At 57.4% G+C, this 115343-nt stretch carries 100 protein-coding genes and 2 tRNA genes (2 of these 102 only partly in view); 56 read left to right on the forward strand and 46 right to left on the reverse strand.

From position 1 onward, the window contains the following. Positions 1-913 carry the 5' portion of a hypothetical protein gene (locus DNI29_RS24120; RefSeq protein ID WP_123823196.1) on the reverse strand. 257 nt of this gene lie to the left of the window's left edge, so 913 of the gene's 1170 nt are visible here — the first part of the coding sequence; it begins with the start codon at positions 911-913; the stop codon falls past the left edge of the window. Between the two features lie 232 nt (positions 914-1145). On the opposite strand from DNI29_RS24120, the gene DNI29_RS10070 reads away from it, so the two are divergent. After that, positions 1146-2222: a hypothetical protein gene (locus tag DNI29_RS10070; protein ID WP_110977981.1), complete on the forward strand. Its 1077-nt coding sequence runs from the start codon at positions 1146-1148 to the stop codon at positions 2220-2222. A gap of 251 nt (positions 2223-2473) precedes the next feature. Here DNI29_RS10070 and DNI29_RS10075 read toward each other — a convergent pair whose 3' ends face one another. After that, positions 2474-4210: a phospho-sugar mutase gene (locus tag DNI29_RS10075; RefSeq protein ID WP_110977982.1), complete on the reverse strand. Its 1737-nt coding sequence runs from the start codon at positions 4208-4210 to the stop codon at positions 2474-2476. 439 nt (positions 4211-4649) lie between these two features. Between DNI29_RS10075 and DNI29_RS10080 the strand changes: the two genes are divergently transcribed. Both DNI29_RS10080 and DNI29_RS10085 read left to right on the forward strand, forming a co-directional pair. Then, the gene (locus DNI29_RS10080) at positions 4650-5960 is read left to right on the forward strand and encodes an APC family permease (protein WP_110978258.1); all 1311 of its coding nucleotides are present in this window, start codon (positions 4650-4652) and stop codon (positions 5958-5960) included. 315 nt (positions 5961-6275) lie between these two features. Beyond that, complete coding sequence (locus DNI29_RS10085; protein WP_110977983.1) at positions 6276-7445, forward strand: LLM class flavin-dependent oxidoreductase; 1170 nt, start codon at positions 6276-6278, stop codon at positions 7443-7445. A gap of 262 nt (positions 7446-7707) precedes the next feature. Here DNI29_RS10085 and hppD read toward each other — a convergent pair whose 3' ends face one another. Further along, positions 7708-8841 (reverse strand): 4-hydroxyphenylpyruvate dioxygenase, encoded by a 1134-nt coding sequence (gene hppD, locus DNI29_RS10090; RefSeq protein ID WP_202910422.1) that lies wholly within the window; start codon positions 8839-8841, stop codon positions 7708-7710. A gap of 287 nt (positions 8842-9128) precedes the next feature. Between hppD and DNI29_RS10095 the strand changes: the two genes are divergently transcribed. From DNI29_RS10095 to DNI29_RS10110, 5 genes are all read left to right on the forward strand, one after another. Next, positions 9129-9515, forward strand: a complete 387-nt coding sequence (locus DNI29_RS10095; protein ID WP_110977984.1) for a hypothetical protein — start codon at positions 9129-9131, stop codon at positions 9513-9515. A gap of 87 nt (positions 9516-9602) precedes the next feature. After that, a complete protein-coding gene (locus DNI29_RS24125) occupies positions 9603-9812 on the forward strand; it encodes a DUF952 domain-containing protein (protein WP_123823198.1) in 210 nt (69 codons plus the stop codon). Continuing rightward, positions 9767-9952: a DUF952 domain-containing protein gene (locus DNI29_RS25335; protein WP_369073971.1), complete on the forward strand. Its 186-nt coding sequence runs from the start codon at positions 9767-9769 to the stop codon at positions 9950-9952. Before DNI29_RS24125 ends, DNI29_RS25335 begins: the two co-directional genes overlap by 46 nt. Before the next feature lie 104 nt (positions 9953-10056). After that, complete coding sequence (locus tag DNI29_RS10105) at positions 10057-10827, forward strand: hypothetical protein (protein WP_110977986.1); 771 nt, start codon at positions 10057-10059, stop codon at positions 10825-10827. A gap of 292 nt (positions 10828-11119) precedes the next feature. Then, positions 11120-11476, forward strand: a complete 357-nt coding sequence (locus DNI29_RS10110; protein WP_162303571.1) for a DUF952 domain-containing protein — start codon at positions 11120-11122, stop codon at positions 11474-11476. 112 nt (positions 11477-11588) lie between these two features. Here DNI29_RS10110 and DNI29_RS10115 read toward each other — a convergent pair whose 3' ends face one another. The 3 genes from DNI29_RS10115 to DNI29_RS10125 form a co-directional block, all read right to left on the reverse strand. After that, a complete protein-coding gene (locus DNI29_RS10115) occupies positions 11589-12116 on the reverse strand; it encodes a DUF2911 domain-containing protein (RefSeq protein ID WP_110977988.1) in 528 nt (175 codons plus the stop codon). A gap of 165 nt (positions 12117-12281) precedes the next feature. Beyond that, positions 12282-14180, reverse strand: coding sequence for an ABC-F family ATP-binding cassette domain-containing protein (locus DNI29_RS10120; protein ID WP_110977989.1), 1899 nt, complete (start codon positions 14178-14180; stop codon positions 12282-12284). 183 nt (positions 14181-14363) lie between these two features. After that, positions 14364-14597: a hypothetical protein gene (locus tag DNI29_RS10125; RefSeq protein WP_110977990.1), complete on the reverse strand. Its 234-nt coding sequence runs from the start codon at positions 14595-14597 to the stop codon at positions 14364-14366. A 149-nt stretch (positions 14598-14746) separates the two neighbouring features. On the opposite strand from DNI29_RS10125, the gene murI reads away from it, so the two are divergent. The 12 genes from murI (at position 14747) to DNI29_RS10185 (ending at position 28585) form a co-directional block, all read left to right on the forward strand. Beyond that, on the forward strand, positions 14747-15577 hold the full coding sequence (gene murI / locus DNI29_RS10130) for a glutamate racemase (RefSeq protein ID WP_110977991.1): 831 nt from the start codon (positions 14747-14749) through the stop codon (positions 15575-15577). 42 nt (positions 15578-15619) lie between these two features. Further along, a complete protein-coding gene (locus DNI29_RS10135) occupies positions 15620-16318 on the forward strand; it encodes a Cj0371 family chemotaxis-regulating polar lipoprotein (RefSeq protein WP_110977992.1) in 699 nt (232 codons plus the stop codon). Positions 16319-16393: 75 nt separating this feature from the next. Then, positions 16394-17578 carry a glutathionylspermidine synthase family protein gene (locus tag DNI29_RS10140; protein WP_110977993.1) on the forward strand — a complete coding sequence of 395 codons (1185 nt, stop codon included), beginning with the start codon at positions 16394-16396 and terminating at the stop codon, positions 17576-17578. A 299-nt stretch (positions 17579-17877) separates the two neighbouring features. After that, on the forward strand, positions 17878-18486 hold the full coding sequence (locus DNI29_RS10145; RefSeq protein WP_110977994.1) for a CsgE family curli-type amyloid fiber assembly protein: 609 nt from the start codon (positions 17878-17880) through the stop codon (positions 18484-18486). 28 nt (positions 18487-18514) lie between these two features. Further along, positions 18515-18937 carry a curli assembly protein CsgF gene (locus tag DNI29_RS10150; protein WP_110977995.1) on the forward strand — a complete coding sequence of 141 codons (423 nt, stop codon included), beginning with the start codon at positions 18515-18517 and terminating at the stop codon, positions 18935-18937. Positions 18938-18958: 21 nt separating this feature from the next. Then, positions 18959-20371 carry a CsgG/HfaB family protein gene (locus tag DNI29_RS10155; protein ID WP_110977996.1) on the forward strand — a complete coding sequence of 471 codons (1413 nt, stop codon included), beginning with the start codon at positions 18959-18961 and terminating at the stop codon, positions 20369-20371. A gap of 192 nt (positions 20372-20563) precedes the next feature. Beyond that, the gene (locus tag DNI29_RS10160; RefSeq protein WP_110977997.1) at positions 20564-21790 is read left to right on the forward strand and encodes a hypothetical protein; all 1227 of its coding nucleotides are present in this window, start codon (positions 20564-20566) and stop codon (positions 21788-21790) included. A 226-nt stretch (positions 21791-22016) separates the two neighbouring features. Continuing rightward, the gene (locus tag DNI29_RS10165) at positions 22017-22556 is read left to right on the forward strand and encodes a hypothetical protein (RefSeq protein WP_110977998.1); all 540 of its coding nucleotides are present in this window, start codon (positions 22017-22019) and stop codon (positions 22554-22556) included. A 146-nt stretch (positions 22557-22702) separates the two neighbouring features. Continuing rightward, positions 22703-23047: a curli-like amyloid fiber formation chaperone CsgH gene (csgH, locus tag DNI29_RS10170; protein ID WP_123823200.1), complete on the forward strand. Its 345-nt coding sequence runs from the start codon at positions 22703-22705 to the stop codon at positions 23045-23047. Positions 23048-23092: 45 nt separating this feature from the next. Further along, positions 23093-24625 carry a carboxypeptidase-like regulatory domain-containing protein gene (locus DNI29_RS10175; protein ID WP_110978000.1) on the forward strand — a complete coding sequence of 511 codons (1533 nt, stop codon included), beginning with the start codon at positions 23093-23095 and terminating at the stop codon, positions 24623-24625. A gap of 1001 nt (positions 24626-25626) precedes the next feature. Next, positions 25627-28014, forward strand: coding sequence for a T9SS type A sorting domain-containing protein (locus DNI29_RS10180; RefSeq protein WP_162303572.1), 2388 nt, complete (start codon positions 25627-25629; stop codon positions 28012-28014). 298 nt (positions 28015-28312) lie between these two features. Continuing rightward, entirely contained in the window at positions 28313-28585 is a 273-nt protein-coding gene (locus tag DNI29_RS10185; protein WP_110978002.1) for a hypothetical protein, read from the forward strand. A 78-nt stretch (positions 28586-28663) separates the two neighbouring features. Here the strand turns inward: DNI29_RS10185 and DNI29_RS10190 are convergent, their stop codons facing one another. The 4 genes from DNI29_RS10190 to DNI29_RS10205 all read right to left on the reverse strand — a co-directional run bounded on the left by DNI29_RS10190 (position 28664) and on the right by DNI29_RS10205 (position 31313). Then, a complete protein-coding gene (locus tag DNI29_RS10190) occupies positions 28664-28990 on the reverse strand; it encodes a HesB/IscA family protein (protein ID WP_110978003.1) in 327 nt (108 codons plus the stop codon). Between the two features lie 92 nt (positions 28991-29082). Further along, positions 29083-29493 (reverse strand): hypothetical protein, encoded by a 411-nt coding sequence (locus tag DNI29_RS10195; protein ID WP_110978004.1) that lies wholly within the window; start codon positions 29491-29493, stop codon positions 29083-29085. A 93-nt stretch (positions 29494-29586) separates the two neighbouring features. Further along, a complete protein-coding gene (gene iscU, locus DNI29_RS10200; protein WP_054412183.1) occupies positions 29587-30003 on the reverse strand; it encodes a Fe-S cluster assembly scaffold IscU in 417 nt (138 codons plus the stop codon). A gap of 95 nt (positions 30004-30098) precedes the next feature. Then, entirely contained in the window at positions 30099-31313 is a 1215-nt protein-coding gene (locus tag DNI29_RS10205) for an IscS subfamily cysteine desulfurase (protein ID WP_110978005.1), read from the reverse strand. A gap of 155 nt (positions 31314-31468) precedes the next feature. On the opposite strand from DNI29_RS10205, the gene mce reads away from it, so the two are divergent. The 3 genes from mce (at position 31469) to DNI29_RS10220 (ending at position 33997) form a co-directional block, all read left to right on the forward strand. Beyond that, a complete protein-coding gene (gene mce, locus DNI29_RS10210) occupies positions 31469-31873 on the forward strand; it encodes a methylmalonyl-CoA epimerase (protein WP_110978006.1) in 405 nt (134 codons plus the stop codon). Between the two features lie 86 nt (positions 31874-31959). After that, a complete protein-coding gene (locus DNI29_RS10215) occupies positions 31960-32541 on the forward strand; it encodes an L-threonylcarbamoyladenylate synthase (RefSeq protein ID WP_110978007.1) in 582 nt (193 codons plus the stop codon). Positions 32542-32581: 40 nt separating this feature from the next. Further along, complete coding sequence (locus tag DNI29_RS10220; protein WP_110978008.1) at positions 32582-33997, forward strand: CCA tRNA nucleotidyltransferase; 1416 nt, start codon at positions 32582-32584, stop codon at positions 33995-33997. Positions 33998-34543: 546 nt separating this feature from the next. Here DNI29_RS10220 and DNI29_RS10225 read toward each other — a convergent pair. Next, complete coding sequence (locus tag DNI29_RS10225) at positions 34544-37180, reverse strand: PspC domain-containing protein (RefSeq protein WP_110978009.1); 2637 nt, start codon at positions 37178-37180, stop codon at positions 34544-34546. A gap of 51 nt (positions 37181-37231) precedes the next feature. Then, positions 37232-37597 carry a PadR family transcriptional regulator gene (locus DNI29_RS10230; protein ID WP_110978010.1) on the reverse strand — a complete coding sequence of 122 codons (366 nt, stop codon included), beginning with the start codon at positions 37595-37597 and terminating at the stop codon, positions 37232-37234. A 339-nt stretch (positions 37598-37936) separates the two neighbouring features. Between DNI29_RS10230 and DNI29_RS10235 the strand changes: the two genes are divergently transcribed. Beyond that, on the forward strand, positions 37937-39034 hold the full coding sequence (locus DNI29_RS10235) for a putative type IX sorting system protein PorV2 (RefSeq protein WP_110978011.1): 1098 nt from the start codon (positions 37937-37939) through the stop codon (positions 39032-39034). A gap of 56 nt (positions 39035-39090) precedes the next feature. Beyond that, complete coding sequence (gene porU2 / locus DNI29_RS10240) at positions 39091-43674, forward strand: putative type IX secretion system sortase PorU2 (protein ID WP_162303573.1); 4584 nt, start codon at positions 39091-39093, stop codon at positions 43672-43674. 162 nt (positions 43675-43836) lie between these two features. On the opposite strand, the gene DNI29_RS10245 is transcribed toward porU2, so the two are convergent. From DNI29_RS10245 to DNI29_RS10255, 3 genes are all read right to left on the reverse strand, one after another. Then, a complete protein-coding gene (locus DNI29_RS10245) occupies positions 43837-44325 on the reverse strand; it encodes a dihydrofolate reductase (protein WP_110978013.1) in 489 nt (162 codons plus the stop codon). Positions 44326-44531: 206 nt separating this feature from the next. After that, a complete protein-coding gene (gene fmt, locus DNI29_RS10250) occupies positions 44532-45494 on the reverse strand; it encodes a methionyl-tRNA formyltransferase (RefSeq protein WP_110978014.1) in 963 nt (320 codons plus the stop codon). A 17-nt stretch (positions 45495-45511) separates the two neighbouring features. Beyond that, positions 45512-46780, reverse strand: a complete 1269-nt coding sequence (locus DNI29_RS10255) for an exo-beta-N-acetylmuramidase NamZ family protein (RefSeq protein ID WP_110978015.1) — start codon at positions 46778-46780, stop codon at positions 45512-45514. A 117-nt stretch (positions 46781-46897) separates the two neighbouring features. Here DNI29_RS10255 and DNI29_RS10260 point away from each other — a divergent pair, with 117 nt between their 5' ends. Both DNI29_RS10260 and DNI29_RS10265 read left to right on the forward strand, forming a co-directional pair. After that, complete coding sequence (locus DNI29_RS10260) at positions 46898-48046, forward strand: ABC transporter permease (RefSeq protein ID WP_238388059.1); 1149 nt, start codon at positions 46898-46900, stop codon at positions 48044-48046. A gap of 225 nt (positions 48047-48271) precedes the next feature. Then, on the forward strand, positions 48272-51322 hold the full coding sequence (locus tag DNI29_RS10265; RefSeq protein ID WP_110978017.1) for a T9SS-dependent choice-of-anchor J family protein: 3051 nt from the start codon (positions 48272-48274) through the stop codon (positions 51320-51322). 73 nt (positions 51323-51395) lie between these two features. Here DNI29_RS10265 and DNI29_RS10270 read toward each other — a convergent pair whose 3' ends face one another. Then, a complete protein-coding gene (locus DNI29_RS10270; protein ID WP_110978018.1) occupies positions 51396-52082 on the reverse strand; it encodes a peptidoglycan DD-metalloendopeptidase family protein in 687 nt (228 codons plus the stop codon). Positions 52083-52333: 251 nt separating this feature from the next. Here DNI29_RS10270 and DNI29_RS10275 point away from each other — a divergent pair, with 251 nt between their 5' ends. Beyond that, positions 52334-53440, forward strand: coding sequence for a ferredoxin--NADP reductase (locus DNI29_RS10275; RefSeq protein WP_110978019.1), 1107 nt, complete (start codon positions 52334-52336; stop codon positions 53438-53440). A 230-nt stretch (positions 53441-53670) separates the two neighbouring features. Then, positions 53671-55410: a M3 family oligoendopeptidase gene (locus DNI29_RS10280; RefSeq protein WP_110978020.1), complete on the forward strand. Its 1740-nt coding sequence runs from the start codon at positions 53671-53673 to the stop codon at positions 55408-55410. 89 nt (positions 55411-55499) lie between these two features. Here the strand turns inward: DNI29_RS10280 and DNI29_RS10285 are convergent, their stop codons facing one another. Continuing rightward, complete coding sequence (locus DNI29_RS10285) at positions 55500-56087, reverse strand: hypothetical protein (protein ID WP_110978021.1); 588 nt, start codon at positions 56085-56087, stop codon at positions 55500-55502. Positions 56088-56355: 268 nt separating this feature from the next. Here DNI29_RS10285 and thiL point away from each other — a divergent pair, with 268 nt between their 5' ends. Further along, a complete protein-coding gene (thiL, locus tag DNI29_RS10290; protein WP_110978022.1) occupies positions 56356-57378 on the forward strand; it encodes a thiamine-phosphate kinase in 1023 nt (340 codons plus the stop codon). A gap of 49 nt (positions 57379-57427) precedes the next feature. Here thiL and DNI29_RS10295 read toward each other — a convergent pair whose 3' ends face one another. The 3 genes from DNI29_RS10295 to rlmD form a co-directional block, all read right to left on the reverse strand. Continuing rightward, the gene (locus tag DNI29_RS10295) at positions 57428-57658 is read right to left on the reverse strand and encodes a hypothetical protein (protein ID WP_110978260.1); all 231 of its coding nucleotides are present in this window, start codon (positions 57656-57658) and stop codon (positions 57428-57430) included. A gap of 12 nt (positions 57659-57670) precedes the next feature. Then, on the reverse strand, positions 57671-58045 hold the full coding sequence (locus DNI29_RS10300; protein ID WP_110978023.1) for a hypothetical protein: 375 nt from the start codon (positions 58043-58045) through the stop codon (positions 57671-57673). Between the two features lie 409 nt (positions 58046-58454). Beyond that, the gene (rlmD, locus tag DNI29_RS10305) at positions 58455-59810 is read right to left on the reverse strand and encodes a 23S rRNA (uracil(1939)-C(5))-methyltransferase RlmD (RefSeq protein WP_110978261.1); all 1356 of its coding nucleotides are present in this window, start codon (positions 59808-59810) and stop codon (positions 58455-58457) included. A gap of 221 nt (positions 59811-60031) precedes the next feature. Here rlmD and DNI29_RS10310 point away from each other — a divergent pair, with 221 nt between their 5' ends. Continuing rightward, a complete protein-coding gene (locus DNI29_RS10310) occupies positions 60032-60838 on the forward strand; it encodes an SDR family oxidoreductase (RefSeq protein WP_110978024.1) in 807 nt (268 codons plus the stop codon). A 55-nt stretch (positions 60839-60893) separates the two neighbouring features. On the opposite strand, the gene DNI29_RS10315 is transcribed toward DNI29_RS10310, so the two are convergent. Continuing rightward, the gene (locus DNI29_RS10315; RefSeq protein WP_123823202.1) at positions 60894-61511 is read right to left on the reverse strand and encodes an SH3 domain-containing protein; all 618 of its coding nucleotides are present in this window, start codon (positions 61509-61511) and stop codon (positions 60894-60896) included. A gap of 180 nt (positions 61512-61691) precedes the next feature. On the opposite strand from DNI29_RS10315, the gene DNI29_RS10320 reads away from it, so the two are divergent. From DNI29_RS10320 to DNI29_RS10330, 3 genes are all read left to right on the forward strand, one after another. After that, positions 61692-61767 (forward strand) — tRNA-Lys (locus DNI29_RS10320). A gap of 403 nt (positions 61768-62170) precedes the next feature. Next, entirely contained in the window at positions 62171-62665 is a 495-nt protein-coding gene (locus DNI29_RS10325) for a YciE/YciF ferroxidase family protein (RefSeq protein WP_110978026.1), read from the forward strand. Positions 62666-62758: 93 nt separating this feature from the next. Further along, positions 62759-63640, forward strand: a complete 882-nt coding sequence (locus tag DNI29_RS10330; protein ID WP_110978027.1) for a cyanophycinase — start codon at positions 62759-62761, stop codon at positions 63638-63640. Here DNI29_RS10330 and DNI29_RS10335 read toward each other — a convergent pair. Beyond that, positions 63615-64307: a response regulator transcription factor gene (locus tag DNI29_RS10335; protein WP_110978028.1), complete on the reverse strand. Its 693-nt coding sequence runs from the start codon at positions 64305-64307 to the stop codon at positions 63615-63617. The two genes, DNI29_RS10330 and DNI29_RS10335, sit on opposite strands and share 26 nt — an antisense overlap. A 446-nt stretch (positions 64308-64753) precedes the next feature. On the opposite strand from DNI29_RS10335, the gene DNI29_RS10340 reads away from it, so the two are divergent. The 8 genes from DNI29_RS10340 (at position 64754) to DNI29_RS10375 (ending at position 71803) form a co-directional block, all read left to right on the forward strand. Then, entirely contained in the window at positions 64754-65113 is a 360-nt protein-coding gene (locus DNI29_RS10340; protein WP_110978029.1) for a hypothetical protein, read from the forward strand. A 60-nt stretch (positions 65114-65173) separates the two neighbouring features. Next, positions 65174-65677, forward strand: coding sequence for a hypothetical protein (locus DNI29_RS10345; protein WP_110978030.1), 504 nt, complete (start codon positions 65174-65176; stop codon positions 65675-65677). A gap of 183 nt (positions 65678-65860) precedes the next feature. Beyond that, positions 65861-67393, forward strand: coding sequence for an HTTM domain-containing protein (locus DNI29_RS10350; protein WP_110978031.1), 1533 nt, complete (start codon positions 65861-65863; stop codon positions 67391-67393). Between the two features lie 49 nt (positions 67394-67442). After that, a complete protein-coding gene (locus DNI29_RS10355) occupies positions 67443-68465 on the forward strand; it encodes an MBL fold metallo-hydrolase (RefSeq protein ID WP_110978032.1) in 1023 nt (340 codons plus the stop codon). 115 nt (positions 68466-68580) lie between these two features. Further along, positions 68581-69462 carry an RES domain-containing protein gene (locus DNI29_RS10360; protein ID WP_162303574.1) on the forward strand — a complete coding sequence of 294 codons (882 nt, stop codon included), beginning with the start codon at positions 68581-68583 and terminating at the stop codon, positions 69460-69462. A gap of 216 nt (positions 69463-69678) precedes the next feature. Next, positions 69679-70434 carry a ferritin-like domain-containing protein gene (locus DNI29_RS10365; RefSeq protein ID WP_238388060.1) on the forward strand — a complete coding sequence of 252 codons (756 nt, stop codon included), beginning with the start codon at positions 69679-69681 and terminating at the stop codon, positions 70432-70434. A gap of 58 nt (positions 70435-70492) precedes the next feature. After that, complete coding sequence (locus DNI29_RS10370) at positions 70493-71446, forward strand: ferritin-like domain-containing protein (RefSeq protein WP_110978034.1); 954 nt, start codon at positions 70493-70495, stop codon at positions 71444-71446. A 281-nt stretch (positions 71447-71727) separates the two neighbouring features. After that, a tRNA-Lys gene (locus DNI29_RS10375) sits at positions 71728-71803 on the forward strand. A gap of 110 nt (positions 71804-71913) precedes the next feature. Here the strand turns inward: DNI29_RS10375 and DNI29_RS10380 are convergent. From DNI29_RS10380 to DNI29_RS10455, 16 genes are all read right to left on the reverse strand, one after another. Continuing rightward, entirely contained in the window at positions 71914-72675 is a 762-nt protein-coding gene (locus tag DNI29_RS10380) for an enoyl-CoA hydratase/isomerase family protein (protein ID WP_110978035.1), read from the reverse strand. A gap of 123 nt (positions 72676-72798) precedes the next feature. Next, positions 72799-74850 (reverse strand): phenylacetic acid degradation bifunctional protein PaaZ, encoded by a 2052-nt coding sequence (paaZ, locus tag DNI29_RS10385; protein WP_110978036.1) that lies wholly within the window; start codon positions 74848-74850, stop codon positions 72799-72801. A 64-nt stretch (positions 74851-74914) separates the two neighbouring features. Then, positions 74915-75292 carry an Imm50 family immunity protein gene (locus DNI29_RS10390; protein WP_110978037.1) on the reverse strand — a complete coding sequence of 126 codons (378 nt, stop codon included), beginning with the start codon at positions 75290-75292 and terminating at the stop codon, positions 74915-74917. 87 nt (positions 75293-75379) lie between these two features. After that, positions 75380-75979 carry an acyltransferase gene (locus tag DNI29_RS10395; RefSeq protein WP_110978038.1) on the reverse strand — a complete coding sequence of 200 codons (600 nt, stop codon included), beginning with the start codon at positions 75977-75979 and terminating at the stop codon, positions 75380-75382. Next, complete coding sequence (gene pcaF / locus DNI29_RS10400) at positions 75976-77181, reverse strand: 3-oxoadipyl-CoA thiolase (RefSeq protein WP_110978039.1); 1206 nt, start codon at positions 77179-77181, stop codon at positions 75976-75978. Before pcaF ends, DNI29_RS10395 begins: the two co-directional genes overlap by 4 nt. Before the next feature lie 165 nt (positions 77182-77346). Further along, positions 77347-77778, reverse strand: coding sequence for a hydroxyphenylacetyl-CoA thioesterase PaaI (gene paaI / locus DNI29_RS10405; protein ID WP_110978040.1), 432 nt, complete (start codon positions 77776-77778; stop codon positions 77347-77349). Continuing rightward, positions 77756-78247 (reverse strand): hypothetical protein, encoded by a 492-nt coding sequence (locus tag DNI29_RS10410; RefSeq protein ID WP_110978041.1) that lies wholly within the window; start codon positions 78245-78247, stop codon positions 77756-77758. The genes paaI and DNI29_RS10410 overlap by 23 nt, the downstream gene beginning before the upstream one ends. Before the next feature lie 38 nt (positions 78248-78285). Beyond that, positions 78286-79464 carry a 3-hydroxyacyl-CoA dehydrogenase NAD-binding domain-containing protein gene (locus DNI29_RS10415; RefSeq protein WP_110978042.1) on the reverse strand — a complete coding sequence of 393 codons (1179 nt, stop codon included), beginning with the start codon at positions 79462-79464 and terminating at the stop codon, positions 78286-78288. Continuing rightward, complete coding sequence (locus tag DNI29_RS10420) at positions 79461-80246, reverse strand: enoyl-CoA hydratase-related protein (protein ID WP_110978043.1); 786 nt, start codon at positions 80244-80246, stop codon at positions 79461-79463. Before DNI29_RS10420 ends, DNI29_RS10415 begins: the two co-directional genes overlap by 4 nt. A 145-nt stretch (positions 80247-80391) precedes the next feature. Further along, on the reverse strand, positions 80392-80904 hold the full coding sequence (gene paaD / locus DNI29_RS10425) for a 1,2-phenylacetyl-CoA epoxidase subunit PaaD (protein WP_110978044.1): 513 nt from the start codon (positions 80902-80904) through the stop codon (positions 80392-80394). Continuing rightward, on the reverse strand, positions 80898-81701 hold the full coding sequence (gene paaC / locus DNI29_RS10430) for a 1,2-phenylacetyl-CoA epoxidase subunit PaaC (RefSeq protein WP_202910424.1): 804 nt from the start codon (positions 81699-81701) through the stop codon (positions 80898-80900). The genes paaD and paaC overlap by 7 nt, the downstream gene beginning before the upstream one ends. Before the next feature lie 3 nt (positions 81702-81704). Further along, positions 81705-81992 carry a 1,2-phenylacetyl-CoA epoxidase subunit PaaB gene (gene paaB, locus DNI29_RS10435; RefSeq protein WP_110978045.1) on the reverse strand — a complete coding sequence of 96 codons (288 nt, stop codon included), beginning with the start codon at positions 81990-81992 and terminating at the stop codon, positions 81705-81707. 169 nt (positions 81993-82161) lie between these two features. Next, a complete protein-coding gene (gene paaA / locus DNI29_RS10440) occupies positions 82162-83121 on the reverse strand; it encodes a 1,2-phenylacetyl-CoA epoxidase subunit PaaA (RefSeq protein WP_110978046.1) in 960 nt (319 codons plus the stop codon). A gap of 336 nt (positions 83122-83457) precedes the next feature. Beyond that, entirely contained in the window at positions 83458-84537 is a 1080-nt protein-coding gene (gene paaE / locus DNI29_RS10445; protein WP_110978047.1) for a 1,2-phenylacetyl-CoA epoxidase subunit PaaE, read from the reverse strand. Positions 84538-84617: 80 nt separating this feature from the next. Next, positions 84618-85202, reverse strand: a complete 585-nt coding sequence (locus DNI29_RS10450) for a TetR/AcrR family transcriptional regulator (protein ID WP_110978048.1) — start codon at positions 85200-85202, stop codon at positions 84618-84620. Positions 85203-85244: 42 nt separating this feature from the next. Then, positions 85245-86585 carry a phenylacetate--CoA ligase family protein gene (locus tag DNI29_RS10455; protein WP_110978049.1) on the reverse strand — a complete coding sequence of 447 codons (1341 nt, stop codon included), beginning with the start codon at positions 86583-86585 and terminating at the stop codon, positions 85245-85247. 343 nt (positions 86586-86928) lie between these two features. Here DNI29_RS10455 and DNI29_RS10460 point away from each other — a divergent pair, with 343 nt between their 5' ends. The 10 genes from DNI29_RS10460 (at position 86929) to DNI29_RS24735 (ending at position 98612) form a co-directional block, all read left to right on the forward strand. Then, complete coding sequence (locus DNI29_RS10460) at positions 86929-87747, forward strand: SDR family oxidoreductase (protein WP_110978050.1); 819 nt, start codon at positions 86929-86931, stop codon at positions 87745-87747. Positions 87748-87867: 120 nt separating this feature from the next. Continuing rightward, positions 87868-90513 (forward strand): MGH1-like glycoside hydrolase domain-containing protein, encoded by a 2646-nt coding sequence (locus DNI29_RS10465; protein WP_110978051.1) that lies wholly within the window; start codon positions 87868-87870, stop codon positions 90511-90513. Between the two features lie 419 nt (positions 90514-90932). Further along, positions 90933-91646 carry a PD-(D/E)XK nuclease-like domain-containing protein gene (locus tag DNI29_RS10470; RefSeq protein WP_110978052.1) on the forward strand — a complete coding sequence of 238 codons (714 nt, stop codon included), beginning with the start codon at positions 90933-90935 and terminating at the stop codon, positions 91644-91646. Positions 91647-91849: 203 nt separating this feature from the next. Continuing rightward, entirely contained in the window at positions 91850-92437 is a 588-nt protein-coding gene (locus DNI29_RS10475) for an RNA polymerase sigma-70 factor (protein WP_110978053.1), read from the forward strand. Positions 92438-92515: 78 nt separating this feature from the next. Then, the gene (locus tag DNI29_RS10480; protein WP_110978054.1) at positions 92516-93241 is read left to right on the forward strand and encodes a head GIN domain-containing protein; all 726 of its coding nucleotides are present in this window, start codon (positions 92516-92518) and stop codon (positions 93239-93241) included. A gap of 317 nt (positions 93242-93558) precedes the next feature. Beyond that, positions 93559-94629, forward strand: a complete 1071-nt coding sequence (locus DNI29_RS10485; RefSeq protein WP_110978055.1) for a FecR family protein — start codon at positions 93559-93561, stop codon at positions 94627-94629. A gap of 43 nt (positions 94630-94672) precedes the next feature. After that, positions 94673-95533, forward strand: a complete 861-nt coding sequence (locus DNI29_RS10490; RefSeq protein ID WP_110978056.1) for a DUF4974 domain-containing protein — start codon at positions 94673-94675, stop codon at positions 95531-95533. A gap of 59 nt (positions 95534-95592) precedes the next feature. Further along, a complete protein-coding gene (locus DNI29_RS10495) occupies positions 95593-96477 on the forward strand; it encodes a hypothetical protein (RefSeq protein ID WP_110978057.1) in 885 nt (294 codons plus the stop codon). Between the two features lie 431 nt (positions 96478-96908). Then, positions 96909-97916 (forward strand): aspartate--ammonia ligase, encoded by a 1008-nt coding sequence (gene asnA, locus DNI29_RS10500; protein ID WP_110978058.1) that lies wholly within the window; start codon positions 96909-96911, stop codon positions 97914-97916. Between the two features lie 339 nt (positions 97917-98255). Next, positions 98256-98612: a hypothetical protein gene (locus DNI29_RS24735; protein WP_202910426.1), complete on the forward strand. Its 357-nt coding sequence runs from the start codon at positions 98256-98258 to the stop codon at positions 98610-98612. A 79-nt stretch (positions 98613-98691) separates the two neighbouring features. Here the strand turns inward: DNI29_RS24735 and DNI29_RS10510 are convergent, their stop codons facing one another. Both DNI29_RS10510 and DNI29_RS10515 read right to left on the reverse strand, forming a co-directional pair. Next, positions 98692-99993, reverse strand: a complete 1302-nt coding sequence (locus DNI29_RS10510) for a flavin monoamine oxidase family protein (RefSeq protein WP_110978059.1) — start codon at positions 99991-99993, stop codon at positions 98692-98694. Positions 99994-100133: 140 nt separating this feature from the next. After that, positions 100134-100442, reverse strand: a complete 309-nt coding sequence (locus DNI29_RS10515) for a hypothetical protein (RefSeq protein WP_123823204.1) — start codon at positions 100440-100442, stop codon at positions 100134-100136. A 266-nt stretch (positions 100443-100708) separates the two neighbouring features. Here DNI29_RS10515 and DNI29_RS10520 point away from each other — a divergent pair, with 266 nt between their 5' ends. After that, the gene (locus DNI29_RS10520) at positions 100709-101503 is read left to right on the forward strand and encodes an SDR family NAD(P)-dependent oxidoreductase (RefSeq protein WP_110978061.1); all 795 of its coding nucleotides are present in this window, start codon (positions 100709-100711) and stop codon (positions 101501-101503) included. A 95-nt stretch (positions 101504-101598) separates the two neighbouring features. Here the strand turns inward: DNI29_RS10520 and DNI29_RS10525 are convergent, their stop codons facing one another. The 4 genes from DNI29_RS10525 to DNI29_RS10540 form a co-directional block, all read right to left on the reverse strand. After that, positions 101599-102120, reverse strand: a complete 522-nt coding sequence (locus tag DNI29_RS10525) for a DinB family protein (protein ID WP_110978062.1) — start codon at positions 102118-102120, stop codon at positions 101599-101601. Positions 102121-102238: 118 nt separating this feature from the next. Beyond that, positions 102239-103195 (reverse strand): helix-turn-helix transcriptional regulator, encoded by a 957-nt coding sequence (locus DNI29_RS10530; RefSeq protein ID WP_110978063.1) that lies wholly within the window; start codon positions 103193-103195, stop codon positions 102239-102241. Between the two features lie 40 nt (positions 103196-103235). Then, positions 103236-105968, reverse strand: coding sequence for a PAS domain S-box protein (locus DNI29_RS10535; RefSeq protein WP_110978064.1), 2733 nt, complete (start codon positions 105966-105968; stop codon positions 103236-103238). 63 nt (positions 105969-106031) lie between these two features. Next, positions 106032-109085, reverse strand: a complete 3054-nt coding sequence (locus tag DNI29_RS10540; RefSeq protein ID WP_162303575.1) for a CheR family methyltransferase — start codon at positions 109083-109085, stop codon at positions 106032-106034. Between the two features lie 250 nt (positions 109086-109335). Here DNI29_RS10540 and DNI29_RS10545 point away from each other — a divergent pair, with 250 nt between their 5' ends. Together DNI29_RS10545 and DNI29_RS10550 are read left to right on the forward strand one after the other, a co-directional pair. Then, positions 109336-110376, forward strand: coding sequence for a chemotaxis protein CheB (locus tag DNI29_RS10545; RefSeq protein ID WP_262510214.1), 1041 nt, complete (start codon positions 109336-109338; stop codon positions 110374-110376). Positions 110377-110514: 138 nt separating this feature from the next. Further along, positions 110515-110871, forward strand: coding sequence for a DUF3140 domain-containing protein (locus DNI29_RS10550; protein ID WP_110978264.1), 357 nt, complete (start codon positions 110515-110517; stop codon positions 110869-110871). A 129-nt stretch (positions 110872-111000) separates the two neighbouring features. Here the strand turns inward: DNI29_RS10550 and DNI29_RS10555 are convergent, their stop codons facing one another. Together DNI29_RS10555 and DNI29_RS10560 are read right to left on the reverse strand one after the other, a co-directional pair. Further along, on the reverse strand, positions 111001-113640 hold the full coding sequence (locus DNI29_RS10555) for a PAS domain-containing sensor histidine kinase (RefSeq protein WP_110978067.1): 2640 nt from the start codon (positions 113638-113640) through the stop codon (positions 111001-111003). A gap of 213 nt (positions 113641-113853) precedes the next feature. Next, positions 113854-114114 carry a hypothetical protein gene (locus DNI29_RS10560; protein ID WP_110978068.1) on the reverse strand — a complete coding sequence of 87 codons (261 nt, stop codon included), beginning with the start codon at positions 114112-114114 and terminating at the stop codon, positions 113854-113856. Positions 114115-114312: 198 nt separating this feature from the next. On the opposite strand from DNI29_RS10560, the gene DNI29_RS10565 reads away from it, so the two are divergent. Beyond that, positions 114313-115343, forward strand: the 5' portion of a protein-coding gene (locus DNI29_RS10565; RefSeq protein ID WP_110978069.1) for a M61 family metallopeptidase. 769 nt of this gene lie beyond the right edge of the window; 1031 of the gene's 1800 nt are visible here — the first part of the coding sequence; the start codon lies at positions 114313-114315; its stop codon lies off the right edge, out of view.

The raw sequence follows: 115343 nt of genomic DNA on the forward strand, positions 1-115343 counted from the left end.
AGCCAGAACCTAAAGCGCCGACTACATAAAAATGCGGGCGGCTCGGCCGACCCAAGCGCTTACCGACAGCCGCAGAGAGATGTAGGAAATGAGCTTCTGTTTGCTGCTCCAGCTCTATAGTTGGCTGAGAGGAAACCGGCTGCGGCAAGTAATTGCCAGTTGTTATTGACCAATGAGCATAGCTGCCCGATAAGTTGACCTGAAGTCCGTTAGCGCGTACAGCTGTCCACTCAAAGCCTATAAGCTGGCTCCAGCCAGCCCCATCGGCCTGCATATCCAGTCCCAAGAATTGCTTGCTAAGTGTATTCTGCAACATAAGCCGTTGTGCTCCCAAGCGGAAGCCCAAGCCATGTCGCCATGGTGAGTTTTCATCTGACCTAATATGTGGCGTACCGGTATTGAAGCATCGGTTATAACGCTGAATTATTTGCTCTGTATTGCTGAAAGTAAATCGGGTATCTAGTAGCTCAGTATCAGAAGAAAATAATGTTGAGCATTCTGTTAAATACCTGGTAAAAAGCAAGTGCCAATTGAAAGCAGTGAGTTGATAGAGCGTATCGGTAGTAGCAGGCTGTAGTAATAAACCCGTTTCGTTGGCAAATGAGTATGAACTGACGCGACCCACCTGATTAGGTAGCACAAAGCACACAGAATCAGAGCCGGAAGCCATTCGTACTACTCGGCTGCGGATTGCTGGTTGCTTAAGCAGCCCGTATGCTTTAACCTGGCTAGCCTGAAACGTCTGCACCCCACCACCAGCCGATGAGTAAAGGTGGATGCGTCCATGAGGTTTCTCGGCCACCCAGCCCAATACCGAGTCGCCAGCTGGTGTGATGACGTAGCCGGGCAACCCTTGGGCTTGAGCAGCAATGGTTGTAATCAGAAAAAATAATAGGAAGTAGAGACGCTGCATATGGAGGAATGATAGCAGGAAGGCCCTGACGTGATGATCAGGGCCTGTTGATGGCATTTGTAAAGTCTGATAAAAGTTTTGTTCTGAATATTTACTCGGTTGATTATGATATAGATGCGAGCTTGTTGATTGGAATTTGAGAAGTCTGTTAGATGAGAAATATGGTGCTCATGATTCTGTAACTGAGCTTCAATTTAGCACCGTCTTCCACTTATGGTAGGCGCCATCTGATATGCCTTTCTTTCTACTCTCCGCTGCTACCCCCTGGAGCCGCTGCCTCCTGACTGCCGCATTAACCGTCGCCGCGCTGCCGGCCCTGGCCCAGACCGACCGGGAAGCTGACACCTACGAAACCCAGAAGCGCCTGAGCGTGGGCGTAACCAAGTACACCGAAGCCCGCGCGGCGCTGACCAGTTTTATTCGAAAGCAGGCTACCCGCGTCCAGAAGCAGGAGGAAACGCCCGAGCAACTGACCGCCGAATTCAGCGTACCCGTCGGCCTTTTACCCCGCCTCGACTCGCTAACCGCTAGCCTAGGCTATGTGCTCGAAAACAACCTCAACTCCTATAGCCTGAACCCCCGCCGGCAGGAACTGGAAACCGAAGCTCAGCAGCTGGTAGCTTCCATGGGGCGAGTGCAAACCCAGCTCCGTGAGGCCAAGCTAACCAAGGAAGAGCGAGAAAATCTGCAGGAAGAGCAGGAGCGAAACGAGGCCCGCCTGCGCCGCACCCGGCAGCAGCAGGAACTGCTTCTGAGCCACGCGGGGCAGGCCTACGTGACACTCCGGCTGTTCGATGAAATCAGCTTTCCGACCGGCAACCGCCGGGTAAGCTTCGTGAATATGCCGGGGGTAGAGGTGGGCTACCTGCGCCTCGATAACCCTAAGCTGGGGCTTACCAGCCCGGCCTACCGGGGCTACGCCATCAAGTACCTGTTTACGCGGGGCAAGAGCTACTTCAACCTGGGCGTGTACAAGCCCACCACGACTAACAAATCCGACTCGGCTTTCGTGAACGAGCTGTTTGTTATCAACTTCGGCCAAGACTTCTACCCGCGTAATTTCGGCCGGGGCCGGCGGCGCTACCTCAACCTGTACACCAGTTACCAGGTAGGCGGCTTCATCTTGAACCGCAACGACGACCAGGAAAATGATTTCATTCCCAACCTGAACCTAGGGCTGGGGGTAGAGCTGATCAAAACCCGCCACATCCTGCTCGACACCAAAGCCAGCTACTTCGTGCCCCTCAACAGTCGCAGCCGCGACTTGCGAGGTGTGCTGGGGCAAGCCTCCTTCAACTTTGTGTTCTAGCGTTCTGGCGTAAACTCACACCTAAGGGAGCACCAAAAAAGAAGAGCCCGGCCAGTAGTTGGCCGGGCTCTTCTGCGCGTGTGCCGAAGCTGTTTAAGAGGGCTTAAAAAATAAAGCACGTCTCATGCAGAGTCGGAGCCGAAGCATCTCGCGCGCTGAGGTGGTAATGCTACTCAGACGTCAGCACGCAAGATTCCTCGACCAGCTCGGAATGACGTTCTGGGTACTTTTCGAACCACTTTGCTGACAACTTACTTCAGCTGCATATCGTCGATGATGGCCTGGATTTTCTCGCCGGCGAGGCGGTTGGCAAGGTCAAAGTCAACCACGGAGGCCAGGGGCTGACGCACGCTGAAGTAGAACTTGATTTTGGGCTCGGTGCCGCTGGGGCGGGCCGAGATTTTGCTGCCGTCTTCCAGAATGAACTGGAGCACGTTGGAGCTTTCCAGGCCGGTTTCGGTTTCCAGGTTGGTGCGCAGGTCGCGGATGCGGCCGGTTTTGTAGTCACGCAGCTCCACCACGGGCTGGCCGGCAATGGTGCGGGGCGGGCTCTGGCGCAGCCCGGCCATCATTTCCTGAATTTCTTCGGCTCCGCGCTGGCCCTTCTTGGTCAGCGAAATCAGGTGCTCCTTGTAGAAGCCATAGGTGGCGTACATGTGCACCATCTCCTCATACAAGGTGTGGCCGTGGTCCTTGGCAACGGCGGCCATTTCCGCCAGCATAGCGCAGGCCGAAATAGCGTCCTTGTCGCGCACGAAGGAGCCAATCATGTAGCCGTAGCTTTCCTCGCCGCCCCCGATGTAGTTCTGCTGGCCTTCCAACTCCCGGATGATGCCGGCAATGTATTTGAAGCCGGTCAGCGTCTGGTAGGCCTTCACGTTGTTGGCGCGGGCAATATCGCCCAGTACTTCACTGGTCACGATGGTGTACACGATGAAGTCCTGCTCAGTCATCTTGCCGGCCTGTTTGCGGGCCGAGAGGAGGTAGTGCGTGAGCAGCGCGGCGGTTTGGTTGCCGTTCACCAGCACCCACTCGCCCTTGTTGTCCTTCACGGCAATGCCTACGCGGTCCGAGTCGGGGTCGGTAGCCAGCACGAGGTCGGCGTCGAGAGCTTTGGCCTGGTCCAGGGCCATCTGCATGGCTACTTTCTCTTCGGGGTTCGGCGACTGTACCGTGGGGAAGTTGCCATCGGGCGTAGCCTGGGCTTCCACTACGTGCACGTTGGTGAAGCCGAGCTGCGCCAGTGCCTTAGGCACCAGCGTAATGCCCGTGCCGTGCAGGGGCGTGTACACAATCTTCAGATCGTGCTGACGCTGGATGGCGGCGGGGTTGATGCTCAGCTCCTTTACCTTGGCGAGGTAGGCGGCGTCGATTTCGGCCCCAATCAGGTGAATGCGTGAAGGCTCCGGCTGGAACTTCACCTCACTTACCGACTGAATGGCTTCCACCTCCCGGATGATGTTCTTATCGTGCGGGGCCACTACCTGGGCACCGTCGTTCCAGTACACCTTAAAGCCATTGTATTCCTTGGGGTTGTGCGAGGCCGTAACCACGCAGCCGCTCTGGCAGCCCAGCTGGCGAATAGCAAACGACAACTCAGGGGTAGGGCGCAGGGCTTCGAACAGGTACACCGTAATGCCGTTGGCCGAGAAGATGTCGGCGGCAATGCGGGCAAACTCGGGGCTGTTGTTACGCGAGTCGTGGGCAATGGCCACTTTAATTTCCTGTCCGGGAAAGTTCTGGAGCAGGTAATTGCTCAGGCCCTGGGTAGCCATACCCAGGGTGTAGCGGTTCATGCGGTTGGAGCCGGGCCCCATGATGCCGCGCAGACCGCCGGTACCAAACTCGAGGTTGCGGTAGAAAGCGTCGGAAAGGAAATCCTCCTGATTTTCCGCCAGCATCTGGCGAATGGCCGACTGAGTTTCGGCGTCGTAGCTACCCGTAAGCCAGGTATTGATTTTCTCGTGAATGTCAGGCGTCAGGGCCATACGCGGGAAGGTTTGAACGGTAGGATTCGAATAACGGGAGTAAAGAAAACAGGTTTCCCGTGGTGTTTCACATATAGGATTAAACTTCCCAGCTAAAGGCCCCAGGAACTGCCAGTTGATTCCTGCCTAGAAATAGTTGAACCTGAGCAAGGTGAGACGCGGGTTTGCGGGCAAGCCAGGGGGTAGGAAAACTATCTGGCCACTGCCATAACCAAGCGGCGCCTACCCCTGCCTAAGGCACCAAGGCCGCGTCTTGCCCAGGAAAGCCGAAGGAGTATCTTTGCCGCCGCTGTTCCCGCCCGGGAGCTATTTGTATTGCATGATGCCAGCCAAGCTGATAGGAAACCGCCCGTGTTGTTGTCGCCCCACCGCGACCTGCTGACACCTTGTGCCCGCGGCTACCCGCCGCCCGTTTCCTTCCGCTTTCCTGCGCTGCAGCATGACTTCCTCTACTCTGGCTACCTCGCCCGCGGGCCTGGTGCGCGGCATCCGCCGCTGGGACTTTGTCGCCCTCATCATCAACATCACCATCGGGGCCGGCATTCTGGGGCTGCCTTCCAAGCTCTACGCCCTGGTAGGCGCTTATAGCCTGGTCGCCTACGGGGTGAGTGCGGCTATTGTCACGCTCATCATTCTGTGCTTTGCCGAGGTCAGCAGCCGGTTCAATGGCACGGGCGGGCCCTACCTCTACGCCCGCGAGGCCTTCGGGCCGCTCGTGGGGTTTGAGGTCGGGTGGCTGTTGTGGATTTCGCGGCTGGCCAGCTTTGCCTCCATTTGCAACCTGCTGGTGAGCTACGCGGCCTACTTCTGGCCGGCGGTGGGGGCGGGGCTACCTCGGTTTACCCTGATGGCCGGGCTGATTGTAGGGCTGACAGCTATTAACTGGGTAGGCGTGCGCACGGCCTCGCTCGTGAACAATCTGTTTACCGTGAGCAAGCTCGTAGTGTTGGGACTGTTTACGGGGGTAGGGCTGTTTTTCGTCGATTGGCAGGCCTTCTCGTTTGCCGTGCCGCCTACTTACGTCAGCTTTTCCAGTGCCGCGCTGCTGCTCATCTTCACCTTTTCGGGCTTCGATGTAGCTGCTATTCCGGCCGGCGAGATTCAGCAGCCCCAGCGCACGGTGCCGTTTGCCTTGTTTACGGCCATTGCCACGGTAGCGGGCTTGTTTGGGCTGGTGCAGGTAGTGTGCATTGGTACGCTGCCGGGCCTGGCCGCCTCGGAGCGGCCCCTGGCCGATGCCAGCCAGCAGTTTCTCGGGCCGGCCGGCGGCGCTTTTATTGCGGTGGCAGCCCTGCTCACGGCCCTGGGTACCCTCAATGCCCTCATGCTGACTGGTCCGCGCCTCTTGTTTGCGTTGGCCGAGCAGGGCCAAATTCCGGCGGTGTTTGTCCGCCTGCACCCGCGCTACCACACGCCCTACGTGGCCCTGCTGGTATCGGCTGCCCTGAAGCTGGTGCTGGCCGTGTCGGGCACGTTCATCTACGCCCTGACCCTGAGCACCATCATCCGTCTGGCCTACTTCGCCCTGACCTGCGCCGCCCTACCCGTGCTACGCCGCCGGAACCCCGCGCAGCCCGCGCCCTTCCAGGTGTGGGGTGGGGTAGTGGTGGCCGTGCTTTGCGTGCTGCTTTGCCTCTGGCTACTCTCCAACAGCGCCGCCACTGAAGCCCGCGACGTAGGCATTGCCGCGGTAGTCGGGCTGGGGTTATACTTTCTGTCCCGGAAAAGCAAAGCGTCGATTGAATCTTAACAGCATAACCTCAGATGGCTAGGGCCATTCTACTAAACAGTATGTGGTGCTTGTCATCCTGAGCGGAGCGAAGGACCTCTACCGCTGGCTAATTAAAAGAAGTTACCCTCGGTAGAGGTCCTTCGCTCCGCTCAGGATGACAACAGGGGTGATGGTGCAGCCAAGTAGTAAAGCTGCTACGGCTGCGCCATATGCTCAGTGTGACGTTCTAACCATCATAATCCGCTTTCTGTCTTCACAGCTCGATATGTAAACGACTTCAGCAGAAGCCAACTTATCGATACCCCTCTTAAACATCAGTCCTACCCACATAGAATGCCTCTTTCCCTACCCATCACCACGGTACCCATCCGGACCCCGGAGCGAGTGGCTGAAATATCCTGGTTTGATGACCTCTGCGGCGGCGACACCCAGTACCTGAGTGTACTCGATGGCACTTACCGCAGCTCCTGGGCCCACTGCCGCGACATCGTGCTGAAATCGGAGCAGCTGGGCTACTCCAATATTCTGTTGCCTACCTCCTACACCGTAGGGCAGGATGTTATGACGTTTGCCGCGGGCATTGCCCCCCAAACCTCACGCATCAACCTGCTTACGGCCATCCGGACCGGCGAAATTCACCCGCCCATGCTGGCCCGGGCCCTGGCCTCCCTCGACCACATGCTGGAGGGCCGTCTGACCATCAACATCATCAACTCCGACCTGCCGGGCCTGCGCGAGGACCCGGCCCTACGCTACCAGCGCTGCGCCGAAACCATCGAAATTCTGCGGCAAGCCTGGACCCAGGAGCGCATTGTGCACAAGGGCGAGCTATACCAGTTCGATATGCCCTCTGACCCGGCCAAGCCCTACCAGCAAAACGGCGGCCCGCTGCTCTACTTCGGCGGCACCTCGGAGGGCGCCCGGGAGGTATGTGCCCAGTACTGCGACATGTTTCTGATGTGGCCCGAAACCGAGGAAATGCTCTACGAAACCATGCAGGACCTGAGCGCCCGCGCCGCCCGCCACGGCCGCCAGATTGATTTTGGTCTGCGCATCCACGTCATCGTGCGCGAAACCGAGGATGAGGCCCGGGCTTACGCCAAAAAGCTCATGTCAAAGTTTGACCCAGTGAAGGGTGCTGAAATCAAGAGCCGCGCCCAGGACTCGTGGTCGTTGGGGGTGCACCGCCAGAACCAGCTGCGCGAGCACGCCGATATGGAAGGCTTCGTGGAGCCCCTGCTCTGGACCGATATCGGCAAGGCCCGCTCCGGGGCCGGTGGCGCCCTGGTCGGCAACCCCGACCAGATTGTAGAAAAGCTGCAGCGCTACATGGATATGGGCTTCCGGGCCTTCATCTTCTCCGGCTACCCCCTGCTGGATGAAGCCGACTACTTTGCCCGCTACGTGCTGCCGCGCCTGCCCAATATCAGCATGCCCGATTACCAGGGGCGCCGCCCCGCCACAACTCCCGTTACGCCCCTAACCACTGCGCCGCTGAAGTAGGGTAGGGCAAAAAAGAAGAGATGAACTAGAATGTATCAAGACCGTCATGTCGAGCTGGTCGAGACATCTCGCGTGCTGATGTTGTAATCGTAACCCTACGTCAGCATGCGAGATGTCTCGACAAGCTTGGAATGACTTGTACCACCACAATGGCCCCACGCGAGATGTCTCGACAAGCTCGACATGACGGTCTGGGTAAAAACAGAAAGCCCCGACGCTGCTACCAGCGTCGGGGCTTTCTGTTTTTGGCTACACCAACCGTTTACAGGTTGCCGCGCAGGGCCTGCTCCCGCTCAATGGCTTCGAACAGAGCCTTAAAGTTGCCTTTGCCGAAGCTCTTGGCGCCTTTGCGCTGGATGATTTCATAGAATACGGTGGGGCGGTCTTCCACGGGCTTAGTGAAGATCTGCAACAGGTAGCCCTCCTCGTCGCGGTCCACGAGCAGGTTCAACTCCTTAATGCTTTCCAGGTCCTCGTCGATGTGGCCTACGCGGTCCAGTAGGTCTTCGTAGTAGGTGTTGGGCACCGTGAGGAACTCCACGCCGCGGCGGCGCAGTTCGGTTACGGTCGTGCGGATGTCGTGGGTGATGAGGGCCATGTGCTGCACGCCGGGCGAGTGGTAGAAGTCGAGGTACTCCTCGATCTGCGACTTTTTCTTGCCCTCGGCCGGCTCGTTGATGGGGAACTTCACGAAGCCGTTGCCGTTCGACACCACCTTGCTCATCAGGGCCGAGTACTCCGTGCTGATGTCGTCGTCATCGAAGGTAATCAGCAGCTTAAAGCCCATCACGTCCTCGTAAAACTTCACCCACTGGTTCATTTCGCCCCAGCCCACGTTGCCCACGCAGTGGTCCACGTACTCCAGGCCCACGGGTGCGCCCTGCGGAATGTTGCTGGTTTTGGCCACGAAGCCAGGTAGGAAAGGGCCATTGTACTGGCTGCGCTCCACAAAGGTGTGGATGGTTTCGCCGTAGGTATAAATACCAGCCATGGTCACCGAGCCGTTTTCGTCCTCGATGGTGTAGGGCTTGAAGGCGGGCTTGGCACCGCGCTTGGTGGTTTCTTCGAAGGACTTGCGCGCGTCGTCTACCCACAGAGCCATTACCTTCACGCCGTCGCCATGCTGGGCTACGTGGCGCGTGATGTCGGAATCAGGCAGCAGGGAAGTGGTCAGCACGAAGCGGATTTTGTTTTGCTGCAGCACGTAGGAAGCCCGGTCGCGCACCCCGGTTTCGGGGCCGGCGTAGGCCACCAGCTCAAAGCCAAATGCGGCCTGGTAGTAGTAGGCCGACTGCTTGGCGTTGCCCACGTAAAATTCGATGTAGTCGGTGCCGTTGAGAGGCAGGAAGTCCTGGGCGGGTTGGGCTTGTACGGCCGGTGAGGTCATGGTTTCCATGGGCGGAGGGGGTAGGGTGGGGTAAGTGGATTGCCTGGGTAAAAATACAGGTTTAGGCTAAATCATGGCCGGGCCCTTGCTGGGTTTGTTTGCAGCTCCCTACCCCCAGCATAACGGCCAAAGGCCAAAACTCAGGGTGCACCTACTGGCTTGGAAACAGCAGATCAGCTGGGCGGCTTAGACACAGATGGATCATTCTTCGTAGAATTGAGCCAAAAGGCGGAGAAGGCATACGAAACTGCTAAATCCTCTTCACCTTTGTGGCCATAACCCATTGCTTTACGCTTATGAATTCGGAAGAGCTAAACCGCGCCCTCGTGGCCCTCATCGAGAAGAAAGCCGAGTTGCAGACCCTCACCTATGATGATGCCCGCTACGATGACGTAGAGGAAGAGCTGCACGACCTGGAGGACGATTTCAACGAAGAATATGGCTCCTTCCTGGAGGCGGCCCTGGAGAAAGTGCACGATGCCTTAGGTTCCGATACCGATGTGCTACTCCCTACCGCCTACCTTCCCGTGAATACCAGCGGTAAACCTTCCCCCAAGGAAGGCGTCTGGATTGACTCCGAGAAATATTCCGGCAAAGAAGCCCGCCTGACGCTGGTGCCCAACCCTACGCGCCTAGTACTCACGGTAGGCAAAGCCGTGCAAGAAGAGGTTTGGAAAGCCTAAACGGCACCACTCGTATCTGTAAACAGGCCGTTTGGTATCACCTGTGCGTGATGCCAAACGGCCTGTTTTTCTTTCCTGAATAAGACCATGCTCTACCGCATTGCCGAACCCACCGATTGGGAGCAGGCCCAGCAAACCGGCTTTTTTGCTAGCCCCGACCTGGCCGCAGAAGGTTTCATCCACAGCTCTGACAACACCAGGTTCTGGAAACAGCCCGGCGCTACTACCCCGGCCGACCACATCTGTGGTTGTTGGAGTGGGATGAAGACGCTCTGGCAGCGGCTGGGGTGCGCGTAGAGCGGGAGTGGGTAGAGAGCCGGCAACAGCATTTCGCGCACGTGTTTGGCCCGGTGCCGATGCACGCCATTCGGCAAGCGTGGCCGTTCGGCGCCGACGCGGCAGGAGAATTTCACTTGCCACCCAGCCTGCTGGGCTGAGAGTTGGAATTATTGTTGCTTAGGGTACTACTATATAGTTGCGGCCTAATGGTAAACAGATTGGCCGGTTCGCTACTGCTTCATCCATCTGCTTATCGGCTTCAATGGTCGCTCTATCCACAATTATCCGCTTGGTGCTACCCGCTTTGGTAGCCACAAGCCTAACGGCCTGCACGGCTACCTCCTTCCTGAGCCTGACACCTACCCGGCCCGATGGACCCTGGGTAAACGGCCACCCCACCAGCCTGAGCCAGCACCCCGACAGTGTGCAGGTGCGGGTGGGCTTTATTCGCTACGAGCCAACGGCATTGGTTTTCGAAACGGAAATCGGCAATTACTCCGACCGACCCATTCAGGTGGCTCCCGAAAACTTTTACTACCTCATGCTGCCCACTGACTCAATAGCGGAGAAGCAGTTGGCCAAGGGTATCTTCGAGAGCCGGGTGCCTGCTCTGGATCCGGAAGTGCAGTTGCAACAACTGGCCGCCAAGCTGGATAAGCAAGCTGCTAAAGCAACCAACGTAAGCTGGTTTGAGATTCTGACCAGCGCCGCCCACATTGCCGAAGACGTAGCCAGCATCAAAAAGAAAGAAACTGCTGAGCAGGTTGCTGAGCGCGACTACCGGCACCAGAGCGATGATGCCTTCTTCGAGGAGCAACGCGAACAACACGCCCAGCAAGCCGATCAGCTGTATGACCAGCAAGTAAGTATGGAGGCCACAGTGCTGCGCAACACCACCCTGGAGCCCGGCCAGCGGGTGGTAGGGCAGGTGCATTTTCCGCGCCGGGACTACGCCAAGCGGCTGCGGCTAGTCGTGTTCTTCGATGAGCGCCCGGTGCAGTTTGACTTCATCCAGGCTACGGCCAAGCGCTAGTTGCCTAGCGGCGCTCAAAAATTCCTGTTCGGGTTCGTTAAAACCCTTCCGCATAGCCGATGGGCACCAGCACTTCGCCAAGCAAGTAGGAAGCAGTTTCCTCTGGCTAAAGCGTAACTCGGGTTTGATACAGGGTAATTTGTTAGTGGGGCGAGGTAAGCCAGAACCAGGCTTAGCGCAGTACCCAGCAACTAGCAACGGCCTACCCAATAGGCTAACAAAAACTGGACAGTAATGGTTAGCGTACTAACTATGGGCGTATTATTGCTAGTCCTATTGCTGTCTTATCAACGTGCAATTTTATTACCGCATCACCGAAGTCAAGACTTGGCTTACCGCGCAGCACACCGGGTTTTTTGCCAGCCCTGATTTAGTAATCACTGGGTTTATCCACGCTTCGCCCCGCCATCAAGTGCTGACGACAGCTAATCTGTATTTTCCTAACGAATCAGAGCTTCTAGCCCTGGAAATTGATCCGGTGCTCCTGGGCGAGGCAGGAGTAGAGTTAGAGTTGGTTTGGCGAGGAGAGCGGCAGGAAACCTTCGCGCACATCTTCGGGGCTATTCCGATAAGCGCCATAAGGCGGGTGCTTGAGCTGCATCGTAATGCTGCCGGTGAGTTTAGTATTCAGACGGAGCCTTTCGGGTAGCCACCAGCAGTATGGCTTCAAAGTCGTCAGTGCCGGGCATCAGGCTATATATCACAAAACAGCCCCGCCCTACCGGAGTAGAACGGGGCTGTTTTGTGCGTAGAAGAAGGGCTTATTTCATCGCCACGGGTAGCTCCAGGTTTTCCCAGCGCAGCACTAGGCCCTGAGGCGTTACTTCGTACACCAGCTTTTCCTGCAGGTTGGCCGCTTTGCGAGGGGTAGCGGTTACGCGCAGTGCATCCTGCTTCTGGTCGTACTTATAGGCGCCCCACTGCTGAGCAGTTTTGTTGAAGATGACCGTCCACTGCTTTTCCGTCGGGATGGTGAACAGGCTGTAGGTGCCGGCCGGCAAGGTTTTGCCTTCCACGGTTAGGGGCTGGTCGGTGGTGAAGGTGGTGGCCTCGTTGGCTCCTGCACGCCACACTTGCCCGTAGGGCACCAGCGGCGAGCCCCAAATGGTGCGGCCCTTCACGGAGGGGCTGCTATAGGCTACGGTTACGTTGGCCTTGCCAATTTTGCCGGTAGCCGTAGCGGGTGGGCTAGGGCGCTTAGACGGGTCATCCTGGCCTTGGGCGAAGGAGGTGTGAGCCCACAGCAGGCTCAGGAGCATCAGCAAAGAGAATGTGCGAATTGATTTCATGGGTAGGAAATAGTAGAGGTGGAAGAAACAGACAGCCGCTAAACCTGCTCGGCTGCATTAAGTTAGAGGACAAGCAGAATACTACCCGGCTACAACGCCCGAATGCCCGACAAAAGCATAGCTTCTGCCGGGCATTCGGTACTTAATAGTCAGGTTTACGTGGCGCTACACAAACTCAGCCAGCTCCAGCCACCGTTCCCCTTTGGTATCCAGGTCCTGGTCGGTGCGCTTGAGCTGGGCGGCCCAGTCGGCTAGCTCCTGGTGGGAGCCGGTGCCGGAGTTGAGCTTTTCAATGAGTTGCTGCTTGAGGGTTTCCAGCTGCTCCAGCTCCTTCTCCAGTGTTTCGTATTCTTTCTTTTCCGCGAAGGTAGCCTTGCGCTTGGCCGGGTTGGGCGCCGCCGCGGGGGTAGGCGGTGCGGCCACCGGCGCCGCCGATACCGTGCCTTTGGGCGGACGGGCAGCTGTTTCGGCATCTTGCTCCTTCTGCCACTCGCGGTAGTCGGTGTAGTTGCCGGGGAACTGCCGGATTTTACCACCCGGTTCCAGCGCAAACACCTGCTCCACCAGCGCATCCATAAAGTACCGGTCGTGCGACACGATAATCAGGCAGCCCTGGAAGTTGAGCAGGAAGTCTTCCAGAATGTTAAGCGTGATGATGTCGAGGTCGTTGGTCGGTTCGTCAAGAATCAGGAAGTTCGGATTCTTGATGAGCACGCGCAGCAACTGCAACCGGCGCTTTTCGCCCCCGCTGAGCTTGCTGACCAAGGTGTACTGCTGGGCCGGCGGAAACTGGAAGTGCTGTAGAAACTGCGAGGCCGTCACCTGGCTGCCATCGGCCATTTCTACTACCTCCGCTACCTCCTTCACAATGTCAATAACGCGCTGCGAAGGGTCAAAGTCCAGCTCCGTTTGGGTGTAGTAGCCGAATACCGTGGTCTGACCGGCATCTACTACCCCCGAGTCGGGCGCGAGCTTACCCGTGAGCATGTTCAGCAGCGTGGATTTGCCGGCCCCGTTGGGACCTACCAGCCCGATGCGGTCCTTTTTCTTGAACACGTAGCTGAAATCATCCAGCACCACCTTGCCGCCAAACTGCTTGTGCAGGTGCTCCACCTCAATGATTTTGCCACCCTGGCGCGTGGTTTTCACCGACAGCTCCATTTCCGGGCCTTTCACGCGGCCCTTGGCTTTCTCCTGGGTTTCGTAGAAAGCGTCGATGCGGGCTTTTTGCTTGGTGCCGCGGGCCTGGGGCTGGCGGCGCATCCACTCCAGCTCCTTGCGCAGCAGGTTGCGGGCCTTTTCCACCTCGGCGGTTTCCATTTGCTCCCGCTCCGATTTTTTCTCCACGAAGTACGAGTAGTTGCCTTGGTAGCGGTGCACGCGCCCCTGGTCCAGCTCCACAATTTCGTTGGCTACCTTGTCCAGGAAATACCGGTCGTGGGTTACCATCAGCAGGGTGAGGGTAGGGGAAGCCAGCCGGTTTTCCAGCCACTCAATGGTAGCCAGATCCAGGTGGTTGGTGGGCTCGTCGAGAATCAGCACGTCGGGTTCCTCAATGAGCACGCGGGCCAGAGCCACGCGCTTGCGCTGCCCGCCCGAGAGCTTGCTAACGGGCCGCTCCAGCAAGTCGCCCAGGATGCCCAGGCGCCCCAGAATTTGTTTTACCTGCGCGTCGTAGTCCCAGGCATTATAGGTGTCCATCAGCTCCATTACCCGCTGCAAGTCGGCGGGGGAGTGGTTGGGGTCATTCACAACGTGCTCGTAGTCGCGGATGGCGGCCAGGGTATCGTTTTGGCTGGCGAAGATGGTTTGCTCCACGTTCAGCGACTCATCGAACACCGGCTGCTGCCCCAGGAAGGACACGCGGATGTCTTTGCGCACGCTCACCTCGCCCGTGTCGGGCGGCTCTAAACCGGCCAGAATGCGCAGCAAGGTGGTTTTGCCCGAGCCGTTGATGCCCACCAGCGCTACGCGCTGCCCCTGTTGCAGCCCGAAGTTTAACTCCCGGAACAGCCACCGGTCGGCGTAATTTTTCGAAAGATTCTCAGCAGAAAGCAGATTCATACCACAAAGGTACGAGAAGGCGAAATGGGGAGAAGGTGAAATTGTGCGTTTGACGTTGGGCTGACGCCGAGGGGTAGGCTACCGGAGAGGGACGCCGGTAGAAAGCCTACCCCTCAAAACCGTTTGAAACCCTGCTGAGCCTCTGAGGAAAGTTGGTCTGTGAGAACAGTAAACTCTCCGTTTCTATATCACCCGCACCCGGTCGCGGTTGGTGTCGTCGCGCAGAATTTCCAGGCCCCGATAGGCCAGGGGGCGCCCGGTGTTATGGGTCAGCGAGCCGCCATCGGCGTACAAGTGGGCTACATCGAGTACCAGCTGGGTGTATTTCCGCTCTCCCAGCTCAATGGCAACGGGGCGGCCTTGGCTGGAGTCGAAGGTGGCCAGGGCCTGGTCAATTTCTTCCAGAATTCTACTCATAGCGCGGGGTCGGGAACAAGTGAAGGCAGGAAATATAAAAACTTGTGGGGAGTGTCCTAGTCTGCCGAGGCATTATTCTGCGGTTGCCTATGGCTTCCGAACCGAGTGGTGCGCTCTGGGCTGCGTAACACTCGTACCTTCGCGGTGCTATGGCACAACCTTCTTCTGATGTAACCACGCGCCCCATTGGCGTTTTCGACAGCGGCATTGGCGGCCTAACGGTGGCGCGCGCCGTAAACCGGGTACTACCCCACGAGCGCCTTATTTACTTCGGCGACACGGCCCACCTGCCGTACGGCGACAAAAGCACGGCTGCTATTCAGGCCTACTCAGTTAAAATCTGCGACCTGCTGCTGAAACAGCAGTGCAAGGTTATCCTGATTGCGTGTAACTCGGCTTCCGCGGCGGCTTACGAGCTAGTGCGCGAGTACGTGGGCTCTAAGGCCCGGGTGCTTAACGTCATCGACCCTATTGTGGCGCATGTGGGGCAGCAGTACGTGGGCCGGACGGTTGGGCTCATCGGTACCAAGCAAACTGTCAACAGCAATGTGTACCGCAAAAAGATTGACGACCTCGATGCTGGCGTGCAGCTGCGCAGCCTGGCTACCCCGCTGCTGGTGCCCATGATTGAGGAAGGCTTCTTCGAGAATAATATCAGCGAAAACATCATCCAGGCCTACCTCACCAACCCAGAGCTGGCCGATATTGACGCTCTGGTGCTGGGCTGCACCCACTACCCCCTTATTAAGGAGCAAATCGGCGCGTTCTACCACGGCCGGACCGAGGTGCTGGATGCGTCTGATGTGGTAGCGGCGCATGTGCAGCGCTACCTTACCGAAAATAACCTGGCCGCTCAACCCGGCAGTACCCCGCCGGCGCATCACTTCTACGTGTCTGATTTTACCCGATCTTTCGAGGAGAGTACGCGTATTTTCTTTGGTCAGGAAGTGCACTTGGAACACTACCCCCTCTGGGAGTAGCCAACCTGCGCTACCTAGTTTTCCACCGATATAGCTTCAGCCATGAATAAACCCTACTACCAACTCGGCGACTGGCGGCGCAATGTGCTGCTGGTTGCAGCGGCCACCAGCCTGGGCCTGTTGCTCCCTTCCTGCTCCGACAACTCTTCCTCCAACCAAGCCCAGACTACGGAAGGCGACTGGGGCAACGCTGCCGACTCTTACTCGGAGGGTGTTATTACGGAGATGACCGAGGTGAAGCCCGGTGAGTGGAAAATCACGGCGGAGCGCCCCGCCGGCAAAGAGGAGGTAGCCGCTGTACTGCACCACTTCGATGGCAAGGTGGATACCCTGCAGGGCCAGGCCCTGCAGCGGCAAATGCAGGAGTACACCCGCGTAAACCCAGAAAACCGGGTAGGAGGCACCAGCATGATGGACATACTCATGTGGGGTGGCATTGGCTACATGGCCGGTCGCTTCCTGACGCCTAATGTAGGAGCCTACGCCAACCCTGGCCTGATACAGCAAAACAACGGCTGGCGTGCCCGCGTTGCCGATGAGCGGGACCGGGGTAGGGGCTTCTTCGGGCGAGGCTTTTCGGGTAGCCGCACTTCCCCTGCATCATCTGGCATTCGGCCTAGTTCTACCGTCACGCGCAGCACTGGCTACGGCCGGAGCAGCATCCGGAGCAGTGCCCCTAGTTCCGGCCGTAGCTCGGGCTTCGGGAGCCGTGGGGGCGGTATGCGCGGGTTTGGGGGGTAGGGCAGAGGCCACCTCCTCCGTAAAAGGCTGGCCCGGTGTGGCCCGCTGAACCTGGTAATTTTGCTTAGCGCTTTCATGCAACATTCCATTCAGTTAGTACCGCTTGCCGGCAACGTAGAGCCCGCCATTCGCAATTTGGGCTGGGATTGGGCCGTGGAAGAAGCCTGCCAGAACTATGTCGCCCGCGAGGCTGTGCAGTTACCCGAAGCCACCGCCGATGAGCTGTTGCAAGCGGCCGATACCCTCTACGATATGCTGGTGCAGAGCATTCCGGACCCGATTCCCGATGCCTTGCTGCAGGAGCTGTTCATTCCAGAGAATCTGTGGGAAGCCGTGCGCCACTCCTGGAACGATGAGCGGCACTGGCACCTGTACGGCCGCTTTGACCTGGCCCACACGCCCGATGGCCCCAAGCTGATCGAGTTCAACGCTGATACCGCCACCAGCCTGCCCGAAACCGCCGTGATGCAGTGGGCCAGCCTGGTAGCCGCCGGTATGGCCGATGAAGACCGCCAAGCCAACGGGCTGTTTGAGGGGTTGCAAAACCAGCTCGGCCAGTGGCTGGAGCTGAACTCCGATCTGGAGCCTACCCTGTTGTTAGTTCATCTGCCCGATAGCGCCGAAGATGCCACAAACTGTTCCGTAGTAGCTGAAGCCGCTCTGGAAGCTGGCTTCACCCAGGTGCACGTTTGCTCCGTAGATGCCATGCAGGTGGCCACCCAGGGCGAAGAGCGCGGGGTCTGGGCCCAAACCGGCCCCGAGGAATGGCAGCGCTTTGGCTTCCTGTTTAAGCTAGTGCCTTGGGAGCTGCTGGCCGATGAGGAGCCTGACCTAACCCGCGACCTGACAGAGTTGTTGCGCAGCCGCGACGTAATTATTGCCAATCCGGCCTATACGCTGCTGTTCCAAAGCAAAGCTATTCTGGCTTGGCTTTGGCGCTGCTTTCCGCACCACCCGCTGTTGCTCGAAACAAGCCGCGCGGAGTTGGCGGGCCATCAGGTTCGTAAGCCAGTGCTGGGCCGCGAGGGGCAGGATGTAGCGGAGATGGGCGGGCCTACCCCTCTGCCTACCCCCGAACCCGGCGACTATGCCGAGCAACCCCATATTTACCAGCGCTTCGCTCAGTTGCCCACCGATGCGGAGCAGCGGCTGTACCAGGCTGGGGTGTTCTGGTCGGGTAGCGCCTGCGCCATTGGGTTTCGGCGCGAAGCCGGGGTAATTACCAATCTTTCAGAGTTTGTACCCCACGTCATACAGTAGCGCCTAGGCAGTAGGCTTTGTATATGCCTGACTGACTTGTTCTAATATTTAATAACAAAAAGCCCTTGCTAGAGCAGCAAGGGCTTTTTGTTGTATTCTTAGATAGCCTGGACTTAGTGGGCAAGCTTGTATTATTTTGATATAATTATATAAAAAAGAAGATTTATTGCAATATTGTATTCAATCACTTGTATTATTTTAGTAAATATTTACATTTATGCCGTCTAGCTATTTCTGCTGCTATAAACGCAGAATATAGTTTTACTCAGCTTCCTCACTAGTTCCTATTCTGCTTTGCTATGGCTACCACACCTAAGCCGCCACCGCCGCGCCAATCACCTAAACCTATCTTTTGGTGGCGTCCTTGGATGATGGCCTTAGGCTGCTGGGCGTTTTTCTGCCTGCTATCTGCCGCCGCGTCGGCCCAGGGCACCAAACCGGCCGCTAAGCCTAAGGTTCAGAAGGAGTCGGAGGGGGCACCCTTACCAGCTAAAAAGCTGGAAGAGGCGCTGCAACTGCTGCTGAAAGCTACCTCCGATTCAAGCCAGAACCGCCAGCGCCGCCAGTTCCGGCCTACTGAAATCGAAGGACTGGTAATGGACCAGACGATTACCAAAGTAGGGCACGACTTCTACGACGAATTCTTTACCAAATGGGACCCGCCCGCTGACATGGGCGACTACACCATTGTCATCCGCGAAAAGCCGGCCCGCGGCACCAGCACCCTGATTTCGGTAGAGGTGAATGACAATGAGCTACTGGAGCTACCCCTGCAGCCACGGGCCGAAGTCATTGAGGAAATGGCCGCCTATGCCTTAGATGCAGCAGTTGGGTTTCTGCAGCAGGCCCGCAGCCAAAGCAACCAGCTTGAGAAAGCCGCCGATGACCCCGGCACCGAAGTATTCTGACCCCTGATAGCTCTCAATTCCCACTCGTATGAAAAAACCATTCCTCCTCGCTTTATTCGCTTTGCTTATCGGTGGCTACAGTGCCAAGGCCCAGGACTTTACGTACAAGGCAAAAAACCCGGCCTTTGGCGGTGATACCTTCAATTACCAGTGGCTGCAAAGTTCTGCTACTGCCCAGAACGACACCAAAGACCCCAACGCCGTAAACACCTCGCGTGAGCGTGACCCCCTGCAGCAATTCCAGGAAAGCCTGAATCAGCAGATTTTGGGGCAGCTGGCCCAGAAGCTGGTTGGCAACAAATTCGGCAACGCCAACGACCCCTTGCGGCCGGGCAACTACAACGTGGGCAACTATCAGATTGGCGTGACGCCCAGCGGCGGTGGCTTTGTAATCCGCATAACCGATACCACCACGGGCGGCCAGACAACCATTACAGTACCAGGTATCTAATAGCTATAGTCTTCAGCGAGTATGGTTAATTCTACTTTTCTGCAAACAAGCCGGGGTTTGCTTTTTGCTCTTGCGTTGGGGCTTAGCGGCTGTGCTCCTTATCTGCACCAGCCCATTGCCGATGAGCGGGCCCGGCTTGGCGCCGAAATTCAGGGTAACGCTACCCTGCGCAGCCTGCCTGAACCCAAGGAGCGCATCGTAGTAGCCGTGTATAAGTTCCGCGACCAGACGGGCCAATACAAACCCACTGAGAACGGGGCCAGCTTTTCAACTGCCGTTACCCAGGGCGCTACTAGCATCCTGTTGCGGGCGCTGGAAGAGTCGAAATGGTTTAACCCCATTGAGCGCGAAAACCTGGGTAACCTGCTGAATGAGCGCAAGATTATCCGCTCAACCCGAGCGGAATACTCCCAGATGACGGGCCGGCCAGAGCCCGCGCTACCTTCTCTGCTGTTCGCGGGCGTTATCCTGGAAGGCGGTATCATTTCTTACGACTCCAATATCCTGACTGGTGGGGCGGGCATCCGCTACTTTGGAGCCGGGGGTAGTGGGCAATACCGTCAAGACCGGGTAACCGTGTACCTGCGGGCCATTAGCACTAGCACTGGCGAGATTCTGAAAACAGTTTACACCACCAAAACCATCCTCTCGCAGCAGGTAGATGCCAGCCTGTTCCGTTTCGTGAAATTCCAGCGGCTCCTGGAAGCTGAAACTGGTTTCACATACAATGAGCCCACGGAAATTGCCGTGAAGGATGCCATTGAGAAATCAGTGCAGTCGTTGGTGTTTGAGGGGTTGCGAGAGCGGCTCTGGGCCCCACGCTATGCCAACGAAGCCACAGATAAAGCAGTGGCTGCCTATTATCAGGAGAAAAGTGAAAACCAGGAAATTGACGTGCTGGGCCGGGTACAGCGGGAGCGGCGCGGTACGCTGGGCATCACGCTGAGCGCTGCCACTGTGCGCTACTCCGGTGACCTGAGCAACCCGAAGTTCCGGCCGGGAGGGCAGGTAGGGTTACAGTATCAGCCGGGGGGTAGTGGGCACTGGGCCACCCTTGCTAACGTGGGCCGGTTTGAACTAGGCGCCAGCGACACCTACCGGCAAACCTTTACTTATGCGGAGCTTGGGGTGCAGTACCGTCTTTACCCTCGCGACCCCATAACGCCCTTGCTACTGCTCGGCGGCGGAGCTACTACCCCCAACAGCTCCACCAGCAATGCTCCTCGGGTACTGCCTCACGTATTTGCCGGGGCTGGGTTTGAGTATCTCCTAACCAACCGATTGTCTATCCATGCGCTCGTCGATAATCATTACTATTTCTCTGATCAGCTGGATGGCCTGAAGCGCGGGCGCTACAACGACTTTTATTGGGCCGGGCGCGGTGGAATTACTTGGTACATAGGCAACAACAAAACAAAAACGATTAATAGGTAGTATTGAATTATATCAATAAAAAATTTAAATAATTATTTATACATATGCTTGACTTTTAACTATACATAGTTATTTTTGTACAGTTCCTCCGGAAGGGATAGTAGTTGATAGTAAAAATTATAAAGTAGGCTAGCGATTATGCTAGTGACCGGCACTCCTGTTCGCATACCCCACCTTTACTAACCCACCATCATGAAAAAGTACACCTTTTTTGTAGCAGCTCTGCTGGCTACCGGTACCGCTTTTGCCCAAGGCAACACCAACACTTCCACCACCTACGGCTCAAGCAACGTAATTAGTGTAGCGCAGATAGGAAGCGGTAACCAAGCTACCTCAACGCAAGGCCAGAGCAATGCTGCTACAAACAGCAACCGAATTGAGCAGACACAATCGGGCACCAATGGGATGGTGAGTGCCACCCAAAAAGGCTTGCCCACTGGTGGTAGCTCCAATGGCAATAGCTCCGCAAATGCGAATGGTGGCAATAACCGCTCGTATCAAATCCAGTCGGGCTTGCGCAACAAAGCCACCACGGTACAGAGCGACAACATCACATATGATGGGAACAACGAAGCTCGTCAAACTCAGCTTTTTGGTACCGATAACCAGGCTTCCTCAACGCAGCTGAGCAACAACAACTATTCAAGCCAGACCCAAACGGGTGGCCTGCGTAACAGAGCTTCTGTTGAGCAGAATGCTGAATATCAGCCAGTGCCTGCTGGTGTAACACCTGGTAACCAAGCTGTTCAGGTGCAAACGTTAGGCACCGACAATGCAGTTAGTGCTCGCCAATATGGCGACGGCAACGTCAGCAGCCAAGCACAAACCGGAGGAGCCCGCAACACTGCCAGCGTAGATCAGGTAGGAGCATCACGAGTAAACAATAACGATGCTTTCCAGGCGCAAACGAGTGTGTTTGACTCCCGAGCTACTATCAGCCAAACCAACGACCGCAACGAAGCCACTCAACTGCAGAGTGCAGGTAGTCGTCAAGTAGCTTCCGCTACCCAATCTGGTACGGATAACACGTCTTACCAAGTACAGTTCGGCGACGACCAAACGGCCACGGTTATGCAGTCCTCTAACCGGAACGTTGCATCTCAAGGCCAGGCAGGTAGCTTCAACAGAGCTTACACTGATCAGCGGGGTAGTGGCTGGGGTGAGGCTACCCAGATTCAGAACGGTGTTGGTGCAGGTTCTGCCAGCAACGTAGCCTACATTATGCAGGATGGCTCGGGTACCAGTGCAGCGCGTATGAACGTTTCGACACAAACTCAGAGCGGCCGCGACAACTTGGCTCAAAACGCCCAGGGCTCTTACGGTAACACTAACACACAAACGCAAGTGGGCACCGGGAACACAGCTACCTCGTTCCAGAATGCTACCATTAGCTCTTTCCCCGCTGCTGGACAACGCTAACACTTAGGCCGTTAGAAGGCACGATAAAGGCACCTCACAGACAGCAATGTTTGTGAGGTGTTATGCTTTCTACCATAAGAGGTTGGTTTATATGCTATTTGTCTTATTTGAATAAATATTTGCAAGATATTTTAGATAGTTCAATAATAGGTTTATATTTATGAGAGGAATAATCCTGCCTATAGCTATCATTTTCCCGATTTGTTTAACTTCTTCTCTTTGACAAATGAAAACGAATCAGAGGCTGATTTTTGTGCTCGGCCTGCTCGGTATAAGTACCGTGTATGAGGCTGCAGCACAGAGTGATAAGCAAGAGGGTTCTCCTAAAACGGAAAAGGAGCTGGTTGAACAGTTAGGTGGTGTCAGGCCATTGTTGTCCCTAAGCACTACCTTACCTTCAAACGCCGTAAACCAGTCAGTGCTGGAGCAGCAAGGGCGAAACAATGTTGGCCAAATTGTACAAATCGGCCAGAGCCTGCGTACCAGCATTGTGCAGGTAGGGCAGGGCAATATTGCCTATAGCACCTTGGAAGGGCAGGGCACTACCTCCGAAATTGTTCAACAGGGCAATGAAAACCGGCTGGAGCAACAACTCACAGATGCAGGCCGCCGGTATTTCTCTGTGGAGCAATTAGGCAACCACAACGAGCTGCGCCAATCTGAGTCGGGCAGCAGCCTCACGTATCCTACCGGATATGGGATTAAAATGGAAGGCAACGGCATTAAGCTGGAGATTAAGCAGGGGGTAGCCGGAAGTTTGCCCTAACCATTTTCCGAAACGTGGTCAGGAGTGCCAGACTATCGGCACTCCTGACTGCACTTGGTTTTCTTCTGTCACCTGTTGCTTTACTACCCCTTTCCGGCGCGCCTATGGTATGTCTCTACCCCCTGGGATCTTTTCTGCTCCTGCTATTGCCCACGTCTTCCTATCCTGAGCAAGCAGGCTATCAGGCCTACCTAGAAGTCCGGCAACAGCCGGATCAGTTGGTTGTAACCGGACACTGCCGCAGCACCGATGCCCGGCCTGCTGTCCTCCGCTACGAGTTCTTACTCGCTAAACAAGGCCCGTCGGGCACCAGTCGTAATCTGCAATCCGGCAATGTAGAGGTAGGAGCCGGGGAGCATAAGCTGCTCTCCCAAACCAGCCTGAACGCAACACCCGCCGATAGCTACCGCATTCGGCTGCGTTTGCTAACTACCCAGGGGGTAGTACTAGCCGAAGATTCATTGGTGCAGATTGCTGCCATCCGCCCCTAGTTTCCGCTCTTTTCGTCTGCCTTTTCCTTCCCACCTACTACCCCTATGATGAGCTTGATTCGCTCGGTTACCCGCTGGCTGTTGATGGTGCTGCTTGTCCAAATTATTTCATCTTGTGAAGAAGATACCGTAGAGCCGGCTGGCGCGGGTTCTGTGGAGGGCACCGTGTTGGATGCCCGCACCAATGCCCCCGTGGCCAGTGCGGTAGTTACCACCAACCCCGCTACCTCATCTTACACCACCGATGCCGAGGGGAAATTCACACTAACCAATATCGAATCAGGTAAATATGCGCTGGCGATACGCAAAGCTGGCTATTCCACTGAGAACGTAAACATCACAGTAGGGCAAAGTGGGCCTACCGTTGTGAAAGTGGTGCTAACCAAGGACAACGCAGCCAACCTACGCCCGAATGCCCCATCTTCTCCCACTCCCGCCGATAAGGCCGTAAACCAGCCCGCCAACCAACTGACGTTGCGGTGGCGCGTTTCGGACCCCGATGGCAAAAGCGACTCGTTGCGCAGCGACGTGGTCCTGTACGAAAGCAACTCCGTTGACCGCCGTCAGCTGCTCACCAACTCCCGCGACACTTCTGCCACGGTAAGTGGCCTGAAATATAATACTATCTACTTCTGGCAGGTTAGCGTGCGTGACCAGGCCGGCGAACTAGTGCGGGGTGACGTCTGGAGCTTCCAGACTCGCGCGCAGCCGGACAACCGCTACCTGTTCACCCGTGAGGAAAATGGAAACACCGATATCTACTCCTCCGATGAGACCGGTGCCAACTTACAACGACTAACTACCTCGCCCTTCATCGAAACGGCGCCGCAGCTGAGCCCAAACCGCGACCGGGTAGCCTATACCTCCAACGCAACCGGCCAGTTCCAGATTTATACCATGAACCGGGATGGTTCTGATGCGCGCCAGGTAACGTTGCTGCCCGTGGATGGCTACTTCAACCAAGGAATAGGTTACCGTTGGTCGCCCGACGGGGCCCAGCTGATTTACAGTAGCTACAACAAGCTCTACCGCATCAACCGCGACGGTACCGGCCTGACCTTGCTCGCTACAGCCCCCACCGACCGCCATTTCCGGGAATGCGACTGGACTGCGCAGGGCAACCGCATTGTAGTGCAAACGGTAGGCGTAAGCATCTATGACTCGGAGCTGTATCTGCTCAATACCGACGGCTCTAATGCGATGCTGCTGGTAGGCAACTTGCCGGGCCGCCTCGATTCTCCTTCGTTCAGCGTAGACGGCCGCCGCGTAATGTATACCCGCGACGTAGATGGCTTTGATGATGGCACTGGGCGGCAGTTGAACGCTCACATATTCACCCAAAACCTAGATGGCAGCGGACTCCTGGACGTATCTGCCGGGCAAGGCGGCACCAGTGGAACTACCAAGCCTAACGGGTTTAATGATGTAATGCCCCGTTACGCCCCCGACGGATCAAAAATCATCTTTGTTCAGATAAACAATGTGAGTCGTTCTACCCCAGATGTTTACACCATGGACCTAGATGGGCGTAGCAGAGCACGATTGTTCCAAAACGCAGCACTGCCTGACTGGAAATAACCAATAGCGTATTTACAAGTTAAAGGGAGCCCAACCTCAAAGTATGGCTCCCTTTTTATGTCAAAGAAATGATAATTGACATTCTTGATGAATCACCTGTCTCAAGCATAGAAATACACCGAATTTTAGACAAGCAACGCAATAAAGTATAACAATTGTCGTATTTGAATATTTATATACAAAGTGTTCAGGAAAGACGGAAAGGTTACTTTTTCCATGAATCCGGATAATGTATGTCAAATCTGATTTCAAATAGGAGTAACTTTATGGTCGAGTATGAAAGCACGTAATACCCACATCATTTTCATCTTTTCAAAGAGTATCCATGCTATACATGCAAAAATGGCATGAATTATGAATATCAGCGCGCTTATGTTTAATAAGTTTGTATTGGATTTGTTACATACGATCATCGAAAAATAGTAATCTTATTACGAGGCATCACCGTATGTGACCCTGAATGAACGCACCTAATAGTTCAGCTAACTCATAAAACACATTTCACACAGTTTTCTTTTGCAAACCTACTCTTTCCATAAATCATGAAAAACAAATACTTGGGCAACCATGAGCCGAGCCGGTTAGGCCGATTGTGGTTTTTTCTCGTGATGGTTTTGTTGGCTTTGCCCTTTATTGGGCAGGCTCAAGAAATTACCTTAGAAAGTCCCGATGGAACTGACTTTGGGAATGTTTACAATGGAGACCAGTCACGGCCAAAAACTTTCACGTTTGTGGCGTCTGGCTTTACTCCCAGATCAAACGTCTCAATCAACCTTGGAGGTGCATCAGGGGCAAATAACCGGTTTTTCGCTATTATAGACGGAACTGCTAGCAGAGGATCAATAACCTTAGGATCCACAGGTGAAGATGGGAGTCTTTCTGGAAGCTTTGTTATTCGATTCGAACCAAACGACCCCGCTCGTCCCTACAGTAGGAGCTTATCAGTCACAGTTACTGATAGCGATTCTGAAAGTGAGATTGGGACCGTAGTTTCCAACCAAATGACCTTAACTGGTAATGGTCTTGCGAAGACGCCCAACATTACTGTTAGCCCGAGCGGTCCTATCAACTTTAACAATCAGCTCAATGAAAGCTCGTCAGAGGCTCGGACGATTAATGTGTCGTCTATGTTCCTAACGAGCGGCGTTACGGTTACTGCTCCAAATGGCTTTGAGGTCAGCACGGATGGCAACACATATTCTACAAGCCTGACCATCCCGCAAGCTGCTACTAATGCTACGGGTGGTGCTAACATTCTACTGCGCTTTAGCCCCACGGTAGTGCAGTCGTACAGCGGTAACGTTACGTTTGCAAGCACGGGTGCTACTACCCGTAGCATAGCCGTTTCGGGTACTGCCATTCCTTCCGGCCCCTTCATCAACGTTAATCCTGCCACGCTGGCATTTGGTACAGTTACCACCAGCGGTTCTTCTCAGATTCTCACGTTTACCGTTGACGCTGGTAACCTGACGGCTCCGCTGGTTCTGACGCCTTCTAATCCTATCATTGAGTTGCGTGATCCTAACGCAGGCGGCAACTTCGTTAAAAGCATTACCATCAACCCAGCAGGTGGGACGGTTTCCAACCGTACTTTCCAGGTAAGACTGACTTCACCCGTCGCTATTGGGGAGTTTAATGGTACCATCACTGCCTCCAGCACAAGAGCTACGTCGCAGGTTATTACCGTTACGGCAAACAACGTATCAGGCAATACCTCTACTATCAACACTTCGCCAACTTTCGGAACGTTCTCAACTGTTCCAGGTATTGCTTCCGAACCCCAGCCGATGACAATATCAGGTACCAACCTGCTACAGGACATTACCGTACAGGTCCCCACCTACTTCCAGGTTTCGCTTGATCAGAAGTTTGCCGATGTTACTACTACCGGCAACTCTTTGGTACTGCGGCGAGTAGGCAATGACGTGCCTTCTACAACAGTGTATGTTCGCTTCCTACCCCCTTCAGCACTGTCAACCTCCGGGACGATCTTCATCTCAAGTGACCCCGCTGTTGCCCAAGGTCCTACAGTATCGGGCACGAGCCAGCCGTCAGTTGCTCTTAATAATAGCTTTGTTGAGGTAGCAAACGTTGTAATCAACACGACTTCAGCGTCGCAGGCTCTTACCCTTAACGCTCAGCGAGTACTTCAACCAGTTGTTATCACTAAGGCGTTAATTCAAAACGTAAGGTTGAACCCTGACAACACGGAACAGTTTGAACTGTCGCTGGATAACGTAACGTTCTCGAACTCACTGACGATAACTCCTAATCCAACTACGTACAGTATCAACCGTCCTATTTATGTTCGCTATAAGCCTACTTACTTGGGTAACGGAACATCAACGCTGCAATTCCAGAGCAACGACTTCGAGGTAAAAACGGCACAGTCTTTTGACCGCAACGCGCTTCTTTCAGGGAAAGCAATTGACGTAGAACCAGAGAAGCGCAATATTCCCACAGTAACTCGTAGCAACACTACGGCTAAAGTCACGTTCTCGCTGCCAGCTGATTATTTGGCTCAAGGCTATGGTGAGGGCCGTATAATTGTGGCTAGCACTAGCTCAACATTCCCTGCCAATGTGCGTCCCGCAGATGGTACCGCATATCAGACTAATAATCAGACTTATGGTCCTTCAAGTGAAAATAAGAATGTGATAGCGCCAGGTTATTATGTTGTTTACTCAGGCGCTAACCAGGAGGTAGAAGTAGGAGGTCTTGACATCGGTACTACCTACTACTTCTACACCTTTGAGTACAACAACATTAACCCTTTCCCCGCCATCCAAATCCCAGGTGCTGAGAACTACCTCTCGCCGCCTGTCCCGAACGTAATTCCAGGTATCGTTGCTCCGTCCCCGCTGCCCGTTACGTTGGTGTCCTTCGATGCCAAAGTACGCGGCAACCAAGTGGCGCTGACCTGGGTTACTGCCGCAGAGCTCAACAACAAAGGCTTTGAAGTTGAGCGTAGCCGCGACGGCCGCACGTTCGAGACCATTCTGTCTCGTGAGGGCAAAGGCACCACGTCTTCCCGCACTACTTACACTGCTGCTGATCAGAATCCGCTGACTGGTACTTCGTACTACCGCCTCAAGCAGGTTGACCTAGATGGCACTACCACTTTCAGCCAGCCGGTAGTAATCAACTTCCTCCGCAGCGGCGATATCAACATGTACCCCAACCCGGTTGAAGACTTCCTGACGATTGAGTTAGGTGGCACAACGGAAGGAGTACTTGCTACCATCGTTGACTCCAATGGTCGTGTGATTCGCAGCCAGAAGCTTGATGCAACCGGTAAGCTCGACATGACTAACCTGGGTGCCGGAACTTATCTAGTTACGATAGGCGAAGGCGATGCTAAAGTCACTCGCCGCATCGTGAAGAAGTAAGTTTCTTTGCCAAAGCAAAAGAGGGCGACCAACTGGTCGCCCTCTTTTTTTGTCCTTACTTGGACAAGGGATAAGCCACTTTACCTCATCCACACGGAAAGCCTACCCCTAACTTACTTTCAAGATCAAGAGGGGTAAGACATACTACTTGACTCGCCTTGCTTTCGGGCACTTCTGACCTTCTGCCTTTGGGCTATGGAAGGGGTAGGAGGAAAATAATGAAGATTAACTCAACTGTTTTTCTGGTTAGGGCAGTATAAGGCCAAATACTTTTCTCTGTTCTCTTTACTACCTCACCATGAAAACTTCACTGAAAAGCCTTCTAGTATTAGCAGCATTCGGCGCATTCGCCACAACTTCCTGCTCGGAGCAAACCAAGCAAAATGCTGAGGCAACCGCTGATAGCGCGGCTAATGACGTAAGCAATGCTACTGACGAAGCTGCCGCAACAGCTGACAACGCTGCTGATAATGTAAAAGCCGACATGGCTCCCGAGGCCGGTGATACGGCGGTGGTGCAGAATAAGGAAGCTGACAAGCTAGTGGAAGAAGTTCCTTCTAAGCAGCAGTAGATTTATAGCACCAACTAAAGAGAAAAGGCCACTTGCAACGCAGGTGGCCTTTTCTCTTTAGTTGGTGGCTCAACGAAGCTAAACAGAGAAACTCTCGCCGCAACCGCAGGTGCGGGAAGCGTTGGGGTTATCGAAGAAGAAGCCTTTGCCATTCAGCCCATCCGAAAAGTCAAGCTGGGTGCCGGCCAAGTAAAGGAAGCTCTTCATGTCTACGACTACTCGCACACCTTTATCTTCAAATTCCTGATCCATTGGCTTCACCTCGTTATCGAAGTCGAGCTTGTAGCTAAGGCCTGAGCAGCCGCCGCCGGCTACAGATGCCCGCAAACGATAGGTAGCATCTAGCTCAGCATCTTGCATGAGCTTTTCAACTTTCTCCTTGGCTTTGTCAGAAACGGTAATCATGGTCAAAAAGCTAATTCAGTCAATGGGCACAGTCGCCCAGAAGGAATGTCAGATATAGAACACCAAAGATACGCGCCTTGTTCAGAAAGATTCTAAGAACTGGGGTTCAAGACTACGCTAAACACAGTAATAGTTGTCAGGTCGCGGCCGAAGTATAGTTTATCGAGTGCCTCATAGACGTTGTGCGCCCGGAAATAGGAAGTTTGCAGTTCACGCTCACCGCGGGCCCGCCACTGAATCGTATAAGAGCTTTCCTCGTCGCGGTGGCGCTGCACGTAGGCCAGCATTTTGCGCAGGGCATCCAGCTTGTCGTAACCCGTTTCGTAACGAAACAGAAAGCTTTGATGGTGGCGCGGATTTACCGTAATCAGATCGAGGCGAGTTTGCCCATCCAACTGACGGAACTCGAAGAGAAGGTTGCCAGGGCTTAAACCGAGGTAGTCCTCAATTTGGCGCTGGATTCGGGCGCTTTCGACATGTACGTCGGAGGAATTGACGTCCATTGGATTAGAAGGGATAGGGGGTTATAAACAAATGAGTGATTAGAGGCCGCTTAGTACAGCCTCCAATCACTCACTTACTTACTAGCTCGCAGATTAGTGGTGCGATTTAGCTACTTCCAGTTCGGGCAACCCGTTCTTCACGCGGTAGTCGTTGATGGCCGACTTGATGGCGTCTTCAGCCAGTACCGAGCAGTGGATTTTTACGGGCGGCAAAGCCAGTTCCTCCACAATCTCCATGTTGTCGATGGCCAGGGCCTCGTCAACGGTCTTGCCTTTCAGCCACTCCGTTGCCAACGACGACGACGCAATAGCCGAGCCGCAGCCGAAGGTTTTGAATTTGGCGTCGGTGATGGTGTTCGTGGTTTCGTCCACCTCGATCTGCAGACGCATTACGTCGCCGCACTCAGGAGCACCTACCAGACCGGTACCTACGTTCTTTTTGCTTTTATCCAGCGTGCCCACGTTGCGGGGGTTGCTGTAATGGTCGATTACTTTATCGGAGTAAGCCATGGCTTTTGAGGAAATTAGATGTCAGATTTTAGAACTCAGAACCTAGACTGAACGCCAAATCTATAAGATTAGCGCTCAGTTCTAAGCTCTAAAAATTAATGCTCAGCCCACTCAATAGAGTTGAGGTCGATGCCTTCTTTGAACATCTCCCACAGTGGAGACATTTCGCGCAGCTTGGTTACGGCTTCTTTTACGTGGTTGATGGCGTAATCGATTTGCTCATCGGTGCTAAAGCGCGAAAGGCCGAAACGCAGGGAGCTGTGTGCCAAGTCGTCGCTGAGGCCTAGGGCCTTCAGTACGTAGGAGGGCTCCAGCGAAGCGGAAGTACAGGCCGAGCCGGACGATACGGCCAAGTCTTTCACGCCCATCATCAGGCCTTCACCCTCCACATATTTAAAGGAAATGTTGGCTACGTGGGGCAGACGGTGCTCCCGCGAACCGTTAACGTAGCTTTCTTCCAAGGTTAGTAGCTCACGCTCCAAACGGTCGCGCATGGTGGAAAGGCGCTGGGTATCGGCTTCCATTTCCTGCTTGCACAGCTCACAGGCTTTGCCGAGGCCTACAATGCCGGGCACGTTCAGGGTGCCAGAGCGCATGCCCCGCTCGTGTCCGCCACCGTCCATCTGGGCAGTTACTTTCACCCGTGGGTTTTTGCGACGCACGTACAGAGCGCCTACCCCTTTGGGACCGTACATCTTGTGGGCCGAGAAAGCCATCAGGTCAATGCCATCAGCAATAACGTCCACCGGGATTTTGCCTACTGCCTGAGTGCCGTCCGTCATGAACAGAGCGCCATGCTTGTGAGCAATTTTGGCAATTTCGCGGATGGGCTGAATGGTGCCGGTTTCGTTGTTGCCGTACATGATGGTCACCAGAATGGTTTCCGGGGTCATGGCAGCTTCCAACTCTTCCAGGCTGATGAGGCCTTCGGCGTTAACGGGCAGGTAGGTTACGCGGCCACCCAGCTTCTCAATGTGCTTGCAAGTATCAAGCACGGCTTTGTGCTCGGTGGTAGCCGTAATGATGTGGTTGCCTTTCTGCGAGTACATCTCGAAAACGCCCTTGATGCCGAGGTTATCGGATTCAGTGGCGCCCGAGGTGAAAATAATTTCTTTGGGGTCACAGTTAATCAGGCTGGCAATTTGCTCGCGGGCATAATCCACGGCTTCTTCGGCGGCCCAGCCGAAGGGGTGGTTGCGCGAGGCTGCATTGCCGAATACCTCGGTCAGGTACGGCATCATCGCCTCCAGAACACGTGGGTCGAGGGGCGTAGTAGCGTTGTTGTCGAGGTAAATAGGTAGCTTGAGCATGGCTCGGGGGTCTGGTTTCAGCGGAGAATCATTCGCAGGTAGAACACAAAAAACCAGCAACTGGTTTTACTTTCTTCCCACATTTGTGCTTGCAAAAGTAGAACAAATACAAAGAAGCCGCGCTATGTGGCTACCCCGCTTTTTCGATCAAACCCATGCTCACCAACCTTGAACACCTCGGCCTCGCCGTTAAAGATCTGGAAGCCGCTACGGCCCTGTACACTGTACTGCTGGGCCAGGAGCCTTATAAGCGGGAGCATGTAGCCTCTGAAGCCGTAGATACCGTGTTTTTTCAGGTGGGAGGCTCCAAGATTGAGCTGCTGGCTGGCACCTCGCCGGAAAGCGCCATTACGCGCTACCTCGACAAAAAGCCTGAAGGCATTCATCACGTGGCGTTCGAAGTGGATGACATCCGGGCGGAAATGGCGCGGCTGCGGGCCGAGGGCTTTGTGCTGCTAAATGAAGAGCCGAAGCAGGGTGCCGATAATAAGCTTGTATGCTTTGTACATCCTAAGTCGGCCAATGGTGTGCTGGTAGAGTTGTGCCAGTCTATTAAGTAAAACCCAGGGATGAAGACAAGGAGTATTGTCTTTGATAACCACCAGCGTCAGGGCCGATGAGCCGACGCTTACCAAGACATTGACCAATGAGTACGAAATTCTTTCGGGAAGAAGTAGAGGCAGCCGTGGATGCGCTGCTGATGCAGCAAGTAATTCTCTACCCCACCGACACAGTCTGGGGCCTGGGCTGCGACGCTGAGCTGCCGCGGGCTGTGGAGCAGGTATATAAGCTCAAGCAACGCCCCGCCGAAAAAGCCTGCATAGTATTGGTGGCCGATGAGCAGATGTTTGCCCGCTACGCCGAGGTAGTACCCCCAAACCTGCCGGAATTGCTGGCCTCCCAAACGCGCCCTACTACCTACGTAGTACCCGGCAGCCGGCACCTAGCTCCCAACCTGCTGGCCCCCGATGGCACCATTGGCCTGCGGGTGGTACTCACCGACGAGTTCTGCCAGAAGATAGTGCGTCGCCTGGGGCATGGGTTGGTTTCAACCTCGGCTAACCTGAGCGGTGAGCCTACCCCCGCCATTTTCTCCGAAGTAAACCCTGTGCTAGTGCGCAAGGCTGACTATGTGGCCCGCTGGCGGCAGGACGATGAAACCCGCTCGGCGCCCTCGCGGGTAGTGCGGGTGCTGCCCGATGGGGGAGTGGAAGTGCTGCGCGACTAAAGCCGGAGCCTGTACCTTTGCAGCACAACGTATTTTTCGCATGAATCAGCCTCAGTTACCTGCCCTTCCCTTATTCCAGACCATTGCCGAAGCTGCCGGTGAGCTAGGCTACCCCGCATATGTCATTGGAGGCTACGTGCGGGATTTGGCCCTGGGCCGCGAAAGCAAGGATGTGGATGTGGTATGCGTGGGCGACGGAATTGAGTTGGCGCAGGCAGTGGGCCGTAAGCTGCCAGGCCGGCCGCGTGTAACGGTGTTCAAGAACTTCGGGACGGCCATGCTCCCTACCCCCGAAATAGAGGTAGAGTTTGTGGGAGCCCGGAAGGAAAGCTACCGTGCCGAAAGCCGTAAGCCGGAGGTGGAAGCCGGCACGCTGGAAGAGGATCTGGCCCGCCGCGACTTCACCATTAATGCGTTGGGCTTAAGCCTGAACCCAGCTGATTTTGGCGCCCTCGTGGACCGCTACGACGGTATGGGCGACTTGCGGCGCAAGCTGATTCGGACTCCGCTCGACCCCGATATTACCTTTTCCGATGACCCGTTGCGCATGCTGCGTGCCATTCGGTTTGCTACCCAACTCGACTTCGACATTGAGCCCGATACATTTGATGCCCTGGCCCGCAACAAGGAGCGCATCAAGATTGTGTCGCAGGAGCGAATTACAACGGAGTTGAACAAGATCATTATGGCCCCGAAGCCCAGCTATGGCTTCAAGCTGCTGTTTCAGTGCGGGTTGCTGCAGCTCATCTTCCCGAAGATGGCCCAACTGCAGGGGGTAGAAAAGGTAGGTCAGCACGCCCACAAGGACAACTTCTACCACACCTTGCAGGTGCTGGACAATGTGGTGGCGGCCGGCGGCGACCTGTGGTTGCGCTGGGCAGCCATCCTCCACGACATCGCCAAGCCCGCCACCAAGCGCTACGACAAGCGCGTGGGGTGGACTTTTCATGGCCACGAAGACAAGGGCGCGCGCTGGGTGCCAGGCATTTTTACGGATCTGAAGCTGCCCCTGGGCGAGGAGATGCGCCAGGTGCAGAAGCTAGTGCGTCTGCACCTGCGGCCCATTGCCCTGGTGAAGGAAATCGTGACGGACTCGGCGGTGCGGCGGCTGCTGTTTGAAGCCGGCGACGACATTGACCGGCTGATGCTGCTCTGCCGCGCCGATATTACCAGCAAGGACCACCAGCGCGTGGCCCGCTACCTCCGCAACTTCGATGTGGTGGAGCAGAAGCTAAAAGAGGTGGAAGAGAAAGACCACCTGCGCAACTTCAAACCCGTCATTACCGGCGAAATCATCATGGAAACCTTCGGCCTGAAGCCTTCTCGGGAGGTAGGCGAGTTGAAGGAGGCGCTGCTGGAAGCTATTCTGGAAGGTAAAGTGCGCAACGAGTACGACGAGGCCTTTCCGCTACTGCTGGAGCTAGGCCAACGCAAGGGCCTCGAGGCAGTGAAATAGTGAGTTTGCCGCTTCGGTAGATCTAATGCATACTATCCTAAGAGACGACATATTATAAACCGAATTCGGTTAAAAGTGATAAAGGCTCAGCGGGGCCACACCCATCGTTAAACAATGGGTGTAGCCCCGCTGGGCTTTTGTGCATTCAATGGTTCCTACAGGGCTTTAGGCTTAGCAGAGGGGTAGGAGACTATTGGTGTTCTGCCTGTACCTAGCCTTGAATCAATCTGCTCTGTCAGAACAGGAAGCTCACCATTTCGCATCTCGCTACTTCACAAAAAAAGAAGGAAGCTGCGGCCTTCCTGTTGCAGCAGGGGGGTAGGCCGTAGCTTCCTTCGGGTCTCACCTTTTCACTCACTAGATAGACCCTTTTTTGTGTCGTCCAGACAAAACGACAGATACCAACTGAGAGAAGATGGTTGCCTGAGTAATTCAGGCAACTAACTATTTATCTTCTGGGATGTAAAACGAATGAAGAGGAGCTGGGTTGCGCTACACGTCAGGCAAGCGCCTCCGCATGAAGCCCTGGCTAGCTGAGTAAATAAGCTAGTCGATAGCACGAATGGTTGCTGCTCCAACGGCATCCCGCCGAACGGTACCCGGCTTGCCGCTGTACTCTACCACGCTGGCGCCAACAGCATCGGCATCCAGCTCTTCGGTTACCCGCAGGCGCACTTTGCAGCCCCCAATGGCGTCTACATCGGCACGGCGGGCGGTGAAGTCGGCCCCGGCAATGTCGCAACCTCCGGTGCCTTCCACGCGCAGGTTGTCGGCGCTACCCTGCAGGGCGGCGCGGCACCCACCGGCCAACTCCAGCCGCAGCTCTTTCAGGTCGCCCTGGAAGCGGAGCTGGCTGCCCCCGGCCTGCTGCACGCGCAGGTCGCCGGAGTTGAAGCCGCTTACCTGGGCCCGGGTGCCACCCACCAGTTCCAGATCATTCAGCTCTGGCGTTTCAATGGTGAGCAGAACCTCTTCGGAAGAGCCGCGCTTCGAATCGAACAGGTCGCGGTTGCGGGGGCGTATGGTCAGCTCGGAGCCGCTACGCTCAATCTTGATGTCCCGCAGGGCCCGGCCGCTGCCGGCGGCGCGCACGCTGTAGTTGCTGCCCTGGCGCACCACCACACGGTAGGGGCCTACCACGCTAAGGTGGTCGAAATCGGTTTCGTCGAAGCTTTGACGCTCGGAACCGTAGCTGCTTTCATCGGTGCTGAAGGCTTCGGCATCATCAAAATTCAGGTTAATGTCGATGTCAGAATCTTCGCGGCCGGCCTCGTAGTCGTCGCTGTTCTCATCGGTGTCAGAGTTGCCGCGCAGGTCGCTTTCAGTGCAGTTCACACATTCTACCTTGTTGCCGCGCATCCGGAAAACAAAGTTCTCAGGGTGAATCGGTGGCTGGCCATTCACGTAGTCCTCGTCGTTGAGCCAGTCGGCAAAGGTCTCCGTCATGCGGAAGTTGCGGCCGCGGGGCATTAGCAAGCGCAACTGCATTTCCTGGTCGCGGAAGCGGGCTGTGGGCTGGAAGGTGAAGTGGTCATCCACGCTCACGGTCGAGTCGTTGAGCACGCGCACCGTGTGCACGGTGGAGGTGGAAGCCGTGCGGCGGGCCAGCGAATCAGAAGAACCCTTGGCCGAAATGACGCGCTCCAGGCGAGGCGTTTGCCCACTGTCAATGCCAATGATGTCCAGGTCCACCCACTGGTCGTTGTCGAGCTGGCGGCGTTCCAGCACCAGGGTCGGGCGGGTCAGGCCGTTGAGCGGAATTGTCTGGGTTATTTCTTCCTCGCGCTGAAACTCGCGGCCAATGCGGGTGCCCGCCACCGAGGAGCCTACCACGCCCAGCAGCCACAAGCCCAGCAGCGTCAGGGAGGCTGTGCGGTTCAGAATAGTGCGGCGCAACAGCAGACCCAGGCCGGAAAGCAGCATGGCCAGGGCCGGAATGGCGGTCAGCAGGTAGAAGCTGAACACGGCCCAGGGGGAAATGTCATTGAAGAGGATGAACGGCTGCAGCGGGCCCAGCTCAAAGTTGTTGGTAGAGGCCGGAATCATGCCCAGGCTCACGCCCAGCGTGATGGTGATGGCCAGGAGCAGGCCGAAGCCCGTGAGTACCAACACCCCACCGGCAATTACCCGGATGCTGGAGCCAAGAAAGTTGATGAGGGGCCGGATGTTGGTAAAGAAATCCTCCAGGAAAGTGCCTACAGGCCGATTGTTGACGGGCGAAGCATCTGAGCCGGCTGCGTATGGGTTGTTGCGCAGGTTGTTATCCAGGGCGGAAAGGGTCACTGCGTCGCCGCGCATGCGGAGCTTGTCGGAGGCGGTTTTCGCCTCCGGCAAGAGAATCCACAGGATGATATAGAGGGGGAAGGCAAAGCCCCCGGCAAACAGTCCTACGATGAACAGAATCCGGATCAGGACTACATCGACCTTGAAGTAGGCCGCCAGCCCCGAGGATACGCCCCCGATTTTACCGGTATCAGTGTCTCGGTAAAGCTTTTTGAATACTGGGTCCTCATCAGAGGGAGTGGCATCGTAGCGGACGGGCAACACAATCCACAGGATGATGTAGGTCAGGACGGATATGGCCGGCAGCTTCTCGCTGAAGTTCTCTAGCGGCGTGTTGTCGAACAAAATCGGGAACACAATGAGCAGAGCCAGAAAGCCCAACCGAATCCAGAGGGGATTGACGGCGAAGTAGCGGGCCAGGCCAGCGGCTACCCCCGCAATCTTGCGGTTCGCCATGTCGCGGTACAGGCGCTTGGCACCTGCCTCCGCTTCGGAGGGGGAAGGGGCCGCGCCAGCCGCACCGGAGGCACCGGCCGAGTAGCCTGAGGAAGAGGAACGAGCGCCAGTGTAGGTGCCCTGGGCTGAGCCCGTGGCTACCGCTTCGGCCAGAATTTCCTCGTCGTCTTCGGCGTCTTCAGCGGTCTGAAAGTCGCTTACCCGACCCATTTTAGCCGTCATGGCCTCCACGTCTTCCAGCGTAATCACCTGCTTGAGGCCCGAGAGGCGGGCAGCAAAGAGCTCGGCAATGCGGCTTTCGATGTCGGCCACGATTTCCTCGTGACCCCGGTAGCCGCTGAAGTGGGCTTTCACTTCCGCCAGGTAGCGGCTGAGCACGTCGTAGCCATCTTCCTCAATGTGGAAGATCATGCCCTGAAGGTTGATGCTGATATTCTTTTTCATCTCAGTGCTGCAACAATTCAAGAATAACTGGAAGGTGAGCGGGCGGGGAGGCTAAAGCAGCGGTTCCGCTGGGGCGCTGCCGTTGACGTGAGGCTTCTGGCGGATGATGCGGATGGAATCCTGGACTTCTTCCCAGGTTAAGCGCAGCTGATGCAGAAACTCTTGGCCGGCGGTAGTGAGCGTGTAATACTTGCGGGGAGGGCCACTGGTAGATTCTTTCCAGGTGTAGTCCAGCAAGCCCGCGTTTTTGAGGCGCGTCAGTAGCGGGTAGAGGGTGCCTTCCACCACAATCATGCGGGCAGAAGTTAGCTCTTCGAGCATATCAGACGCATATACCTCCCCGCGGGCAATGATTTCCAGGATGCAGAACTCCAGGATGCCCTTCCGCATCTGCACTTGGGTGTTCTCGACTTTCATGGGCTGAGGCAGATATCGGTGAAGAATGAGTCAAAGGTAACTAAAGGTACTATGTAACACAAGGTACTAGTGAAAATAATTTTTGTTGCGTTCCAGAAGAGGTTTCTCTGACTGATAAGGGGATAGAAGGCTGGGCTAGGGAGCGGCCTTATAAGCTAGCCGCCAGGTTGGGCAAGTCTGAGGGGGTAGTGGCCCAGACAACAAGACTGTCGAGTAGTGTATTTTAGCCGCTGAAAATCAGTGTTAACCGAGAAGTGCAATCCGGCTCGCACTATTAATGAGTATCTTGCGTTGCTGCCGCGTCAGTCTTTTTCCCGATACTATTTGGTTACTTTCTCTATGCCCAACTTTTTCCGTTGTACTACCCTATTGCTGGGCTTGGGCCTGAGCATTGGAGCACTAAATCCGGCACTGGCTCAAACCAAAACGCCTAAATACAGCAACGAATTCTTGAATATTGGGGTAGGCGGCCGGGCCCTAGGAATGGGTAAAGTGCAGGCAAGCCTCGCCGACGACGCCACTGCTGGCTACTGGAACCCGGCCGGTTTAGTCAACCAGAAAACCAAGTACGACGCCGTGCTCATGCACTCCGAGCTGTTCTCGGGCATCGTGAAAAACGATTACGCGGCTTTCTCCATGGCCCTCGATGACAAGAGTGCTATCGGGCTGAGCGTGCTGCGCCTGGGCGTTGATGACATTGCCGACACCTGGAACTTGGTCAACAGCTACGGCTACATCAACTACGACAACATCCGCTACTTCTCCGTAGCCGACTATGCGGTACTGCTTTCCTACGCTCGCAAGATTGGCAACATCGAAGGGCTGCAGGTAGGCGCTAATGCCAAAGTTATCTACCGAAACATCGGCAATTTTGCCGATGCCGTAGGGTTTGGCGTTGACGCCGGCGTGCAATACAACCGCAACAACTGGCGCCTGGCCCTGATGGCCCGCGACATCACTACCACCTACAACGCCTGGACGATTCACCCGGAGGAGTTCCGGGGCTCACCCGACGTAGTGCTGGAACTACCCAAAAGCAGCACCGAAATTACCCTACCCCTCTTTGTGCTGGGAGCCAGCCGCTTGGTAAAGCTGCCGGGCGAGTTTACCGCCCTTGGCGCGGTGGATCTGGAGCTGAGCACCGACGGACAGCGGAACACCCTGATTTCCTCGAAAGCTGTGAGCGTGGATCCGCGCGCGGGCCTGGAGGTGGGCTATAAGCAACTGGTATATCTGCGCGGCGGGGTCGGCAATATTCAGCAGGTGCAATCCTTCACGGGCAAGGAAGAGTGGAAGGTGCAGCCCAGCCTGGGGGTAGGCTTGGCCCTGAGCGGCCTGCGCTTAGATATGGCCCTTTCCCGGATGGCCGTGGAGAAAGTAGGCCAACAGTCGCAGCCAACTTCCATCATCGTGTCGTTGGGCTACGGCTTTAAATAAGAATGATAATCGACCTGCTGCGTGCAGGCATGCAATACAAAGTAATTACCTCATCAATGAAACAAGTTTACCTGAATCTGCGGTGGCTGGCGTTTCTGTTTCTGCTGCTAGGGCCCGCCCTGGCCCAGGGGCAGTCGGGGCCCTACGGCAACGAGTGGATTGTGCCCGGCCAGCAGTACTATAAAATACAGGTAGCCCGCGACGGGATTTACCGGCTCGATTATCAATACCTCCAGCAGGCTGGCATCAGTGGCGTAAGTCCTGGTCAGCTGCAGCTCTGGCGTCGGGGCCGGCAGGTAGCCATTCACGTTGGTGGCAACCAGTCGTCGCTTGATGCCAGCACCTTTGTCGAGTTCTTCGGGCAGAAGAATGACGCGGCGCTGGATAAAGGTATGTTCCGGAAGCCTTCAGATCAGGTGCAACCGTTGTATAGTCTTTTCACCGATACGGCCGCGTACTTCCTGACTTGGTCAACGGCGCCGGGCAAGCGCATGGAGCAATCGAACCCTGCGCCCACTGCCCCCCATCCGCACCGGATTCATCGGCCATATCAGGTATTCTCGCAGGCTTCGTACTGGGTAAACGACGAAGAAAATGTGTATCAGCCCTGGGCGGAAGCCGGTGAGGGTTTTCTGAGCGGTCAGCAGGCCCGCCGTTACCTACCTAATAATGCTACAAATCATGTCGTTGATGTAGTCACTATGACGCTGGACTCCATGTGGTCGGTGGCGCGTGGCTCCACCGACATGCAGCTCGATATCCAGATGGTAGGCGGCAGCATGGGCCAGCACGTTTCGGAAATTGCTGTGGTGTCGCCGACGGGTACTAGGGTACTGGGCCAGTTGACTTTCTCTGGTTTTAATGCCGCTCGTAAGCAGTTTCCACTGTTGGTCAGTGACCGAAATGCAGCAGGACGCATTCAAATAACGATTACGCAAAAAGGAGAGGGTAGCCCTCGGCCTAACTGGGGCGACCGGGCGCAGGCGGCTTTCGTGCGCATCCGGCACGCGCAAACCAACCGGTGGCCAGCTCGCCGGCAGGTATATTTCTCCAACGACTCAACCCTGGCTGCTCCGGCCTACTACCTGCTGGATTCCATTCCGGCCACGGTGCGCGGCTACGATATAACTGATGTATACAATGTGCAGCGGGTGGAAGGTAATGCAGGTACTGCAGCAACCCAGCGTGGTTTTGGCTTTGCCAGGGCTACGGGTGGCACGCGCAACCTGCTACTATACGACACCAACTATCCTATGATGCCGCGCCCGGCTAAGCGGATTGTCTTCCGACAAATTTCGCCCGCGGCGCATAACTTCCTGATTATCTCGCACCCAATACTGATGAAGCCGGCAGGCGACGTGAGCAACCCAGTGCGGGAATATGCCAAGTACCGCGCCTCAGCTTCCGGTGGCCGCTGGGATACGTTGGTAGTCACCTCGCAGCAGCTCTACGACCAGTTCCATTACGGGGAAATGTCGACGCTGGCCGTGCGGCAGTTTGCCCAGTGGATGCTGGCTGGCAGCAACCGTCCGCAGTCGTTGCTGCTACTAGGTAAGGGCATTGGTGCCACCGAGAACAGCTGCGGCTTTATGCGGCAGCGGCCCGATTTTTTCAACGACTGCTCTGGCAATAACCCGGTGCGCAACTTGGTGCCCGCCAGTACGCGTGGCATTTCGGACGCTTTCTTCACCGCCGACTGGCAGAAGAATGATTTCGTGGCCCGGATGAACACGGGCCGTATCGCGGCTCAAACCTCCGCTCAGGTACTCAACTACCTCAACAAACTAAAAGAACACGAGGCCCTAGGATATGAGCCCTGGCGGCGGAATGTACTGCACCTGTCGGGCGGAAATAGCCCGGAGCAGGATGAGGTATTCGCTCAGTATTTAAATAAATATGCTGCTCAAGTGCGCAAGCCTCCCTTCGCCGGCGAGGTAATAAAGACGTACCGGCGCTCTAACTATCCGGGCGCTATACCGAACGCAACTGCGCCCTTGAATCTGGCGGCTGATTTCAACGCCGGGCTTTCTTTTATCTCTTATTTCGGGCACGGTGGCCCTGAAAACCTGATCTGGGCCATTGCTGATATCAACGTGGCCACAAACGGGTTTGTCAACAAAGGCAAGTACCCGGTGTGGTACATTAGTGGCTGCTCAGCGGGTAACGCTTTCCGGGGGCCTACCTCGTTTGGCGGTGAGAAATACATGCTTGCGCAGGACAAAGGCATTATTGGTTTCTTGGCTGATTCCGACCTAGGGTTTGACTACGACCTTGATGTAATGCACACCGAAATGATGAAGCTCCTGTTTGCTGATCCGCAGTGGTACGGCAAACCAGTAGCAGAAGTGCAGCGAGAAGTAAGCCGGCGTCTACAAGGTGCCAACCCCGAGCCTGATCGGGTTACAGCTATGATTATGAACACGATCTGGCAGGGCGACCCGGCGCTTAAGCTGTTCTCACCCCTCAAGCCCGATTTTCAGACGGACAACAGCTTGGTGCAGTTCGCACCTCCGGTGATACCCATTACTGCCGCTAGCTTCGCCCTGAACGTGACGGTAAATAACCCGGGTCGCAGCATGGCAGGCAGCCCACTCAGCATTCAGGTGACGCGCTCCTTCGCCAACGGCCGCCCAAATGAGGTGCTGCTCTTCGACAACCTGCGCCAGGCCCGCCACGATACCACGTACACCCTGCTCATCAACAACCCCACCACGGGTAATATTGCCGGACTGAACACCTTCCTAGTGGACGTGGACCCCGCCAATAAGATTGATGAGGAAGACGAAACCAACAACCAGGCTACTGCTACCTACACCTTCCTAACCGGTGGTGTTACCACGCTCAGCCCGCCTGAATTTGGGATTGTGGGCAGTACTACCGTGCGGCTGGTAGGCCAGAACAACGTGCCTACCCTGACCAGCCGGGAGTACGACATAGAGTTGGACACCGTGCAAACCTTTAACAGCGGCCAGTTAAGAAAAACGACGATGGCCGCCGTGATGGTGCCCGAGTGGACTCAGACCCTACCCACCTTCGCTGGCCGCGACAGTGTAGTATGGTACTGGCGCTTGCGCCTGCACGCTCCCCAGGGCGACGAAAGCCGGGATTGGGCCGTTAGCTCATTCCGTGTAATCAGTGGCCGCAACGGTGGCTGGTCGCAGAGCCACGTTGGACAGTTCCGGCGCGACGAGCGTACCGGTATTGAGGTGGCTGTTCCCGGCGGGCAGTGGAGCTTCGCGGCAGGCACCCGAGAAGCAACGGTTACTTCTACCCGTATCGGTCCGGCCCAGGAGTGGCAGACTTTGCACCACACGATTCGGACTAGTTCTACTGGGAGCTACACTTTGCAATTGCTTGGTATTGATTCCTTAGGAGCCGTAACTGTTCTGAACGATAACATAACCAACCGGAACCAGCCCCTGGGTAGCATTTCGGCTCAGCAGTATCCGTACCTGCAGTTGCGGGCAATACTCCGCCAAACGGGCTCAGGTCCGGCCCCACAACTGGAGCAGTGGTTGGTAACCTACCAGGGCGTGCCCGAAGGTGTGGTGCGCCGCGACGCCATTCTTGCTTCGGCCCCCACGGCCTATGATGCTGCTACCCTGGCCCAGCAGGCCCGCACAGGCACGCTTACTATTCCGGTTAGCTTCCAGAACGTAGCCGATTTCGACTTCAAAGATCCGCTGGTGGCCTCCATTCTGGTGCGCGACAATGCCAACCGCACGGTGCAGAAAAACGTGGTATTCCAAGGTGCCCCGCTGCTGGCCCACTCCCAACGTACTTACGATGTGAAGCTGAACATCGTGGGCCTGACGGGTACCCTAAGCGGGATAGTGGTGATGAATCCGCGCCGCCAGCCGGAGCAGCACTACTTCAACAACGAACTGCCCCTACCCACCTTCGAGGTCGAAAACCGCGACACGCCCCCGGTGCTCGACGTCGCTTTCGATGGCCGCCACCTCCTCAATGGCGACATCGTTTCGGCCCGGCCCATCATCAGCATTCAGCTACGGGATGCTGACCGTCTGCGGCCGATGAAGGACCGTTCAGCCTTCATTGTGACCCTAACTCAGCCCAACGCTACCTCCTCTATTCCGGTGGACCTGAATGCTGCCGGCATCACGTTTGTGGCCGACTCAGCCCAGGGCACGGCTCGCTTGGAATACCAACCAGGCAAGGCCAAGGCCCTCGCCGATGGGGTGTACACGCTGGAAGTGCAGGGCCGCGACGGCTCGGGTAACCTGGCCGCTTCGGAGCCCTACCGTATCACGTTCGAGGTGATTAGTAACTCGTCTATCACCAACGTTTTCCCCTATCCGAACCCAGTTACCAGCAAAACCAAGTTTGTGTTCACGCTCACGGGTAGCACGGTGCCGCGCAACATGAAAATTCAGATTGTGAGCCTGACCGGGCGGGTTGTGAAGGAAATCATGATGGCTGACCTAGGGCCGTTACGCATCGGCAACAACATCTCGGAGTACGCCTGGGATGGTACTGATGACTATGGTGACCGGCTGGCCAACGGCACCTACCTATACCGGGTAGTATTGGACGACCCCAGCAACCAGTTCGAGAAGCGCGCCACCAGCGCCGATAAAGCCTTCAAGAAAGGATGGGGTAAGCTGGTACTGCTCCGTTAATAGTGAGTTTGGTGGGCTGAGAAATCCAGCCGCTCGACTTCTCTTTTTCGGTATCATATGCTAAAAGGCCCCGACAGATTTTCTGTCGGGGCCTTTTGCTTAAAGGTGGCAGCCAGCTTCAAAAAGAGCAACTAGCAAGTATACCGCTACCCTATCTCGCCACTAACGCCGACGCCGGAGCGTGACGAAGCTGAAGGGGTAGGCGTGCTTTTCGTCGGGTTCGTGCCGTTCTCTGGATTCTTCGCGCCACTCGGCTGGATTCAGGTCCGGAAACGTCACGTCACCTTCGAAGGCATGATGTACTTCTGTCAGGTACACCACATCGGCGGCGGGCAATGCCTGGCGGTAGATTTCTCCGCCCCCAATCACGAAAACTTCCTCATCATAAGTGCGGGCCAGTTCCAAGGCCTGCAGCACGGCGTAAGCCGTTTCGCAGCCTTCTGCCTGCCAATCGGTTTGGCGGGTTATTACAATGTTGGTCCGGTTTGGCAGCGGCCGGCCGATGCTCTCAAATGTGCGCCTACCCATCACAATAGGGTGGCCCTGCGTGAGCCGCTTGAAGTGTTTCAAATCAAGCGGAAGGTGCCACAGCAGCCGGTTCTCGCCGCCAATTACGCCGTTTTCGGCCACGGCTACTACTAGTGCAGTCATACGAATAGGTGCAGATTGTGCGTGTGTTTTCTTAGGTAGATACGGCCCGCTAACCGTCCCCGATCAGACGCCTCCGGTGTCCGACCGGTTGGTTCCGTGCTGACACGAGCCAAGGGTTCAGCTCGATTTAGGGGGTAGGCAGATGCTGTTCTTTTGTACAGAGGGCGCGGGCATGCTCTGGCTTTGAACCTCTAAGTGATGCCAGATTAGCCCGCCAAAGACGCCGCGTTGAAACCGCGCAGGAATTCGGCTACCGCCATCCGTTTTTTACCTTCCAGCTGTACATCCTGCAGATCCAGCAAGCCGTTGGCAGTTTGCACGCGCAGGTAGGTACGGCCGTCGGTGAACCAGCGGCCGGGCACGTTGGTGTCGGGGCCGCTAGCTTCTTCGTCGTCCAGGGGTAGGGCTTTGAATACTTTGAGCGTACGGCCGTTGGGAAGCTGGGTGAAGGCGGTAGGGATGGGCGAGAGGCCCCGCACCAAATTTGCCAGAGCCGGCGCCGATTGCTGGAAATCGAGGCGGCCGGTTTCTTTCTGCAGCTTGGGGGCCGGGCGTAGCTCGGGCAACTCCTGCTGGGGGGTGCTGGGGGCTGTGCCGTCGGCAATAGCCTGCACGGAGCGCAGGGCTAGCTGGGCGCCGGCCAGTTTCAGCTTTTCGTACAGAGAGCCGAAGTCGTCTTCCGGCGCAATGTCCACGGCATCCTGGTAAATCAGGTTACCTGTGTCAATTTCGTGGCGTAGGAAAAAGCTCGTGACACCTGTGCGCGTATCGCCGTGGATGAGCGCCCAGTTGATAGGCGCCGCGCCCCGGTACTGGGGTAGCAACGACGCGTGGATGTTAATAGAGCCCAGCCGTGGCATGTTCCAGACGGCTTCGGGCAACATCCGGAAGGCCACGACTACCTGCAGATCGGCGGCATAGCTGCGCAGCTCCTCCTGAAACTCCGGCGCCTTCAGGTTGGTGGGTTGCAGTACCGGAACGTTGTGGCGCTCAGCAGCCTGCTTCACAGCTGAAGCCTGCAGCTGCCGACCACGGCCCGCAGGCTTGTCAGGAGCCGTTACCACAGCTACCACTTGGCCGCCGGGCCAGTTAAGCAAGGTTTCGAGGGTAGGCACCGCAAATTCGGGGGTGCCCATGAAAATAAGGCGTAGGGGCGTTGATTCGGCCATGAGGGGTAGTAAGTCGCTTACTTGAAATCGGGGTAGAGCAGGTACTTTTTGCGCATGGCCTTGTACTGGCCCAGCGCTGGCTCCCACGACTGCCGGATTTCCTGTTCCGATTTGCCGGCTATAATCTGCTGCCGCAGGGTAGCCGTGCCCGCCAGCCGCTCGAAGCCTTTGTTAAAGAAGTTGGCCTTGTCGGTGCTTTGCTGATAGAAATCCAGCAGATACTTCAGCGAGAAGCCTACGTCGTTGCCCGTTTGGCGCAAATCCAGGCCGTAGCAGAGCTTGCCGTTCTGGGGCGGAGAGGTGGAGCCAGGGTTGGGGGTAGGAGTAAAGCTGAACGGGCGGGTTTTGGGTTGGGTGGGTGCGCCAATCACCTCGAAGGGCATAGCAGTACCCCGGCCCACGCTCACGTCGGTGCCCTCGAACAGGCAAAGGCTAGCGTACAGTGCCACTGAGTGGGTAGTGGGTAGGTTAGGGGAGGGGCGCACCGGCAACTCGTAGCGCGTATCGTGGGTATAGCCCTGCATAGGAATCACGGTGAGGCGGCACTGGCGGTTGCCGGCCAGCCACTTTTCTCCGTTAATCATTTGGGCCAGCTCACCTACCGTCAGGCCGTGCACTACCGGAATGGGGTGCATGCCTACAAAGGTTTTAAACTGCGGCTCCAGCACCGGTCCATCCACGTACCAACCGTTGGGATTTGGTCGGTCCAGAATAATCACCTCTTTATTTTGCTCCGCCGCCGCTTCCATTACGTAGTGCATGGTGCTGATAAACGTATAGAAGCGCGTGCCCACATCCTGAATGTCGAAAACCAACACATCTACATTGCGCAGCATCTCCGGGGTAGGCTTTTTGGTAGCCCCGTACAAGCTCAGAGCAGGCAGGCCGCTACGGGCGTCTTTACCGTCTTTGATGGTAGCTCCGTCGGCTGCCTCACCCCGGAAGCCGTGCTCCGGCCCAAAGATGACCTGCACGTTCACGCCCCGCGCCAGCAGTGTATCTACCAAAAAAGCCCGGCCTACCTTTGCTGATTGGTTCACAACCACGCCTACCCGCTTGCCTTTTAGCAGCGGCACGTACCTCTCAAACTGCTCGGCGCCCATGCGGAGCGGCTCTGCGGCTGGCAAGATTACCTGGGGCGGCGAAGCAATGGTTCTGCGAAGTGGAGCACTCGGCGTATCCGGAACCGCAACAGCAGGAGCCGTGGAGGTTGTCTGGGGCGGGCGGGCGCAATCGGAAAGCAACAGGGAAAGGCCTAGTAGGCTCGCGGACAGTAAGGAAGGCATGGGCAGCGCAGGAAAGTGGAAAACTGCAGGGATTCGTCTAGCTTTACGCCAGTGAACGTCTCGCAGTATATATCTAATAAGATCGATGGGGCCGATGCAGGTTCATTTACCTCGTCGGTGACAAAGATAGCCATCATCAGCATTGCCATGGGATTGGCCGTGATGGTGGTGTCGTTTGCTATTCTGGAGGGCTTCCGCAATGAAATCCAGAATAAGATCTTCTCCTTCGGATCCCACTTGCAAATCAGCAAGTACGATACCAATAACTCCCTGGAAGTGGAGCCTATCAGCGGGCCGCGGCTGGTACAGGAGCTGCAGCACAATCCGCAGGTAGCGTCCATCCAGCCCTTCGCCCGCAAAACGGCCATTATCAAAACCAAGGAGGAAGTGCTGGGTGTGGTGCTGAAAGGCATTGATGAGAAAAGTGGCCGCTCGCCGATGCGCCAGAACATGGTAGCCGGCAACTTCCTGACTTTCTCTGACACCGCCGCTAGCAATGACATACTGCTCTCGCGTAAAGTAGCCGATAAGCTGCGCCTTAAACCCGGCGACAAGGCCTTATTCTACTTTATTCAGAACCCGCCCCGGGTGCGCCAGTTCACGGTGCGCGGCATCTACCAGACTGGCCTCGATGAGTTCGATGAAGCCTACGTTATCGGTGATATTCAGCAAGTACGCGACCTGACCAGCTGGCCCGATTCGCTGGTAGGCGGGCTGGAAATCACCCTGAAAGACTTCAACCGCCTCGACCCCGTAGCCGATAATCTCTACGAGAACCTGCGCTACGATTTGAAGCTGGACAAAATAACGGACCAGTATGCCCAGCTTTTCGACTGGCTGAAGCTGCTAAACCGCAACGTAGTTATCTTCCTGGTACTCATTATCTTCGTGGCTACCTTTAATATGGTGGCCACCATCTTCATCATGATTCTGGAGCGCACCAACATGATTGGGGTGCTCAAGGCCATTGGGGCGACAGATAACCAGATCCGGAGTATGTTCTTTTTCCGGGGCCTAAGCCTCACGGTACGGGGCATGGTGTACGGCAACCTGATTGGGCTGGGTTTTTGCGCCATTCAGTACTTCTTCCATCCTATTCCACTGGACCCGGAGAACTACTACATGGACCGCGTGCCAATCCACTGGGACCCCTTCATGATTGTAGTACTGAACGCCGCTACCTTCCTGACCTCCCTGCTAGCCGTCTTGATTCCGACCTACCTCATCTCCCGCATCAAACCGGTCGTCGCCATCAAGTTCGACTAATCTTAAGTTCGCTTGTCAAGGTATGGCGCAAAGAGAGGGGTAGAATAATTCTGCACTTTATTACAGCATCTTAAGCGACTAGAGCCCCCATTGCAAGACTTGCAGTGGGGGCTCTTGATTACTGGGTATTTGGTAACATTTTGGTAACAAACGCGCCATTTTGCTGCGGTACTTTTGTAACTTCCATTCGATAGCCCCCTCCTTTTCACCCTTTTGCATTCCTTTATGAAAAACTCTTACCGTTTACGGCAAGTGTTTCCGGTGTTGATGACAGCCCTCGGGCTGAGCACCGGAGCCACGGCGCAAGTCACGCTCCAGAACAACTCCTACGTCCAGACCTTCGACAACATCGGTACCGGCCTGCCCGAAGGTTTCTCCGTCCGGACGGGAGCTACAGCCACGGCCCCTGGTACAGAGGTAGCATCGTTTAGTACCAACGCTACGGCCTGGGGCAGCACCAATGGCCGGTTTGGCAACTATGCCTCCGCCGACGGTCTGAAAAGCAATGCCTCCTTGGACGTTCAAAGCGCCTACGCCGACCGGGCCTTAGGCGTACGGCAGACAGGCAGCTTTGGTGACCCAGGAGCAGCTTTTGTATTTCAGGCCGCGAATACCACAGGCAAAACCGACTTCAAGCTCAATTTCAAGCTACAGTCACTTGATAGTGCTTCTACCCGCACGACTACTTGGCGGGTAGAATATGCTACCGGCGACTCGCCTACCTCCTTCCAGTCTGTAGGCTCCGGTACTACTGGCGGCAGTACCTTCCGCAATACCACTATCTCCGTAGATTTTGGCAACCGCCTGAACAACGTGAGTGAGAAGGTCTGGATTCGGATTGTAGCGCTGGCTAACTCCGCTGGTACCAGCAACCGGCCTACTACGGCCATTGACGATTTTACTTTGAGCTGGCAGGCGCCGGCGGCTACCGACCCTTCACTAACGGTACCGTCGGCGCCGCTGACTTTTGAGAGCCGTCCCCTCAACACTACTTCGCCCTCGCAGAGCTACCAGCTGAGCGCCGCCAACCTGACCGGCGACGTAACAGTAACGGCTCCGGCCGGCTTCACGGTTTCCAAGGATGACGCTACGTTTGCTTCCACGCTGACTTTCACGCCCACAGAACTGGCCGCAGCCAAAACGGTGTACGTGCGCTTCACGCCTACGGCTAGCGGAGTTGTATCGGGGACTATTTCCCACACCACCGCGGGTACCTCGCCCCAAACCGTAACAGTATCTGGCACGGGCTTCGACCCCAACGACCGGGTGTTTAGCTTTGATAACTGCGCCACCACTTTGTCTGATGGCTGGGCTCAATTCAGTGTGCTGGGCACGCAAACGTGGGGCTGCACCACCTTCGGCCGCGACGCGACCGATGCCACTGGGAAAGCTAACAAAGCCTACGGCGTGCAGATTAACGGCTTTGCCGACGGCAGCAACGTGCTGAATGAGGACTGGTTAATTTCGCCGGCCCTGAATACCGCATCGTTTACTTATCCGCTGCTCTCGTTCTACAGCCGTGTGGCGTTTAATGGTGCCCCGCTGCAGGTGAAAGTATCTACGAACTACACGGGTACCGGCAGCCCCACGGCCGCCGGCGTAACCTGGACCGATGTAGCGGTAGATTTTCCCGTAGCTGGTTCCGACGTATGGACGCTGACCGATAACGTGGACTTGTCGGCTTTTAAGTCGGAGAACCTGTATGTGGCCTTCGTGTACTCCTCTACTACCGATGAAGGCGCCCGTTGGACCCTAGATGATATTCGTCTGCGCAACTCTAGCACGCAGGCACCACCCTCGTTGTCGGCCACGCCCACTAGTGTTGCCTTCGGCTACCGGACTGAAAATACTACCTCCACTCAGCCGCTGAACGTGGCTCTGCGCAACCTTACGGCTGGTGCTACCATCACCTCGTCGAATCCAGTATTCCAGGTTTCAAAGGATGGTACTACGTTCGCTAACTCCGTAAGCTTTGAGGCTTCGGAGGCCAGCATCACGCCTAAAAACCTGACCGTGCGTTTCCGGCCCACTCAGGCTAATAATGCGTACACCGGAACTCTGACGGTAACTAGCGCCGGCGCTACTACCATTAATATAGATGTGACTGGCAACACGTACAACGTAGCCAACACGCTGGAAGTGGTGAACTGGAACGTAGAGTGGTTTGGCTCTACGGAAGCTGGCTTCGGACCCGATGACAAGACCCTACAGCAAGAAAATGTTAAGAAAGTGCTGACCGCTCTGAACGCCGATGTATTCGCGCTGGCTGAAGTGGTGGACACGGTACGTCTGGGCACGATTGTGCGGCAACTGGGCGGCTACAAGTACATGGTATCGACGACGGCTTCCAACGTGCGGGATGCTAGCGACTTAGCAAAGGCTCAGAAGCTGGCCTTTGTATATCGCCCCAGCGTGGTGAAGAACCCTACGTTTACTTCCTTGTTGGCTTGTCCTGACCAAGGTACCTCGTGCGACGCCTATAATTACTGGGCTTCGGGGCGCTACCCCTACGCTATGACCGCCGACGTAACATTGGGCAGCACTACCAAGCGGGTTACTTTTGTTTTGGTACACGCCAAGGCTAACACTAGCCCTACCGCTACCTCGTATGAGCGTCGTAAAAACGGAGCTATTGCACTTAAGGCTAAGCTGGATACTGATTACGCTACGGACAACTTTATTATTCTGGGCGACTTCAACGACGACCTGGATCAGACAATTACCGCCGGCATCACCCCGGCCGTGTCCTCATACCAGGCGTTTGTGGATGATGTGACCAACTACCAGGCCCTGACGCTGCCTCTGAGCCTAGCTAAGAAGAAGTCGACGGCCAGCTACGACGATATTATTGATCACGTAGTAGTATCCAACGAAATGGCGGCTAATTATCTGGCTAATTCGGCGGAAATTGAAACCGGGGTGGCGGCTAGCATTGCTAATTACGCTAAAACTACGTCGGACCACTACCCCGTGCAGACGCGTTATACCTTCAGCACCATTACCAGCACCAAGCAGCAGGTTCGTCGGGCCGAGCAGCTGGTTATCAGCCCCAACCCGGCCCGCGAGGTACTGACCGTGCAACTGCCCGTCCAGACCGGCGAGTTCAGCCTGCAGGTAACCGCTGCTGATGGTCGTGTGGTATTCACGGGTACCGGCCGCGCTGAGCAACTGAATCAGCAGCTGAATCAGCGCTTCGGCGGCCTGAAGGCTGGCCTGTACGTGGTACGCGCTACCAGCGCTCAGAACACCTACATCGGCCGCTTCGTGAAGCAATAAGCTTCTCTTGGCAAGCCGTAATAAAAAGGCCCCGCACTTGTGCGGGGCCTTTTTATATGTGGTTAGGTAAGCGCTACAGCCACTGGCTCTGCAGAATCAGGTTGGGGTCGGGGCAGAGGGTAGCCCACTTCTCCCGTTCCCCGGGTAGGGCTACCCCCGGAAAGTCGCCGGACAGACCTAATAAATCCGCTATGACTTGGAAGTGCAGGTGCGGCGGCCAGTCGCCGTTCTCGGGTGCGGGGCCCACTTCTGTAAAGGTTTCGCCTTTCTCAATGGTCATGCCTGGGCGCAGCAGCAGCGTTTCGCGGCGGCTCAAGTGGCCGTACAAGGTATAGAAAACCGTGTCTTCGAGCTGGTGCTGTAGAATGACAGTAGGGCCGTAGTCGCCGAAGTTGTCGTTGTCCTGGAGGCTGTGCACTACCGCATCCAGTGGCGCCAGCACCGGCGTACCGGCCCGCAACCATACATCGACGCCCAGGTGCAGGGAACGAGCGGGCACGGCCGGGTCGCCGAACAGGCCGGGACTGCGGCGGTAGATGACGCGGTTCTCGAGGTAGCCGCCTACCCCGATGTGAGCATTCTGCGCTTCCAGCAGTCGGGCTACCAACTCTTCAAAGGCGGCCGTATCGCGCAGGTCGGCATCCTGGAGCAGTGAGTTAGCAGCGGTAAAATCGAGGCGGGCTACGTCAGGGGCATTCAGGTCTACGGGAAGTACCGGACCGAATTCGTGCTGATGTCGTTCGAGCAGGGAGGCAAGCATGAGGCGAAATAAAGGGGGTAGTACGGGCGCGGCCGGGGGCAGCCCCAGTGAAAACTAATGGTGAAAGCAGTACGTAGCTGCCCTGCGTGGGCCGGAGGTGCTACGGCCCCATGGCCACTCCGGCTTAGTGGGCGCAAGATTTTATACGTAAGCTCAACGCGGCGCAAGCTACGGCGTACGCCACATTATCCTGTATTTTTGCCCTTCTTTCCCTGAACCCTCAGGTGTCTATTTCCCGAAGCCCCCTTGTAATGAGCAGTGCCTATCTTACCCTGAATGTCGTTGAGCTAACCCAGGAAACGCCCGACGCCGTTACCATTCACTTCGAACGTCCGGACCGCCAGGCCGTGGCCTGCCAGCCCGGTCAGTTCCTGACTTTGATTTTACCCTGCGGCCCCGGCGGCAAAAAGGAGCGCCGGGCGTATTCGCTCAGCAGCACCCCCAGCGAGGCTCCGCGGCTGGCCGTTACGGTAAAGCGCGTGTCGGGTGGTTTGGTTAGCAACTACCTGCTCGATACGGTGCGGGTAGGGCAGCAGGTAGAGGTAATGGCTCCGCTCGGCAACTTCACGCTAATACCCCAGCCCAATTCGGCCCGTTCTATTGTACTGGTGGGAGCTGGCTCCGGCATCACGCCCCTGATGAGTATGCTAAAAGCCGTGCTGCGCGAGGAGCCTCAGAGCCAGGTGCTGCTGGTGTATGGCAACCGCAACGAGCAATCGGTGATTTTTGCTGAGCAATTGCGGCGCCTGGAGCAGCAGTACGCCGGCCGCCTGCGGGTAGAGCATGTGTACAGTCAGCCCATCAACCCTACCTCCGGGCATCAGCACACCGGCCGCCTAAACCGCACCATGCTGCTGCGTATTCTGGAGCAGCGCCACCAATTCCCGGCGGCCCAGGCCGAGTATTTCCTCTGCGGCCCCGAGGGCATGATGACGGAAGCCCACGCTGCCCTGGAACTGCTGGGCGTGCCGGCTAGCCGCATCCGACGCGAAAGTTTTGTGGCTGCCGCTGATGCCAGCGAAACGGCTGCTGCTCAGCCCAGCGGCCACGGCGACGTATCGACGGCTGCGGATGACAAGCCCGGCGCCTACACTGTTACAATTAATTACGAGGGCTCGGAGTACCAATTTGCGGTAGAACCCAACCAAACCATTCTGGAGGCGGCCCTCGACCAGGACATCGACCTGCCATATTCCTGCCAGGCGGGCCTGTGCACGGCCTGCCGGGGCAAGTGTCTCTCGGGCAAGGTTCACCTCGATGAGCGGGAAGGTCTTTCCGACTCCGAAATAAAACAAGGCTACGTGCTGACCTGCGTAGGCCATCCGCTCACGGCTGACGTAGTAATCGAAATAGACTAGCGTTGCTATAGGATTGAGGCGGAAAGCAGGGGTAGGCAAAGAGCCACCGCATCTTTTCGCAATGGCCTACTTTGCTTGCCCGCAGCCGAACAACCGGCCCCGGAAAACGGTTATTTCTGTTCAGGTTAACAGGTAGTGATTATGTTGCTACATTGTTTAAACCTGGCAGGCATGTTCGAAGTACAACCCCTTTGCAGCGTGCCTCGCGGTCTGCCTTTTTTACGTAAGTTATGACATACTCTGCCCCCGCGGCCGACCTGGCTACCGAGACCCAGCGTCCGCCCCGACAATACCTTCCTGAGTCGTTTACTGTAACGGAATGGTCTGCCATTGAACCGTACTTTATTGAGCTGCGCGACCGAACCATTCACTCGGCTGCTGAGCTAGAGCAATGGCTGCTGAACCGCTCGGAGCTGGAATCAGTGCTGAGCGAGGACCTGGCCTGGCGCTACATCCGCATGACCTGCGACACGCAGGACCAGACCCATGCCGAGGCGTTTCAGTATTTCGTGAGTGAGATTGAGCCCAACGTGGCTCCTTATGACCACGCCCTGAACGAGAAAATGATAGCCTCGGAGTTTCTGGATGAACTGGACCCCGCGCGCTACCGCATCTTCGTGCGCTCGGTACGCCAGGCGCTGGAAATCTACCGGGCCGAGAACATTCCGCTTAAAACCGAAATCAGCACCAAGCAGCAGCAATACGCCGCCATAGCCGGAGCCATGACGGTGACGCTGGACGGCGAAGAACTGACCTTGCCCCGCGCCGCCGACCGCCTTAAAAGCCCCGACCGTGGGGTGCGCGAGCAGGCGTGGCGCGCCATCCAGGAGCGTCGCCTCCAGGATGCCAAGCCGCTCGATGCTCTGTACACCGAGCTGATTACCCTACGCCACCAGGTAGCCCGCAACGCTGGGTTCACCAACTTCCGCGACTACATGTTCGCGGCCCTGGGGCGCTTCGATTACACCCCGCAGGATACGTTCAACTTCCATCAGGCCATCCGGGAAACGGTAGTACCCCTGATTGACGACCTGGACTTAGAGCGCCGCCAGGACCTAGCATTGGCGGAGCTACGCCCCTGGGACCTGGATGTGGACGTTTCGGGCAAGGTTCCGCTACGGCCCTTTGAGACCGGCGAGGAACTGCTGGAGAAAACCGTCACGGTCTTCGACCGTCTCGACCCCTTCCTGGGTCAGTGCCTGCGTACCATGCGCGAAATGGGCAACCTCGATCTGGAGTCGAGGAAGGGCAAGGCCCCCGGCGGCTACAACTACCCCCTCGACGAAACCGGAGTGCCGTTTATCTTCATGAACGCCACCTCCTCCCTGCGCGATGTGGTAACCATGCTGCACGAGGGCGGCCACGCCGTGCACAGCTTCCTGACCCGCCGCCTACCCCTCAGCGCCGACAAGCACCCGCCATCAGAGGTAGCTGAGCTGGCCTCCATGAGCATGGAGCTAATCAGCATGGACCACTGGAACGTGTTCTTTACGGATGAAGACGAGCTACGCCGGGCCAAGAAAACTCACCTGGAAAGCGTGCTGGAAACTTTCCCCTGGGTAGCTACCATCGACAAGTTTCAGCACTGGGTGTACGAAAATCCGGAGCACACCGAGGAAGCCCGTCACCAGCGCTGGGTCCAGATTTTTGATGAGTTCAACCAGCGCACTGTGAGCTGGCAGGGCTTGGAACATGTGAAGCCTTACCTCTGGCAGAAACAGCTGCACCTCTACGAAGTGCCGTTCTACTACATCGAGTATGCTATGGCGCAGCTCGGAGCCATTGCTGTGTGGCGCAACTTCCGCCAAAACCCCGAGGCGGCCTTGCAAGGCTACCAACGCGCCCTAGCCTTAGGCTACACAGCGCCTATCGGTGAAATCTATGCTGCCGCCGGCATTCGCTTCGACTTCAGCACAGAGTACCTGCGTACCCTCGCCGATTTCGTGCGCGACGAAATGGCCAAGCTGTAAGCTGCTTCCTTCACTGAAAGCGCAAAGCCCCGGATCAAGCAATTGGTCCGGGGCTTTGTCGTGGAAAGAGGGAGTAGGGAAATATTACCCTAGTTTTGTAAGGTAAAGAGAGGTAGGGGCTTGAGCTTGCTGTACTTACCACCCAATTGCTCCAGCTCGGCCGTGTGCACTTGCAGGTAATTATTGAAGCGACTGGCGGCCTGGTCGTAGCGCACCCGGTAATTCACCAACTCCGCGTCGGCCGCCTGAATCTGGTCGGTAAGGGTTTTGACTGAGCTGGCGGGCTCTCGGTCGGCGGGTAAGGCTACCTGATAAATCACCCGCAGCAGTGAGTCCTGGGCAGTATCATAAGCATCAATTTTCGCTGATTCGGCCATGCTCTCCTGGGTGTAGCGGCGCTGTACCAGCCGGTCGTTGGCGTACTGAAGCTGAGCTAGTTGGGTGCGATCGGCGCCGGGCTGGGTGGTCAGCTCACGCAGCAGTTGGCGGGTGTCGCGCAGCTTGTCGTTGTCGGAAGCTACCATTTCGGTCCAGCGGGCATCTACCGTATCTTGCAGAATATCCAGCTGCACTTTCACGGCCTGGGCCGAGGCGGGGTCAATGGCTTTGGGAGTGCGGTTGCAGCTAAAAGTAGTAAAAGTGGCTAAGGCCAGAAACAGCGAAGTAAGGCGCTTCATAAAGCAGTTATAAAGAGTAGCAGAAGGCCAACGAATATCCGTTGAAAAACGCTCATTAAACAAGTGAAAATGCCCAAAGCGGAGCTCTGAGCATTTTCTCAACCTCATAAGGTTAGGTAGTTTGAAGGGGGTAGGGATGGTAGTACGGATGCCAACGGCATGCGGCTGGCATCCGTACTACCATCCGGCCGCGTACCTTTGCGCCCCGATTCAACCGGCCCCGTTGCTGGTTTCGGAAATCAGCTCCCTCAGGAAAATCTGTGATACTATGACGCCCCTTGACAAAGTAGGTGAGTTCGGCCTGATTCGCCGGATTCAGGAAACCGTTCAGCTCCACCAGCCCAGCACCATCCTCGGCATCGGCGACGATGCAGCTATTCTGGCTCCGCCGGCCGGGCAGGAGGTAGTGGTCAGCACCGATCTGCTGGTGGAAGGCGTCCATTTCGACCTCACCTTCTGCCCCCTGAAGCACCTGGGCTACAAAGCCGTGGCCGTGAACGTATCGGATGTGGCCGCCATGAATGCCCTACCTACCCAAATGGTAGTAGCCCTTAGCGTACCTAGCCGCTTTACCGTGGAAGCCATTGATGAGCTGTACGAGGGCATGCGACTGGCCTGTGAGGCCTACAACTTGGATCTGGTAGGCGGCGACACCACCGCCAGCCGCTCGGGCCTCACCATCGGCATCACGGCCCTGGGGCAGGTAGCGGCCGGTGAAGCCGTGCGCCGCAGTGGCGCCGGACCTAACGACCTAATTTGCGTAACCGGTGACCTGGGCGGAGCTTTCCTGGGTTTACAAGTATTGGAGCGCGAAAAGCAAGCCTGGCAAGCCGACCCCGAAACCCAGCCCGAGCTCAGCAAATATCCCTACGTGCTCCAGCGCCAGCTGCGCCCCGAGGCCCGCATGGACGTAGTGCACGAGCTGCGCGACCTGGGCGTGGTGCCCACCAGCATGATTGACGTGTCGGACGGACTGGCCTCCGAGGTGCTACACCTCTGCCAGGCCAGCGGCACTGGGGCCCGCATTTTCTCCGAGAATCTGCCCATTGCCAACCCTACCCTGGAAGTGGCCGAGGAGTTCAACCTCGACCCCATCATGTGCATGCTCAACGGCGGCGAGGATTACGAACTGCTATTCACCGTGCCCCTCTCCGCCCACGATAAACTTAAAAACCACCCCGATATCACCATCATCGGCCACATGGTGGACAAGAGCGAAGGTGCTAACCTTATCACCAAAGCAGGCCAGCCCGTACCGCTACGCGCCCAGGGCTTCCAGCACTTCGGATAGAACAGCCCGAAAACTAAAAAAGGCGGCTCATGTGCATGAGCCGCCTTTTTTAGTTGCTAAAGTTTTTGAACAGTCGCTCTAGCGCCTCTTCGCCTTCCAGTCCTTCGGAGGCAGATGCAAAGACTTCTACTTCCACATGGCTATCCGCAAAGAACTCTATTTCCCACCGCTGCCCCGGAACGGCCACTAACACCATTATGCTCTCTTCTCGATGGTGAGCTAGCGTATAGTGAATTTTGCGAGCATCCAGTTCAGTAAGGAAATCGAGCAGTTTTTGCAACGCCATCCTTGTCTAGTCCTCGGGGTAGGGAATGTACACGAAATTGGTGAACTCCTCATCCAGCACGAACAGGCAGCAGTACTCGTCGGCATCTTTATAGGTCTGCTGGAAATCCTCGATTTTATCAATGCCGATAACGCGCTGTTGCACCAGCATCTCGGCGTAGCTGGCAAAAACGTGCCACTCCAGGTTCAGCTCGTCGGCATTCACCAGCAGGCCGCCCAGCGGCACCTCCTGGCGGGCAAAAATGAAGATGGGATACTTAGAAATTTCCCGCTTCCGGATCTGGTAAGAAGCTTCCTTGAGCGTATCCGATACGGTAGCAAAATCCTTGGTGATGGTGCCGAGGTATTTGCCGTTCAGTTCAGGGTCGTTGGTGTAGTCCATGAATTAGTTGCCTCTTCCAGTTATGCTAAAGGTTCTTTTACGGAACAATAGCACAGTTAAAGTGTAACTGCTAATGAATCCAATAGAAAATAATAGCGCACTTCGAGGTGAGTCAGAGGTGATATAGGAAATAGGAAAAAAAAAGATTGTCACTGAAATAGCTAGAATTACGAACGGTAGGCTGAAGTAGTAAGCGTCCTTCCATTTCGCAATAACAAGATTCTGAGTGATGATTATTATAAAGTAACTTACCATAGTCGTGAGTGCTGAGATATTAAGCGAAACCATCCCTGGATGGCGGAGAATTCTGTATCTAAAACCAATACTCAACAATAAGCCACATATAAGCCAGCAGAAGAATAACTGAAATATGGTTCTCGCTACATATATCATATAACAGCGAAATATCTTACTTCAGCTCCAGCAGCACCACATTTTCTACGTGATGGGTGTGGGGGAACATGTCCACGGGCTGCACTTTCACCACTTTGTAGGCGGCGTCGAGCAGCTCCAGGTCGCGGGCTTGGGTGGCGGGGTTGCAGCTCACATACACGATGCGCGGGGCGCGCATTTCCAGCAAGCGGGCTACTACATCCTCGTGCATGCCGGCGCGGGGCGGGTCGGTGATGACTACGTCGGGGCGGCCGTGCTTCTCAATGAATTCGGCGTTGAGCACATCTTTCATGTCGCCGGCGTAGAACTCGGTGTTCGTGGTGCCGTTGATTTCAGAGTTGACGTGGGCGTCGGCCACGGCTTGCTCCACGTACTCCACCCCGATTACGTGCTTGGCCTGGCGGGCCACGAAGTTGGCAATGGTGCCGGCCCCGGTATAGAGGTCGTACACCAACTCAGTGCCGGTGAGTTGGGCAAAGTCGCGGGCTACTTTGTAGAGGTTGTAAGCGCCCTCCGAGTTGGTCTGGTAGAATGACTTGGGTCCCACCCGGAAGCGCAGGCCTTCCATTTCCTCCTCAATGTAGGGCTTGCCTTTGTAGCACACCACCTCCAGGTCGTGGAAGGTTTCGTTGCCCTTGTCGTTGAGTACGTAGTTGAGCGAGGTAATCTGCGGGAACCGCTCGTAGATGTAGTCGAGCAGGGGCTCAATGGCCTGGTGCTGGCGGTAGCACTGCAGAATCACCATCAGCTCGCCGGTGGTGCCGGCCGTACGAATGATGAGGTTGCGCAGCAGGCCCGTCTGCTTGATGATGTTACCGAAGCGCAGCATGTTTTCCCGCGCGTAGTCGCGGATGGCCAGGCGAATCTGGTTGCTGGGGTCGGGCTGCAGCCAGCAGTGGTTTACGTCGATGATTTTATCGAAGCGGGCAGGCGTGTGGAAGCCCAACACGCGCCGGTCATACTGGGTGGTTTCGTCCTTAATTTGGTCCTCGGTCAGCCAGCCCATAAAGCTGAAGGTGTACTCCAGCTTGTTGCGGTAGTAGGTCTGGGCCGGGGAGCCCATGATGGGTAGTACCGCCGGAATTTCCACCTTGCCGATGCGCTGTAGGGTATCTTCTACCTGCTGCTGCTTGTATTGTAGTTGGGTGTCGTAGCCGATATGCTGCCATTTGCAGCCCCCGCACACGCCGAAATGCTCGCAGAAGGGTGTCACGCGCAACTCCGAGTACTTGTGGAAGTGCGTGGGCACGGCCTCCAGGAAGTTCTTTTTGCTGCGGGTGATGCGCAGGTCCACCACGTCGCCGGGGGCTACCTGGGTTACGAAAATGACAAGGTTATCGTGGCGGACAATGCACTTGCCCTCGGCCACCATGTCCTGAATCTCAATGTTGCGGAGCGCGTCCGCCGGGATTTTTTTAGCTGCTTTACTCACGCCGGCAAAGGTAATCACGGATTCAGACGGATTCAGCGGATTGCCCGGATTTCGTGGGGTAGACGGGGTGCTGCTTGTTAGGGTAGCGTCGTTTGGGCTGCCGGAAATTGCCGTAGTTTTGCCGCTCTCCCAATTGGGAGCTCAAGCTTTGCTTTCCCCTCATGAAGAATAAAGTTGTTCTGATTACGGGCGGTACTTCCGGCATTGGCCGGGCTACTGCCCTGGCATTTGGGCGGGCCGGGGCCCGCGTAGCCATTACTGGCCGCGACGAAGCGCGCCTGCAGGATACGGCCCGCGAGTTAGCTGGCCTAGGCGTGGAACACCTGGCTATTCGGGCTGATGTGGGGGTAGAGGCCGACTCGGAGCGGGCCGTGCAGGAAACGGTAGCCGCTTTCGGCCGGCTGGATATCCTGATTAACAACGCCGGTATCAGTATGCGGGCTCTGTTCCGCGACGCCGAGCTGGACGTAATCCGGCGGCTGATGCAAACCAACTTTTTCGGTACGGTTTATACCACCAAGTTTGCCCTACCCCATATTACGCAGGCCAAGGGCTCTATTGTAGGTATCAGCAGCATCGCCGGGTATCGGGGGCTGCCCGGCCGTACCGGCTACTCAGCTTCTAAGTTTGCCATGCACGGCTTTCTGGAGGCCCTGCGTACCGAGCTGCTTCCCCAGGGGGTACACGTACTGTTGGCCTGCCCCGGCTTCACGGCTTCCAACATCCGCAACGTGGCTCTGGCCGCTGATGGCTCGGCCCAGGGCGAATCGCCGCGCAACGAGCAGCAGATGATGAGCAGCGAAGAGGTAGCCGACCACCTAGTGCAAGCCGTGCAGCAGCGCCGCCGCGACTTGGTGCTGACTGGTCAGGGCAAGCTGACGGTCTTCCTGAACAAGTGGCTTCCTGGTCTGGCGGATAAGCTGGTGCTAAATCACTTCCGCAAGGAAGAGCCCGACTTCACGCTTTAGTACAGCCCTTTAGAATAAACAAAAAGCCCGCGCCATTCCGGTGCGGGCTTTTTGTTTATTCTACTAATAGCAAGTCGGGGCGCCGAATGTAGGCGTCGCGGCCCTGCCAGTGCACCCGGTACCAGATATCTTGTTGCCCTTTTACCTCAAACCGGTCGCCGGCGGTGGCAGTAGTCAGCCACGCGGAACCGGCGCTGGGCCCCGCCATAAGAGGAGCACGGGTGCGCGCCACCAGTCCTACCCGTCCGGGGCTCAGCAGATTCAAAAACATACCCACCGCCAGCAGGTACATGGCATAGGCAGTCCACCAAGCTCGGTCGGCGGTGCGCCGTCGGATTACTAGCAGGGTGCCGCCTACTACTGCCAGCACAAGCAAACCCTGTAGCAGCCGGTAGTAGTAGCGCTGCACCGTAATGGCCAGGTTCTGGCGCCACGTATTGGGGTAGCCTGTAAGACGGTGCTCCTGAGCCAGCTCTACCATCTTTTGCCAGGTAGCATAGCGGGGCTGCCAGGCTTGGGCTAAACTGAGGTAATACAAGGCCGCGGGATAATGCCCTAATCCTTCCTGCACATAGGCCATGCGCAGCAACTGCCGGACCGATTGGATTCCTTGTTGCTCGCGTGCACGGCGGTAGAGGGGGTAGGCTTGCTCTACGCGTCCCTTTTCAAACAAAGAATCTGCTCGCAGAAGCTGTGGAGTAACTTTTTGGGCCTGAGCGGCTTGGAAAAAAGGCGCCAGAAAAATTAAAAAAAGGAGGACTTTTTTCAGCAAAACAGTTGCACGGTTAAATTTGGGCCTCTACTTTTGTGCCACAATCAGCGAAAAACGCTCGCCGATTACAAAGAAACGAATGATTCTGTAGCTCAGCTGGTAGAGCAATACACTTTTAATGTATGGGTCCTGGGTTCGAATCCCAGCGGAATCACCACAGAAAGCCCCCGGTTGCACTCGCAGCCGGGGGCTTTTGCTTTATTGCCTTTGCTTAATAAGCGGGCTAAGCTTATTAAATTTTTATTACGTGCTGATATACAAATAAATGTGGTTTTGCGGCTGCTTGAATAACAGGGAGCTGGCTTTAGGGTTTGACGTGGGGTAGGAGCTCAAGGAATGTAGGGTGGGTTCATAAGCTGGAAACACTGATTTTTATGCCCGTATTTATACTGGGTAGGTGGCGTGAGTTGTTGATATACAGTGCTTCAGGAAGCAGCAGGTAGTCTGGCTTATGCCGGCTGGTAGGCTAGCTCGGCTTTAACATGAAACGGGTAGCATCGTATGAGGAGGCAGCAGTCCGGTGGGCTGCAGATTGTTCTTTTCATTCTACCTCAGTTGCTATGTTTGACAAACTCGAAACGCTCGATGATCTGCTGGAAATGCAGCTCAAAGATTTGTACAGTGCCGAAAACCAGTTGGTAAAGGCGCTGCCCAAAATGGCTAGCCAGGCCAAGGATGGCCGCTTGCGGCAAGGGTTTGAAACGCACCTGCGCGAAACCGAAAAGCAGGTTCAGCGCCTTGAGCAAATAGGCGAAACCCTAAGCATAGACCTTGATGGCCACACTTGCAAAGCCATGGAAGGCCTAATAGCCGAGGGACAGGAGACGATGTCGGAGCGGGCTACCGATGAGGTAATGGATGCCGCCCTGATTGCGGCTGCTCAACGTATTGAGCACTACGAAATTTCGGGGTACGGCACAGCGGCGCACTTTGCCGAGCGGTTGGGGCATCAGGAAGTAGCTACCCTGCTACAGCAAACCCTGGCCGAGGAGCAGCACACGGATACTAAGCTGAACGACTTGGCTAAGAACTATATCAACGCCAAGGCCGAGTAAGCCTGCCGTACGCTCTCCTGAACTCCTACGCCCTGGAAAACTCCTGCACATATGGGGTTTTCCAGGGTATTCTTCTCTTTCGCCCTTCGTTTCATGCCAACTAAAAAACGTACCTCTACTACCTCATGCCCCGTTCCGAAAGGCAAACTGCTGTTGATTGGCGGCCACGAGCACAAAGGTGATGCCCCCGACGAAGATGAGCAGGCGGCCAAAAACGTCAACTTCGCTCCCGAAACGATTCTGCGCCGCCTGGCCACCGAAATTGGCAACCGCGGGCCGCTGGTGGTAATCCCAACTGCTTCAGAGGAGCCCGAAGAAGCTGGCCAGGACTATGTGCGCGCGTTCAAGCGCCTAGACGGGCCTCCGGTGGAAGTATTAAACATCAAAACCCGTCAGGAGGCTAGTGATGAAGATCGGCTGCGCATCCTGGACGAAGCGGGCGGAGTGCTGTTTACTGGCGGCGACCAGCTGCGCCTAACGGCCTTGCTGGGCGGTACCTACCTGCAACACCGCCTGCAAGAGCGCCACACCTACGACGAGTTTATCATTGCGGGTACCAGCGCCGGTGCCACGGCCATGAGTACGCCCATGATTTACCAGGGCCGCAACGATGCCGGGATGCTTAAGGGCGAAATCCATATTACGACCGGCTTGGAGTTTTTGCACGATGTAGCCGTGGACACGCACTTTGTAGCGCGAGGCCGCATCATCCGGATGGCGCAGATTTTGGCTACCAACCCGGCCTGCGTGGGTATGGGGCTGGAAGAAGATACAGCTGTGCTCGTGACCGATGGTCGGGAACTGGAGGTGTTGGGCAGCGGCCTGGTAGTAATTCTCGACGCACGCTCGTGCAGCACCACCAACATTCATGAAATAGCGCCAAATACTCCCTTCACTTTGCGCGGCATGGAAATTCACCTCCTGGCCGCCGGCGAACAGTACACATTGCCTATTCAGCCCCGGCTTTACGCTTAGGCAGGGGGTAGGGAAAAGCTAAGAGCGGCCCATTTTCCATGGCGTATTTAATGAGAGCAGCGGTGTTTTTAACCTGCGTTTTCTCGATGATGTTCTGGCGGTGGGTTTCAATGGTGCGCTTGCTGGTGAACAGCTTATCGGCTATTTCATTGGTCGTAAGGCCTTCTGCAATCAGTTGTAGTACTTCCCGCTCCCGGTTCGATAAGTCGCTGGGCTTTTTCGTCTGATCCTCCGATCCTGATCCGGTTTGGCTCAGGACTTTGCGCAGCATCATTATCCCTATCTCGCTGCATAGGTAAGGTCGGCCAGACGCCACACTTTGAATAGCCAGTATAATTTCGGCCTTGTCTACGTTTTTGAGCACGAAGCCAGCAGCGCCGGCATCAAGCAGTTGTCCAATGTGGCGCTCGTGGCTAAGCATAGACAGGATAAGAATCTGCACCTCCGGATATTCTTCGCGCAGGCGAAACGTTGTAGCCAGCCCATCAAGAACAGGCATATTAATATCCAGCAGTACCACGTCGGCGGGGGTGGTAGGCAGCTGGTCGAGCAGTTCTTGGCCGTTGCTGGCTTCGCCTACTATAGTCAGGCTGGGCTCCGACGATAACGCCGCGCGCAGGCCTTCCCGCAAAATGGTGTGGTCGTCTACCAGAAATATCCGAATCATGTCAGAGCAGCGTAAGAAAGCCGAAGAAATAGGTGGCTGATGAAAGCCAGAAAGGTATTGACCCTCGCCGCTAAAAAGCAGCAGAGAGCCTTGCAAAAGGTGGAATTAGGCCAACTTATATACGAGATGCAGGCTGGTATCAGCCGGGGCGCATAGCTATTCTTTTATACGATTATTAGCCGTGCGAAGTAGTTGTGGGACGTGCATATTTATGTGATAATCAGAGTTGTTGGGTGGTGGGGTAACCCTGTGCCGATAGTAGTTCGTAGTACCCCTATCCGTGTTTATCCCAATAAAAAACCGTATTAATTCATTCACTGGTTTTTCAATTGTCTGGAAAGTTTGTCCGTATAGCCAAGAGCTCTGTAGCGGCAGCCCGCCGTTCTTCGGAGCTTGGCGTATAAGGGCGCACAGACCGCGTTTCCTTTCACCCCTGATTTTCTTTTATGAGCAAATTACGCACGTTTTGGCTAGCTGCTTTTCTGGTAACCGGAAGCCTGACCCTAGGCGCCTGTAACGGCGACAAAGGCCGCGACGCTAATACTGAAAACAGCCCCGAAGTAAGCGGCGATATGGACAGCAACGGTAGCGCCGACATTAACGGCTACCCCGATGCCACCTCCGATTCGATTACGGCCGGCATGCAAGGTAGCGAGAATACAGCCCACTCCTTGCCTGATGAAACCAAAGGTGCCGGCTCACCGGAAACCACCCAGCCTGTAGGAGGCACCACTAGCAGCGGCGGCAATGCCGGCACCAGTTCTGGCTCCGGCAACAGCACCGGCTCTACCACTGGTGGCCAGTAAGGCTGCCTTCTCTTTATTGATTTCAACTTTCTTTCCCCAACCAACCACTCTTTCTGCGCTATGAAAAAAGTATCAGTTTTCCTCGGATCAGCATTCCTCACGGCCTTTGTAGCTATGGCCGGCATTGAAGTATCATCGGCTGCTTCGGCACCAGGCCAAGGCACCACCACCGGCGGTACCGGCGGCGGTAGCACCAGCGGTACTACCACCAGCGGCGGCACCACCTCAGGCTCGATGACCTCAGGCACCACCAGCGGCACCACTTCCGGCACTATGACCTCGGGTACTACCAGCGGTACGACCACCAGCGGCACCATGGGCAGCACCAGCGGCACTACTTCGGGTACTACCTCGGGTTCCACTACCTATAGCACCAGCGGTAGCACTTCCGGCTCCGGCACCATGACGTCGGGCTCCACTACCTCGGCTTCGGGTCGTTCTACTACCTCGGGCCGTACTGGCAGCAAGAAGAAATCTTCTTCTACCCGCACTACTTCCGGCTCAGGCCGTACCACCAGCGGCGGTACTACCTCGGGCACTACCAGCGGTAGCTCTACCTACTAAGCTCTCTGAGCAGTAGCCATTTCCGAGCCTGATAAGAGGCCTGACGCCACTGGCCACGCGCTGGCAGTAGCAGTTCAGGTTTCTTATCAGGCTCGGTATGGTATAGGCGGGTAGCTGACGTACTGCTGCGCTTGTGCCATACTCTCTTGTACCACTCTTTTCCCCCTACTGTCCGGATACGGCATGCCAGCTTTGTACTCGGTGCTGCGGCGCCCTTTTGAAGTAGATTTGCGGGCCTTGGCTTTGTTGCGGGCAGCGGTAGCCTTTGTTATCCTGCTGGATATTGGCATCCGGAGCACCGATTTAGAGGTTTTCTACTCCAACATGGGAGTGCTACCCCTGCCGGTGCTGCTAGAGCGTAACTGGAACACCTATCAATTTTCGCTGCACACTAGCAGCGGCCTCTGGCAGGTGCAAGCGGTGCTGTTTGGGTTGGCGGCCCTGGCGGCGGTAGCGCTGCTGTTAGGCTACCGCACTCGCCTGATGACCGTTATTTCCTGGGCGCTGCTGGTATCAGTGCAAAACCGGAACCCGCTGATTCTGCAGGGCGGCGACGACCTATTACGAATGCTGCTGTTCTGGGGCTTCTTTCTGCCCTGGGGGCGGGTGTATTCCCTCGACTCTAGGGGAAAGCCGCTACCCGAGACCATGCGCTACAACAGCGCGGCTACCTTTGCTTACATCGTGCAAATAGCGCTGGTGTACTGGTGTACGGCCTTGCTGAAGAATAGCCCGGAGTGGCACGGAGAGGGCACCGCCTTATACTACGCCCTTAGCCTCGACCAGGTACTACTGCCTGGAGGAAGGCTAATTTATCCGTACCCGGGCTTGCTGCAGGTACTTACCTGGTTTGCTTTCTTCACAGAGCTGTGCTTGCCGTTCGTGCTGTTTATTCCGTGGCGGGTGCCGTTCTGGCGGCTCCTGTTTGTGGTGATAATGTATGGGTTCCACTTCGGCATTAGCCTGACGCTGTACGTAGGCCTGTTTTTCCTGATTAACATGGCCTCGGTGCTGGGGCTGCTACCGAGCAGCGCCATGGACTGGCTGGAACGCCGCTTGGTGCCGGCCTATCAGCGCATAGGTCCGAAGGTGGCCGCTCGGGTAGTGCAGCCTTTTGCTGGTCATCTGGCTACTATCCGCAATGCGGTGCGGCTGCGGGTGGAAAGCTCGGTCAACCTCCCCAGTGGCGCCTGGAACCTGCTGCGGTCTGTGCGGGAAGGGGTAGTGCTCGCCTTGGTAGCGTATGTCTGCTGGTGGAACCTCGACAGCATTGTGCGCCCCGAGTGGACCATGAGCCAGCCTATGCGCTGGGTGGGTTATCTTTTTCGGACCGACCAGCACTGGGGCATGTTTGCGCCTTCCGTATTCAAGGATGACGGCTGGTATATTCTGGATGGCACCACCACTACCGGGCAGCACCTTGACCTGAACCAAGGGGGTAGGCCGACCACCTACCGCAAACCAGCCTCCGTGGTATCCCTGTTCCGGAACGACCGGTGGCGTAAGTACTCCGAGAACTACCTGTTCGTGGATAACCTCTACCTGCGGGGGTATTACTGCAACTACCTGCTACGCGTCTGGCATGAAGACCCCTCACACCCGCCCCTGAAGCAGCTCGATGTCATCTATATGAAGGAAGTGTCACTGCCCGATTACAAGGTGGCTGGTCCTAACCGCGAGGTACTGTGCAGTTGCGTTCCAACTCCCGCTCAGTAGCCAGCCGGGCTGGCTGATTACTGTTTATTTCACGCTTATCAACTCTCCCATGTCCGATTTGCCACAAGAACAGCCAACTCTTAACCGTGCCAATACACCGTCCCTTTTCCCGGTAGTACCAGGCGTATGGGGTCGGCGCGACGTGTTCACCAACCTTTACTACGTGCGTGCTCAGGAGCAGCCTGTTGCTTCTTGGGTGCTGGTTGATGCCGGTTTGCCCGGTTCAGGAAGCAAAGCGCAGCACTCTGCCGAATACCTGTTCGGAGCCGGCAATCCGCCCGCCGCCATCCTGCTCACCCACGGACACTTTGACCACATAGGGGCGCTGCCTCATTTGCTGAAGCTTTGGCCTGACGTAACGGTGTATGCCCACCCCCTGGAACTGCCTTACCTTACCGGCCGCTCCTCGTATCCGCCACCTGACCCCACGGTAGGAGGTGGGGCTATGGCTGCCATGTCTTTTTTGTACCCTAAAGCGCCACTGAACCTGGGAATACGGGTACAGGCTCTGCCCGCCGATGGATCGGTGCCACATATGCCCGGCTGGCGCTGGTTACACACGCCCGGCCATACGCCCGGCCACGTTTCGTTCTACCGCGAGCAAGACGGCCTGTTGCTGGCCGGCGACGCTTTCGTAACCACCAAGCAGGAGTCGGCCCTGGCGGTACTGCAGCAGCGCCAAGAAGTAAACGGCCCCCCAGCCTACTTCACCCCCGACTGGCCCACGGCTCAGCAGTCGGTGATGCTGCTAGCAGAGCTGCAGCCCCGTATAGCGGCCACCGGCCACGGTATTCCGATGCAAGGCGTGGTGCTGCAGCAGGAGTTGCGCCGCCTGGCCCGCGGATTCGAGGAGCTGGCTGTGCCCGCGCAAGGTCGCTACGTAGGCGACTCCGCCACTGCCGACGAAACCGGGGTTACCTATGTGCCGCCGGCCACCGGCCGCCAGGTACCGCTGTGGGCTATAGGAGCGGGGGTAGCACTGGTTGCAGGCCTCTACTGGCTACGCGCCCGGCGCCCTACCCCTTCCTATGCGGCCAACCCCCACCGCGAAGAGTGGGCCAGCGTCCGTTAACCCCGGCTCGCAACGCCTACCTAACAATTTTTCTGATTTGGTCACTTCCTGGGCTCCGCTCTTCCTCCACTCCGGAGCGGGGTGGGGCCCAAGAAGCTTATTCGTGCGCGCCTACATGAAACACACTGAGCCTGAGCAAGTCAAAAATGTGCGGCGCCAGCTAGCAGCATTGCGCCACCTAAGCCTACGGCGTCATTCTATTGCGGAGTTGGCTAGCCGCATCCGGCGGCTTCTGGCCGGCCACCCGGTGCGCTGTATTGAGCTGCCAGCCGGGGTTTTACTTTACCGGGGGGTAGTCAGGGAAGAGCCACCTACTTACTGGTCGGAAGTGTCGTATCCGCCACCCGAACGGGTGCAGCACGATCAACGGGCCAACCGAGCCGGACAACCCATGTTTTACGCCAGTGCTACTTGGCACCCGCCCTTTTTCGAAGCCGGCGTGCAGCGTAACGACCGGATTGTTATCAGCAGGTGGAAAAGCCAGGCGCCCCTGCGCTTAGTAAGCTTTCATGAGCCCGACCAGTGCTCTGACGACCCGCATTCCAACCGCAACCAGGTGCTGGGGCAGGCGCGGGCCTCTTTACCCGAGCCGGCCCGGTTGGTCGCTGCCTTCCTGACGCGAGTCTTCATCAAGTCGGTTTCCGAGCAGAACAGCCACCACTACCGCCTCTCCATTGCCGTTGCCGAAGCGTGTGAGCTAGGTACCGCCTTCGATGGGCTGCTTTACCCGTCGGCGGCTATGCCGTCGCCCGCGCACAACTTGGCCCTGCACCCTACCTGCCTAGACAATGGCAAGGTGCAGCTACAGTATGTGGAGCACTTGCGGGTAAACCGGGTAGGAACAGAAATGCTGGATGTTTGCTCCCTGGATTTCGCTAACCGCTTCGATCAGCAAGGACGTCTGCAGTGGCTGAATCAGCCCGGCAACTGGGTATTACGCGAGGCTGGCCGCAGCATTATCTACCAACTGAGCCCCAGCGGTGGTTGGTGTTCTTGAAAACAGCCTAAAACAGGTTTGATCAGCAATTTAGGTTGAACACCCAGATAATCAGCTGTTTTGTTAAATATACAAATGCTAATATTTTTTTATCTTTTCATACGTATTACTACGTGTTTATAAGCAATAAATACGTATTTAAACAAGATAGGAAGGTATTTTCTGTAGAGGTGGCGTACAACGAGGCGTGTTTCACCCAGATACTTATTTCTTCCTATGATGACAAATTCCCCCAACCCAACTCCTGAGTCGGCTGCTGCTCCGGCTGGAGTGCCTCGCCGTGCTTTCCTGCGCTATACTGGTGCCAGCGTTGCCATAACCGGACTGTTACTTGCTGGCTGCGATGATGATAGTGATGATGTAGATGCTAATCTGGTTGATGTAGGGGCCGATGATACAGGCATTCTAAACTACGCCTACGCCTTGGAGCAATTGGAAGCGGCTTTCTACGCTGAGATTAAAAACGGAGCTTACTACAAAGGCCTGGGCGCAAATAGCGCCGAAAAGCAGATTCTGGATGATTTAGCCCTGCATGAACTGGCCCACAAAAACTTCTTCAAAGCTGCTCTTGGTAATAATGCCATCAAAGACCTAGAGCCAGATTTTAGTGCGGTTAACTTCGGTGATAAGAACAGTGTGCTAACCAATGCCCAAGCCTTCGAGGATCTTGGAGTAGCTGCCTACAACGGGGCCGGTCGTTTTATTAAAAGTCCAACTAATCTAGCACTGGCTGGCAAAATCGTGTCGGTGGAAGCACGTCACGCTGCTCTCATCCGCGACCTGCGCCAGTACAACAACTTTGTTGGATCCGATGTAGTGGATCTATTTATCCCTACTGCTGGCAGCGAAAGCACTCCTGGAGCAGGTACTGGCACTGGAAAAGAGAGGTCGAAGCGTCCGCAGGAAGTGCTAAACACGGCTAACCAATTCTTAAAAGCCGGTTCTAAACTCAGCGCCCGCAGCTTCAGCTAAGTCAGCTACCTTCTGACATTCCTGTTTTCTCCTTCCTACCCAGACATTTCACTCCATCATGGATTTACTGAAACTGATTTCCGATATAGAAAAGGTTGACCCCGAAGTATACGAGCGCCTGGACCCCCGTCGGCGGGTGTTCAAGCACTTTGGCCTCGCTGGTAAGACTCTAACAGCCGCTATGCTGCCAGGCTTGGTAAGCGGCATATTCCAGCGTGCTTACGGTCAGGGTGTTTCTATTACTCCAGCTGTTCGGGATGTGCTGAACTTGGCTCTGAGTCTGGAGTATTTAGAGTTCTACTTCTATGACACGGCCATAAAAGCCACCGGCTTGATCCCAGACGTTGACCTACCTGCTTTCCGGATTATCCGAAACGATGAGTCAGGGCATATTAAAGTGCTACGCGAAGTACTAGGCTCTGCTGCAGTTACGGCTACTCGTGAAGATTTTGATTATAGTGGTGGCGAGGGCAGGGGCGATGGGCCTTTCAAAGGAGTGCATGACCCTGGAAAATATGCCTTGTTTCTAGGCGTAGCACAATCCTTTGTCGATACTGGTGTACGCGCTTATAAAGGAGGTGCACCGGTGCTTATGCCTAACCCGGATATTCTGGAATCGGCTTTGAATATCCACTCCGTGGAAGCTCGTCATTCCTCTCACGTTCGTACAGTACGTCGGGCCGTGGCACCAGGTGGTAATCCAAGCAATGGTACTGCTGTTCCAGGCAATCTGAGCGACCTGAATAATGTTCCCAAAAGCTGGATTTCAGGTAAAGATAATGATGGACCTTCACCAAGTACAACACCTTCAACGGCGTTAGTATATGGGGCAGGTATAGCGCCTGAGAACTACCCTGCTGAGAACAATACATCACAGGCTGGGGTGCCAATCGTCGGTGCTGGTATTACAGAAGTAGCAGCTTCTGAAGCATTTGATGAGCCGCTAGATCCTGCTACTGTAAAGAAGATTGCACGTTATTTCGTGAGGAATACTACTCAGCTGTTCGTCTAGACGGTGAGGCAATGCTCTAGCCCAAAACTACCCCTTCTTTTTCTGCTGCGCCGGAAACTGCAACAGAAAAGAAAGGGGTAGTTTGGGATAGATGCTGTACAAAAGGTCGAAATGAGGCTCCCAGGCGAAAAAGCATGGTGAAATTTTTTAGTTGATTATTAGGTGTTTACTTGATGAAGCTCATCTTTTAGGTGAAAAGTACGTGTTGAAGTTGCACATGTCCCGAGGCTCCTCTACTTTTGCACTCCCTTCCAGAAAGCGCCGCGCTTCGGAAAGGAAACGATTCTGTAGCTCAGCTGGTAGAGCAATACACTTTTAATGTATGGGTCCTGGGTTCGAATCCCAGCGGAATCACCACAGAAAGCCCCCGGTTGCACTCGCAGCCGGGGGCTTTTGCTTTCAAGACGGGGGTAGGGCACCTAATACGAGCCGATAGTAGCGTCAGCCCGTATCAGAAATACATAGAGTTATTTGCTCTTAAACTGCTGGATAGCCTTCCGGGTGAAGTCTGACAATACCAGTCGGCCACTGATGCCGGCGCGTTCTACCAGGAGTTGGCCCCAATGCTCCGTGCCTGCCCAGATAACGCGCTTCAGGGCCGTCAGGGCTTCGGGATTATAGGCGGCGAGCTTGGTGGCAAAGGCCAGCACGGCGTCGTTGAGGGCTTCTTCGGTTTCCAGCACCTCGGCGTACAGTCCTTTTTCCTTTGCCCATGCTGCCGAGCGGAATTCGGCTGCGTCCAAGGCCAATTGGGCAAAGGCAGCATTACCAATCTTGCGCTCCACGGCCGGACCAACCACAAACGGACCGATGCCTACTACCAGTTCACTGAGCTTAACACTGGCCTGGGAGGTAGCAAAGCAGTAGTCAGTAGAAGCGGCTACCCCTACGCCGCCGCCAATGGCTTTACCCTGCACCCGACCAATGATGATTTTGGGTGAAGTCCTGCAGGCGTTAATCACCTTCGCAAAGCCCGAGAAGAATTCCAGCCCTTGTGTCTCGTTCTCAATAGCCATCAGCTCATCAAAGCTGGCACCTGCGCAGAAGGTCTTGGCGCCTTCGCTTTTCAGGATGATGACTTTCGTGCTTTCCTCTTGGCCTACCCGTGTAATCGTGTCAGCTAGTTGGGTCAGCAGCGCGCCGGGCAGGGAGTTGTGGCTAGGGTGGAAGAAGCTGATGGTAGCAATGCCTTCCGAGGAAGTATGGGTAGTAACGGTTCCTGTTTGCATGTGGGAATACTACTTGTCATCCTGAGCCCAAGCGAAGGACCTCTACTGGCTTCGTTGGCAGCCAGTGAGCTAGTCAGCGGTAGAGGTCCTTCGCTTGGGCTCAGGATGACAGATGATTTAGATTTACGCTTGATCCTTTTTCTTTACCATGGTTAGAATGGTGGCTACGGCTACGGTTTCGCCGGTTTCGTCGGATACATCCACCAGCCAGCGCACAATGCCCTTCGCTACGTCCTCGGCGTCGCGCTTTTCCTGGCCGATTTTCTCTTTTACCGTGAGCTTCACCCCGATGGTCATGCCTGGGTACACCGGCTTGGTAAAGCGGCATTCATCAAGGCCGTAGTTCAGTAGCACCGGGCCCTTGCGCGGGTCCACGAACATGCCGGCGGCCTTACTCAAGATGTAATAGCCGTGGGCCACGCGGCCCGTGAACAGCGTGCCCTCCAGGGAAGTGGCATCGACGTGAGCGTAGAAATTGTCGCCGGAAACCTGAGCGAAGTTGGTAATGTCGGACTCTGTGACGGTGTGGCGGTGCGTGGTATAGGTCTGGCCGATTTCCAGCTCCTCGAAGTAGTGCTGAAAAGGATGTTTGTCGCGTTCCGTTTGCTTGGCTTTGGGCTGATACACCTCTGTAATGGCCGTAATCATAGTCGGTGAACCCTGAATGGCCACGCGCTGCATGAAGTGCTCCACTCCGCGCATACCCCCCATTTCCTGCCCGCCACCGGCGCGGCCAGGGCCTCCGTGGATGAGCAGGGGTAGGGGCGAGCCGTGGCCGGTGCTTTCCTTGGCTACCTCCTCATTGATGACCAAGATGCGGCCGTGGTGCGTGGCCGCGCCCAGCACAAACTCCTGGGCCGTATGTAGGTTGTTGGTTGCCACGGAACATACCAGAGAGCCTTTCCCCATGTTCGAGAGCGTAATGGCCTCGTCGAGGTTTTTGTAAGGCATGAGGGTAGCAACCGGCCCGAAGGCTTCAACCTCGTGGGAGTCGGTGAACTTGAACGGCTCAGAGTTCAGCAACACAATCGGCGACATGAAGGCGCCGGTTTTGCAGTCGCCCCCAATCACTTGCACGTTGTCCAGGTCGCCGTACACGATGGGGGTGTTCTTGGCCAGCTCGCGCACCTGCTGCCGCACCCGGTTGGCCTGGGTCATGTTCACGAGGGCGCCCATGCGCACGCCCTCCGCCTGCGGGTGCCCGACGGTGGTTTGCCCCAATGCCTTGCCAAGCGCAATTTGCACGTCTTCGAGCAGGTTTTCCGGCACAATGGCCCGGCGGATGGCCGTGCATTTCTGCCCGGCTTTGGCCGTCATTTCCTTCCGGATTTCCTTGATAAACAAGTCGAACTCCACGGTGCCTGGCACGGCATCGGGCCCCAGCACGGCCGCGTTTAGCGAGTCGGCTTCCATCGTAAAGGGTACGGCTTCGGCAATAATGCGCGGGTGGGCCCGCAGCTTCCGGCCGGTTTCTGCTGAGCCCGTGAAGGTCACCACATCCTGGTAGGTTACGTGGTCCAGAATGCCCTGGCCGGTGCCGCACACCAGCTGCAGCGCCCCTTCGGGCAGAATTTTGGAAGCAATGATTTCGCGTACCACAGCCTCGGTGAGGTAGGCGGTGGGCACGGCCGGCTTAATGATGGCGGGCATCCCGGCCAGCAAGTTCACGGCAATCTTCTCCAGCATGCCCCAGATGGGGAAGTTGTAGGCGTTGATGTGCACGGCCACGCCTTCCTTGGGCACCATAATGTGGTGGCCCATGAAGTTGCCCGCCTTCGACAGCGCAATCGGGTCCGACTCCACGTAGAACGGCTTATCCGGGAATTTGCGCCGGAGCGAGGCGTTGGCGAACAGGTTGCCGATGCCGCCCTCAATGTCAATCCAGGAGTCGGCGCGGGTAGCGCCGCTACGGTAGCTGAGAGTATAGAAGTCCTCTTTCTTGCTGTCGAGGTGCAGAGCCAGGGCCTTAATCATGCGGCCCCGCTCATGGAACGTCATTTTGCGCAGGGCCGGGTTGCCGGTACGGCGGGCGTAGTCGAGCATGGCGGCAAAGTCCAGGCCTTCGCCGTTGGCAATGGCAATGACCTCGCCGGTAGAAGCGTCGTGTAGCTCGTGCTGTTCGCCCGTGCCGGGCATCCAGCGGCCCAACGCGTAGTTTTCGAGGATGGGAGTCATATGGGGGGGTAGGAAAGTAGGAGGTTTGGGAGGGAGTGAGGGGTAGGAGAGGGGAGACGGATTGCTACCCGTTCGTAGGGGTTAAGCGCAGCACCAGTACTTCCTCAGCGACGATAGATGCATCTAGTCCAACAGAGGAATCGAACGTGCATTCAATGTTGCTTCCAACTTCTTGGAATGTGAGTTCAAAAATGACGTTTTGGTGGCTGAAGTAGTCAAATGTCATTTCCTGTATGCCTGTGAACTTTAGTTCTACATCACCATGCTTTGTCGGCTCGGAAATGGCTATTACAAACGTAGCTGAGGGCCAAAAACCCGGATGAGCTTCAAAGGTCACCTTGGTGATTTCAGCATCATGAAAGTCGGGCCAGTAGCCAAAGTGCTCACGCACGATTTCAGCATTGATTATTCGGCTGATGGCTGGACTTTCTGTTTTGCTCATAAGTATTAGTAGTGCTTTAAAATGCCAAATGAAGCGGTAGGGATGCTTCGGCTGCGCTCAGCATGACGTTCTTTTAGGTTTCTAAGACTACTCACCCACTTTGCGCTCAGCCCAGGTTTGGTAGCTGCCTTGCTGCACCTGCCGGTCGGCGGGCACCTCGCGCAGAGGCTCGCAGGGCTGTAGGGTGGCGTGCAGGTCGGCGGGCAGCTGCATATAGATGTGGGTGCCTTCCGTTTTCCAGGCCAGCATCTCGTCGCTTACCTGCCGGATGATTTTGTGCGGATTGCCTACCACCAGACTGCGCGGCGGAATCACCTCATCGGCCTTGATAAAGCTCAAAGCCCCGATGATGCTTTCGTCGCCGATTTCCACCCGGTCCATGAGTACGGCGTTCATGCCCACCAGCACGTTGCGGCCCACGGTGGCGCCGTGAATAATGGCGCCGTGGCCAATATGGGCCATTTCCTTGAGCCGGGTGGTGGTGCCGGGGAACATGTGCACGGTGCAGTTTTCCTGCACGTTGCAATTATCCTCAATGATAATCTGACCCCAGTCGCCGCGAATGGCCGCGCCGGGCCCAATGTACACGTTGCGGCCAATGATAACGTTGCCCGTCACGACGGCCTGCGGGTGCACAAACGCCGACTCATGCACTACCGGAACAATACCGTTAAACGAGTAAATCATACCTTCTCGATGATAGCCGCATAGCCCTGGCCTACCCCCACGCACATCGTGATAAGGGCATAGCGCTTGTTTTGCTTGTGCAGCTCCAGGGCGGCCGTGTTTAGGATGCGGGCTCCGCTCATGCCCAGCGGGTGGCCCAGAGCAATGGCGCCGCCGTTGGGGTTGATGCGCGGGTCGTTGCCTTCCAGGCCTAGCCCACGGATGCAGGCTAGCGTTTGAGCGGCAAAGGCCTCGTTGAACTCAATCAAATCGATTTGGTCGAGGGTGAGGCCGGCCTTTTTCAGGGCCTGCTGCGAGGCCGGCACCGGGCCGATGCCCATGGTGCGCGGCTCCACGCCTGCTACCCCCATGCTCACGATGCGGGCCCGGGGCGTGAGATTGTGCTGCCGAATGCCGTCTTCCGAAGCCAGCAGCAAAGCCGCCGCGCCATCATTCAGGCCCGAGGAGTTGCCGGCCGTCACGGAGCCGTTCTTCCGGAACGCAGGCCGGAGCTTAGCCAGGCCCTCCAGGGTAGTGTTCGATTTGATGAACTCATCCTCTGAAAACAGCACCGGCTCGCCCTTGCGTTGCGGAATAGCCACGGGCACGATTTCCTCGGCGAAGCGGCCGGAGTCGCGGGCCCGGCCGGCGCGCTGGTGCGATTCGTAGGCAAACTGGTCCTGGTCTTCGCGGCTGATATGGTACTGATCCACCAGGTTTTCGGCCGTTTCGCCCATGGCATCGGTGCCGTACATGTCCTCTAGTTTATCGTTGACAAAGCGCCACCCGAAGCTAGAATCGTACATTTTGGAATCGGTACCGAAGGCCTTGCTGGGCTTCGACATGACGTAGGGCGCGCGGGTCATGCTCTCTACCCCCCCGGAGATGAACAAGTCTCCGTCGCCGCTCTGGATGGCGCGGGCGGCAGCAATGCTGGCCGAAAGGCCCGAGGCACAGAGGCGGTTTACGGTTTCGCCGGGTACGGAGGTAGGCAAGCCGGCCAGCAGCAGCGCCATGCGGGCCACGTTGCGGTTGTCTTCGCCGGCCTGGTTGGCGCAGCCCAGAATCACGTCGGCAATGGCAGCCGGGTCGGCGGAAGTGTTGCGCTGCAGCAGCTCCCGGATAACCAGAGCCGCCATGTCATCGGGGCGGACAGCGGCCAAAGTACCCCCAAAATTGCCAATGGGCGTCCGAATGCCGTCGATGATATATGCTTGGTTCATGTCAGTTATCAGTTTGTGAGTTGTCAGCCCGCTTGTCATCCTGAGCCCTGCGAAGGACCTCTACAGAGGGTAACTTCTTTAATTAGCCGGCGGGAGAGGTCCTTCGTCCCTGGCTTGATTCGCCACATGCTCAGGATGACAAGACTATTATAAAGGCGACTACTCTTACAGTATCTCGTTGCTGGTGCGGTATGCCGTGCCTTTGAATAGAGCGAGCAGCACGCCGTGTTGGTTGGTGGCGCGAATCTGATACACGCCTACTTTGTGCTTGAGGCCTTCTTCCCGGGCTTCCACGGTAATCACGTCGCCGAGCTTGCCGGCTTCCAGATAGTCGATGGTGACGGTAAGGCCGACGCTTTGGCGGCCGTGGCTGTTGCAGGCAAAGGCAAACGCTGAATCGGCCGCCGAGAACGTGACGCCGCCGTGCAGGGCCTGGAAACCGTTGAGCATGTCGGGGCGCACCGTGAAGTGCAGGCGGCAATAGCCGGGCCCGACTTCATCTACTTCCAGGCCGAGCAGCCGGCTGAAGGCGTCGTTCTGGAGCATACGCTCCTTCACGGCTTCGGCGAGGTGGTCACTCGAAGGATTTTGTGTCATGGTTCCAGCTATACTCGTGGTTGTTTCTAAGAAGGATATACCCACACATAGTTGAGCATTTGGAATAAAAGTCACTCTTGTTATGGGTGTAAGCCTCGTAGAGCTTTTGGCTCACGGGTAAATCGTCATCATAGCCCCCGTACCAGGCAGCGTTGGTTTTTTGAAAGGTGACAATTCCAATAAGCTTCCCCTTCTTCAGGACGAATGCTGCCATGCGGTCCTGCTTGAAGCTGAGGCCGGCTTTTGACGCGGTAGGCTCAACAACGGGAATAGGAACGATGGTGACCAGCTTTCTAGCTTCGGCCTTTGAGCTGAAATACCCCTTTCCGCTGTTCGGATAAGTGAGCATATCCCAGAAGTCCCCCCTGAAAAATTCCCGTTTCAGGTTAGACAGGTACTCTTCCCGATTGTAGACGGGCTTGCTGTCTGCCTGAGCAAAAAACAGCAGCAGAGTAAGAAAAAGAGGCATAAGGAATGCTGTAAGTACAAGTGCCTACCGCCGCTCGTTTAGCCGTGCGCGACTGTTTCCTGCTGGAAAAAGGTCTGATTCTGGCGGACCATGCGGCGCAGCAGGGCGCTGGCGCGGTACCGGTCCTCGTGGTATTCGTCGTAGAGCTCGTCGAGGGTGGTTAGCACGGCGGGCAAGCCCAACTCGTCGGCCCAGGCCAGCAAACCTTTGGGGTAGTTCACGCCCTTGGTCATGGCCAGCTCCAGGTCCTGCTTAGAAGCCACGTTCAATGCCAAGGCGTCTACGGCTTCGTTGATGAGCATAGCCAGCACGCGGTTCAGGATGCGGCGGCTCAGGGCTTCGTCGCGGGTCGGCTCGGGCTGCACGGCTCCCTCGGCGTAGTTGTAGAAACCCCGGCCCGACTTGCGGCCGTAATAGCCGGCCTCGAACAAGCGCTTCTGCGTGAAGCTGGGCTTGTAGCGCGGATCGAAGAAAAACGACGTGAACACCGACTCTGTGACGCGGTAATTCACATCGTGCCCGATGAAGTCCATGAGGGCAAACGGACCCATGCGGAAGCCGCCTAGCTCGGTCATGGCACAGTCGATGGTCGCTATATCGGCAATGCCCTCCTCCAGAATCCGGATAGCCTCGCCGTAGAAGGGCCGCGCTACGCGGTTCACGATGAAGCCGGGCGTGTCCTTGGTTAGTACGGGCAGCTTGCCCCAGCTTTGCACCAGGTCGCGCACCTGTTCGGCTAATCCTGGGCGCGTCTGCACCGCCGGAATCACCTCCACCAACTGCATAAGGGGAGCCGGGTTGAAGAAGTGAATCCCAACAAAACGCTCCGGCTTCTGACAAGCGGCGGCAATGGAGGCAATAGACAGGGAAGAGGTATTGCTGGCCAGAATGCAGTCCTCTGCCACGAGCATTTCTACCTCCCGAAACAGTTGCTGCTTCACGCCCAAGTCCTCCACAATGGCTTCCAGCACCAGGCCGCAGTCGTTGAACGTGCCAATGTCTTCGGTGAGGTGCAGGCGGTTGAATACCTCTGCAGCAGCTTCAACCGTCAGCTTGCCTTTCTCCGCCAGCTTGTTCAGGTTGTTTTGAATAGACTGCCCGGCCCGCTGAAGGGCCTGTGTGTTCTGGTCGAGGAGGCGGACGGTGTGGCCTGCGGTGGCTACTACCTGGGCAATGCCGGCGCCCATGGCTCCGCTGCCGATGATACCGATAATCATTGGCCCGTGAAGCTAGGTTGACGTTTTTCCAGGAAAGCCGCTACCCCCTCGCGGTAGTCAGAAGTGTTGCCAGCGCGGAGCTGGAAGTCGGCCTCGTAGCGGAGCTGCTGGGTCAGGTCGTTGCTGAACGTTACATTCAGGAGCTGTTTGGTGTAGGCCAAGCCTTTGGTGGGCATGGCGGCCAGTTTGCGAACCAGCGCCTGTGCTTCCTGCTCGAACACGTCGTCGGGGAAGACCTTGTAAATCATGCCCATCTGCACGGCTTCCGTGGCCGAAACCTTGTCGCCGGTCAGCATGAGGGCCGAGGCGCGCTGCATGCCAATAAGGCGGGGCAGGAAGAAGGTGCCGGCGCTGTCGGGAATCAGCCCAATTTTGCTGAATGCCTGAATAAACGAGGCCGATTCTTTCGCTACCACAATATCACAGGCCAGGGCCAAATTGGCGCCCGCGCCGGCGGCTACCCCGTTCACGGCCGCTACTACCGGCTTTTCCAAACCCCGAATCAGCTCCACAATGGGGTTGTACAGCTTCTCCACAATCTCCGCTACTTCCGGGCTTTCAGGGCCGGTAATTTCTGCTAGGTCCTGACCGGCGCAGAAGGCTTTGCCGGTGCCCGTGAGCAGCACGGCCCGCACTTCCGGGTTCTGCTGGCACTCGCGCAGGTGCTGCTGCAAAGCCAGCGCCACCTCTTTGTTGACACTATTGAAAACCTGGGGCCGGTTAAAGCAGATGGTGGCTACGCCGCCATCAATGGAGAAAAGCAGGGAAGGAGAGTCGGACATGAGTAGTAGGGTGGGAGAAACAAAATTGGCTGTCATGTCGAGCTTGCCGAGACATCTCGCTCAAGTCGTTGAGGTAGTAATCCAACATCAGCACGCGAGATGTCTCGACCAGCTCGACATGAGGGTCTTATCCTTTTACATCAGCTTAAGCGTGGCATTTGAAGTAGTCGAAGGGCTCTAGGCACTCGTCGCACTGGTAGTGGGCTTTGCAGGCGGTAGAGCCGAACTGGCTGACCAGATGCGTGTGCTCCGACTTGCAAAGCGGACAGCGCACGGCCGTATCAGCCCCGAACAGGTTGAGCATATGGCCAGTGGCCGTGCCATCTACGGGCGGGGCAATGCCGTAAGCCTCCAGCTTTTGCCGGCCCGCCTGGCTCATCCAGTCGGTGGTCCAGGCCGGGCTAAGCTGGTTGTGGATGTGCAGCTTGGTAATGCCTTCCGAAAGCAGCCGCAGCCGGATTTCGGTGGCAATGGTGTTCATGGCCGGGCAGCCGGAATAGGTAGGCGTGATAGTGACGTAGACCTCCTCGCCCTCTACCCGCACCGCGCGCACGATGCCCAGGTCCAGGATGTTGAGCACAGGCACTTCCGGATCAGAAACCTCCTCTAGCATTTGCCAGATGTGCTCTTCGGTTGGTGCCGCTACGTGCTCTACCATTGTAAACCGGGGTAGGTGCGTTGCAGGTATTGCAGCTCGGCTAGCAGGTAGCCCAGATGCTCGGAGTGGCGGCCGTCTTTGCCGCCCTTCTGCATGAACACGCCTTGCGGCACGGGTAACGTTGCCTCCTCAAATACGCGGGCTACGTGCGCATCCACTTGCGCTTGAATGGCCGCGTAGTCGGGCACGAGGCCGGCGGCTTGCAAGGCCTTTTCGGCAGCCGAGGGGGTAGTAAGCTCGCCAGCGTAGCGCCAGAGGGTGTTAATGGCTTTCTCTACGCGGCGGCGGCTTTCCTCAGTGCCGTCCCCCAGGCGGATCACCCACTCCGAGCTCCATTTGATATGATAGGCCGCTTCCTTCACCGATTTCTCGGCAATAGCGGCTAGGTGCGCGTCCGGACCCGACTTCAGCTGCAACAGCAGGTGGTAGTGGAAGCAGTCGTAGATGAATTGCCGTACGATGGTGCCGGCAAAGTCGCCGTTGGGTTGCTCCACCAGCAGCGGATTGCGGTATTCCACGGCGCTGCGCAGGTAGGCCAAATCATCTTCGGTGCGGCCTTTGCCTTCCAGCTCGGCGGCGTACTGATAGTAGCTGCGGGCCTCACCCAGCAAGTCCAGGGCAATGTTGGCCATGGCCAGGTCCTGCTCCAGAATAGGGCCATGGCCGCACCACTCAGATAGGCGGTGGGCCAGGATCAGGCTGGTATCGGCCAGTTGCAGCACAAAAGGAAACAGGTTCGCCTGAACTTCAGGGGTAGGAGCCGTAGTGGCTTGCGCGGGCATCGGGGAATCCGTCATCGGTTACATGTGCTTGATGGAATCCGGCACCTGGTAAAAGGTCGGATGGCGGTAAATTTTATCGTTGGCCGGCTCGTAAAAAGCAGCTGCGTCGTCAGGGTTAGAGGCATGTACGTGCTTGCTCTCCACCACCCAGATGCTCACGCCTTCCAAGCGGCGTGTGTACACGTCGCGGGCGTTCTGGATGGCCATTTCGGCGTCGGCGGCGTGGAGGCTACCTACATGTTTGTGGTCGAGGCCCTGTTTGCTACGGATGAAAACTTCCCACAGCGGCCATTCTTTTTGCGACATGATTCTTTAGGGTCTTAGGGGCTTGTTGGGGGTAGGGAAGTAAAGCCCTCAGAAAATTATCCGTTCTGCTGAGCGTATCAGAAGCATCTCGCGAGCCAGAGGTGGGTGGGGACTTGGCATTTCAAGCCAAATGCCTCAACTAGCTCAGCAGAACGGGTATCGGTACAGGCTAGGCGGCTACTGCTTTAGCGGCTTCGCGCTGCTTGCGTTTTTCGGCGTGGGCCAGGGCGGCTTCGCGCACCCAGGCGCCTTCCTCGTGGGCTTGTACGCGGGCCTGCAGGCGCTCCTGGTTGCACATGCCATTGCCCTTCACCACGTTCCAGAACTCTTCCCAGTCTACGTCGCCGAAGTCGTAGCCCTGCTTGGCCTCGTTCCATTTCAGGTTGGGGTCGGGCACCGTGAGGCCCAGGAACTCGGCTTGGGGCACCATCATGTCCACGAATTTCTGGCGCAGCTCGTCGTTGGTGAAGCGCTTGATGCGCCACTTCATCGACTGCTCCGTGTTGGGCGACTCGGAATCTTTGGGCCCGAACATCATCAAGGTGGGCCACCACCAGCGGTTCAGGCCTTCCTGGGCCATAGCCTTCTGTTCCGGCGAGCCCTCGCACAGGGTCTGCATGATTTCGAAGCCCTGGCGCTGGTGGAAGCTTTCTTCCTTGCACACCCGCACCATGGCGCGGGCATAGGGACCGTAGGAGGTGCGGCACAGGGGCACCTGGTTCAGGATGGCGGCCCCGTCTACCAGCCAGCCCACGCAGCCCATGTCGGCCCAACTGAGGGTAGGGTAATTGAAAATGCTGGAATACTTGGCTTTGCCCGAGTGTAGGTCGGCCAGCATTTGGTCGCGGGAGGCACCCAGGGTTTCGGCGGCGGAGTAGAGGTAGAGGCCGTGGCCGGCTTCGTCCTGCACCTTAGCCAGCAGAATGGATTTGCGCTTGAGCGAAGGAGCCCGCGTAATCCAGTTGCCTTCGGGCAGCATGCCCACCAGCTCGGAGTGCGCGTGCTGCGAAATCTGCCGGATCAGGGTTTTGCGGTAGGCATCGGGCATCCAATCCTTGGGCTCAATGCGCATATCTGCATCAATGCGGGCCTGAAACTGTTCTTCCTGGGTGAGTTCTAGCGTTTCCATGCCTCTTTAACAAAGCTTAACTAACATTCGTTAGTTAAATGTAGAGAAAAGTTTGGGTTGTACTACTGAATTCTTTGTCCTATGAATGTTCTAATCGCTCCTGTCTTGAGTAGACCTGAAACTCTCATAAACAGCCGCATCACGTTTTCTGCCTTCAGACGTGAATTGTGTTAGGCCTTCATAATGGTGGAACATACGGCTACTTAAACGTTGACCATTTAAATACCACCGCTTCATAATCAGGCGGCCAGCCATAAATATGTAGTCCTCGCTATGGGCTCCATACACAGTCTTCTTGACAGTCCATAACTTCCCAGTATCCATTTCAATCGTGGCTTACTGGTCAAAATCAACAACCACCTTTTCCGAGGTAGGGCGGGCCTGGCAGGAGAGGACGTAGCCTTTGGCCACTTCGGTATCGGAGAGAGAGTAGTTCACATCCATTTCTACGGTGCCTACCGTTACGCGGCAGCGGCAAGTGCTGCACATACCGTTTTTGCAGGAGTAGGGGGCATCGGCGCCGGTTTCCAGCAGGGCATCCAGAATGGTGTCGCCGTAGTACGACATTTCCAGGATGCGCTTGGTGCCCTCCAGTTGCACGGTTACCTGGCTGTGCTTGTCATCCTGGCCAGCGGGGCGCTGGGCCTGGCGGGCGGCAGCACGCTGAGCACTACCGGCGGAGCCAAACATTTCGAAGTGAATTTTCTCGGGGGCTACCCCAGCCTCGGCCAGCACATCCTTCACATCATTAATCATCTCCTCGGGGCCGCAGAGAAAGGCCTCGTCAATCTCGCGGGCGGGCACAATTTTCTGCAGAAACAGGCGGGCCTTTTCGGCATTGATGCGGCCAAACAGCAGGTCGGTGTCGCCTTGCTCGCGGCTAAGGATATGGTACACGCTGAGGCGGTCCACGAACCGGTTTTTCAGAGCCTCAATCTCCTCCTTGAAGATGATGGAGTTGCGCCCCCGGTTGCCATAAATCAGGTACACCCGGCTGTTGGGCTCGGTCAAGAGCACCGTTTTGATAATGGACATAACCGGCGTGATGCCCGAACCGGCCGCAAACATCACGTAGAGCTTCTGCTGCTCCGGGTGCAGCTCGGTGTAGAAGTGGCCCATGGGCGGCATCACCTCCAGCTCTTCGCCTACCCGCAGCTTTTCTACCGCCAAGGATGAGAAGCGGCCTTCCGGGACCTTCTTGATGGCTACGCGCCACTCATTATCCAGGGGGCTGCTGCAGATGGAGTAGCTGCGGCGCAGCTCTTCGCCCTCATGCTCGCGGCGGAAGGTGAGGTACTGGCCCTGGGTGAACTTGAACGTCTCGCGCAGGTCGGCGGGCACATCGAGGGACACGCTCACGCAATCCGGGGTTTCGCGGACGATGCTCTTGATTTTTACTTTATGAAAACGACTCATGATTATCAGTTATCAGTTGCCCGTTGCCCGTTGTGAGTTGCCGGTTTTGCTCCGGTAACTCACAACGGGCAACGGGCAACTCACTTTTTCTCCAGCCCGGTGAGGAGCATGGTAATGATGTTGGCTTCCAGCTCTTCGGCCGATAGCTCGCGACCGGGGCGGTACCACAGCTCCACCCAGCGCACCGCCGAAAGAATGGTAAACAAAGCTACCGACACGTTCACGGGCTGAAACTCGCCGGCGGCAATGCCCTGCTCGATAAGGGCCGCGAAGCCTTTCTCGTACTGTTTGCGGGCGTCCTTGAACTCTGTCAGGGCAGGTTCGCGCAGGTATTTCCAGTCGTGGTTGGCTACCGAAACGGCCGCGCCATCCTCAATCATGAGGCGGATATGCAGGCTGATCAGGGCTTTGATTTTCTCAACGTACGGCGCGTTGGTGGCTTCAATTTCGGCGAGCTGGGAAATGTAGGTGCTCGACACGCGGAAGCAGATCAACTCCAGAATCTCATCCTTGGATTTGATGTGGTTGTACATGCTGGCCGCTTCGATGCCTACCTCACCGGCTAAGTCGCGCATGGAGGTGCCACCGAAGCCTTTCTGCTTAAACAGCTTGGCGGCTTCTTCCAGAATAAGCTGGCGCTTGTTGGTTTTGCGGGTCGTAATCATGGGTGGGGGGTAGGAGGTCAGTAGCCGTACGCGAACGGCCTTCTAAAGATTGCGCAAATCTTTGACCCGGCTCAACTTGCCGCCTTCGCTACGCGGCAGCTGGCCAAAACCCAGCAGCGTGACCTTCATGCTGAGCCCGATGTTGTCTTTGATTTTCTTGGCAAACGCACCCTTCAGCGTCTTCAGGCAGTCGTGCTGTTGCACTACTTCGTCGGTTAGCGCGTCCAGGCCCAAATCCCGCATCAGCGCCTCGTCTATTTCTACGCTTACTTCTACCTCATCCAGGCTACCCCGGCGCGAGGCCACTACCTGGTAATACGGGCTCACCTGCTCCATACCGCTGATAATGTCCTCCACCTGGGTCGGGAAAAAGTTGACGCCCCGGATGATCAGCATATCGTCGGCACGGCCGCGGATGGGACCCATTTTTACGTGAGTGCGCTTATGGGAATGCTCGTAGGTGAGGTTGGTGATGTCGCCGGTCCAGTAGCGCAGAATGGGCATGGCTTTTTTGGTGAGGGTAGAAAGCACCAACACGCCGTATTCGCCCTCGGCCACCGGCTCGCCGGTTTCCTGGCTTACTATTTCGGGGTAGAAGTGGTCTTCCCAGATGTAGCTGCCCGTGCCCCGCTCGTCCGCATCTTCCTGCGACACACCCGGCCCCATAATCTCGCTGAGGCCGTAGATGTTAGTGGCCTGCACGCCTAGTCCCTGCTGCACCTGGCCCCGAATGGCCTCGCTCCAGGGCTCGGCGCCCAGCACCGCGTACTGCAGGTTGATGGCTTCCAGCGGGATTTCGCGTCGCTTCAACTCCTCGGCCAGTACCTGGGCGTAGGAGGGGGTAGCGCACAGCACTTCGGGCTGAAAGTCCTGCAGGAGCTGCAGCTGCCGGTCGGTACTACCCCCCGAAACCGGAATAACCGTAAGGCCCAGCTTTTCGGCCCCGTAATGAATGCCCAACCCGCCCGTGAACAGGCCGTAGCCGTAGGCGTTCTGGAGTTTCATGCCTGGCCGGCAGCCCGCGGCGGCCAGGGAGCGGGCCACTACCTCAGCAAAAACCTGGAGGTCTTCGGCCGTGTAGCCCACCACGGTGGCTTTGCCAGTGGTACCGCTGGAGCAGTGCAGGCGCGCTACCTCGGGCTGGGGCACCGCAAACAGTCCGAAAGGGTAGTTGTCGCGAAAGTCAGTTTTCTTGGTGAAGCCCAGCTTGCCCAGGTCTTCCAGGCCCTTGAACGAGGTAGGGGTAATGCCTAAGCCATCGAACTTCTGCCGGTAAAACGGAACGCGCTGGTACACATATTGCACCTGCTCTTTCAGGCGTGCGTTTTGAAGAGCCCGCAACTGCGGGAGCGGCAGGCGCTCCATATCAGGGTTGAACAGCATGGTGGGAAGGCTTGGGTGGGTGGCAGAAGTGGCAAGATAATGTATTAACTAACGCAAACGAATGTTTGTTAGTGTAAGCTGAGCTTCGTTTAGCTAAAGCTAGAGAGCTAGCTCCCCTCCTTTGGATAAGGAGGGGTTGGGGGTGGTTGATAATCGTTTGATATCATTTAGCTCTAGCTTCGTTCCTCCACCATCAACCACCCCAACCCCTCCTTATCCAAGGAGGGGAGCTAGCTCTCTAGCTTAAGTGTGGCCGTCCTACCCTCGAACATTCGTGTAACTAAAGCGGCCGTTTGCCAGTCTAGAAGGGAAGATGTTCCACTGACTTTCTCCTTTGAGCTATATGGCAAACACTCCCACTTCGCAGCGTCTTCAGAATCAGGTAGCCCTTGTAACGGGCGGTAGCTCCGGCATTGGAACGGGGGTAGCCAAGGCCATGGCGGCGGAAGGTGCTACCGTCATCGTCAACTACGCGCACGGCGCCGACGATGCCAAGGCCGTGGTGGCCGACATTGAAAAAGCCGGCGGCAAGGCCATTGCCATCAAGGCCGACGTCAGCAAAGAGGAAGAAGTGCTGGCCATGTTCAACCAGATTCGGGAGCAGTTTCAGACCCTGCACATTCTGGTAAACAACTCCGGCATTCAGCAGGATGCCACCTTTCTGGAAATGACCCTAGAGCAGTGGCAGAAGGTAATTGACGTAAACCTGACCGGGCAGTTTCTGTGTGCCCGCGAGGCCGCCCGCGAGTTTGTGCGCCGAGGTCCGCAGCCGGAAATATCAAAGGCAACCGGCAAAATCATCTGCATGAGTTCCGTGCACGAGGTAATTCCGTGGGCCGGCCACGTCAACTACGCCACCAGCAAGGGCGGCATCATGCAGCTAATGAAAAGCATGGCCCAGGAGCTGGCTCCGCACAAAATTCGGGTGAACAGCATCGGGCCCGGCGCCATCAAAACCCCCATCAACAACGAGGCCTGGGAAACGCCCGAAGCGGCTGAGAAGCTGCTAACCCTGATTCCGTATGGCCGCATTGGGGAAACCGAGGATATTGGGAAAGTGGCCGTATGGCTGGCTTCTGATGAGGCTGACTATGTAACCGGTACCACTATCTTCGCCGACGGTGGCATGACCCTGTACCCAGGCTTCGCTGATAATGGCTGAGGCGGAAGCATCATTGCCTACCCCCTGGGGCAGTGGTAACCCCCGGCACAATGGCGGCACATATCCGCAGTTTCTATGGTTCCGGTGGGCTGATGTGGGCTGGCCGGCATGCTACCTCACATGACCCAGGAACACCAACGGCAGCAACAGGCGCGGGAAGGCAACGCAAACTGGCACCGCTTCGGGCCCTACGTATCGGAGCGGCAGTGGGGCACGGTGCGCGAAGACTACTCCGCCGACAGCCAACCCTGGACCGCCACTACCCACGATATGGCCCGTAGCCTGGCCTACCGTTGGGGCGAGGACGCTATTGGTGGCATCTGTGACACTCAGCAGCTCCTGTGCTTGGCCCCCGCCTTCTGGAACGGGCAGGACCCTATTCTGAAAGAGCGGCTGTTTGGGCTGAGCGGACCGGAGGGCAACCACGGCGAGGACGTGAAAGAGCTGTATTACTACCTCGATAACACGCCCACGCACTCCTACATGCGGATGCTCTACAAGTATCCGCAGCACGCCTACCCTTATGAGTGGCTGGTGCAGGAGAATGCGCGCCGCAACCGCCGCAAGCCTGAGTTCGAGCTGCCGGATACGGCCATATTCCACGAAAACCGCTACTTCGATATCTTTCTGGAGTACGCCAAAGCCGGCCCCGATGACCTGTTGCTGCAAATAACGGTGCACAACCGGGGCCCTCAGGCTGCGCCGCTGCATGTGCTACCCCACCTCTGGTTCCGCAACACCTGGGCCTGGGGCTACGATGACTACAAGCCTCAGCTTAAGGCCACAGAAGACGGCCACATTCAGGTTGAGCACCGAAAACTGCCGGACCTACAGCTCTACTGCGAGCAAAGCGGCGGCCAGCACCCGAAACTGCTCTTCTGCGACAACGAAACCAACCGCCAGCGCCTATACGGCAGTGCCAACGTGGGCCCGTACTGCAAAGACGGCATCAACGACTACCTCTTGCACGGCAGCCAAGCGGCGGTTAACCCAGCCCTGGAGGGCACCCGTGCCGCTGCGTATTACCAGCTGACCGTACCGGCCCAGGAAAGCCGGGTGGTGCGGCTGCGGCTGGCTGCCCCCGATTTGGCCGCGCCCTTCGCTGATTTTGCTACCCTGCTGCAGCAGCGCAAGGCCGAGGCCGATGAGTTTTACCAGGAGCTGCAAACTGGCCTCGATAACGCTGATGCTCGCAACGTGCAGCGGCAGGCGCTGGCCGGTATGCTCTGGAGCAAGCAGTTCTACTACTACGATGTGGCCGAGTGGCTGCGCGGCGACCCGGCTTCGCCTCCGCCACCCAAAGCCCGCCTGCACCAGCGCAACCACACCTGGCCCCACCTCAACAACGCCGACATCATCTCGATGCCCGACAAGTGGGAGTACCCCTGGTACGCGGCCTGGGACCTGGCTTTCCATTGCCTGCCGCTGGCCATGGTCGATGTCGATTTCGCCAAAAATCAGCTGCAGTTGCTGTGTCAGGACTGGTACATGCACCCCAATGGGCAGTTGCCGGCCTATGAGTGGAAGCTGGAAGACGTAAATCCGCCGGTGCATGCCTGGGCCACTTGGCGCGTGTACAAAATAGACCGTAAGCAGCGCGGCGGCCAGGGCGATACGGCCTTTCTGGAAAGCGTCTTTCACCGCCTGCTGCTCAACTTTACTTGGTGGGTAAACCGCAAAGACCGCAACAACCGCAACGTGTTTGAGGGCGGCTTCCTGGGGCTGGATAACATCGGGGTGTTCGACCGCTCGGCTCCGCTGCCTGATGGGGCCTACATCGAGCAGGCCGACGGCACCGCCTGGATGGCCATGTTTGCCCTGAACATGATGCGCATGGCCCTGGAATTGGCCAAAACCAACCCCGTGTATCAGGACATGGCCAGCAAGTTCTTCGAGCACTTTCTCTACATCGCGCAGGCCATGACCAACATGGCCGACGAGAAGATTGACATGTGGGATGAGAACGACGGCTTCTACTACGATGTGCTGAACACCACCGAACACGGCCGCCTACCCCTGCGCATCCGCTCCATCGTAGGGCTGATTCCGATGTTTGCCGTGGAGGTACTCGATGAGGATACGCTCCAGCAGATGCCCCGCTTTGTGTACCGCCTAAACTGGTTTCTGAACCACCGGCCCCAGCTTGCCGACATGGTTTCGCGGTGGCAGGAGCCGGGTAAGGGCCAGAGCCACCTGCTTTCCCTGCTGCGTGGGCACCGCATGAAGCTGCTGCTGCGCCGCGCCCTCGACGAAGCCGAGTTTCTGTCGGATTACGGCGTACGGGCGTTGTCTCGTCATCATTTGCGGCATCCCTACCTATTCGAGCACGCTGACGGCACAAAAGAGGTAGTGCATTATGAGCCTGCCGAATCCACTACCTCCCTGTTTGGGGGCAACAGCAACTGGCGCGGCCCCGTCTGGATGCCCATGAACTTCCTGCTGGTGGAGTCGCTGCAGCGCTTTTACCATTACTACGGCCCCGATTTCAAGGTGGAATACCCTACCGGCTCCGGCCAGTACAGCACGCTGCTGGAAATTTCGCAGGCCCTTACCGAGCGCCTTACCAAGCTGTTTTTGCGCGATGAAAACGGCCGCCGTCCTTGTTTCGGCTCAGACAAGCAGCAGCAAACGGACCCCAATTTCAAAGATTACTTGCTCTTTCACGAGTACTTCCACGGCGACACCGGCCAGGGCCTGGGCGCCAGCCACCAAACCGGCTGGACTGGCCTGATTGCCAAGCTGCTTCAGCCCCGCCCAAACGGCTAAGAAGCTATTCGGAAGCTTTACCTGACCATCATACAGATGCGTCGCCGGAGCATTTCGCGTGGAGTCGTTGTAGTAGTGATGATGGTACCGAAGTAGCCGTCATGTCGAGCTGGTCGAGACATCTTGCGTGCTGATGTTGTAATCGTAACCCTACGTCAGCATGCGAGATGTCTCGACAAGCTCGACATGACGTTCTAGGAAAGTCTATTCTTCAGCTTTTTACTTGATGTGGCAGAGGCTCGGCATGGCGGTCAGTTGTATAGAGTTCTTATCTCCGCCCTTCCTACCCCCTGCCTGTGGGTTGAAGGGTAGGAGGGAGCTCGCGCGGCGGTTCTGGCAAAAAATGCCTATACTCCCTCATTCAAACCCTGCTTTGTCATTTTTCGGAGCCTTTTCGCGGGCTCCGCTGTTCTTTCTGCGTGACTGATTCCACTTCTACCTCCGCCCGCCCCGACCTCCTGCGCATTCCCTATGATGATTACCGCGCGCTGCCGGCCATTGCCAATTCCGACCTTTCCCGCCTGCGTGATGCCCTGAACGGCCGTCCGCCCCGTCCCCACGATTCGGTGGGCGGCGCCCTGGGCCTGGGCACGGCCTTCCATACTGCCATTCTGGAGCCCGACCTGTACGAGCCCGGCCAGCCCGGCATCAACGACACCCTGATTTGGTGGATGGTGGACGGCGTTAAGCTCAACCCCGAGGTGAATGCCCTGCTGGAAGCCGGTACGCCCGAGCCCAGCTGCATCTTCACTGAGCCGGTTACGGGCACGCTCTGTAAGCTCCGCGCCGACCTGGTGGTAAACCAGCCCGGTCAGCCCTACACCATCGTGGACTTTAAAACCACTATGGCCCGCGACCATAACCACTTCGTGGAGCAGTGCACCCAGTATGATTACGACCGGCAAGCTGCCTTTTATGCCGATGCCCTGCACGCCGACCGCTTCCTGCTTATAGGAGTGCAGAAGGTGGAGCCGTTCAAGGTGTTCGTGTACGAAGTGCCCCCCCTGATGCGTAACGAAGGCCGAGCTAAGTACCTGCGCCTGCTTAGGCTCCTGCAGCCCGAAGCGCCCGTACCGCTGTCGGTGGTGCAGGCCGTACGCGACGTGCGCGCTGCCCTTAATGGTGGCGAATAGCATTTCAGCGTAAGACTAAGCTGAGCAGCGGGGCAGCCTATCCGAGTACGGAGGGCTTCCCCGCTGCTGTTATAGGGGGTAGGGAGCTGCAGCCGAAAGGTATAATACTGAGTTCCGGCTATATTCTGTTGGGAACTGTAGCTTTGCACCGCGCAACACACATAAGCTGGTTGTGCAATGCAGAGCACCCCTTTCCGCGGCCCATGTCAGAAGTAGCTACCCTTGATGCGCTTGAAACTCAGCTGGCCGAGCTGCAGCGTACCAATGGGGAGGCCTTTATGGAGCTGCTTTTTAAAAGCTATTACCGGCCCTTGGGCAACGTGGTCTTCCGGGTGGTGCAGGACCGGGCCGTGGTGGAAGACCTGCTGCAGGATGTGTTTCTGCGCATCTGGAACAACCGCGAAACCCTGACCATCACCACTACTTTTAAAGCGTATTTGTACCGGGCTGCTCTGAATGCCGCAATGCGCTATCAGGAGCGGAGCAAGCGGCAAGTAGCCCTGGGCGAGGTTCAGTTGCCCGAAGAGGGTAGCAACACCACGGCTGAGCAAATAAATGGGCAAGAAGCGGAGCAGGCAGTAGCTGCCGCCCTTGCTACGCTGCCGCCCCAGTGCCGTGCCGTATTTCTGTTAAGCCGCCAAGAGGGGCTGAGCTACCAACAAATAGCGGATGTGCTGGAGGTAGCACCCAAAACAGTAGAAAACCAGATGGGCAAGGCCCTCAAGCTGTTACGCCAACAGTTGCGCGGCTTTTTTGCCGGGCTCATACTCCTGCTGTGGAAGCTGCTATAATTTTTTTCGTTGGCGCGTGGGGGTAAGTGGCTAGTTGTGGCTCTTAAGAGCATAACCAACTATTCAGCACGTACCACTATGAAAACAAAACAGCTTCTGCTACCCCTGCTCGCGGTGTTGTGGCTGCCCTCCTGCGACAATGGCATTACCGGCCCGCGAGTGCGGGGAACAGGCCCTAGTGAAACCGAAACCCGCACGCTCAGCAGCTTCAACCGAATTGAGCTGAAGGTGGATGGGGAAGTGATTATCACCCAGGGGCCTCAGCAAGAGGTGCGCGTGGAAGCGCAGCGCAACATCCTGGATGTGCTGGAAACAGAAATCAGCGGCAATGAGCTGGAAATTGAGTACGGCAACGTAAACGTCCGCGACCATGACCCCGTGAAGGTGTACGTGACTGTGCCTGCGCTTACGGAGGTGCACGTATCAGGCTCGGGCAAAATCCGGAGTGCGGCGCCCTGGAGCGCCGAAAAATTTGAAGTGAAGGTGTCGGGGTCGGGCGAAGCAGACATAAGCTTCACTCAGATAACCAGCTTGCGCACCGATGTATCGGGCTCGGGCGAGGTGCGGTTGGCAGGAGCCTCGCAAAGCCACAACATCAGCATCAGTGGCTCGGGCAGGGTTGCGGCCTACGATCTGAACACCCAGGATTCCTACGTGTCCATTAGCGGCTCGGGACGCAGCTATGTGCTTGCAACGCGTACGCTCAACGCCGATATCAGCGGCAGCGGCTCCGTGTATTACCGTGGCACTCCCGCCGTGAACTCACGCATTAGCGGCTCGGGCAAAGTAATTGTCGGCGGCTAACCGGCTCGTGAAGTCTGCCTACTTCCTCGCACTTTTGAGCACTCAACCGGAAAGGTATGGGCCGCCAAACCACTCGTAACCAAGTTATGCAGCCAGCTACAATGGTTTACTGCCAGCCAGGTAGGGTAGCCCAGTCGCTCAACGATGAGTGCTCGATTTCGGCAAGCGAAGAGGGTAGGAGCAACTAATAGCGGCCTACCTTGGCCGCCATCCTGAAGGCTTGGCAAGGAGGCCGGGTTCCTGGTCTGTAGGCTCCAGCCGCATGGAGCATAGGTGCGAAATGCAGATTTCGCGCTACTTTCAAGGCCAATTCGCTTATGCTCGACTTTTCCCCTGATACAGAAGCTCCCTGGGATTTACTGGCCAAACACTTGGCTGGGGAGGCTTCTGCGTCGGAGCAGGAAGAGCTAAACCGGTGGCTTGTGGCTCAGCCCCACCACTTGCGCCTGTTTACCGATGCTACCCGGGCGTGGGAGCGAGGGGGCACGCTGCCCGACACGTTTATGGAAGCGGACGTAGAGCCCGCCTGGCAGAATTTCCGGGCTGGGGCCGGGCTAGCACCAACTGCAGCCATGCCCGCTGCCGTAGCTACCTCCCCCGAAACGCGGGTGGTGCCCCTGTGGCCGCTTGCTCAACCGTGGCTGCGGGTGGCCGCAGTGGTGCTTTTGCTGGTGGGCGTATGGGCGGTAGTCCGTACTTGGTTGCCTGCCTCCCGAGCAGCTCAAAGCGTGACGGTAGCAGCTGGCGCGCAGCGCCGGCTAGCTACCCTGCCCGATGGCAGCAAAGTGTGGGTAAACCGCCATTCTACTCTCACCTACGCCGCCGATTTCAACAAAACGAACCGGGTAGTACAGCTGCAGGGTGAAGGGTTTTTCGAAGTGAAAAAGGACCACGGCCGCCCCTTCACGGTGCTGGCAAACGGCACCCGGACGCGGGTGTTGGGCACCTCGTTCAATGTGCGGGCCTACCTGCTGGAAGACTCGGTAGAGGTGGCGGTGGTAACAGGCCGCGTGGCGTTCAGTCCCGTACGCTCCCTCCTGGCTACTCCCGACTCGGTGCTGCTTACGCCGGGGTTGCGCGGCGTCATTCGCCAGCCGGTATTGCCTCGGGCCGTGCCGAAGCCTATTACCGATCCTAACTTCCGGGCCTGGCAGCAGCAGGAGCTAGTGTTCGATAATCAAACGTTGGCACAGGTAGCCCAGACTATTTCCCGCTACTACGGCACGCCCGTAGCCTTAAGTAAGCCAGCGCTGGGCTCCTGCCGCTTCACGGGCACCTTCCGCCAGGCGCAGCTGCCACAGGTACTGCGCGTGGTAAGCCTTTCGGCAAATCTGTCGGTCCGTCGCACCGCCGACGGCTATATTCTTGATGGGCCGGGCTGTAAGTAGCCGCCCAGCATTCAACTTCTTCTGATTTCTTTCTCTGACTGCTATGCGAAACCGCGTATGCCTAGCCCTTGGCGTGCTTTGCACGCTGGCGGGCACCCCTTCTCTTGCCCAAGTACGCACCGGTTCTGTAATGGAACGCAAGGTGACGGTAACCTTCAACCAGGCCCCCCTCGAATCGGTGCTGCATACCTTGCGCCGACAGTACGGATTGCGGATTTCGTATAGCAATACGGCTCTAAACCTACGTCAGCCTGTTACGCTCAACGTGCAGAACCAGCCCTTGCGCAGTGTGCTGGATCAGCTGTTGCGCGATAAGAATATCGGCTACGAGCTGGTTGGCGACCAAATTGTGTTGCACTCGGCAGCAACCAAGCCCCGGCCCGCGGCAAAACCTACGGATGCTACCCCGGCGCCGGCCTCTAAGCCTACCCCTGGCCCTAAAGCAGAGGCCCCAGCTAGCCGTGAAGAGGCTGCCGCTCGGGTTGCCCCAAAGGCAGCAGCAACCTCCGCTAAGCCCGCCAGTAAAGCGGTAGCCAGTGCAGCAGCAGGAAGCAAAAAAAGCGGCGGAGCAGCGGTGAGCATCCCGGCCAGTAAGCCGGCAACTACCCCGGCCTCTGCTAAGCCAACACCACCAGCGCCTGGTGCTTCCTCCGACGCGGCCACCCCTACGGCTTCTGCAGCAGCTACTCCGGCCGTACCCACCGATTCGGTTGCCAGTGAAGCGCGCTCCGAAACCTCCGATGCTTCTACTGCTAACCAGGCTGCAGGAGCGGTAGGCCATGGGCAATTCACCAAAACAGCCCAAGTGTCCTTTTTCGGGCCGCTGGGCTCCAATGGGCTGCGAAGCGGCCAGACGGTGAACAAGCTTTCCTTAAACCTACTGGCTGGCTACGCTGCGGGGTAGATGGGTTTGAGGCGGCAGGCCTGGTAAACGTAGACCGCGACACTGTAAGCGGAGTTCAGGTGGCAGGCCTGGCCAACGTAGTGGGCCAGCAGCTAAACGGCTTCCAGGGCGCGGGCCTGCTCAACATTCTGGGTGGCTCAGGGCGCGGCTGGCAGGCGGCGGGTCTGTTTAACGTAGCAGCCCGCCCCGTTTTGGGTACGCAAACAGCTGGTTTGTTTAACTACAGCGGCCTAGCTGCACCACAGGCCAGCGCTGCTACCGCGCAAGAGGAAGGAGCAGCAGATAAAACGGTGCAGGCGGCGGGCCTGTTCAACGTAGCCTTGCGCAAGGTGCGCGGGGTGCAGGTAGCTGGCCTACTGAATGTAGCTCACCAAGTACATGGGGTACAAGTAGCCGGGTTGGTGAATATCGCCGACTCAGTATCCGGAGTGAGCATTGCCCCTTTAAATCTCATTCGTCACGGGTACCACCGTCTGGAGATAACTACCGGTGAAACCTGGCCCGTAGCTGCCAGCCTGAAACTGGGTGGCTCAGCCGAGCTCTACACTTTTTTCGCCGCCGCCTACGATGGCTTTGGCAGCCAAGACCGGCGTTGGGGCCTCGGCTACGGGGTAGGCACCGAGCTGTTTTCTAAGCACCGCCTCAGTCTGAACTTGGATGCTGTCACCATGCAGGTGCACGAAGAGCAGCGGGGCATGACCGAAGATTTAAACCTGCATAACCAGTTGCGCTTGCTGGTGGGGGTAGCCCCCTTGCGGGCCGGCGGGCGCTTGCGAATAGTAGCGGGCCCCACCGTAAGCATATTGGTAACGCAACGCTACGATACCGCTGAGCAGCGCGTTTATTCCAACCTCAGTGCTGGCCGCCGGCTGTGGCTGAACGAGGGAAGCAGCCGTACGCGGGTGTTAGGGTGGATAGGCTACAGCGCCGGTATCCGTTTCTAGCCGGAAATAGCTGCCGCGCTACCTAATCCTAATTATGAAAAAATAATTCGATAATTAATTAGGATAAATAAAGTGACCCATTTATACTTGTAAAACATCTGACGAAAAGCAGACCTCTTACATGCGTCATTTCCGCAATAATCTCCAGAATAATAACTCGAATAATAATCTTATTCGAGACTGGAAGGCTATTGCTCCTTTGGAGAACTGAAAAATCAACAACTGATTTTCTTTTAAAGCCTTCCGCTACCACGGGAGGCTTTTTTCTTGTGCCTACGGGCCGGCTTTTCCTCGGTAGCAGCCGGCACTGAACCGTATTTTCTGGGTGCAGCCTATTTCCTGAATTTCAAAAAAACTCCCGGCAGGGAGAGGGGAATTCGTGTGCCTTTTCTGAAATAAAATTCTTCCATAAACTCCTAAAATAAATAGCCATGACCGCGCAGGAATTATTGAAAACTGAGGAAGCAATTAGCTTCGTGAAGGACACCTTTGCTAAAGAGCTCAGCACCCAGCTGCAGCTCAGCAAGGTATCGTCGCCGATTGCCGTACTGGATGGCACGGGCATCAACGACGACCTGAACGGCATTGAGCGCCCGGTTGGCTTCCCGGTTAAAGCGCTGGACGAGCGCCGGGCCGTGGTGGTGCACTCCTTGGCCAAATGGAAGCGGGTGCGCCTGCAGGAGCTGGGCATTGAGGCCGGCCGCGGTCTGCTGACCGACATGCGCGCATTGCGCCCCGACGAGGACTATTCCCCCATCCATTCTATTTATGTAGATCAGTGGGACTGGGAAAAGCACATTAGCCCCGAGCAGCGCACCCCGGAGTTTCTGAAGGCTACCGTAGAGCGCATCTATGAAGCCCTGAAAACTACGGAAGCCCGCGTGTGCGCCGAGTACCCCGAAATTACACCTGTGCTGCCGGGCAAAATCACCTTCCTCCACGCCGAGGACCTGCTGAAGCAATACCCAGCTCTCACACCCAAGGAGCGCGAGCATGAAGCGGTAAAGCAGTACGGGGCGGTGTTCCTGATGGGCATTGGGCATGAGCTGAGCCACGGCGAGCCCCACGACGGCCGCGCCCCCGACTACGACGACTGGAGCACCGAAACGGAAGATGGCTACCGCGGCCTCAACGGCGACATTCTGCTCTGGCACCCCGTTTTGCAAACGGCTTTCGAGGTGTCGTCGATGGGCATTCGGGTAGATAAGCACGCGCTGGTGCGGCAGCTGGCCCTGCGCGGCTGCGAAGACCGGCAGGAGCTGTCGTTCCACGCGCGCTTACTGAAAGATGAGCTGCCCCAGAGCATTGGCGGCGGCATTGGGCAAAGCCGGGTGTGCATGTTTATGCTGCGGAAGAGCCACATTGGGCAGGTGCAGGTAAGCATCTGGCCGGAAGCAGTACGGGCCGAGCTGGCTGGTGCCGGTGTGGGCCTGCTGTAAGCAGCCACTACTTGCTGCTACTTGAGCAGCTTAGGCGGGGGAGCAGGTTTGGCGGCCGTAGCTCCTCCGCCTTTTTGGTGGGGTTTGGGCCCGAGGCAGAGGTAGGCGAGAGGGTTTGGGAAAGGAAGGGGGGTAGGCGAAATGAAACAACGGATGCTTCGGGGCGGCTGGTAGAGGGAAGCCGCCGGTTGGTAGAGTAAAAACGGGTCGAAGGGGGGCTTGAAGCAAATGCGGCACCGGGCTTGCAAGTGGGTAGTCAAGCGCTTATCCCTACTTCACCGGCTGGCTGCTTCCTCTGAGGCTGCTGCCATTCTCTCCAACTTTTTGCTTTCCATCATCATGAAAACTGCCCTGCTTTCCCTCGCCACTGCTTTCGTTCTGTTATCATCGGCGGTTGCTTCGGCCGCTCCTGCTGCTGACCGCCACGACGACAAGCGCCGCAAAGAATACAACCGCCGCGACGACCACCGTGACCGGGACCACGACAAAAAATACCGCGTGACCCCTGCCGAGAAGGCCCGTTGGGAGGCTGCCCAGCGCCGCAACAGCAACCGCCGCGACGACCGGAATGACCGATATGACCGCCGCGACGACCGATACGACCGTAACTATGGCTACGATAAGAACCACCGCGTAACGCCCCAGGAGCGCGCCCGTTGGGAGGCCGCCCACCGCCGCGACCATGACCGTCGCTAAGCGCCTACCCCTGTATCCAAAGCAAAGGCCCACTATCCGCGGATGGTGGGCCTTTGCTTTGGATACAGAGGTAGGAAAACTACTGCCCTAAGAGAAGCCGGGCGGCTTCCGCTCCGCTAACCAGCGCGGCCTCTACGGTGCCAATGTGGGGGCCTTCGTACACGCCTTCGCCGGCTATAAACAGCGTATCGGCAACGGGGGAGGCCAGCGTGGCGCGGGCTTCAGCGGCATGAAGGGTAGGGTAGGTGTAGGCCCCGAGGGCTAGCGGGTCGGCGGCCCAGTTGGCTATGCGGTGGGCCCGCAGGTGCTCCCGCAGGTAAGCCGGGGTAGTGCCTAGCAGGTAGGCTAAGGAGTTGAGGGCTTCGGTGAGCAGGTCGGCGGCCGGGGTGTGGCGGCGCTGGTGGGCAGCGGGCCCGGCTAGCCACCCCGTCAGGACAGGGCGCGGGTCGGGGAGCTGGCTCCACCAGGTCGGGATGGGCGCATCGGAGAACAGGAACTCAAGCTCAGGCAGGGCCTGGGAAAGCTGGGGCGCGGCCTCTTGCCATAGCGGCGCATCAAACTCCAGCAGCACCTTGATAACGGGACCAAACCCCAGCGCCTGGGCGGCGGCGCGGTGCGCGGGCAGTTCCGGCTGCAGGTGCAGGTAGCCGGGCTCAGCAGGTGCGGCCTGCCAAACGCCCAACGGTACGGTAAGCAAGGCGCGGGCAGCGCTGAATTGGCGGCCATCGGTGGTGGTGGCAGTAACACGGCCCGCCTCCCAGGCGATGGTAGCAACGGCCGCGCTGGTCTGCAACTGGGCACCGGCGGCTTGGGCCTGCTGGGCCAGCCACGCCACCAAGCGGCCGTAACCGCCTTCGGGGCGGGGCGAGTCTTCGGCCCCATTGCCGCTCCACTCCTCGCGCAGGGCAAACGTGCTGACGCGGTCCGCATCGGCGGCGTCGTAGCCCTCCGCAAACCGAATTACCTGCTGGCGCATTGTCTGGTGCTCGTCGCCGGCCAAATACTGCCCCAGAAACTGGCTTAGGGGCATATCCTGGGGTAGGGCGTGCAGCTTTTCCAGCAGCAGGGGCATATCCTCAAAAAACGACTCGGCGGGTTGGGCGTGGCCTTGGGCTACCTCGTAGGTAGTGCCCGTGGTATCGTAGCAGGCTATGCCCGCTTCCTGCAGCAGTTGGCGGGTGAGGGGCACATCGCCGTGCAGAAACTCGGCCCCACTTTCCACGGGTTCCGAGAAGCCGCCTTCGGTGGAGGTGTGAATACGGCCGCCGGGCTGGGCGCGGCCCTCCAGAATCAGAACTTGGCGCCCGGCCTGGGCCAGGGTACGGGCGGCCAGCAAACCGGCCGCACCCGCCCCAATAACAAGAATATCAGAAGAAGACATGCAGAAAAAGCCGGCCCCAGGGAAAGCGGGCGGCCACTAAAGAAAAGAAGTAGAAAGACAGCCGTGGTAAAACGGGCTGCTGCTACAACACGCGGAGCCTGCTGCGAGTTTGCCACCGGCCTCAACTACCTACCGCCTACCTACCGCAAGCTAACCCAGCTGGGCCCAACGGGCAGGGCCAACGGGTGGGCCTGCACAATGGGGGTAGCCCCCATGAGCGCGCCAGCCCCATTTTGATATTGAACAACATACTCAGGGGCGGTGCCTAGTGGCAGGGCAGACGTATCGAGGAAGGGGCTGCGGGCATTCTGGGCGATGCACTGCCAGCCTTCCAGCTGGCAGCGGCGGTACACGTAGGCAAAGCACCCGGGAGCCGGGGTAAAATCGAGGCGGCGCCCGGCAGGTACCAGGTGCAGCTGAAGAGAAGAAGTAGAGGTAAGCTGGTTCATAGCAGGTAGCAGCAAAGAGAAGCGGAAACAGCGGCGGGCACTTGGGCCCTGCTGGCTACTGGCTAAACGACCTGAGCAGGCCTTCAGGTCCCGGTTTTTCACGGATTTACGTTTCAGAAAACCCCGGTTTTACCCCTCCGTATTCTGCCGGGAAGCTGGCCGCTGAACCGTGTTTTTCGCGGGTACATAATCCGGGGATAGGCTAACTACCTTGCCTTGAAAGCGTAGGAAAAAGCCACCACCTCACTGCTAACTTTCTTTCCGCTATGACAACCAACGCATCCTACGCCCTGGTAACGGGCGCAACCAGTGGCATCGGCCACGAACTAGCCAAACTGCTGGCCCAGGACAACTACAACCTGGTGCTGGTAGCCCGCAACCAGCAGGAGCTAGACCAAACCGCTGCCGAGTTTCGGGAGCAATACAATGTGGAGGTAGAAACTATTGCCCAGGATTTGTTTCAGCGCGATGCTCCCTTTGCCGTGTACGAGGCCGTGAAAGCCAAAGGCATTCAGGTAGATGTGCTGGTGAACAACGCTGGCCAAGGCCAGTACGGCGAGTTTATTGAAACCGACATCAACCGGGAGCTGGATATTATTCAGCTGAACATTGGGGCCTACGTGGTGCTCACCAAGAAATTCCTGCAGGAAATGGTAGCCCGCAACGAAGGCAAGATTCTGCAGGTTTCTTCCATTGGGGGCGAGCTGCCGGGGCCGCTGCAGTCGGTGTACCACGGCACCAAGGCCTTCATTACCTCGTTTACGGAAGCCATCCGGGAAGAAACCAAGGAAACCGGCGTGACCATTACCGCCCTGCTGCCCGGCGTGACGGACACCGACTTCTTTAACAAGGCCGACATGACGGAGTCGAAGCTAGTGAAGGAAGGCAACCCCGCCGACCCTGCTCAGGTAGCCAAAGACGGCTACGACGCTCTGAAAGCCGGCAAAGACAAAGTAGTGTCGGGCTTCATGAACAAAGTGCAGGTAGCCGTCAGCAACATCATCCCCGATAGCCTGGTGGCCGCCAACCTGCACGAGCAAGGCAAGCCCAGCGAGAAGTAAGCGCCCGGTTTTGCGCTTTTACCACAGCCCCTATCACCTCCGCGGTGGTAGGGGCTGTGTTGCTATACGGTTGCTGAGTAGCGCGGGGGTAGCGGTTAGGGGCGGTACTCCTCGTCGGCGGAGGGACCGTAGATGCTGGGCACGGGCACCCCGAGCAGGCGCAGGTACACCGAGAGCTGGCCGCGGTGATGCACGCTGTGGTTGATAAGGTGGCGTACTACCTCAGCCCGGGTAAGGCGCATGATGATTTGCTCGTGGTAGCGCATCGTCCAGGTTTGCTCGAAGGTTTCGGGGGTAGCAGCCGTGAGCGCCGCGCAGGCTGCCGCCCCGCTCTCCTGCAGGCGCTGCAACAGCTCGGCGGTGCTGGTGGGCGGGGCCAACTTTGGGTCATCGTAGCTGCTCAAATCCAGCTCGTCCGTTTCGAAGGTGTTGGCAATGCCCCCAATCAGGTCGATGACGTGCATAACCAGGACGCCCAGCGTCATGGATTTGGGGTGGGGCTGCCAGGAAAATTGCGCTACGGGGGCGCGTTCCAGCACACGGCGGGTTAATTCCAGCTCGTGCTGCAGCTCGGGGAGGAGGGCCTGGGTTAGGGGGGCAAGCAGGGTAGCTTCCATGAGTAAGGTTGAAGTGTGGTGGATGATACTTCAAACCTAGAGGCCCCTCCTGACAGCCCTATGTCAGGAGGGTAGCAGAAAATTTTCAGAAAGTAACCGGCCAGGCAAAGCCTGTAGGTTAGCCGAAATAGACGTAGGCCTGACCCACCAGTTTGCGCACCTGCTCCCGCAGCTCCGGCGGCGACACAATGGTAGCCTGCCCGGCAAAGAGCAGGAGCCAGCGCGCCAGGTACTCAAAGTTGCAGGCCAGAAACGTGACTTCCCGCCAGCCATCGGGGAGGGCCTGCTCGTGGGCCCACCCGAAATGATGCTTGTTTTCCTCCACATGGGGGAGGGCCTCGGGGCCGAAGCGCACCACGGCGGCGTTGGTCTGGCGGCGCTGGGCTTCCTGGGCCCAGTAGGTTTGCAGGGTATCGGGGCGGGGCTCAAAGCGCTCCTCGCGCAGGTGCAGGCTGGCAATCCGGTCGAGGCGGAAGTCGCGGAACTCCTGGCGCAGGCGGCAGAAAGCTACTACGTGCCAGTAAAGCCCAAAGTAGATGCCGATGGGCTCCACGTCGCGGCGGGTGGGGGCGCCGTGGTAGCCGGCGCGGTACTCCAGCGTTACTAGCTGGCGCTGGGCAATGCTGGTGAGCAGGGGCTGGTGCAGGTTGGCAGGTGGGTCCGGAACGGCCAGGGTGCGCTGGTAGCGGGGCTGCAGAATGGTGATGCGCGGACTCAGCTCCTCCACGTAGTCACGGTCGGGGCGGCGGAGCACGGCCCGGAGCTTGTCCATGGCGGCATTGCTTAGCTGGGCCGTGTGGGCATCGGTGAGCTGGTGGGCCAGCTTTTCGGCCGTGAGCAGGGCCAGGGCTTCTTCGCGACTGAACATCACGGGCGGCAGGCGGTAGCCCTCGGCCAGGGAGTAGCCTACCCCCGCCTCGCCGCACAAAGGCACGCCGGCTTCTTCCAGGGTGCGCAGGTCGCGGTACACGGTGCGCAGGCTTACCCCGTAGCGGGTGGCCAGGTCCTGGGCCTTCACCACGCGGCGGGCCTGCAGCTGCACCAGAATAGCCGTAATTCGATCAAAGCGGTTCATCGCCTGCAAAGTAAGCGTCGGGCGGCTGGGGGCGGCTACCTTAGCTATTGACCGGGAAGGCAAGCGTGATGCTGGTACCGCGCCCCGGCCTCGACTGCAGGCTGAAGGTGCCGCCCAGCAGCCCCACCCGCGTGCGGATGCCGGCCAGCCCAATGCCGTTGCTGGGTTTGGCAAGGGTAGTATCCTCAAAGCCCACGCCGTCGTCTTCCACGCTTACGTGCAGGGTGCCGTCTTCGCGGGCTACCTGCACAAACACCTCGTGGGCCTTGGCGTGCTTCATCACGTTGTTGAGCAACTCCTGCACGCTACGGTACACGGTGGTTTCGAGGGGGCGGGGCAGGGGCTGATGCAGGCCGGAAAGGTTGAGGTCGATGGCCAGGGCCTGGGTAGGAATGCGCTTCACCAGCTCACGCAGGGCCGTTTCCAGCCCAAAATCTTCCAGAATGCTGGGCGTAAGCTCAAAGGAAATGGCCCGGGTGGCCCGAATGGCGTCGGCGAGCAGCTGCAGGGAGGTACGCGCGGCCTCCGAGGGAGGCAGCGTGTCGAGGCTCAGGCGGGTGGCGTACAGCAGCTGGCCTACGCCATTGTGCAGGCTTTCGGAAATGCGGCGGCGCTCTTCTTCCTGGGTGGTCAGGATGGCCGACAGCACCTCCTGCTGCTGGCGCAGCTTCAGGCGGGTGGCCTCGGCCAGCATCATGGCCCGCTCCGTCACGTCGCGGCCCACAATCAGCACCCCCGATACGGTGCCCTGGGTGTGCAGGGGCACAAAGTTGAAGTCCATAATAACCGGGCGGTTGCGGCCGTGCCAGTTCTGGTAGTCGCAGGGCTCCCCGGCCAGGGCCCGCATAAGGCGGTCGTGGATGGCGGGGTCGGAGGCCATGCCCGTGAGTAGGTCCTGGTAGGGGCGGCCCAGGGCCTCGGCTTCCGGCACCTGCACCAGGGTAGCCGTGCGGGAGTTCCAGGCCGTAATGTGCAGCTCGGTATCCAGGGCCACCACGCAGTCGACGGTGTTGTTGAGCAGGCTCTGGGTAAACTCCTTTTCGGCTTGCAGCTGCACGCGGCCCTGCTCGGCTTCCGTTACATCAATGGCAAACAGCACGGCCTGCTGGCGCTGCTGGTCAAAGAAACCGTAGTTCTGGTAATACAGCTTCTGGCCGCCGTATTCGGCCACGTCAATAAACGCTACCGGCTCGGCGGCCAGCAAGCGGCGGGCGGGCTCCGTCATGGAGGGAAATACGTCGAACAGGCTGCGGCCCACCAGCTCATTGTCGCGCACATCCAGGCGGCGCAGGCCCTGGCCCACCAGCTCCAGGTAGGTGCCATTGGGGGTAAGGCGGCCCAGAATAACGGGCAGGTGCACCAGAATATGCTCCAGCAGCTGGTTTTTGTAGTTCAGCTCTTCCTCGGCCTCGCGGCGCTGGGTAATATCGCGCATCAGCCCCACAAAGCGCCCCGGGTGACCGGGGGCGCTCTGCACAATCTTGCCCACCGCCGATACGTGCCGCACGGTTCCATCGGGCCACACTACGCGGTGCTCCAGGTCGAAGGGGGCGTGCTCCCGCGACGAGCGTTGCAGGGCCTCACTTACGCAGGCAAAGTCATCGGGGTGAATGGCGTCTTTGATGACCTGGAAGGGGGTAGGGTTGGGGTCAAAGGGGCGGCCGAAGATGGTTTGGGAGCGCACGTCCCACTGCACCAGGTCGGTGGTGTAGTCAATGGTCCAGACGCCGGTTTCGGAGGCGTTGAGGGCCAGGCGCAGCCGCTCCTCGCTTTCCCGGATGCGGATGGCCGCTTGCTTTTCGTGGGTGATGTCGCGCCAGGCGGCGTGTACCAGGTGCCCCCCGGTTTCGGGGTCTGGTATGGCCGTGAGCAGAATATCTTCCCAGAATTCCTCGCCGGTGGTGCGCATCCGGCACCACTCAAAGCGGCAGTAGCCTTTGCGCAGGGCTTCCTCCCAGTAGGCGTTGGCCTGCAGCGTGGAGAACAGCCCGTTGGGTTGCTTTTCGGGGGAGTAAGCCGCGGCGTGCCGGCCCAGCAGCTCCTCCTTGGTGCCAAGGCCCAGCAGGCGCAGGGCCGCCTCGTTGCAGTCTACAAAGCGGTTGTCGCGCATGAGCAGCATGCCATCTTCGCTTCTGTTAAAAAGAATGCGAAACCGCTCTTCACTGATTTCAAGCGCCCGGCGGGTCTGGTATTGCTCCGTTACATCGGTAAGGGCCAGCCGGATGGCGCGCGGCGGCAGCTCATCATTTTCGGCAGCCTGCCCCTCAATCCGGACATAGATGGGGGGTAGGCCCTCACGTAGCAATTGTACCGTAATTACCTGCGGCGCGCTGTCATGCTGCTGTAACAGGTTGTCCAGATAGTCGTTGAACTCCTGCCGGTTCTTCGGGGCCACGAACATAGCCAGGCGCCGCCCCACCAGCCCCGCGCGCAGGGAGCCCAGCAACTTGCTGGCCCGCAGATTTAGCTGCTCAATCACGCTGGATCCGGCTACCGTGCAGTAGCCCACCGGGGCAAAATCATACAGGCCTTCGTACTGCTGGCGCAGGCGCTCTGCCTCCCGCTGCGCCATTAGCAGCTCCTCGTACTGCATTTCCAGCTCAATCTGGTGCACCTGCAGGTCCTGCACTAGCTGCTGCACAATTGCCGGCGTATCGGGGGGTAGGCTATAGGTTGCATTGTGCCTCCGCTCCGCCCGAAGGCGTAAGTCCTGAAGTTGTTGCTGGGTGGTTGTAGAGGGCCTATGGTTGGCCTCGGTTTCAGCATCACTCATAGGGTAGGCAGCAAAAGAGAAAGAAGAAGCACAGCTGAGGCTTACGCGCAGATTGGGAACTCGTTATAGAAGAGCTGTGCTGCCATCTACGGCCTCTATGCCCAGCAGCACGCGGCCGGTGGGCTGCCCCTCCTGGAGCAGGCGGCGGGCATATAGGTTCAGGTGGCGAGGAGCCTGGCCCGGCACCTGCACCTCCAGCAGCAGGCCATCAAACTCCGTGCTATCGGAGTCGGAGTCAGGCTTCAGGAGTTGGAGCAGAGGCTCAATCAGGGCGGGCTGGTTGAGGACCCCCTGCCCGACGATGGTGAGCGAGGTGCCCAGCATTTCGTTGGTGGTAGTACCCATAATATGGGCAAAGGAGTGGTTGGCGAAGACCACTTTCAGGTCGCCATCAACGGCCAGAATGGGCTGGCGCATGGTTTCCTGCAGGCTGGCCGCCATCATGGCGCTGGCTTGCAGCTGGGCCTCCATGGTTTTCAGGCTCGTGATGTCGGAGAAGGTAATAACGGCCCCGCTGATGTAGTTATCGAGGGTGCGGTAGGGGAGAATGCGCATGGTGTACCACTCGCCGGAAGTTACCTGAATGTTGGTTTCCACGCTCACGAGCCGGTCGAGGACCTGCTGCACATCGCGGAGCAGCTTCTCGTAGCGCAGGGTGGAGGCAAAGTGGCTGAGCGGGCGGCCCACATCGGTAGGCATCAGGTGAATGATGCGGCCCACGGGCGGGGTAAAGCGCTTAATATTCATGTTGTTGTCCAGGAATATCATAGCTATTTCGGTGGCGTCCAGCAGGTTCTTCATGTCGTTGGCCGACTGCGCCAGCTCGTCGGTTTTGGCCATGTACTGCATGTTCAGGGTCATCAGCTCCTCGTTCAGGCTCTGCATCTCCTCCTTGTTGGTCATGGCCTCCTCGTTGGTGCTTTGCAGCTCCTCGTTGGCCGACTGCAGCTCTTCGTTGGTGCTTTTCAGCTCTTCCAGGGAGCTTTCCATTTCCTCAATGGTGGTTTGGAGGCGGTGCTTGGTATACTGCAGTTCCTTGTCGAGGGCGGTTACCACGGCGTCGCGGCTCAGCTCGCCGCTGGGGGCCTTGCTCAGGCGCACCTTGCGGGGGGTGGGCTGGTCCTCAAAGGCCACCAGTAGCAGGCCGGCCAGAGTCTCGGGCTCCTCCAGGTACTTTACCGAGAGGCGCAGCAGCTGCTGGCCGGCATCGGTTTTCACCCGCACGTTATCGAGCACCACGCTCTGGTGGGTTTGGCTGGCCCGGTGCACGGCCCCACTGATTTCGTAGCTCAGCTCCTCGCGGGCCATGTCGAAGAGGTTCATGCCGCTCAGGCCGGGGGCAGGCTCTAGGTATTTGCCCGTGCGGCCGTGCACGTACAGAATCTCGCCTTTAGGATTGATCACCACGGCTGGCGGAGCGTAGGTGTTCAGCAGGGTTTTCTGGACCTGGGCCGCGAAGGGGCCACTTTCACGGCGCCCCGTGAGGTTAGCAGACATGGTGGTGGTAGGGTGCGGCGAGGGTAGGTTCTGCTTCGACTTATCAAACGGGAAGTTAGCCAGACGGGGCAGGGCAGAGGCGGTTTCGGTGCGGCGCGAAATTTTCCACTTTATATCCAGGGGCTGAAACAGGTCCTGAAAGGTGGTGATGTTTTCGCTGGGCCCTAAAAACAGAATGCCGTCGGGGTTGATGGCGTAGTGAAATACCGGTATCAGGTTTTTCTGCAGCTCGGCGCTGAGGTAAATCAGCAGGTTGCGGCAGCAAAGCAAATCCAGGCGGGTAAAGGGCGCGTCCTTGTTGATGTTGTGCAGGGCAAACACCACCACGTCGCGCACTTCCTTCCGGATCTGGTAGTGGCCATCGAGCTTATGGAAAAAGCGCTGCAACCGCTCCGGGCTCACGTCGCCGGAAATATTATCGGTGTAAGTGCCGGTGCGCGCAAAGTCCACCGACTCGGCCGAAATATCGGTGGCGAAGATTTGAAGCTTGAGGTAGCGGGCGACGTCTATTTCATCGAGCAGCTCCAGCAGGATTATGCCCAGGGAGTAGGCCTCCTCGCCGGTAGAGCAGCCCGGCGCCCACACCCGAATGGTGCTGTCAGTTGGTTTGGCCTTGATAATGGGCCTGAGGTGGTTTTTGAGGTTTTCGTAGGCCTCCGGGTCGCGGAAGAACTTGGTTACTCCAATCAGCAGCTCCTTGAACAGCTGCTCCACCTCCTGGGGGTTTTCCTGGAGGTAGCGCACGTAGGTAGTAAACTCCTTGATTTGGTGGGAGTTCATGCGTCGCTCAATGTGCCGGAACACGGTGTTGCGCTTGTAGTAGCTGAAATCGTGGCCGGTTTGCTGACGAATGAGCAGAAAGATTTTCTGCAGGGCGTGGGCCGGCTTGGCCACCGAGTCGGGCTCCTGGGTGCGCAGGTGGCGACCCAGCGCAGGGCGTTCCACGTAGTCGAGCAGCTTGGCGGGCATCAGGTCCGGAGCCAGCACAAAATCCACGAATTCAGTAGCCATGGCCGCGCGCGGCATAGCGTCGAAGGAAGCCGTGGCCGGGTCCTGCACCATTACCATCCCGAAGTTTTCCATTACCAGCTTCAGGCCAATGCTGCCATCGGCGCCCAGCCCCGAGAAAATAATGCAAATGGCCCGCTCGCGGGCTTCCTTGGCCAGAGTCTGCAGAAAGAAGTCAATGGGCATGCGCCGGCCCGGAGTTTGGGTTGGCGCCAGCAGAAACAGGCTGCCGTTCAGGATGCTCAGGTCTTTGTTGGCCGGAATAACGTACACATGATTAGGGCGCACTTTTATCCCGTCGGTGACTTCCTCTACGGGAAGAGTGGTAAAGCGCTGCAGCACTTCCACCAAGCCGCTATTCTGGGTGGGCAGCAGGTGCGTGACCACCACGAACGCCATGCCCGAGTGGGGAGTAAGATGAGTTAAAAAACGCTCTACGGCCTCAATGAAGCCTGCCGAGCCGCATAAGGCTACAATAGGAAACTTATCGTTGGGGGCCGGCGCCTGGCGGCGCGGGCTGCGCGTTGCATTAGAAGCATCGGAGGTTTCGGTGCCCAGCTCTTCAGCCGGAAGGTCCTCGTCATTGAAAACCGGAGGGGTAGGAGGTGTCATGCAGGAAGTCAAAAAACCACAACCATTCAGCCGCATTTACTTAGCCGCCAATTGCCTAAAATAAGCCTGGTTATGAACTCAAATATACCGAAAGACTAGGGGCCGGAGGCACGCAAGTGCCTAGTTCTTGCGGGAAATCAAAAGCTCAACCAGAGCTGTTCATGGCTAACCCACGTACTTAGGCGTAGTTAGAAAACGCTGATCCTGCTTACTAAGCTGGGCATTTCCTCTTCTATCCAGTTTCTCGCCTGTGCCTGTTCCTGCTCCTTCTTACCTAATTGTTATTGGTACCTCTGCCGGAGGTATGCCCGCTCTGGTACAACTGGTGCAGCAGCTGCCGGCCTCGCTGCCGGCTGCTGTGCTGGTAGTACAGCACCTGTCTCCTGATTCCTCGGGTGAGCCGCTGGTAGAACGCATGAACGCTAACACCGGGCTGAATTGCAAGCTGGCCCGGCACGACGAGCCGTTGGAGGCCGGTATCCTGTACCTGGCTCCGCCCGACCGCCACCTGCTGGTAAAGGACAGCCGGGTGCTGGTTACCAAGGGCCCCCGCGAAAACAACTACCGCCCCGCCGCCGATGCCCTGTTCCGCTCGGCCGCCGTGGCCTACGGCCCCAACGTGGTAGGGGTAGTGCTTACCGGCATGCTGCACGATGGCACGGCCGGCCTCGAATTCATTAAGCGCTGCGGTGGCACGGCCGTGGTGCAAGATCCCGCCGACGCGGAGTACCCCAGCATGCCGGAAAGTGCTTTGCGCAATGTGGAAGTGGATTACGTGCTGCCCCTGGATATGATGGGCCGGGTACTGACGGAGCTGGTAGGAGTACCCACTCCGGTGCTGCCGGGCGCTGGCCCTATCCCCGAAGATCTGAAAGTGGAAGCTGCTATTGCCGAACGGATTGTGGGAAACATTGAAGACGTACAGAGGTTGGGCAAACAGGTACCCCTTACCTGCCCCGACTGCGGGGGCGCCCTCTGGGAGCTGAACCACGGCAATGTGCTGCGCTACCGCTGCCACACGGGCCACGCCTTTACGGCCGACGCGCTGCTGGAAAAGTCGCAGGATGTGATGGAGGAAACCTTGTGGGTAGCCCTGCGCATGATGGAGGAACGCAAAAACCTGCTGGCCAGCATGGCTTCGCACGGCAATAGCCCCTGGAGCGTGCAGCAGAATGAGAAGCTGGAGGAAATTAAGCGGCACGTAAACCGCCTGCGCGAGTTTCTGCTCAACGGTCATTCCCCGGTTTCGCCCCGCCCCGATGGCTCCAGGGACGATGCGCAGCTTCACTAGGGGTTACACGGCCAGCAAGGGGTAGGGCCCGAACTATGCACGAGCGGCGCGCAACCCAAACGGGTGGCCATCGTTGAGCTAGCAGTGGTTGATTTCATGATAATCAATCAATTCCAGCTCACTTTTACTACCCCTGCCATGGCCACCAATGCCTCCTCTTCCTCCAATCACGACATCCATGCCGACTTTAAGCGGGATGTAAACATGACCGCCGCCGAACTAGAAAAGTGGCTGAAAACCGACGAGTCGAAGTCGGTGGGGCAGGATAGTGGCGACGGCGCCAGCATTGGGCACCACTCCGGGAAGCGAATTGTAGAGATTCTGCGCAAGAAAAAGGCCGACCTCTCCGCCGCCGACGAGGAGCACATGCACAAGGTGCACAGCTACGTCAGCCGCCACCTGGCCCAGGGCCCTCATGATAAGAAAGACGTGGAGACGTCGCGCTGGCGCTACTCGCTCATGAACTGGGGCCACGACCCGCTCAAGGACAAGTAAACCACTTGCTGCCCCTGGCCGGGCTTTGGGCGCAGGCCGGGGGTAGGAAAATAAAGAAAGCCGTCTTGTGGCGCAGTATTCATCAGCTCCATAAGACGGCTTTTTGTATAACGGAGGCCTGAGTTGGCTTTATGGCTTAGCAGGGGGTAGGGAGGCAGCCGGGAAGTGGATATGAAAGGTGGTGCCCTCCCCGCTGGAGCTGCTAACGTCAATATGGCCCCCGCTCTGCTGCATAATGCGGTTAACCAGGTACAGCCCGAGCCCCGAGCCGGGTACGTGGTCATGGAAGCGCCGGAACATCTTGAACATATCTGACCCGAAGCGTGCCAGATCCATGCCCAGGCCATTGTCCTGCACCTCCAGCAGGGGGTAGCCCCCATCCGCTAATCGGCTCCTGACGCGCACTAGGGGCGGCCGCTCGGGGTGGGCGTATTTCAGGGCATTGCTGAGCAGGTTGTACAGCACGCTCTGCAGGTTAAGCCGCCCGAAAAGCAGCTGCGGAACCTCTTCGAAATCAAGTTCAAACTCGGCCTGCTGCTCGGCTATCTGGCTGCGGATGCTTTGCATTACGCTCTGGGTAAGGGGTAGCAGCTCTACCACCTCGGCCGGCAGGCCCTGGTTTACCCGCTCAGCCTGTACCACCTGCGCCAGCCCCTGAATAGTGCCCTGAATTTGGCTGAGCGCATCCTCGAACATAGCCATCAGCCGCTCGGCGTCGGGGTCGTGGAAGGTGGCGGTGCGCTTCAGCTCATAAAACACGCCGGCCATGTTGTGCACGGGCTGCTGCAAATCATGCGAGGCCGTGTACACAAAGTTGTCCAGGTCGGCGTTGATGCGGCTGAGCTGCTCGTTGGTCAGCTCCAGCTGCAGGTTGGCTTGCTGGGCCTGCTCGTTGGCGGTGCGCAGCTCTTTGTTGGAGGTAGCCAGCTTGCGGCTGGCCAGTTGCAGGGCCTCGGCCAGCTCTTTCTGCTCATGAATATCGGTGTTGGTACCAAACCACTGGCTGATGTTGCCCTGTTCATCGCGCAGGGCCAGGGCCCGCACCAGAAACCAGCGGTAGGCCCCATCGGCCCGGCGCAGGCGCGCTTCTGCTTGGTAGGGCTCCCCAGTGGTAAGGGTGCTTTGCCATAAGGTAATCATGGTCGGAGCATCCTGGGGATGAAAGAAACTGGCCCAGCCCATGCCCAGGGCCTGCTCCGGCGTGCTGCCGGTGTAAGCAAACCACTGCTCATTGAAATAATCGACGTTGCCGGCCGGGGTGGCCGTCCAGACCAGGTTAGAAATGGCATTGGTGAGGGTGCGGAAGGCCAGCTCACTTTTCTCGATCTGGCGGCGGGCCAGCACCAGGTCGGTTACCTCGTAGGCAAACACCAGCACGCCGTCAATGCTGCCACTATCATTGTAGCGGGGCTGCTGAATGTAGTTGAAGTAGCGGTCTTCGAGGTGGCCATTCTCGGGGCGGTTCAGGGAAATGCGCATACCCATTTCCTGGTGGGTAATGCCCGTTTCGTACACCTGCCGGAAGGTGCGGTACATAGAGTGGCCAGCAATTTCTGGCAGAGCATCCAGGATGGGGCGCCCAATCAGGCGGCGCCCCGGAAACAGCTGCTCATAGCCTGGGTTTACTAGCTCGAATACCAGATTAGGCCCATCGAGGATACAGATGGCGGCCGGGGCCTGCATAAATAGTCGTTCCAGCCGGGCCCGCTGGCGCTCGGCCTCGGCCTGGGCCCGGAGGGCATCCTGGGTGCGGGCCGCCACGCGGCGCTCCAACTCCTGGTTATTCGTTAGAATTTCCAGGTTCGCGGAATACAGCTCCTCGTTGGTAGCGGTCAGCTCCTCGTTGGTGGCGGCCAGTTCTTCGTTGGTTTCAGCCAGCAGGAACTCGCTGTTTTCCAGCCGGCGGCGGGCCAGTACCTGCTCGGTTACCTCGTAGGCAAATACCAGAATGCCATTAACGGCGCCGCCGGGAGCGTGCGTGGCCTGGTAGATGAAATTGTAATACCGCTCGCCCAGGCGCCCGGTGTTGTCGTGGTCGAGCTGCACCTGCATTTCCGTAGCCCGGAAGGTTTCGCCGGTGTGGTACACGCGGTCCAGCAGAGCAAAAATGGGTTGGCCAGCCAGCTCGGGCATGGCCTCGCGGATGGGTTTGCCCAGCAGCGGGCGGTTGCCTACCAACTCTTGGTACAGCGGGTTTACCAGCCGGAAAACGTGGTTAGGGCCCTCAAAAATGGTAATCATGGCCGGGGCCTGCATGAACAGGCTGTGCAGCTGGTTGCGCTGGTTTTCGGCCTCGGTGCGGGCGGCCTTCTCCCGGGCCTGACTTTCGCGCAGGGCATTTTCCACGGCCGTCCTCGACTGCTCGGCTGTATCGGTGAAGTTCACCAGCAGGGTGTCGCCTATGCGCTGGGCTACCAGGTGAAAATAGTTGTCGAGGCCGTCGCCCTGGTAATTGATGCTGTAGCGTTCCGGTCCGCTGGCGTGGTAGGCGCGGCAATGAAACTCGAATACGCCCGTCGTGAGCGTGTGGGGGTAGAGCTGCAGGTAAGTTTCGCGGGGCTGCTCCTGCAGACCCAGAATTGCCAGGGCCTTGGGGTTGAAGTGAACAATTTCGAAATCAACGATTTGGCGGCTGCCCTGGGTCGCGAAAATGGGTTTGTAAAGGGCTACACCAGTCAGGGAAATGGTCAGGAGCCCTTGCAGCAGGTCTTCGGCCGGTAAAGAACCCGGCGTGGCGGAGGAAGAAGTAGAAGCAAAGGTGTCGGACACGGCAAAGAAGGTAGCAGAAACAGGGAGCCGGCCCCCTGATGGTTGCTCCCAGAGTACAAGGATACGCCTAAACTACTGTGTCCACTCAGGAAATGTTGTGTATGAGCACAGAGTTGGTTTGGCGTAGCAAGTCCCAGATGCCTGATAGTAAGGGGTTCGTATTCTGTTGATTGTGGGGCAGTAGCCAGTTGGTAGCGCTGCAGAAAAGGTAGCCTAGCTGCTTTCAGCCGTAACATCCTGCACGGCAAAGCCGGCAGCCAGCAGGGCCTGCTGCATGGCCTCGCGGCCGGGGTCCTGGGCCGAGGCTACGGCTACTTCCACTTCGCCGCCCTCAATGCGGTCAACCAGCAGGCCCAGCCCCGTAAGCACCTGGCGGACGCGGCCAATGCTGTCGGCGTCGGTCAGCGCATCAATCTGCAGGCGGTAGCGCAGCAGCTGGGTAGGATTATTATCGGGGGGCGGCGTGTGGGTCATGGTTGCGGGCAGTAAGTGGGGTAGGAGCCAATAAGGCGCCGGTTTCCTTCAGAAGGTGTACTGGATTACGGGCCCTAGGTTATGGTTGAGGTTGGGTGGCGGGGGTAGTCCGGGGCGAATCCGTTAGCTTCGGGGCGGCGCAACCCTCCACCGCGTTGCGCGTCTGTAGCCCACTTTCACCCCTTGTTTCCTTATCAGATGACTTCCTTTTTCCGTCCGGCTGCCGTGGCGGCGCTGCTGGCCCTGGCTGCGCCCGTGCTGGCCAAAGCCCCCCGCGAGCTGACGTATACCGTGAGCATGGACCCGGCCACCAACAGCAACGCCTTCCAGGTAAAGCTGCAACTGCCCAAGCTCAAAAAAGAACAGGCCATTTATCAGTTTGCCGCCACCGCGCCCGGCACCTACCAGGTAATGGATATGGGCCGCTTCGTGAGCAACTTTCAGGCCTTCGACGATAAAGGCAAGCCCCTCGAAAGCAAGCAGATCGGCACCAACCAGTGGCAGCTCAGCCAGCCCGAGAAAACCCGCGAAATCCGCTACACCATTGCCGAAACCTGGGATACGCCGGTAAAGGAGCACAACATCTACCGCATGTGCGGCTCCTCGCTGGAAACTGACCATGCCCTGCTCAACGGCCAGACCCTGCTGGGCTACCCCCAGGGCATGCAAGACAAGCCCCTGCGCCTGAAGCTGGAGTACCCCGGCGGCTGGAAAGCCGGCTCGGTGCTGCAGCTCGACAAGGACGGCTACTACCACCTGCAGGACTACGACCACGCCGTGGACTCGCCCATTCTGCTGGGCCGCCTCACCGAGGCCAGCACCAAGCTCGGCAACGCCGATGTGGCCCTGTACTGCTATTCCGCTACCGATAAGGTGCAGGCCGAGCCCCTGCTGGGCTACATGCAAAAAATGCTGAGTGCCGCCCAGAGCTTCTTTGGCGGCCAACTGCCCGTGAACCGCTACGCCTTCCTGTACCACTTCGCCGACCGCTCGGCTGGGGCCTGGGAGCACTCCTACAGCTCGGAGTACGTGCTGCCTGAGCAGCCGCTCACGCCCGAATCGGCGCAGGGGGTAGTGGATATTGCGGCCCACGAGTTTTTCCACGTTATGACCCCGCTCAACATCCACTCCGAGGTGATTGAGCACTTCAACTTTGTGCAGCCCACCGGCTCCGAGCACCTGTGGCTATATGAAGGCACCACCGAGTGGGCCTCGCACATGATGCAGCT

The sequence above is a fragment of the Hymenobacter sediminis genome (assembly GCF_003231285.1).
In the GTDB taxonomy this organism is placed as follows: Bacteria; Bacteroidota; Bacteroidia; order Cytophagales; family Hymenobacteraceae; genus Hymenobacter; species Hymenobacter sediminis.

Bases quoted from the DNA above. Each gene is read 5' to 3' on its own strand.
- DNI29_RS10310 (WP_110978024.1), top strand. From the start codon at position 60,032: ATGAAGAATAAAGTTGTTCTGATTACGGGCGGTACTTCCGGCATTGGC.
- DNI29_RS10085 (WP_110977983.1), top strand. From the start codon at position 6,276: ATGCCTCTTTCCCTACCCATCACCACGGTACCCATCCGGACCCCGGAG.
- DNI29_RS10235 (WP_110978011.1), top strand. From the start codon at position 37,937: ATGCCCAACTTTTTCCGTTGTACTACCCTATTGCTGGGCTTGGGCCTG.
- DNI29_RS10135 (WP_110977992.1), top strand. From the start codon at position 15,620: ATGAATAAACCCTACTACCAACTCGGCGACTGGCGGCGCAATGTGCTG.
- DNI29_RS10275 (WP_110978019.1), top strand. From the start codon at position 52,334: ATGAGCAGTGCCTATCTTACCCTGAATGTCGTTGAGCTAACCCAGGAA.
- DNI29_RS10125 (WP_110977990.1), bottom strand. From the start codon at position 14,597: ATGAGTAGAATTCTGGAAGAAATTGACCAGGCCCTGGCCACCTTCGAC.
- DNI29_RS10325 (WP_110978026.1), top strand. From the start codon at position 62,171: ATGTTTGACAAACTCGAAACGCTCGATGATCTGCTGGAAATGCAGCTC.
- DNI29_RS10070 (WP_110977981.1), top strand. From the start codon at position 1,146: ATGCCTTTCTTTCTACTCTCCGCTGCTACCCCCTGGAGCCGCTGCCTC.
- DNI29_RS10190 (WP_110978003.1), bottom strand. From the start codon at position 28,990: ATGATTACCGTTTCTGACAAAGCCAAGGAGAAAGTTGAAAAGCTCATG.
- DNI29_RS10300 (WP_110978023.1), bottom strand. From the start codon at position 58,045: ATGGACTACACCAACGACCCTGAACTGAACGGCAAATACCTCGGCACC.
- DNI29_RS10350 (WP_110978031.1), top strand. From the start codon at position 65,861: ATGCCAGCTTTGTACTCGGTGCTGCGGCGCCCTTTTGAAGTAGATTTG.
- DNI29_RS10335 (WP_110978028.1), bottom strand. From the start codon at position 64,307: ATGATTCGGATATTTCTGGTAGACGACCACACCATTTTGCGGGAAGGC.
- DNI29_RS10395 (WP_110978038.1), bottom strand. From the start codon at position 75,979: ATGATTTACTCGTTTAACGGTATTGTTCCGGTAGTGCATGAGTCGGCG.
- DNI29_RS10515 (WP_123823204.1), bottom strand. From the start codon at position 100,442: ATGAACCAGCTTACCTCTACTTCTTCTCTTCAGCTGCACCTGGTACCT.
- thiL (WP_110978022.1), top strand. From the start codon at position 56,356: ATGACGCCCCTTGACAAAGTAGGTGAGTTCGGCCTGATTCGCCGGATT.
- DNI29_RS10340 (WP_110978029.1), top strand. From the start codon at position 64,754: ATGAGCAAATTACGCACGTTTTGGCTAGCTGCTTTTCTGGTAACCGGA.
- DNI29_RS10460 (WP_110978050.1), top strand. From the start codon at position 86,929: ATGGCAAACACTCCCACTTCGCAGCGTCTTCAGAATCAGGTAGCCCTT.
- DNI29_RS10475 (WP_110978053.1), top strand. From the start codon at position 91,850: ATGTCAGAAGTAGCTACCCTTGATGCGCTTGAAACTCAGCTGGCCGAG.
- DNI29_RS10540 (WP_162303575.1), bottom strand. From the start codon at position 109,085: ATGACACCTCCTACCCCTCCGGTTTTCAATGACGAGGACCTTCCGGCT.
- DNI29_RS10530 (WP_110978063.1), bottom strand. From the start codon at position 103,195: ATGAACCGCTTTGATCGAATTACGGCTATTCTGGTGCAGCTGCAGGCC.
- DNI29_RS10230 (WP_110978010.1), bottom strand. From the start codon at position 37,597: ATGAAAGTCGAGAACACCCAAGTGCAGATGCGGAAGGGCATCCTGGAG.
- DNI29_RS10180 (WP_162303572.1), top strand. From the start codon at position 25,627: ATGACCTTAACTGGTAATGGTCTTGCGAAGACGCCCAACATTACTGTT.
- DNI29_RS10345 (WP_110978030.1), top strand. From the start codon at position 65,174: ATGAAAAAAGTATCAGTTTTCCTCGGATCAGCATTCCTCACGGCCTTT.
- porU2 (WP_162303573.1), top strand. From the start codon at position 39,091: ATGAAACAAGTTTACCTGAATCTGCGGTGGCTGGCGTTTCTGTTTCTG.
- DNI29_RS10195 (WP_110978004.1), bottom strand. From the start codon at position 29,493: ATGGACGTCAATTCCTCCGACGTACATGTCGAAAGCGCCCGAATCCAG.
- DNI29_RS10280 (WP_110978020.1), top strand. From the start codon at position 53,671: ATGACATACTCTGCCCCCGCGGCCGACCTGGCTACCGAGACCCAGCGT.
- rlmD (WP_110978261.1), bottom strand. From the start codon at position 59,810: ATGGTGGCCGAGGGCAAGTGCATTGTCCGCCACGATAACCTTGTCATT.
- DNI29_RS10355 (WP_110978032.1), top strand. From the start codon at position 67,443: ATGTCCGATTTGCCACAAGAACAGCCAACTCTTAACCGTGCCAATACA.
- paaE (WP_110978047.1), bottom strand. From the start codon at position 84,537: ATGAGTCGTTTTCATAAAGTAAAAATCAAGAGCATCGTCCGCGAAACC.
- fmt (WP_110978014.1), bottom strand. From the start codon at position 45,494: ATGGCCGAATCAACGCCCCTACGCCTTATTTTCATGGGCACCCCCGAA.
- DNI29_RS10075 (WP_110977982.1), bottom strand. From the start codon at position 4,210: ATGGCCCTGACGCCTGACATTCACGAGAAAATCAATACCTGGCTTACG.
- DNI29_RS10420 (WP_110978043.1), bottom strand. From the start codon at position 80,246: ATGTCCGACTCTCCTTCCCTGCTTTTCTCCATTGATGGCGGCGTAGCC.
- paaB (WP_110978045.1), bottom strand. From the start codon at position 81,992: ATGTCGCAAAAAGAATGGCCGCTGTGGGAAGTTTTCATCCGTAGCAAA.
- DNI29_RS10520 (WP_110978061.1), top strand. From the start codon at position 100,709: ATGACAACCAACGCATCCTACGCCCTGGTAACGGGCGCAACCAGTGGC.
- DNI29_RS10120 (WP_110977989.1), bottom strand. From the start codon at position 14,180: ATGAATCTGCTTTCTGCTGAGAATCTTTCGAAAAATTACGCCGACCGG.
- DNI29_RS10485 (WP_110978055.1), top strand. From the start codon at position 93,559: ATGCTCGACTTTTCCCCTGATACAGAAGCTCCCTGGGATTTACTGGCC.
- DNI29_RS10455 (WP_110978049.1), bottom strand. From the start codon at position 86,585: ATGCTGTTCAACCCTGATATGGAGCGCCTGCCGCTCCCGCAGTTGCGG.
- DNI29_RS10510 (WP_110978059.1), bottom strand. From the start codon at position 99,993: ATGTCTTCTTCTGATATTCTTGTTATTGGGGCGGGTGCGGCCGGTTTG.
- DNI29_RS10370 (WP_110978034.1), top strand. From the start codon at position 70,493: ATGGATTTACTGAAACTGATTTCCGATATAGAAAAGGTTGACCCCGAA.
- DNI29_RS10145 (WP_110977994.1), top strand. From the start codon at position 17,878: ATGGCTACCACACCTAAGCCGCCACCGCCGCGCCAATCACCTAAACCT.
- paaZ (WP_110978036.1), bottom strand. From the start codon at position 74,850: ATGACTCCCATCCTCGAAAACTACGCGTTGGGCCGCTGGATGCCCGGC.
- DNI29_RS10150 (WP_110977995.1), top strand. From the start codon at position 18,515: ATGAAAAAACCATTCCTCCTCGCTTTATTCGCTTTGCTTATCGGTGGC.
- iscU (WP_054412183.1), bottom strand. From the start codon at position 30,003: ATGGCTTACTCCGATAAAGTAATCGACCATTACAGCAACCCCCGCAAC.
- DNI29_RS10185 (WP_110978002.1), top strand. From the start codon at position 28,313: ATGAAAACTTCACTGAAAAGCCTTCTAGTATTAGCAGCATTCGGCGCA.
- DNI29_RS10380 (WP_110978035.1), bottom strand. From the start codon at position 72,675: ATGCAAACAGGAACCGTTACTACCCATACTTCCTCGGAAGGCATTGCT.
- DNI29_RS10415 (WP_110978042.1), bottom strand. From the start codon at position 79,464: ATGATTATCGGTATCATCGGCAGCGGAGCCATGGGCGCCGGCATTGCC.
- DNI29_RS10480 (WP_110978054.1), top strand. From the start codon at position 92,516: ATGAAAACAAAACAGCTTCTGCTACCCCTGCTCGCGGTGTTGTGGCTG.
- paaD (WP_110978044.1), bottom strand. From the start codon at position 80,904: ATGGTAGAGCACGTAGCGGCACCAACCGAAGAGCACATCTGGCAAATG.
- DNI29_RS10140 (WP_110977993.1), top strand. From the start codon at position 16,394: ATGCAACATTCCATTCAGTTAGTACCGCTTGCCGGCAACGTAGAGCCC.
- DNI29_RS10365 (WP_238388060.1), top strand. From the start codon at position 69,679: ATGATGACAAATTCCCCCAACCCAACTCCTGAGTCGGCTGCTGCTCCG.
- DNI29_RS10220 (WP_110978008.1), top strand. From the start codon at position 32,582: ATGAATCAGCCTCAGTTACCTGCCCTTCCCTTATTCCAGACCATTGCC.
- DNI29_RS10245 (WP_110978013.1), bottom strand. From the start codon at position 44,325: ATGACTGCACTAGTAGTAGCCGTGGCCGAAAACGGCGTAATTGGCGGC.
- murI (WP_110977991.1), top strand. From the start codon at position 14,747: ATGGCACAACCTTCTTCTGATGTAACCACGCGCCCCATTGGCGTTTTC.
- DNI29_RS10270 (WP_110978018.1), bottom strand. From the start codon at position 52,082: ATGCTTGCCTCCCTGCTCGAACGACATCAGCACGAATTCGGTCCGGTA.
- DNI29_RS24735 (WP_202910426.1), top strand. From the start codon at position 98,256: ATGAAAACTGCCCTGCTTTCCCTCGCCACTGCTTTCGTTCTGTTATCA.
- mce (WP_110978006.1), top strand. From the start codon at position 31,469: ATGCTCACCAACCTTGAACACCTCGGCCTCGCCGTTAAAGATCTGGAA.
- DNI29_RS10080 (WP_110978258.1), top strand. From the start codon at position 4,650: ATGACTTCCTCTACTCTGGCTACCTCGCCCGCGGGCCTGGTGCGCGGC.
- DNI29_RS10410 (WP_110978041.1), bottom strand. From the start codon at position 78,247: ATGCCTCTTTTTCTTACTCTGCTGCTGTTTTTTGCTCAGGCAGACAGC.
- DNI29_RS10330 (WP_110978027.1), top strand. From the start codon at position 62,759: ATGCCAACTAAAAAACGTACCTCTACTACCTCATGCCCCGTTCCGAAA.
- DNI29_RS10390 (WP_110978037.1), bottom strand. From the start codon at position 75,292: ATGAGCAAAACAGAAAGTCCAGCCATCAGCCGAATAATCAATGCTGAA.
- DNI29_RS10265 (WP_110978017.1), top strand. From the start codon at position 48,272: ATGAAAAACTCTTACCGTTTACGGCAAGTGTTTCCGGTGTTGATGACA.
- DNI29_RS10205 (WP_110978005.1), bottom strand. From the start codon at position 31,313: ATGCTCAAGCTACCTATTTACCTCGACAACAACGCTACTACGCCCCTC.
- DNI29_RS10155 (WP_110977996.1), top strand. From the start codon at position 18,959: ATGGTTAATTCTACTTTTCTGCAAACAAGCCGGGGTTTGCTTTTTGCT.
- DNI29_RS10215 (WP_110978007.1), top strand. From the start codon at position 31,960: ATGAGTACGAAATTCTTTCGGGAAGAAGTAGAGGCAGCCGTGGATGCG.
- paaI (WP_110978040.1), bottom strand. From the start codon at position 77,778: ATGACACAAAATCCTTCGAGTGACCACCTCGCCGAAGCCGTGAAGGAG.
- DNI29_RS10450 (WP_110978048.1), bottom strand. From the start codon at position 85,202: ATGATTACGACCCGCAAAACCAACAAGCGCCAGCTTATTCTGGAAGAA.
- DNI29_RS10160 (WP_110977997.1), top strand. From the start codon at position 20,564: ATGAAAAAGTACACCTTTTTTGTAGCAGCTCTGCTGGCTACCGGTACC.
- DNI29_RS10115 (WP_110977988.1), bottom strand. From the start codon at position 12,116: ATGAAATCAATTCGCACATTCTCTTTGCTGATGCTCCTGAGCCTGCTG.
- paaA (WP_110978046.1), bottom strand. From the start codon at position 83,121: ATGGAAACGCTAGAACTCACCCAGGAAGAACAGTTTCAGGCCCGCATT.
- asnA (WP_110978058.1), top strand. From the start codon at position 96,909: ATGACCGCGCAGGAATTATTGAAAACTGAGGAAGCAATTAGCTTCGTG.
- DNI29_RS10175 (WP_110978000.1), top strand. From the start codon at position 23,093: ATGATGAGCTTGATTCGCTCGGTTACCCGCTGGCTGTTGATGGTGCTG.
- DNI29_RS10285 (WP_110978021.1), bottom strand. From the start codon at position 56,087: ATGAAGCGCCTTACTTCGCTGTTTCTGGCCTTAGCCACTTTTACTACT.
- DNI29_RS10095 (WP_110977984.1), top strand. From the start codon at position 9,129: ATGAATTCGGAAGAGCTAAACCGCGCCCTCGTGGCCCTCATCGAGAAG.
- DNI29_RS10465 (WP_110978051.1), top strand. From the start codon at position 87,868: ATGACCCAGGAACACCAACGGCAGCAACAGGCGCGGGAAGGCAACGCA.
- DNI29_RS10360 (WP_162303574.1), top strand. From the start codon at position 68,581: ATGAAACACACTGAGCCTGAGCAAGTCAAAAATGTGCGGCGCCAGCTA.
- DNI29_RS10560 (WP_110978068.1), bottom strand. From the start codon at position 114,114: ATGACCCACACGCCGCCCCCCGATAATAATCCTACCCAGCTGCTGCGC.
- DNI29_RS10225 (WP_110978009.1), bottom strand. From the start codon at position 37,180: ATGAAAAAGAATATCAGCATCAACCTTCAGGGCATGATCTTCCACATT.
- DNI29_RS10165 (WP_110977998.1), top strand. From the start codon at position 22,017: ATGAAAACGAATCAGAGGCTGATTTTTGTGCTCGGCCTGCTCGGTATA.
- DNI29_RS10535 (WP_110978064.1), bottom strand. From the start codon at position 105,968: ATGAGTGATGCTGAAACCGAGGCCAACCATAGGCCCTCTACAACCACC.
- hppD (WP_202910422.1), bottom strand. From the start codon at position 8,841: ATGGAAACCATGACCTCACCGGCCGTACAAGCCCAACCCGCCCAGGAC.
- DNI29_RS24125 (WP_123823198.1), top strand. From the start codon at position 9,603: ATGCTCTACCGCATTGCCGAACCCACCGATTGGGAGCAGGCCCAGCAA.
- DNI29_RS10525 (WP_110978062.1), bottom strand. From the start codon at position 102,120: ATGGAAGCTACCCTGCTTGCCCCCCTAACCCAGGCCCTCCTCCCCGAG.
- DNI29_RS10255 (WP_110978015.1), bottom strand. From the start codon at position 46,780: ATGCCTTCCTTACTGTCCGCGAGCCTACTAGGCCTTTCCCTGTTGCTT.
- pcaF (WP_110978039.1), bottom strand. From the start codon at position 77,181: ATGAACCAAGCATATATCATCGACGGCATTCGGACGCCCATTGGCAAT.
- DNI29_RS10490 (WP_110978056.1), top strand. From the start codon at position 94,673: ATGCGAAACCGCGTATGCCTAGCCCTTGGCGTGCTTTGCACGCTGGCG.
- paaC (WP_202910424.1), bottom strand. From the start codon at position 81,701: ATGACGGATTCCCCGATGCCCGCGCAAGCCACTACGGCTCCTACCCCT.
- DNI29_RS10105 (WP_110977986.1), top strand. From the start codon at position 10,057: ATGGTCGCTCTATCCACAATTATCCGCTTGGTGCTACCCGCTTTGGTA.
- DNI29_RS10550 (WP_110978264.1), top strand. From the start codon at position 110,515: ATGGCCACCAATGCCTCCTCTTCCTCCAATCACGACATCCATGCCGAC.